Source organism: Okeania sp. SIO2B3 (genome assembly GCF_010672525.1).
GTDB lineage: Bacteria > Cyanobacteriota > Cyanobacteriia > Cyanobacteriales > Microcoleaceae > Okeania.
On record NZ_JAAHGH010000026.1, the window covers coordinates 1 to 81,995 of the forward strand.

Consider the following 81,995-nt stretch of genomic DNA (forward strand, 5'->3'; position numbering starts at 1 on the left):
GGAAGGCACATGGGAACAATAGTATACCAGACCAGCCTACAAATACGAAGCGATCGCGTTTCAGCCAGTCATCCAGGACATCAAATGGTCCTCTTTGACTCTGCGGGCGTCCGACTGCTACAGTCATTACGGAATTCTCCAAATAATTATGATAACTACAGGTAATGTTTTTATCTCAACCTTCTCTTAATAATTATTGTTCTGCCGTAGCAGAATATGAGAGGTTTTGTAAACATTGTTTAAATTTATTTACCTTAGTTATCATTATAGTAGGTAATTTTCTTTTGGAGCAACAAAAAAAAATAGTTTTTAGGGACGATTTTTTTTATATTTTAGATTTATACTGGGAAGTTAAGTATTTTCAATTGCTATGAGGCCAGCTCAGATGACTTTGCTTGAATCTTATAGGGAATCGAGAGCTTTGCCAAAAGTATTCAAAGTATAGATTGGCAGTTAGATAAGTATTTTAAGATGAATAATAGATTAGTAGCTCTTTTGTACAAATTCACGAAGATATTTGACAGTGTTAGAGTATATATGACTATATTTATCTCAACGTTGCTTGAAGACCCGCGCTCTCCCGTAATGCTTGCGCATAACGCACGTTAACGGCTGTCGCCGACATGGAAAGCGGAGCATTCCGTCAGGAAAAGGCGGAGCAAGTGCGGCAGCTATTAGGGGAGCGGAGGGATGGGAATGCGAGCGCATTCCGGAGGAAAAACCAATCAATTTTGCGGCGCATGCCAATAGTGTGTTAGTCTTCAATAAGGCTGCTGGACTAGCAGTGTCAGTCTGTGGAGCGACCGTAAGACCAGAAAGAGGTTTGGCCTCGGAGGCAGGTGCTACGAAGCAGAAAGTCCTGAGTCGCGAGGTTTAGGAATCCCGCGTTGTCGCGCCATGCGCAACGTCGGGAGGATGTCAAGTATAACGTTTATTATACTTATCTAACTAAGAAATGTTCACTATTGACATTATTGTGAAGTATACCTCTGCACCATTTTCAGTACAACGTAAGTTAGCTGAGGATGCTGAAACTGTTTATCAACAAGTCCTTGAGTCTATTCGTTCTGGTAATCCTCAAGTTATAGAACTTACTTGCGAGAAAATGCCTGAGAAAAAGATTGCTATACTAGCCAGTGAAATTTCTGGTGTCCAGATTTCCCAAAAATCTGGTGCTGCAGCTACTGGAAGACCACCTGGTTTTGTTGCCCTGACACAATGAACCCTACGGATAATAGTATTCAAATTACTCATCCAGCGATTGTAGTACAAAACCTTTGTTTTGATTGGCCTAATGGTGGCCAGGTTTTACGTTCTTGTTCTCTAAAAGTACCTAAGGGAGAGTTCTGGATGCTCTTGGGTACTAATGGTAGTGGTAAATCAACTTTGTTAAGGGTATTGGCAGGACTTTTGTCTCCTCAGTCTGGAAAAATTCATTTTGAAGGGCGAATGGGTTTTGTTTTCCAAAATCCTGACCATCAATTGGTGATGCCTACTGTGGGAGCAGATGTAGCTTTTGGACTGGTTGAAGAGAGACTTTCTCAACTTCAAATTCGTCATCGGGTAGAAGATGCTTTAACAGCAGTAAATCTTTTAGAGCTACAAAGGCGTCCTATATATGCTTTAAGTGGTGGTCAAAAACAAAGGATAGCGATCGCTGGAGCTATTGCCCGTAATTGTGACATATTGCTATTGGACGAGCCAACTGCTTTACTTGACCCAGATAGTCAATTAGATTTGGTCACTCAAGTTCAAAGCTTGGTGAAAAAGCGAGGTATTACTGCTCTGTGGGTTACTCATCGTTTAAATGAGTTGGATTATTGCGATGGAGCATTTGTATTAGATAGAGGTCAAGCAGTAATACGCAAACCCGAAACTGTTGAAGAAAAGTTTGATTAAATATTGAGCTTAAGCTAGCACTTCCTAATCTACATTCTCAAATATACAAAATAGGAGTAGAAGGAATGGCAAACACGGGTGAGAGTATGAAGAAAATTAAACTACGCAGATAGTGATTCGATGTTCCCTGAAAGATTACAGCCAAATTTCCGATCCTTAAACTCTCAAGCTTTGAAAGTTTAGGGATTATTTTTTTTGACCACGATAGAATCTGAATAAATGTTATATTACGTTAGATTAGTATTTGTTAACATTCTGTGGAGAATTATCCCTTTGAATCATGTCACGCTCTTTAAGACGAAAGGTTATGTTCGTAGATGGCTATAATGTCATTGGTATCTGGCCTCGCCTCCAAGAAAGTTTTAGGATTAATGGCTTGGAAACAGCGAGACGAGATTTGATAGAAGCGATGGTAAATTATAGTGCTAGTCAAGACTTGAGTAGTCGCATAGTATTTGATTCTCAATACCAGTATACTCCTACAGTTAAAGAGGTTATTACTGACCATTTATCTGTTTATTATACAGAATTCGGCCAGACCGCAGATACATATATAGAGAAAGCTTGTGCTAATCTTCGTCAAGAGATGCGCTTGTCTAAGAGTAGGTTAATTGTTGCGACTTCAGATCGTGTTCAACAACTTACTGTGGCCGGTTATGGTGCAGAATGGATATCTTCTCAACAGCTTGCACATGATATTGAAAGTGTAGCAAGTAGCGTTCGGCGTAGATGTCAACGAAGCAAAAGAACATCAAGTCGTTTTTTGGCTAATTACCTAGACCTAGAGTCTCAAAAGCGCCTAGCTGAACTAAGAATGGGCAAATAATTTTTGCCTATCATAATAATACCTGAAAGTCAAATTAGTTTTATAAAACTACATTATGATAAGTATTAATAAAAAAAATATAAAAAAGGGTTGCAAAATATGTTGAGTTAGGGTTAAGATTAGTAATCGTAGCTCAGAGATAAAGTTTACATTCCTCGGTAGCTCAGCGGTAGAGCGGTCGGCTGTTAACCGATTGGTCGCAGGTTCGAATCCCGCCCGGGGAGTTTAAAAATTTTTAGCTTCTTGACTGAGAGATAGTTAAGAGATAGTTAGTAATTCTATCATAAATGTTGAAAGATTTTGAGCCGTTATAATAGCTCTTATTTAACGGTTAGATGAATTGAAACTAGCAGGGCTTACGCACGCATACGAAATTATACACCATCTGTAGGGGGGAACGGCCGTTCCCCCCTAATAACTAGGGCTTGCTGATTAAATATCAAAGCATTAATATATAAAGCTTTTAGCCTTCTTAGGGTCTAATTGCAGTACGCCTGTTTCAGTTGAAAACGCTCATGCATGCTAGTATTTTGGGCTGGCTATGGCAGAATAATCTTGGGACAAAACGCCCGCTCCTATCTCCTCGCTCATTCCTCGTTCCTCCTGTATCCTGTCTCCTATCTCCTGTCTCCTGTCTCCTACCCCCTACCCCAGCAAAAAGACTTTTGAGCGCAAACCCTAACTATATGTGGTGGTTGTGCGTAAGTCCTGAACTTTTAAGCCCAAATATAGCCCAAACTCTTTTTATAAGAGGTAAACAGGTCGATATTTTTAGTTAACCAATCAAAAAAACGAAAAGACATGGCTGTACGAAACCCTTCTAAAGCTTCAGTAAATGTCTTCAAAGGTTTACTTTACTTCCCCATTGTCTTTGTCACCCTCCAGTTAACTTATGCCGAATGATGAAAGTATAGGCACAAAATACTAATATAGGGTCTGCTGAAAAAATTGGTTAGTGGGGGTAGGACACACCGGACGCACCAGACGCGGGGCCGCGGGGATGGGATGAACAGGCAACGGTTTCGGCCATTTTATGTGAAGAAATTTTCTTGAATTTCAGCAGAAAATTTCAGTAAATTGATGCTAATAAGAGCAATAAACTAGGAGATAAACTGAATATAAAGAGCTCCATTACCGTAAGCTATTCTGACTTTTAGCTTTATGAGCGTAAACCCTAATATGAAATGGCGCTCCCGGCTCCATTTATCTCTTACTTGATATTCTTTTAGCCCTAACCATCATGATTGCTTCTCGGTAAAAAACCTCTATCCAATTTCTGTTTGAGTAAGTATTTACTATCCACTCAGATGTCACTTTTGACTGGTCAAAATTGGTAATAAAATAATCAATTTTTGTTGCCTCTTCTAGAGAATTAGCATCTCCTACGATAGCAAAAGTTCTTTCTGCTGTGAGGCGTGAAATTGATGCTCGTTTAGGTGGTCTCCAAAACTATTTTTGGTTTTTCTATACTTAAGATAACTAATTCAAATTTCTCTACTGGTAAGCTTTTTACTAATTCATCTATTCTAATTTCCGTTTCTTGTTGGAATTTTTGTTTAACTACTACTTTTCGGTTTTTGGCAATTCCTCGAAATGATGTAACCGATTATAAACTACTCCCATAGAGTTATTGGCCATTTGAGATATGTTTTTCCTTTCACTCTCCCCTAGTAGTCCACCCAAATAATGGCGGAATCCTGTTTTTTGAGGTGTGTTTTTCCAACAATCATCAAATTGTTGACACCACTTTTCAAAGCCAGGGGGTATTCCAGAAGGGGTTGTTTCTTTCATAGAATTCGCGATCGCTTCGACGTAAAATCATACGCCTCGCCCTTGTAGGGCGACTTTTTATTTGATTTGCAAGTGAATTGAATATATGCTACACTGTTGTTAGTAGCCTAGGGGCACGCCTCCCCCAAAGAAGCTGCGTTTTTTCCTATCGGAATGCTCCGCAAATATGTCGCGAAGCGAAACGAAAACTATAAACGGACGTGGAGACAAGCATAACTCACCGCCATCCCCTTCCGGGAGGGCAGCAAGAGGGGTGGTTGCAGCAACCTAAGAAGCGTCAACTCGCCGAATATCTACGACTCAGCAGGAATCTCTGTGCCTGACCACTGGAGAGCATATCAAAAGTTTATTCAGTGTAATCATAAAGTTGAGAAGTTAACTATAGTTGACCTAAGTCGATCCATAACAATAGTTAGTGATGAATCTAAACAAAATATCAATCACTAACTATTCCTACCTAGAGACTGTTTGTAAACAAAAGATTAAGTAGGGTGTGTGACGACACGCTGACCATTTCTGGAATAATAGTCAGTTTTACACCTCACGCACTGCGTGTTGTGGGATTATGCGTTAGTGTCACGTAACGCACCCTATGTGATTTAATATTCATTTTACAAACACTCTCTTACTTGATGAAACTAATTTTGAGTACTTTTCAGCTATTACCTACTCATGAACTTTCAAATCTTTGCACAAAAGACGTTCACACCTAATTTCACCATTTTCTAGGCTTTGATGAATTTCTAATTCTGCTTCTGGAATTGCTTCAAATAAGAAACGTTCTCCAGGGAAAACAGTGTGTTCCCAATATTCATTGTTAGGATTACTAATTCTAGCAATCTGTATTTTGTGAGTAGTATTCACATAGAAACAGAGAATTTTTTGAGCTTGTTTTTTTGGTAGTCTATCTAGTGCTATAGTCACAATTTTTTATTCCCTCTAAGTTTTTGCTGCTAATTTGCAACCCTACTGAAACTTGATATCTTTGAGTGCCAATAAAATTATTATAAACTAATAGGGATCGCTTAAGCGTACTTTTAATTGCTTTTGTTGAAGAAAATTAATTAGGCTTAAGTCGTCCACTATAAACCCAGTATTTTTCCAGTATAAATACTCATATTTTAGTACTCCATACTGATAGAATTACTCAGTTTACTAAATAACGTCGATAAAATTGTATTGGAGAACAAAAAACCTTCAGGATCAGTTAATCTCAAATATCCTTCTACTGGAAATTTTTGGTTATTTGAGAATAAGGTCACTATACCTTTTGGATTAATCAATTCTACCCACCCTAACTTTTGATAGGGTTGCAAGCAGATTAATATTTGCTCTACAGTTCGTTGACCAAAATGCTTAGATAATGCTAATAGATTCACCCCTTCTGCCAAGCGGAATCTTAACATTAGTGTTTCTAACAAACACTCCTGATTAGCTTCTAAGCAGTTATTAGATGTATCAATACCCTGATGTTTAAAACTACGATCTTGAAGCGATAGCTTGTATTGTCTATCGACAGATTGCACCCATTGATAATATTCTTTGCGTGTAGGTGGTCGGGTAAATCTTTCCCCTGCTACATAACTTGCTGCACCCATACCAAAGCCATAATAAGGACGATTTTCCCAGTAGACTCGATTATGACCACACTGATAATCTGGCTTGGCGTAATTTGATATCTCATAATGTTCATATCCTGAAATTGATATCAACTGCTGTGCCATTCGATACATTTGTGCAGCTGTTTCATCTGTAGGTAAAGGATGATTACCGGGTTGATAATAACGTCCAAAAGCTGTAACAGGTTCTAGCACTAGGTCATAACTAGAGATATGAGTTGGAGAAATAGCAATTCCAGCTTCTAAAGAAGTTTGCCATTGTTCTAGAGTTTGATGTGGTAGTCCCGAAATTAAATCTATGCTGAAATTAACAATTCCTGCTTGATGTAATATGTCTACTGCTTTGTAAATATCCGAGACATTGTGCGTTCTCCCACAAACCTTTAATAACTCATCTTGAAATGCTTGTATCCCCAAACTAACTCGATTTATCCCTAGAGATTTATATCCTCGTACCTGTTCTAAGTCAAAAGTTCCTGGGTCCATTTCTATAGAAATTTCAGCATTGGCCACAATTCTAAATTTTTGTTCTAGGGCATCTAGAATTTGGTTCAATTGACTCACTGACAAAAGGGAGGGTGTACCACCGCCAAAGAAAATAGTTTCTAGGGGTTGATAGAAGGATTTTGTAATGTTTATTTCCTCACAAATTACCTCCACATATTCTTGAATAGGAGAATAATTATCTCCTCTTTTACTATCTCCCACTACAGAAATCGGAAAATCACAGTAATAGCACCGCCGTCGGCAGAAAGGTATATGGACATAAGCCGAACTAGGAATACAGTAATTTCCGATTGGCCTTTTCATTAAAAAATATATCCTTATATAAAACTATCTTAAATAATTATGAATTTAATTAATAGTAGTAGTACAGTAAATTATCAAAAACTCATGCCGAGCGATAGAAATATTATTTAAGTCAAAAGTAAAAAAAATAACTTTAATATATAACCGTATAACTGCTTTAAAAACGTAATATATAAGATGTTGTCATTAAAGCCGAGGTAAAAGTAATCACATCGTCTTGGCTATAAGATAGATTTTATATTTTTGGAGGAACTGTGAAGATCAAAGTTCATTATGAATAGCTTCAAAATTTTTATGAGTTGAGGAAGCTGAGAACAAGAAAAATCTCAAGAATGGAACATTTACTGGAGGATATAATAGAAGCAACATTGAGCAGCCCAAAAATTATGGTTATTACTCACTATTGCTGAGTACCTAATGGGAAAATCTCTATATCTATAAAACAAACTAAAAAAATGCTTGACGCAATCATTATCATTTCATTTGTACTCGCTGGAACAGGGATAGGTTTCTATAGCATAGAATTACTACCCCCCAATGTATTATTAGAAGTTACTAATATTGAAGGTTTACGTTCAGTGTTAGCTGCTTTTACTTCCTTGATTGGCTTTGTATTGGGATTGGTATTTCAAACTACATATCGACGAGTGGAAGCAAAAGTTGCCCAAATGCCAGTTGACTTATTATTAACTCGAGCAATAGGATTAGTAATTGGATTATTAGTGGCAAACTTAATGCTAGCGCCACTCTTTTTACTTCCTATTCCGGAGGAATTTAGCTTTATTAAGCCTCTTGTGGCAGTTTTAGGCAGTGTCATGTTAGGCTTTACAGGAGTTAACGTTGCTGATACTCATGGTCGTGGTTTTTTACGGCTGATCAATCCTAACAGTCTAGATCCAGTATTAATAGCAGAAGGTACTCTTCAGCCTGCTACTACTAAAATTTTGGATACTAGCTGTATTATTGATGGCAGAATAGAAAATTTACTGGAAACAGGTTTTCTTGAGGGGCAAATTCTGGTACCACAGTTTGTTTTACAGGAACTACAGCTTATAGCTGATGCTTCTAACGATCAAAAAAGAGTTAGAGGTAGAAGAGGGTTAGATATCTTAAATAGGCTCAAAGAAGTTTACCCTTCTCAGATTCAAATTCATTTTGCAGACTATGAAGATATTTCTACAGTAGATGCTAAATTGGTTCATTTTGCTCTGGAAATTAATGGTACTCTGTTAACTAATGACTACAATTTGTCTAAAGTTGCTAGTTTACAAAAAGTTATGGTACTAAATATTAATGACTTGACTCAAGCAGTACGACCCAGTTATCTACCTGGGGATACTATTGAAATCAAAATTCGTAAAGCAGGGAAGGAACCATCTCAGGGTATTGGATATCTGGATGATGGCACAATGGTAGTTGTGGAATCAGGTAGTGAATATGTTGGAGATGAAGTTAGAGTTATTGTTACCAGTTCCCTGCAAACTTCTGCAGGTAGAATGATTTTTGCCCGGACTCAAGAGTCTGCTTTAGCTTGATTTTGGCGGTCGCTTTCATCACCTGAAAAATCTCTCATAAAATATGCTCAAAAAACTTCCCCAATTTTCTGTATTTCCCGATCATTGGGGTTAATTAATTCAAAATTTTCATAAAAAAACGGACGAAAGAACTCAAAAGGTAAGCATTCCGTAGGAAATGCTTACCTCAAAATAAAAAATAATAAATTTATTAATTAGGGAGAAAAATTTACATTATGAATCTACAAACTAATCATCTATAGAAATTCAACAAAATATTAGCAGCTTCATCTAAATCTTTCCCAAAAGAAATTATCCCATCTTCGTGACCTGCCATTACTAATATTTTTTCTACTCCTAATTTCTCTTCATCAAACAAACGAAATATTTCTTTTGCCATTTGTGGAGTACCATAAGGTACTTCTTGATTAGAAGTAGGAACTTTATACATAAGTTCTTGCCAAAGCTGAGAGTTATGAATATGAATAATACCCATAATTTCTGGTTGATAATAATAGATAGCAGCATGAGTTAATGATTCAGAAGAAGCTTTGACAGGTCCGCAACAAGTTAGGCTATTTTCCTCGATATTAAAATCAGTAACTACCGTGTAATATTCTGTTCCTAAAGTTTCTAAATGGGCGGTTTGAGTGCCAGTAATAATAAATTGATTTGAGTTATTTATTCTCTGACTGACATTACCAAAACCAATGCCATTTTCATAAGCACCAATTAATCCTAACGAGTACATGAAATCCCGCTTTTTCATTAAATCAGTAATTCTATAGCTTGCCACAGGTTCATCTTTAACCCAATGACATTGATATTTTATTACTCCCTCATCCATAACCATAAATTTAATAGTGAAAAATAACAGTTAATATCATTAATGTAGCTTGGGTTGAGGAACAAAACCTAACAGATAAGACATCAGCAGAACTTACATTATTTCTGCATAGTTTTTCCTGACTATATATAATATCAAATCCGCTCGGGTTCGGTATAAAAAAATGGGCATTGGTGAAAAGAGGTATGATATCTTGTCCGGATAAGAGCGCAAACAAAAAACTTTCTCCCTCTACTACTCTTTCTTCTTGTTTCTTTCCTCCTGACTCTATCTCCCCACATTCCCCTCCACGGTCGGGGGAGGGGCGAGGGGTGGGTCTCCACCATAAGAATCTAATTACACCAATGTTACCGGATGTGATATAATTTCTTTGCATAAGTCAGGCATCGGTGTTTGTTGGGTTGCGCTCCTGCTTAACCCAACCTACTGTATCATAACTAATTAATTGGGCTTAATTTTCGGCAGGAACGAAATTTAATGCTTGACCATTCAACTGAGGAAACTCAATAAACACATCTATCAGGTCACCTGTTGCGCCATCAAAACGAACCACACTACCAGTACCAGTGCTACTAGCATAGAGATTACCATCGGGCCCAAAACCTAAACCTCTTGGCGCATCCAATATTGGTGTTCCTTCTGCATCTAAACCAGCATCAAGTACATCTAACAATGCTCCTGTATCAACATCATACACGCGAACAGTAGCTACCGAGTCATCCTGACCAAATGGAAATTCACTGCTGACATAGATATTGCCATCCAGACCATTAATCACATCTAGGGGACTTAATTCAGGGTCATTGACAAAATTAGGATTCAATACTTCACCCGTGAGACCATCATATTGAATGACTGTACCACCGCCACCACCTGTTGCTGGATCTGCACCATTTCCTAAGTAAAAATTGCCATCGGAACCAAATACAAAACCTCTGGGAAAATCTACTAATTCTGAGGGAATAAACTCATCAATAAAATCTCCAGTTTCACCGTTGAAACGTACAATTGAGCCTAGCGATCGCGCCCCTACATAATAATTATTATCTGGTCCAAAAACGGCACCACCACCATTTAATTCGGGAAATTCAGTAAATGTTTCTATGAAGTTTCCTGTAGTGGCATCGAAGCGTAAAACATTGTCATTTCCACCATTAATTAAAACAGTATTAGAACCATCAATTTCTTGTACAATATCCCTGGGGTCGGTTAATTCTCCACCATTAGGAAATTCACCAATTAATCGACCAGTTAAACCATCAAAACGAATGGCTGCATCGTTACCATTATTAGCTGCGCTGGTGACAACTACATCAAATATTGTGCCGATAAAATTTTGGGAAAATAATCTATTTTCAGCAATACCAAAATTAACGAAATGTTCGATGGAAGTTAATAAGTTTTGTTGAACTGCATCAGCAACATCTGGATTTGTTTGGAGATAAATATCGGTATTAAATTGAGAATTAGGGTCACGATTTTCAAATTGACCGACTTGAATAAAATGTTGAATGGGAGTAATTGAGTTTTGTTGAACTAAGGCAGCAACATCTGGATTATTGGTTAAATAAAAGTTAGTATTAAAAAAAATACTGGGGTCTCGCCCTTCAAATTGACCGAAGCGAATAAAGTGGTCGAAGCCGCTTTGTACGATACCATTATTTACTGCTTCTGCAACGTCGGGGTTAACATCTAGATAAAGGTTTTCATCAAATAAGTCAATAATTTCTAGCATAAGTCATTTATTTATTTGGGATATCTTAGCTATTAATGCACAAGTCTTTTTATTTGGCAAGTTTTGGTATTTTATTGCTTTTGATTTAGCAATAATTGAATAATTTTTGTGGAGATTTTCCTCTATTTATGAGTTGTTTATAAAAAATAAGAAAATCTTATTTTGTTTCATTTTTACCGAATAATTAATAATTAAATAATTAAATAATTCGCGCCTTGAAGCCTCCCCTTGAAAGGGGAAAAAAATAAATTTTTTCCTTTTATTCAATCCTCTCCCTAAAAGGGAGAGGTAATTATCAATTATCAATTATCAATTATCCATTATTGAAACCTTTATAGACATTTACAAATTAACAACTTTGAAGTAAGCATTCAGCTAAAGGAAAAGTTATGACATATTAAAAGCATAAAACTCAGACAAAGCAATATTTTTTGGGTGCATCTCAATTTTGAATAAAGCCAAAAATTTATCGCTTTTAGGCAACAGGCAACAGGGAATATATAGGAAAAAAGTATTTTTTTTTGCACATAAAAGATACACCCTATTAATCCCTATTTATTGAGTACAATAACAAAATCCACCAATTCCAGAAAATAATTCTATGGCTTTGAGTTTGTTAATATTATTCAATTTATTATCTCCTTTTAAATAGCTATCAGCATTTTCCGTACCGGAATGCTCCGCAAACAGCACTTAGCTTTCAGCACGCTAAAAGCTTGGGTTTAAATGAATATAGACTTTAGAGCTGACTTTTGTAGCAAGATTTTTCGCTTCTCAATTAATAAAGCTTTTATCACTAACTAGGGTTTGCTGAAAAAGTCTTTTGGTAAGGGTAGAAGCCAGAATTCAGAATCCAGAATTCAGGAGGAATGGAGCTTATAGAAGAGGTAGTCAGAAGAATCTTCCCTTGATTTTCTTCCCCTCGAAATGCCCAAAATGCGCTCCTTTTTGAGCTATTGGAGCTGAAAACTAGGTACTTTTTCAGACCTAAAAAAGCTAAAACCAATATTAGTCAATGCTTTGAGATTTAATCAGCAAGCCCTAACTAAAAGCAATAGCTGATAGCTGATGGCTGAATGCTTACAGTATGACAGCTTGTCTTTTGACATTTTAACTACCCTTACCCATCATAAAAAAATTAAAAATCATAAAATCAAGGAAAAACAAGGATGAAAAAACTACTAAAACTCACATCAATCATATTAATTGTAACTGCGGGATTAGGAATTGCTAAAACAGTTCATTCTTCTAGTAACAATCTAATTGCTGATGAGTCTCACGGAGGTATGAACCATAGCCATAAAAAAATAGAAATTCCAACAGATAAACCAGTTCCTAAAGTTGATTTAGTTGCTTATAAAGATACTATGAAAGGATGGAATTTAGAGTTGAAGCTAACTAATTTTAAGTTTGCCCCGGAAACAGTAAATCAAAGTAGTAACCCTAATGAAGGTCATGCTCATTTATATATCAATGACAAAAAAATTACTAGAATTTATAGCAATTGGTATTATCTAGGAAATTTATATCCAGGCAGCAATAAAATAACTGTTACTCTCAATACCAATAAACACGAAGATTTAATCAGTAACAGTAAGATGATTATGGATACAGAAATTATTGAGGTGACAGCACAAAAATAGGGTGCATCTCAATGCGTGAATAAAGCCAAAAATTTATTGCTTTTAGGCAACAGGCAACAGGGAATAGGCAACAGTTCATTAATTGATAATTGATAATTGATAATTGATAATTACCTCGGGTTTTAACCGTTACGGAATTGAATATAAGGAAATATTATTTCTTCACAGGAGTCGATTGGATATGGCGAGGAAACCCGCTCTTGACAGAGCCGCTCCGCTTTATATGTTGCGGAGCAAAACGCCATCCCTCGACCGCTTTTTTTCCCTTAAAAGGGGAGGCTTCAAGGCGCGAACTATTTAATTATTAATTATTAATTATTCGGTAACAGGGAATAGGGAATATTAGGAAAAAAGTATTTTTGCAAATATGAGATGTACCCCAAAAATAGGATTAATTACAGCAGTTATCTAGTTGATGAAGTACAAGGTTTTATTGCTTTAGGGAACAGGGAACAGGGATAAATTTATCAGAGAAAAGATTTTTATTATGGCTAATTAATGAGACTTGATATAACTTATAAATAGGGCTTCCTGAATAAATCTAAAAGCTTTTACAGATAGAGCTTTTAGAATTTTTAGGTATGGAAAAAATACCTGGTTTTCAGCTCTTAATGCTCAAAAAGTTACCTACCATTTTAGGCACATCGTTGGGCAAAAAAATTACTTTCCTGTTCCTTTACTCCCCTTTTCCCCTCCTGGGAGGGGTTAGGGGTGGGTCCCCTACTCCTTAAAAAAGACTTTTTCAGCAAACCCTAAATAATCATTCCTTCTTCCTTCTTCTTTTCTTCCTTCTTCCTTCTTCTTTTCTTCCTTCTTCTTTTCTTCCTTCTTCCTTCTTACTTCTTCAACTATTTCTCTTTTTTAAAAATCAGAATATATAATCCTCGCCCACTAGAAGGATTAAAAACCACATCAGTTTGAGTTAATTCCCATCCATCTTTACCCGCATCATTTAAAGCTTCTATATAGCGGTCTCTTTCTTCATTACTTTGAGGAAAACCAAATTGATATTCAACCTTATATTCATATTTTCTACCTCTACCTTGACTTAACTTTTCTGACTCGAACGACTCAATCTTTTGTTCTATTTTAGGTGTAGTTTCAGGAATAGAAGTTGCGAAAGTCCTATTAGGTGAAAAAATTAACGCCACCGCTAGAAAAATAATCGCAATATTCAAAACAATTAAGTTAATAACTATAAGTTTATTTAGATTCCAGTCTCTCATATCATGTCCGCTTGAATATTTACACTTTAGTGAAAGGAAGGCAGAAAGCAGAAGGGTTTCTTACAATTATGATTTAATTCTATATTCACTTTTGTAGGTTGGGTTAAGGAACAAAATTCAACACATACGACATTAGCAGAACTTACATTATTTCTGCTTAAACAAAGAAATATAATCAACTATGATCCGGTCATTTCAGTTATCAGTTATCAGTACCTCTAGTTAAAGTCAAGTGAAAAATAACAGTTAATGTAGGTTTGGTTTAGGTATTTGTTGGGTTGCGCTTCCGCTTAACCCAACCTACTTTATCTTTCTCCTTTTCCTCCTCTTGCTTCTTTCTTTCCTCCTGACTTCTGACTCCTGACTCCTGACTCCTCTCTTATCCCATAATATTACTAAAAAACTCTATTGTTTCTTTCAAAGCAGTAATAAAAGCATCAATATCATCACGAGTATTATAAAAAGATAAACTTGCTCTAGCTGTGGATGAAATATTCAAATATTGATGTAAAGGTTGGGCACAATGATGACCGGAACGAATTGCTACACCTGCTTCATCTAACATTGTTGATAGATCATTGGGATGAAGATTTTCTACTGTAAAAGATGCTAATGCTGCCCTACTTTCACCATTAGCATTTGGTTGAGGTCCATAAATAGTAACTTTAGGAATTTGGTTCAATCTTTCAAATAAATAAGTAGTTAATTCTGCTTCATAATTATGGATTTTTTCCATACCTATATTTGTCAGATAATCTACTGCTGCACCAAGAGCGATCGCTTCTCCAATAGCTGGCGTTCCTGCTTCAAATTTATGGGGTAATTCGGCATAGGTGGAATGGTCAAAAAATACTTCGGAAATCATTTCGCCTCCTCCTAAGAATGGAGGCATTTCTTCTAATAATTCTAATTTTCCATAGAGAAAACCTATACCAGTAGGGGCGCACATTTTATGACCGGAAGCTACTAACCAATCACAATCTATTTCTCGTACATCTACTCTTATATGAGGAACACTTTGGCAAGCATCTATTAATACTTTAGCTCCATATTGATGAGCGATGGTGCAAATTTCTTGCACTGGGTTTTGACAACCTAAAACATTAGAAATATGGGCAACTGCTACTAATTTTGTTTTGTATGAAAATAGAGTTTTATATTGTTCAAAATTAAATTCTCCGCTCTTGGTTAGCTCTACAAATTTTAAAACTGCTCCAGTTTTTTGAGCAATCATTTGCCAGGGAACAAAATTACTATGATGTTCCATAACTGAGATAATAATTTCATCTCCTGCTTTGAGATTATTTAAACCCCAAGAATAGGCTACTAAATTAATTGCTTCACTAGCATTTCGAGTATAAACAATTTCATTCCGAGATGCTGCATTTACAAAAGCAGCTACTTTATCTCTTGTTCCTTCATAAGCATCTGTTGCTTTTGTGCTTAAAGTGTGAATACCACGATGCACATTAGAATTATATTTGAGGTAATATTCTTGCCAAGCATTAATAACTGCTAGTGGTTTTTGGGAAGTAGCAGCATTATCCAAATAAACCAGTGGTTTACCATTTATTTCCTGATTTAAAATCGGAAATTCTTCCCGTACTTTTTCACCTAATGTTTTTTCTTGAATAATAGTCATTTTTTTTTCAAGTAAGATTTTCTTTTAACTAATTTTAAGTCCGTTGACTTGAAGTAGGAGGAATTGAAAAATCAAAGGTCTACTTTTGCTGATATTTCTCATCTACTAGATGTTGACTCAAAATATTCCTGGCAATTTTCAAATATGGCAAAAGACAAAAAGGGAAAATTCTCCAATGCTTTAGATATTTTGCCCCGTTGAAAAATCAAAGGTCTACTTTATCTTGATGTTTCTCATCTACTAGATGTTGACTCAAAATATTCCTGGCAATTTTCAAATATGGCAAAAGACAAAAAGGGAAAATTCTCCAATGCTTTAGATATTTTGCCCCGTTGAAAAATCAAAGGTCTACTTTTCTTGATGTTTCTCATCGATTAGATTTTGACTCAAAATATTCCTGGCAATTTTCAAAGATTATCTTTTTCCGTGACATAAGTCTAAATCAACTTTTATAACAGCCGAAGCAAAAGTTAGGACAGATCAAAAGCTTAAAACTCAGACAACGTAATACTTTTCCTTCTTCCTTCTTCCTTCTTACTTCCTCCTTCCTTCTTCCTTCTTCCTTCTTCCTTCTTTTAAACTTTACAAGCAACACATTGTTTTAAAATATTTTGCAAAGAAGGTAGGGGTAACTTGTTAAGAATTTCTGCTGCAAAAGCATCAATTAATAAGTTACGACTTACTTCTTCATTCAAACCTCGACTTTGCAAATAAAACACTTCATTATCATCCAACTGACTAACAGTTGCACCATGAGAACATTGGACATTATCAGCAATAATTTCTAATTGTGGTTTTGTATCAACTCTCCCACCAGAAGAAAGTAACAAATTACGATTTAACTGAGCTGCATTAGTCAACTGTGCATCTTGAGAAACATAGACTTTGCCATTAAATATAGAATGTGCTTTGTCATCAACAATAGACTTATAAACTTGGTCAGTCACACCATTGGGATGATTCAAAATAATGGCACTGTGAGTATCTGCTTCTTGCTCATTCCCAATAAATGCCAAACCATAAAGATTAGTTTCTGTACCCTCTCCCATTTGAGAAACTTCCAAGTTATGACGAGATAACCTTGCTCCTAAATGGATAGCATTGCAAGTATAACGACTATTCTTAGCTTGAGCGATCGCTGTTTTGCCTATATGAAATGCTGCACCTGCATCTCGTTGTACTCGGGTATGATTAATTTCGGCATTTTCCTCTACCCATATTTCTGTAACTGTATTTGTCAGATAAGGACGAGAACTGGGTGCTTCCGGACAAATAACTTCTGCTGTAACGCAATGCTCAATTATTTTCGCACTACTGTTACGCTCCGCTACTACCAAACAACGACGCTGAGTCAAAATCGGAATTTCGGTCTGAGTCGCAATAAATAATAGATGTATTGGTTTTTCTACAACTTGATTTTTTGGCAACCATACCACTGCTGCATCAGTTAAACCAGCAGTATTTAAGGACGTAAATACTTCCTTGCTCCCCTGTTGTTGCCCCAAATAATCTCCGATGCGGTCTTGATATTCGGGAGGTAACTGCCCCAAGTTTCCCACAAACACTCGATCTGTCAAACCTTCAACTGATGATAACTTTGGTGCAAATACCCCATTCACAAATACCAACCGACTACCTATTGCTTCCGGCAAAATAAACGGAGCAATATTCAAAGCATCCAAATTTACTGGTGCAGGTGCTTGAAAATCTAACTTCATCATTGCAGATAAGTCAACAAACCGCCATTCTTCATCTTGTTTTGTCGGAAAGGCCAACTCACGCACCCAGGTTCCTGCGCGATCGCGTACTTGCTGTAACCAACTTGCCATATTTCCATCTAGAGGAAATTCTGGCGGTACGGTTGGAGACACTCCTTTACAGCATTCTTTCAGTAATTTATCTAAATAAGATATCTTTGGTTTTACGGACACTTGCATACTTTTTACCGAATAATTAAGGTTTAAAAAAGCCTCTCCTTTAAAGGAGAAAAAGCGGTCTAGGGATAGCGATATTTTCTCGCCATATCCATTAGAGCAAGAGAAGACAAAATTTTTCTTAAGCCTCTAAACGGAGAGGTAATTGTTAATTATTAAATTAATTATTTAAGCTCCCACTTTTGCTTCTTCAACCACATCATCGTAACCTTTTTCTTCTAATTCTAATGCTAGTTCTTTTGTACCAGTTTTAATAATTCTACCGCCTTCGGTCACATGAACAAAGTCTGGCACAATATAGTTTAATAAACGTTGGTAGTGAGTAATTACTAACAGAGAATTTGATTCATTTGCTAATTGATTTACTCCATTTGCTACTATCCTCAAAGCATCAATATCTAACCCTGAGTCAGTCTCATCTAAAATTGCTAATTTTGGTTCTAACAATGCCATTTGTAAGATTTCATTGCGCTTTTTTTCTCCGCCAGAAAAACCTTCATTTACACTCCGGTCTAAAAACTCTGGTTTCATCTTGACAATATCTAATTTATCCTGCACTAAATCGTCAAAATCAAAAGCGTCTAATTCTTCTAATCCCTGATGTTTACGTTTAGTATTATAAGCAACTCGCAAAAAGTCTAAATTACTAACTCCAGGAATTTCTAGGGGATATTGAAAAGCCAAGAAAATACCATTTAATGAACGTTCTTCAGGCTCCATTTCTAATAATTTTTTGCCTAAAAAAGTAATTTCTCCCCCTGTAACTTCGTAGGCAGGATGACCTGCTAATACTTTAGAAAAGGTACTTTTGCCAGAACCATTCGGACCCATAATGGCATGAATTTCTCCAGCTTTGATTTCTAAATTTAAGCCTTTGAGAATCTCTTTTCCTTCTACATTAGCCGTTAAATTTTTAACAGATAAAATAACTTCGCTATTTTCTTTAATCATATTTACCTCTTTTGTAATGAATAATTAATAATGAATAATTAATAATGAATAATTAATAATTAGAGTATTAGAGAGTTAGATAGAAAACTAAAAATTCAAACAACTCTTTCATTATCAACTATCAATTGTGTATTGGTTGTTTTATTTGGTCGATTTGACAATAGCCGTCATCCGTAAATAATGAATAATTAATAATGAATAATTAATAATTATTTGATTTGGCAGATTTGACAATAGCCGTCATCCGTAAATAATGAATCATTAATAATGAACAATTAATAATTATTTGATTTGGCAGATTTGACAATAGCCGTCAGAAGTTTCAAGAGTTCTATATCTTGATTAATTGAGTTAAATCCTCCGTAAATAATGAATAATTAATAATGAATAATTAATAATTATTATTTGATTTAGTTGATTTGACAATAGCCGTTAGGAGTTTTAAGAGTTCTATACAGTCTTGATTAATTGAGTTAAATCCTGTGACATCAATGTAATTTGCTTGATGTAATAGCTCTAACCAATACAGAGTTTCATTGACCGAAAAATTCTGGTCTCAAGCCTCCTTTTTTAAAGGGATAAAAAAAGAGAATATTTCAGATTTCAAGCCTCCTTATTGCAGAGGTACTGATGACTGATAACTGATAACTGATAATACTCCTGTTTGTCTTGATTCTGGTGTTTTGACAATTTAACAATTCGTAGTGTAAATGCAAATTATTTTTCTTTAACTACATTATTTTTCATAATTATCAATTATCCATTATCAATTATCCATTAATTCTGGTGTTTTGACAATTTAACAATTCGTAGTGCAAATGCAAATTATTTTTCTTTAACTACATTATTTTTCATAATTACCAATTACTAATTATCCATTAATAATTATTAGAGCTGATTTACGAAGTAAATATTAAGAGGATAAATGCTTTACAGTGTAAGAGTTCGACACTATCCCCCCAGGAAATAGTTTTCCGCAAACCTATAGTATAAATAAGTTTCAACCCAGTTTACAAATCAGCTCTTAATTATTAATTATTAATTATTCATTATTAATTATCCCACTGTTCCTTCTAATTTCAAACTCAATAATTTATCAGCTTCCACAGCAAATTCCATAGGCAACTCATTAAAAACATCCTTACAAAAACCACTAATAATCATAGACACCGCATCTTCAGCAGAAATACCCCGTTGAGTAAAATAGAAAAGCTGGTCTTCTCCAATTTTAGAAGTAGAAGCTTCATGCTCAACCTTAGCAGTATTATTATCTACTTGAATATAAGGAAAAGTATTTGCTTGAGCGCGATCGCCAATTAACATTGAGTCACATTGAGAATAATTCCGTGACCCCTTAGCACCAGACCCCATTTTCACCAAACCACGGTAACTATTAGCAGAGTTTCCAGCAGAAATACCCTTAGAAATAATAGTACTGCGAGTATTTTTGCCAATATGCACCATTTTCGTACCAGTATCTGCTTGCTGCTTATTATTAGTCAGAGCAACAGAATAAAATTCTCCCACAGAGTTGTCTCCCACCAACACACAACTAGGATATTTCCAAGTAATAGCAGAACCAGTTTCTACCTGCGTCCAAGAAATTTTAGAATTTACTCCCTTGCACAAACCGCGCTTAGTCACAAAATTATAAATACCACCCTTACCATTTTCATCACCAGCAAACCAGTTTTGCACCGTCGAATATTTAATCTCAGCATTATCCAGAGTAACAAGCTCAACTACAGCAGCATGAAGTTGGTTAGTATCAAACATTGGAGCAGTACAACCTTCCAAATATGTTACCGAACTACCCTCCTCCGCTACAATTAAAGTCCGCTCAAACTGACCAGCGTCTCCATTGTTAATTCTGAAGTAAGTAGAAAGATCCATCGGACATTTTACACCTTTAGGAATAAAAACAAAAGACCCATCACTAAATACAGCAGAATTAAGAGCAGTAAAGAAATTATCCCCTACAGGTACAACACTACCAAGATATTTTTCCACCAACTCTGGATATTCCTGCACTGCTTCAGAAATAGAACAAAAAATAACACCATCTTCAGCAAGTTTCTCCTTAAAAGTAGTCGCAACAGAAACACTATCAAATACAGCATCAACCGCAACATTACTCAAACGCTTCTGCTCCGAAAGTGGGATGCCAAGTTTATCAAAAGTCTCCAACAAAGTAGGATCTACTTCATCCAGACTTTTCTTCTTATCTTGAACTTTTGGTGCAGAATAATAAATAATATTCTGATAATCTATTTGTGGATAGTCAACCTGCGCCCAAACTGGTTCCTTCATTTCCAGCCACTTTCGATATGCTTTCAGACGGAAGTTGAGCATAAACTCTGGCTCATTTTTTTTAGCAGATATCAGACGAACTACATCTTCGCTCAGTCCACGAGGAATAGTTTCTGATTCGATATCAGTAACGAAGCCATATTTATAAGGTTGATTAACTAAGGTTGTTACTTTAGCAGTCATTGTATTTATTTCCTAGTTATATTTACTTCTTTAATAATTTAGATGGCCTTTAGCCCCCACTTAAACAACTTATTTGTTGCTTAAGTCTATTTTAGGTTACATTAACAACAATGATATTGTCAAAGTCCAATTTAAATATTTTTTTTTGACAAAATGGAAATTACCCAACAAAATTCGACCAAACAAGAAATCCTACAACATTTAATGAAGCGAACTCAAGCCACCGCCTTAGAGTTAGCAGAATCTTTAGAAATTAGCCCCCAAGCTATACGTCGCCATTTAAAAGACTTAGAAACAGAAGGACTGATTATATATAAGTCAGTACAAACCGGGATGGGAAGGCCACAACATATTTATCAATTAACAACTCAAGGACGCGATCGCTTTCCCCACAATTATGATGGGTTTGCCGTTTCCTTCCTCGACACCTTAGCCGAAACTATTGGCCAGGAGCAACTCAGTCAAGTATTCCACAAACAATGGCAGCGTAAAGCAATGCACTATCGCCAACTATTAGGGACAGGAAAAGTGCAGGAACGCGTAGCCCATTTAGTAGAACTCCGCAAAGCTGAGGGTTTCATGGCAGAATGGTATCCTGTAGAATCTCAGGAAGTAGATAATCAACCACTCAAAATTCAGAACTCAGAAGTCAAAAGTGATTCAGTTTCCTCAGCAGAAATAGGAGAACCACAGTTGCCCGTTGAAAGCTACATATTTATGGAGCATAACTGTGCTATCTCCAGTGTGGCCGAATCTTTCCCCAGTGTTTGTGGCCATGAATTAGAGATGTTTGGTGCTGTACTGCCTGATTGTACTGTGGAGAGAACTCATTGGATTGTTAATGGAGAACATCGTTGTGGTTATTTAATAACTAGGAAAGTTAATAGTTATATCAGGCAACAGGCAACAGGCAACAGGCAACAGGCAACAGGCAACAGGGAATAGGGAGAAAAACATTTCTCTGTCTGAGGTTAATCATCAGTGTCTGTCCTAAACAACTTGTTCTTGTTTCTTACTATAAATAATGAGTGTCTAATTCTGAGATAGAATCCGGTTATATAAATATGATATGTGTTGACAATTCTATAATTACTTCAATCTCCCCCACTCCCCTACTCCCCTACTTCCCTACTTCCCTACTCCCTGACCTATCCGTGTATCCGTGCCATAATCAGTGTGAGCCACTCCCCTTTTATCCTTAATCAAAAAATATAAAATCAAAAATTAATATGCAACAATCCATGGAATTTTTAACAGCGGAGGAATCTGCTCAAGTTGATGCAGCGCTCCTAACTTCCAAAGACAAGTTTTCAACGCGACTGGCCATTTATTCATTGAGGTGTCTGAAGCAAATAGCAGAGGAAACAGGTTTAACTCCAGATGAAATACCTTCAGAGCAGATAACTACTTGGATTCAAAAGGATGAGAATATTAAGCACAATTTAGATGTGGATGCTAACTTTGAGAGCTTTTTTACTAGGTTAGTCATCTCCTCGTTACGTCCTTTAAAGGAGGTTGCTCAAGAATCTGGCGTACCCCTTCAAAATTTGACAGTCCAACAGGTTGTTAAGTGGTATGAGAAAGAGGATATTCATTAATGAATAATGGATAATGGATAATTACCTTAATTTATCTGAATTTCTGCCCTGCTTCCCTACCCCCCTACTCCCCCACTCCCCTGCTCCCCTTGGCCGAAAATTCAGAGATTTAAAAAAATTTGCTTAGGGGGTTGACATTTCTGAAAAAGATATTTATAGTAATAAATGTAAGGAAAAGAAAGCGCCTAATACCTTAAGCGGTTAAAGGCAAAAATAATTAAACGATGTAATTATCAGCTTTTCCTGGTGTCTATGACGTAGTGGACCCACTCCGATCCATCCCGAACTCGGAAGTTAAACGCTACGGTGGCGAAGATACTTGGTGGGTAGCCGCCCGGTAAAATAGCGCGATGCCAGGTTAAATATAAACAAAGGTTCTCTCAGCGATACGAGGGAACCTTTGTTTTTTTGGTGAGTTTATTTAGGGCTTGCTGATTAAATCTAAAAGCATTGACAGATAAAGGTTGTAGCATTTTTAGGTCTAAAAAAGTGTGAGCTTTTCGGTGGAAAAAGTTCAAAAAGCTAGTATTTTGGGACGATTATGGCAGAAAAATCAAGGGACAAAACGCCCGCCCCTACCTCCTCTATAATTCCCATTTCTCCTGACTCCTGACTCCTGACTCCCCTCCTGGGAGGGGCCCGCGGGTGGGTTGACTCCTACCCTCACCCATAAGACTAGTGAAGCGCAAACCCTATTTAATTTATAGCGATTTATAGCGGGGTAGTCCTGCATGGTAATGCTGAACATATATATTTTTTAATTTCTCCCACACTTTAATCTCCCCATCTCCCGCACTCCCCACACTCTCTCTACCATTGTTAGATTATGTCAATATTCGCCCAAATTTTTGGAGACAAAAGATTATATTTAACTACATTAAGACTATATTTGTGTTGAATGTTTATGATACTATCCTGAAGACTAATCTTATTCCTGATTACTAATAACTATGAGCGATTTATCTGGAAAAAAAGTAGAATTTCCTGAATTTTATCGACAGACATATGGTTTATCCTATGCAGAAGAAATAGCTACTCTTAAATATGGCTATGCGATGTTGACTATTGCTGGAGCAGATGGAGAAGTAAGCGTTGCAGAAATGAATTGGTTGATAAATCATCAACGTTCTATAAATGTGCCAGAAGAAATTATTGAGGCATACAAAGTATTTGACTATAAAAATGCTAACTTGGAAGAGTATGTTCCTGATATTAATAAATGTGATGTGCCTTTTAGTGTTCCTAGGACATTAATTTTTGATGCCATTCAAATGTGTAGAGCAGATTCAGAATTCGCCACTCAAGAACAAATGGCAGTCAAAAAAGCAGCTAAACTTTTAGGAGTTCCTGATGATATTGTATTAGCTCTAAACCGTCTGGTGGATCAAGAAGAAAGCCTAAATGCTATGCGGAGAGCATTGCTGGAGACAGAGAAATTATAATTAGGGTTTGCGCTTCACTAGTCTTTTTGCTCTTTGTAGGAGACAGGGGACAACCCACCCGCGAGGCCCGACAGTGGAGGGGAAGACAGCTATACTGGAGAAATGGGAATGTAGAGGAGGTAGCGGCTAAGTTTTGTCCCAAAATTGTTATGCCCAACTCTTGCACAAAATGCTAGTTTTTTGAGCAATCTTTACCGAAAACAGGCGCACCCCTTTCAACCTAAAACAGCTAAAACCTTTATCTATCAATGCTTTGATATTTAATCAGCAATCCCTAATTATAGTCGGAATTAAAACTAATTATATTCTACTGAGAGCTTGGATTTACATAAAATTCTTGATATTTCAGGTAAACCAACTCTCTTTAGACAAAACTATTAAACTTGTCATATCACCAAAAGTAATATTAGACAATTTATTAAAAGATTGGTTGCTAGAAGATATTGGCAGGGGCGATCGCACAACTTCTGGCCTATTTGTAGGAGATGAAGTAATTCTAGAAATAGGCCATTGGTTAGTAAAGGAAATAGGAGTCATCACAGGTTTAGCCATCGCAGCTAGGGTATTTTAACTTCTGGTGCTAGAGGTATTGGGAAAATGATAGGTTTTAAGTTTTATACCAATTTGAAAAAAGAATACTACAAATACATCTCGAAAATATATGCTTAAAAATAACCGATTCAATTCATTTGAGTCAATCCTCTTCTTTTCAAGGAGGGGTAATAATTAATAATTAATAATTAATAATTAATAATTAATAATTAATAATTAATTGTTGAAAATACCGATGCCACCAGACTTGATATTAGTATATTAGTCTTTTTTTATTCTTCCTTCTTCCTTCTTTCCTCTTCCTTCTTCTACTTTGAAATAAAATGTACCCAAAAACTCCCATCTGGCATACAAACATTCCGAATTAATCGGTAAGAATAATGTAAATAAGCACCACTTAAGTCAGTACGATATCCAGTAGAAAACCATTCCCCATAAGGGTCATGGATAAATAATCCTTCATTATCAAAACCAACACCAACAATTAGATGACCAAAAGAAGTAAAATAACTCTGTATAGCCACAGGAAATCCTGCTATTAGCCAATCTTTAACCTCTTCAATAGTGGCATTAGTTTTAAAATTATCTCTACACCCATAATCTCTAACAATTCTAGCTAAATCAGTTGGACTATGACGACTGTAACCTTGATTTAAAGCATATTCATAAAGTTCCTCTTCAAATTGACCATAATTAGACTTTCGATTAGCCTGCAAAAACTCTAAACAGGAAGCGATAGAAGTAATATTACATAAACCTGTAGGATTATACCAATCATCTAGTTGAGATTTGTAGGGAACCTTAATTCTAACAGTATCTGGTTTAAGCTTGGGATGCACAAGTTGATTATTTTCAAAAATTTCAATGTATTTTTCATGAATATACCAAACACCAGAACTATTATGCTTATTATTTCTAAATGCAATTCTGAAGTGATTTCTAACTGGAACATAAGCCAAAAGTTGAAATTCTTGATTAGCCGCAATATAGTGTTTTTCTGACTCAGTTAATTGAGAAGATTGAAGGGGTCTAGACTTAAGAATAGTATCTTTTTTAGTTTTGAGGATAATTGGGACAGCCGGAATATTTGCTTCCTTGGCCTCGAATAACTTTTTCGTAGTTTTCTCACCTAAATATCCAGCCTCACCGCTTTTTTGATCCACTTGAAACCGATGAAGTGCTGCTGTAGTTAAGGGGCCAAATATACCATCTACTGGAGGGTTAAGCATATTTAGGTCCACAAGTATGGCCTGAATCTCGCGAGTCAGGTTTTCATCATCAGCGAGGGTTTTAACATCGTACTTGAGGTCTGTTCTCAGAAAGTCTTGGAGTTCCATGCTAGATTAATGATAACTAGGAAATAGCTAATCAGCAGCATAGTACACTCTGACTCTAGACTCAACTCGGATATGGGACACTTTTGAGAAGGAGTTGGGCAGTCGGGAGACAGAATTGAGGCGTTGCTGAATACTTGGATGATTTTGGCTGACACGGGGACACGGGGACACGGGGACACGGGGACACGGGGACACGGGGATTATGGTTTCTGCTCTCTGACAAAATCATCCCGCAATTATGCAATGCCGAATTAATTATTGGGAGGAGCTAAAGGGAAGTCGCTACCTCTTAGATAAACTAGACCTTCACGCACGGGAGCAAGATGCTCCCACTGGCCAAAAACTGAATCTTGACAGACTACTACTTTTGATTGCTCGGTGCGTTAAGGCGAACATTTTCAATTTAACAAAATTGTATCGGAATAGTTATTACCATTTGTTTAGTCTTCACTTTCCTCCTGACTCCTGACTCCTCCGTAGTTATTTATCACTGTTCAACCGGACATGATATAAGGGACTAGCAAAAAAATAGCTTACCAGATCGTCTTTTGTGCAACAAAGCCATTATTAATTATTAATTGTTGAAACCTACTTAGGGCGAAACGCTATTACTCCATAAGCATCAACAGACAAATATTTTGATGCCGCCTGTTGAATATCTGACGAGTCAAGTGCCTGAATATGTTGAGGATAACTGAGTGCGGGTGCTAAGTCTCCCACTATTGAGTGATAGTAACCATATAAATTAGCTCGATCGCTTGGTGTCTCATTGGCAAAAACAAACCTATTGGCAACTAATGTCCGAATACGTTGAATTTCTGTTTCTGTCACTGACTCTTGTTGGATAGTATGTATGTGGTGAGCGATCGCTGCTTCTACTTCAGCTAAATTTTCTTCTGGAAGAAGAGCAGATATATAGAAAATTCCTTGATGACGATGACTCATATTACTCACACCAATAGAATAAACCAAACCTCGCTCTTCCCGTAAGTCACGCACCAGGCGAGATGTTTTCCCCCGACTCAAAATAGTTGCCAATACATCTAAGGTATAAGTTTCATGTAATTGAGTTAACCCAGGTACTCGCCAAAGCATCATTAACCTTGCTTGTTGAAGAGCTTCGTCAACTACTTCATGGCGAACTATTTTTGTAAAAGGTGCTTCTGGGGTGAAATTATTTGTGGGTGGTAGTGGAGGTATTTCTGGAATATTTTGGCTGTTTTCTGCTTCGGTAAATGAGTTGGCAACGATATCAATTAATTCTTCTACTGGTAAATTTCCGACTACAGTAGCAGTCATGGAAGTAGGTTGGTACCAGGTATGGTGAAAGTCGCGCATTTGTTGGGGTTGCAGTTGAGAAACAACTTCAGCAGGACCTAATACGGGACGACGATAGGGTAATTTTTCAAAGGCGGTTTCAATCGCTTTTCGGTAACAACGACGGTTAGGGTTATCATTTGAGCGCCGAATTTCTTCCAGTACAACAGACCGCTCTCTTTCAAAAGGGTCATCTGCAATGCTGGCATTGAGGAGTACTTCCCACTGCAAAGGTGCTAATTTGGCAAAGTCTTTAGGAGCAGTGGTAATGTAAAAATGGGTGTAGTCTTGGCTAGTGGCGGCGTTCATTACCGCACCTTGTTGTTCTACTAAGCGTTCAAATTCACCACTAGGGAGTTTGGGAGTGCCTTTGAAAATTATATGTTCGAGAAAATGGGCCATACCATTGATTGGTTCAGATTCAATAGCAGAGCCAACGTTTAGCCAAATATTGAGATTAACTGCTTCAACTGGTAGGTGTTCGGCAATTATAGTAAGTCCATTTGGTAATTGATGGATAGTAGGGGCGTTTAGAGATTCGAGGGTTGGTTGGACTAGGGTTGAGGTCATTCTTGATTTTTTCTGTGGTTTACTTTTCTCAATATATATATTAGACATCTCCAGAAAATAGGGAACAGGGAATAGGGAATAGGGAACAGGGAGAAATAATTCAGGACTTACGTATGAACGCTATTGGTAGGGTGTGTTAGCGGTAGCGTAACGCACAAAGCCCTATATGTATTGTCAGTGCCTAATTCCTATAGCAGAGGGAAGAAGGAAGAAGTAAGAGGGAAGAAGGAAGAGGGAGGAAGTAATATCATGTTCGGTTGAATACTTATAAATAACTGTTGTGAGGAAGACCGAGTCAGGAGTCAGGAGACAAGAAAGGAGGAATGCTTATGAAATATTGCACAATAGTATTGATAATTTCAGTATTTCTTTGGTACTGTCGGTACTGTCAGTCCTTAAATTTTACAGGACTTACGCAAATACACTACATATAGTAGATAAAAACTATAGCACTATGGTATATATAGTGTTTTATCATTAAAATGCGTAAGTCCTGTTTTATTTATAACTGACCCGTCCGAACATGATATAAGAGGGAAGGGAAGAGGGAAGAGAGAAGAAGGAAGAGGGAAGAGGGAAAAATATTGCTTTGTCTGAGTTTTCAGCTTTTGCTCTGTCGGTCTCTTTTCCTTCGACTGCTTTGAAGAAGGCAGCTATTAAGTACAAAAATTGGGATAATTTATTTTCTGCTATTCCCTTAAACCTGCAAAAGAAAAGATAAATATAGTAGGGAATAGGACACTGCTATATTACAACCAAATATTAGGAAATATTGATTTTCCTATCTCTCTGAACGACTTATTAATTGTCCTGGCAAATTGAATATGCTCTTCATCTTTTTCCACGGGAATAATATTAGCTTTCTGTCCTAATTTAAACTTATCTATTACTAAGTTAGCTGCTTCTAATCCTGTTACATAAGCTTTTTCCTGAGACCATGAACCGTGACAATTAACAATCCAATCTCCACTCATAAATACATTGTCAAAACTTGTTTTGGTAGGCAGTAAATATTGATAACTACCAGGAAAAAAGTGTGTGACTGCTTCTCTAACTCTAACCACACTTTGGTCAATAATTTCTGCTTCTATAAATTCTGGAATACAAGTTGCTAAATATGTCTGTACCATTTTAATAATTTCCCCATCGCTCAAAGGTAAAAACTGATTAGCATGATAAAAATCTACTTCTACAACTGTTCCTGGTTCATGGCGGAATTCGTCATGTAAAGTATTCAAGTCAAAAAACGTCCAGCCTGTAGTTGTATCAAATCCAAAACAAGCGTTAGAAGCACGAGGAATTGAAATTTTTCGGTCGAACCATAATCTGGTTCCTAATACATCAACTCCATTTAAATTATTAATATTCCTAAATTCTTGACGACTTTGCAGAGCTTCACTTCCTGCCATAATCTTTTTCATTCCACTAATACCAACAGCAAAAATAACTGCATCTGCTTCAAATATTTGGTCTTCACAAACAACCTTTGTTGCTTTGCCATTATCATCAACAATTAAGTCAGTAACTCGCTGTTTTGTCAGAACTTTGCCTCCCAGATTTTCGATATTTTCTACCCAAGGTTTAAATATCATTTCTCCTACAGTTCCCCGACACCAAACTACATCAAAATCTGGTTGATGAGCTAGGATAAAATAATATAACATTCCCAATGCAGCAGCCGCCGAACATTGTTCTCCCGGAGCAAATAAACCAACTAATAACATGGCGTTAAAAGCATCATCATATAATCTTTTAGTTACGCCATATTGTTTGAATAATTCTCTCGCTGTTACTGAATCATATCTTCGCCAAGCTTCATCCGAATTGTCAAAATCGATCACAGAATAAAGCAGTGGGAGAGCAGAAAGGCGATCGCTCAAGGGCAACCGTTTAAATTGAGTATAAATAAAAGTACCAAGAGGTGTTGGTAAAGGTGGTAAATCTTGAAAAATAGGTGATTCTACCTCTAACCCAGCAGGAGAATATTGAGCTGAACGAGTCCAAGGAGTAAATGGATCGAGGTTTAATTTCTTGACAAGAGAAAATATGTTATGGTATGGATACCAAAAACCATGTATGCCCACTTCTACGGAACGGCCTCCGGGAGTTTTCCAGCCAGCGACTAAACCACCGGGATAAGGGCCAGCTTCTAGAAGTGTAACGTCATAACCATTTTTGGCTAGGTGGTGAGTGGCTCCTAAACCAGCCCAACCAGCACCAACTACTACTATCTTTGGAGTTTGAGTTCCTATTGTCATACTACTTTTTTTTAAGTCAAAAATTCAGTAATTTTTGTGGATTTTCTCAAGCCAATTTTCAGGCGAGTTTCCCAATTTGCTTCTAATTTGCTTAATTTTCTAGTAGTTGTCAAGGCTGTGCATAGATAATATTTTGAAAGAGAAAGGATATGAGAAGAGATTTCAATAATTGATAATTGATAATGAATAATTGATAACTACCTCTCTCTAAAAGGAAGAGGATTGATGCGGTAGGGAAAACTTTTTCTTGTTTTTCATTTAAAGTAGAGGCTTTCAAGCTTAATTATAACGAAATATTGCCTTATGTTTGCTGGAAACGAGGTAAGTACTATTCCAAAGTTGACAAGAATTATACCTCTCAAGAATGTCCGTTATGTGGGCATATTCATAAGAAGAAATTGTCTGTTTGCGTAGCATTCCGTAGGAATAGAAAACATAATTGCAGCAACTGTGGTTATCAACTGAATCAGAATGTAGCTGCTGCACCCACCCCCATCCCCTCCCGGGAGGGGAGCAAGAGGGGTGGGTGAGGATTAATAGCCGTGTGCCCCACGGCCCGAGAAAAGCGCACTTCCTGCGCTGAGGGAACTTCAGCGTAAAGACCGAGCAAGAAAGCTTGTGAATATGGTAGTAGCGGGGGTAAAATTCAGTTTATTTGATTTGTTATCTAGCCCGAGAATCTGTGATACAAGAATCTCCCGTTATAATCTCCGATTTAAGGGTGAGAGTGTCAATTTGAGAGATGTAGTTAAAATTAAAAGATAAAGTCTATTTTTTACTCGTTAATTAAAAAAAAAGAATAGACAATATCACAAAACCTGTATAAAGTCAAGAAAATAAACATTAGTGTCATACTCAACCCAGAACAGCCGAGAGCTGGATCTGAAGACCTTATTTCCATTTGAACTAGACAACTTCCAGAAAGAGGCGATCGTCGCCGTAAACGCTGGAAAATCCGTAGTTGTTTGTACCCCTACCGGCTCAGGCAAAACCCTAATTGGAGAATACGCCATCTACCGTGCCCTAAGTCGCGGGCGACGAGTATTCTACACCACACCCCTCAAAGCTCTGTCAAACCAAAAATTGCGGGACTTCCGGGAAAAATTTGGAGCAGACAAAGTAGGGTTAGTCACCGGAGATACCTCTGTCAATAGGGAAGCATCAGTTCTAGTAATGACTACAGAAGTCTTCCGCAATATGCTCTATGGCACCCCCATAGGAGAAATAGGGACATCTCTAGAAAAAGTAGAAGCCGTAGTCCTTGACGAATGCCACTACATGAACGATCGCCAAAGAGGCACAGTATGGGAAGAATTAATAATTTATTGTCCACCAGAAATTCAACTATTAGCTCTCTCCGCTACAGTAGCCAACAGCGACCAGCTTACAGATTGGATTAATAAAGTACATGGGCCAACTGAACTGATTTACTCTGATTTTCGGCCAGTACCTCTCCAATTTAATTTTTCTAACAGTAAAGGTCTATTTCCTCTACTGAGCAATAACCAAAAAAGAGTAAATCCCTTGCTCAAGCCTAAAAATCGACATATAGGTAGAGATAGAAGAGAAAAACAATTAGAACCAATATTGCCGGCAGTATTATCTCAACTCAAAGAGCGGGATATGTTACCAGCTATCTACTTCATATTTAGTCGTCGAGGTTGCGATCGCGCAGTGGCAGAAATAGCACAAGTCAGCAATCTTACTTTGCTGGACGAAACAGAAACTATTCAACTGCAAAATTTAATTCAAAAATTCCTCAATAGTAACCCAGACCTAACTCACTCTAAAAGACTCGAACCCCTAAGCAGAGGTATAGCATCCCACCATGCGGGAATGTTACCAGTGTGGAAAGGTTTAGTGGAGGAATTATTTCAGCTAGGTTTAATCAAAGTAGTATTTGCCACTGAAACCTTAGCTGCTGGAATTAATATGCCAGCTCGTACTACTGTAATATCTAGCCTCTCTAAACGTACGGATGAAGGTCACAGACTGCTAAAACCATCAGAATTTTTGCAAATGGCAGGTAGAGCTGGACGACGGGGGATGGATGTTCAAGGTTACGTTTTAACTGTCCAGACTAGGTTTGAGGGTGCGAAGGAGGCATCTTACTTAGCAACTTCAGAAGCTGACCCTCTGGTTAGTCAGTTTACTCCTAGTTATGGTATGGTGCTGAATTTGCTGCAAACTCATACTTTGGAGGAGGCAAAGGAGTTAGTCGAACGTAGTTTTGGTCAATATTTATCTACTCTTTCTTTGGAAGCAGAACGTATAGAGATTGAGCAAAAAGAGGCAGAGTTAACTTCTTTGCAAAATAAATTAGGGATTTATGAACAGAATGATTTGGTAAATTTAGAGCAGTTGCTGAGAGATTATGAGAAGATACGGGAAAGAGTAAAAGAAGAAAAACGACTGCTGAAAATTTTGCAAAGGCAAGCCGATGAAAATCGCATTAAGGAGATGTCTTTGTCTTTGTCTTTTGCTCTATCAGGAACTATTATGAGTTTAAAAGGAAAGCACGTTCCTACTGCTAAGAGGTCTGATGCTAAACCTATTGCTGCTGCTTTAGTTGCTAAAATTCCTGGTTCTGGTCAGTCTTCTTACTATGTATGTTTGGGTAAGGATAATCGATGGTATGTTGTGGCAGCTATGGATGTTGTCGGTTTACACCCAGATGTACCCCGCTTAGTGGCGGTAGAACAGATGGAGTTGCCTGCTGAGATAGATTTTAGGTTGGGGCAATGCCGTAAAGGAGATGAAATTTATCTGAGTTTATCTGAACAAATTCCAGAAGTACCTCCACCAATAGATGCTCCAGAAGTTTTGGTGCAGATGCAGAAAGTGGCAACGGTGGAAGTAAATATTCAGGAACATCCGCTGAAGGAATGGGGAAGTCCTCGTATTTTGTTAAAGGGTTGGCGACGAATGGGTATATTGCAGATGGAAATAGGCGATCGCCAAACTGAGTTGGAGGATAAGTTGGCTCGTCATTGGCAGGAGTTTCTTAATCTGATTGAAATTTTGCAATATTTTGGTTGTCTGCATGAAGTTGTGCCTACGGAAATTGGTCAAGCTTGTGCCGCGATCCGAGGTGATAATGAATTGTGGCTTGGTTTGGCTTTGATGTCTGGTGTTCTTGATGAACTTGACCCTCATCATTTGGCTGCTGCTTGTGCTGCTCTGGTGATGGAAATTACTAGACCTGATAGTTGGTCACGTTATGATTTGTCTATGGAGGTAGAGGATGCTTTGGGTGGTTTGCGTAGTTTACGACATCAGTTATTTCAGGTGCAGCGTCGGTATCGGGTAAGTTTACCTGTTTGGCTGGAGAGGGATTTGATTAGTTTGGTTGAACAGTGGGCACTGGAGGTGGAATGGCAGGTGTTGGTGGACAATACGAGTCTGGATGAGGGTGATGTTGTCCGGATTTTACGTCGGACTCTGGATTTTCTTTCTCAGATTCCTCATGTGCCTCATTTGTCTGATGTTTTGCGACGGAATGCTTATCGGGCTATGCAGTTGATCGACCGTTTTCCTGTTAATGAGGAGGTTAAGTAGGGTTTGATGTTTCTAGTGCCACTACGCGGAAGTCAAAAGTCGTAGGGGCGAATGCCATTCGCCCTCAAAAGTATTGATTTATAAGGCTTTTAGGATTTTGGAACCAGTTATTTCCGCCATCCTGTACTAGGAGTTTAAATAACCTAGATTTTAAGAAGGAAGAGGCAAGAGAGAAGAATTTTGTGTTGTCTGAGTTTTCAGCTTTTGATATGTCTGCGCCTTTTCCTTCGACTGCTATTACTATTATTGTACAATAGTTGAATAAAAAGTCATGCGTAGGGGCGAGTAACGCCCAATGATTACATACTACCATGATTTTTTTGAGGATGCAAGGGGAAAATCATTGCCGATTTTTTTTTGAGCTTCACAGAATGCAGATTCTATATTTTGATTAGCGATCGCGACGGGGGAACGGAGTTTTATCTCTTTATTTGTCGATGGTAGAAAATTTTCTACCTTGTAGTAGGCCGACACGTCTCAAATGTTGGAATGGTAGAGGTCCGTTTTCCTTCAATTTAGTATTAATATTCAAGTTGTATCTGAGTTGAATAAAAAGTCATGTGTAGGGGCGAACAACTCCCAATGACTAAATCATATCATAATTTTTTTGGGGATGCAAGAGGAAATACCTTGCCGTTTTTTTGGAGCTTCACAGGATGCAGATTAATCATCCGTATATCTGTGGCAAAATCCTTGTCTGGCTAATGGGGTGAAAATTTTGCCTGTTGTTACTTCTTTTGGGAGTGCTTCACAAAGTGAGATTTTTTTTCTGGTGTTTTGATGGTGCAAGTATCTCTTCTATATATATATTCAGTGGCGATATGCTATTTGTACGTTGAATAAAAAGTCATGCGTAGGGGCGAACAACCCCCAATGATTAAATCCTATCATAATTTTTTTGGGGATGCAAGAGGAAATTCCTTGCCGATTTTTTTTGAGCTTCACAAAATGATGATTTTCTTTGTTTGTGAATTATTGAATATAGCGATCGCTTCTACATGAGTAGATATATTGATGTGTTGGTGGGGTGAAAATTTTTCGGTGTCGCCACTTCTTTTCTTCGTAGTGCTTCACAGGATGATAAGTTTTCTGATGTTTTGATTCTGATGTTTTGATAGTGTGAGTATCTCTATATATATTCAGTGGTGATATACTGTTTTTGAGTTGAATAAAAAGTCATGTTTAGGGGCGAACAACCCCCAATGATTAAATCCTATCATAATTTTTTTGGGGATGCAAGAGGAAATTCCTTGCCGATTTTTTGAGCTTCACAAAATGATAATTTTTCTTTGTTTGTGAATATAGCGATCGCTTCTGCATGATTAAAAAATATATTGATATTGATGGGGTGAAAATTTTTCGGTGGTCTAATGGTCGTGCATTGTGATTATTTTTGTGACAAAAACAGTGGGAGCATCTTGCTCCCGTACCAGATATTTCTTGCTCCCGTGCCAGATATTCCTTTTTCCTGTCGCTACTTCTTTTCTTGGTAGTGCTTCACAAGATAATATTTTTCTGATGTGAGTATCTCTTCTATATATATTCAGTGGCGATATGCTGTTTTTGCGTTGAATAAAAAGTCATGTGTAGGTGCGAGTAACCCCCAATAATTACATACTACTATGATTTTTTTAGGAATGCAAGGGGAAATTCCTTCCCGCCCGACTTAATTTTTAGAGCTTCACAGAATGCAGATTAATCATCCGTGTATCAGACAAGGATTTTGCCACGGATATACGGATGGATGCAGGAAAGAGGGAAAAGAATAAAGGGGAAGAATCCTAGTAACGAGGAGCAGAAACGACCGGAACAGACGAGACAATCCGAAAACCCCTAATGTAGTTGAGGTTGTCGGCAACGTTGCTGCCACGCACGGCACTCCGGCAAAGCCTAGAATAGAGGTACCAGCAACCACCACGGAGCATTCTTCTATTACTATCTCCCCCAGTTTCCCAAGCACTACCATCTGTAGGTGCACCTTCATAGTTGTCATGCCAAACATCCTGACACCATTCCCAGACATTGCCGTGCATATCGTACAAACCAAAAGCATTGGGTGGAAAAATTCCCACATCTGTTGTTCCTTGACCATATTGTTTAGGTTCACCAGCATAAGTAAAGTGGGAATGCAAGTTAACATTAGAGTTGTTGCGATTCAAGTTAACTAACTCAGACGTTATAGTTTCCCCAAAATAAAATGGTGTGCTTGTTCCTGCTCTACAAGCATATTCCCACTGACTCTCACTGGGTAAACTATATTTTTTGCCTGTTATTTCTGAGAGCTTCTGGCAAAACTCTGTCGCGTCGTTCCAACTTACTCTTTCTACAGGACGACTCGCACCTTTAAACCCAGAAGGATTATTTCCCATAATTGCTCCCCACTGTGCTTGAGTGACTGGATACTTTCCCATGAAAAATTCTGGCACATCTACATAATGTTGCGGACTTTCCCAATCAATTCTTTCTGCTTCCGTCTCTGGAGACCCCATGAGAAATCTACCTGCGGGAATTTTTACCATTTCCAGGATGACTCCATTGCCCAGGTTTTCTGTCATTACTTCTGCTTTACCTGGACTGTGACTAATTATTTCTCCTCTGACATTAACTGTCACAGTCTTAAATTTTTGAATGGAAATATTTGTATTATAGGTAGATGCTAATACTGTTTTTGCTTGTGTTGTTACTGGTATAGGTGTGGGTGTTGATATAAGTAGGGGTTGTTTTTGAGGAGAAGGAACTGCCAATACTGTTTTTACTTGTGTTGGTGTTGTTATCGGTGCTGGAATTGGTTGTAGTGAATTGGTAAAAACTAATGCTTCTAATACTTCTGTAGCATTTTCATAACGCTGTGGAAAATATTCATGTACCATCCTATCTAATATATTTGCCAGACGGTTACTTACTTTTGCTTCATTTCGCCAGATAACATTTCCTGTATTTGGGTCTGTTGGTAAATTTCCTGGGTTTTTACCAGTCAGTGCTTTTATTCCTACCATTCCTACTGCATATATATCGCTACTCAGTTTTGGTTTACCGATCGCCTGTTCGCTTGGCATATATCCTGGTGTTCCGAATGCCACAGTTAAGGTGGTTTTTCCTGGTTTGTTTGCTGTGGTTAATGCAGTTATTTCTTTGACTGCTCCAAAGTCGATTAATACTATTTTTTTGTCTGACTTACGACGCATCAAGTTTTCTGGTTTTATGTCTCGGTGAATTATATTATTTTGATGGGCTACTGCTAATGCTGATAATATTCCTTTTAGTAGGGTAATAGTATAAGACTCGCTTAATTTTTTCCCTGGTGTTAGTTCTTTGCTTATATCTTGCCCTTCGATATATTCTTGTACTAGATAAAATTCTGTTCTTTCTTGGAAATGAGCAAATAATTTTGGTATTTGGTCTGAGTCTTTTCCTAGTTTATATAAGGTTTCTGCTTCTCTCTCAAATAATCTTTGGGCAATTGTCAAAACTCCTGGATCTGAACTTTTAGGTGATAGATGTTTGACTACGCATTTTGGTTTGCCTGGTAAGTCTAAGTCTTGAGCTAAATAGGTATCTCCGAATCCTCCGCTTCCTAGAGTGTCGATAATTTTGTAGTGGTTTCTCAGGATTTTTCCAGACTGCATTTTCAGTTATCAGTTATCAGTTATCAGCTTTTTTAGTTATTAGTTACCAGTTATTAGACTTCTTCTTATTCAGTTATCAGTTATTCTTCAACAATTAGCATTAAAGAATTAAACTCATTCATTACTAATTACTTTAGTGGGCAAGTATGGTTTTTTGGCCTAATCTATTTGAGTATATATGAGCGCACCTTTCCCATTATATTTATAATATCATGTCAAGTTTTTTTGTCAACCCCCTTTTTTCAGTTATCAGTTATCAGTATCCAGTTAGTAGTAGGAGTTGAGAAATAGAATAAATATTTCATGGGTTGAAACCCTACTACAAACAAAGGAGATTTCAGTAACGCCCAAAAATTCAATGAATTATCGTACACAAATCATCAATTATTTCCCCCTACTCTGTAGGGACGTTGTATGCAACTACTACTCCCTCTTTTGTGGAGATATCTAACTAATCAGAATAATTAAAATAATTTTTTTGATGAGCGATCGCCTGTCGTTAAGATTTTGTACTAGAAATTGTTTTTCCCAATCTGATTTTCTATTAGTTCCTACTCTACTTTCATATTCTCTAGAATCATTAATTCTGTTACCTGTTATTAGAAGTTATGAGAATGTTTAGCAGAGAAATATGACTTTTCTGGACTAATTTTTTTGAGTATATATGAGCGCACCTTTCCCATTGTATTTATAGTATCATGTCAAGTTTTTTTGTCAACCCTGTTTTTCAGTTATCAGTTGTTGTACCAAGGGTTAAAAAAGAATGTTTAGAATAATCAGGATAATTAGAATACTTTCTTTGGTGAGCGATCGCCTGTCATTTATATCTTTGTACTAGAAATTGTTTTTCCCAACAGAATCAGGAATTATGCACGGAAACTAAATCCAGTGAGGGTAAATGATCATTCTTCCCCTACATATGGCATTTTCAATATTAATTTGCGTAAGTCCTGAGAATTTTGTATTCGTTCCTACTCTACTTTCCTATTATCTAGAATCATCAATTCTGTTATCGGTTATTAGACTGCTTAGTAGAAGAATATAGCTTTTTTGGCCTAATTTTTTTGAGTATATATGAGCGCACCTTTTCCATTATATTTATAATATCATGTCAAGTTTTTTTGTCAACCCCGTTTTTCAGTTATCAGTTGTTTTATCAAGGGTCATTTCAGTTATCAGTTAGTCAAGCTTTTATCTAAAATTAAAAGCAATAGCTGATTGCTGATAACGCAGTTCCTCCTACAGGAGGCTAGCTGACGGCTGTTAGCTCCGCATTCCGGAGGAAATGCTTACATTAGCAATAATCTTTAATTTTTATTTTACAAATTAGCTAAAACTTATATTCGTTAAGCTTTTCAGATTTTTCTTATTTTTTTTTGTACCTATAGATACTAAAAATAGTCATAGTAATTATCTATTAATTATCAGCAGTAGTTTTAATTCTATAGGAGTTTACTTTATCTGATACTGTATATTTAAACGCTTGGAAAGTTTTAAGTTTTTTCTGAGTTCAGCCTTTCTTTAATTGCAAGATATTTTCTGTATCATTCAAATCAAACTACTAAATTACCGAATAATGAAGAATTAATAATGAAGAATTAATAATGAAGAGTTGATAGTTAATAATTATTCATTCAACAATTCAGGTTTAAAGCCTCCCCCTTTGAAGGGGATAAAATCAAAAAAATGCTTTTAGTCAATCCTCTTATTTTAAGAATAGGTAATTTTAATTATTAATTGTTAATTGCTGAATGACACAAAGTTTTCATTTATTGCAATATTTTAGTAAGTTATATCAAAATACTTAAGGAAAATCATGGAAAATTAAATATAATTTTATCCTGAAAGTTAGTTGTATTTATTGATAAAGAATAAATAGACACTACTTAATTTTCACCTGTAGATTGATTAAATAAATTATGAGACAATTTTGAAAATCTAGTAAGTACTTATATTATTTATTTTATGTGTATAAAAATATTTTTATTTGACATAAAAGATTGAATATGTTAGAAAAAATAGTAATTGCCACCATATTTTGAGGAAATGAGAACAGATAAAACTGGCCTCAAGTCTGCTAAATAAATTAATTTTTAAGATGAAATCAAAATGCCTAATATTTCTAAATAAAAAATTTATGAAGTTAACTAAAGTAGAGAATTGCAATTAATTTATGGATAAATATGAGTTTCTCAATCATTTCATGCTAATAAAACTTATCAGAAAGAAACAACTTGTGAAATAAAATAACTATTAGAGGTTGTCTGAGAAGTCCAATATGCTAGATCCAAGCCCCCTAAATCCCCCAAAATTGGGGGACTTTTAGAAGCAAATTGACTCTTGTTCCCCCCAAAGTTGGCTTGCTCGGGGGGCAAAATTCAGTATCAAAAAACTTTTCAGATATCCTCTTAATTAAAGCAATTATTAATGAATTTTATTTGAATACTTATTTAATTAAATCAAGAAGAGTAATGAGTAAAAAAAAGCCTATATATAAACAACTTTTACTACAGCTAACAAGTGGCTTACTAAGTTTAATTGTACTGTTACCAACCCCAAGTAGAGCTAATACTTTATTAGGAATAATTCGAGATGATGGCAATACAGATGAATGGAATAACATCATTACACGAATACGCAATCTAGGTATTAGTTATGAACCTATTGATTTAAGACAAATTAATACAGTAGCTGACCTATCTGGGGTGAAAGTTATCTTTTTACCAAACATTGAAACCTTAACTGAAACTCAAGTAGACATTATAGAAGAGTGGGTAAAACAGGGAGGGAAATTAATAGCTAGTGGCCAGGTAGGGAGAAAATCTAAACCAGGGGTAAGGCAAGAATTGCGATCGCTTCTTGGGTCTTATTGGGCTTTTCCATTGAGTCAACCTGCAATACCGGAGGCAAGATATCGTTGTTTAGATATTGCTTGCAAAAAGTCTACAAGTTGGGCACCCATGGGAAATGACCAAGATACTGTTGAGGGTGGAGTATTAATTCCGGCAGGGTTAAGCAGCACAACTGCAGCTACTTGGAAAGGAAGTTCGGGTTCTTCAGCGGTAGTTATTACTCCTCAAGCAACTTACTTTGGTTGGAACTGGGGTAGTAGTACCTCTGCAACGTTAGATAGTGCTTGGTTGCAAGCTGTGTTAAATCGCTATCAGAGTCAGCCACAATTTACAGCCAGAAATAATAATCCATTACCCACAGCGAATAGTAGTCCGACTGCTCCCATTACTCCTAGCACTAACCCAGTTAAAATTAGACCCCGTATTTCCTCTGCACCACCAAGGACTGAAAAGACAAATCCAGTTAGAGTTCAACCTAGAACTGCAGCAGTAAATACAAATCAACCTTCTACTACAACTCAAAATTCGACTGAAAATACCAATCAAGTTAGAGTTCAACCTAGAACTGCACCAGTAAATTCAAATATAAATCAACCTTCGACGACAACTCAAAATTCGACTGAAAATAGGGATCAAGTTAAAGTTCAACCTCAAACTGCACCAGTAAATTCAAATATAAATCAACCTCCGACGACAACTCAAAATTCGACTACCGCTCAAGATAATATTTGGCTAAGAAGTCAGCAACAACAGACAACCACCGAACAAAAACCGCCACAACCAGATCAAGCATCAGGAAAATTAGGTAGTCAAAATAATAATTTAACCTCACAGACAAGTACAGTTCCTAAGAGTAATAATGTTTGGAACAGATTTCGAGAACAGATAGACCGACAAAACCAGCAAGCTGAAAATATCAGTACCAAGGAAAGCGTCGTTAATTCACTGGAAAACTCTAGTTCAGAAACGGCAAATAATAGAGACAATATTTGGAACAGAGCTAGACAACAAACTAAACAACAAAATCAACCAACTGAAAATATCAGTACCAAGGAAACCAATAACCCTACTTCAGAAACCTCGAATAATAGAGGCAATATTTGGAATAGATCCAGACAACAAACAACTACATCATCCTCTCGCCGTAACCCCCTAGCTGCCATACTCCGACCTTTACCCCCACCAGAGGTACAAGTACCAAACTCCCAAACAGACCCTTCATCAACATCAGCACCTGCGGGTTTAGAAGTCAGACAAGGAAACTATCCAATTAGTAGAGCAGAAGCTAATGCAATGTTGCAAGAGTTAAATAATCTCTTGGGTAGATTTGAAAGTGCTTTAGTTGCAGCAAAATCAGCAAATGTAGAAGTGAATTTGTCAGCAGATAAAGGTAGTTTGGTAGCTACCAATAGCGATCGTAGTACATTTATTGCTCAAAGAAATCGAGAAATAAGTGATGCTCAACAAATAGTCGAACGAGCACGCTTGACAATTCAAAGATTCCCCCAACAGGTAGCATCCAAACAATATGCTACTGCCAGAAGTCAATGGCTGCAAACAAGGCAAATGTTGTGGCAGAATTATCCCACTGATGGAGAAAGAGCAGGAGCTGAGATTAGAGCTGTGTGGTTAGACAGGGGTACAATTGTGAGGGCGCGGTCAGAACGTGGTCTGGCAATGGTATTTGACCGACTTGCTGCTGCTGGTATTAATACTGTTTTCTTTGAAACTCTGAATGCTGGTTACACAATTTATCCTAGTAATGTTGCTCCCAGACAGAACCCTTTGACAACTTCCTGGGACCCACTTGAGTCTGCTGTTAAATTAGCTCGCGAGCGGAATATGGAGATACACGCTTGGATCTGGACGTTTGCGACGGGGAACAAGGCCCATAATCGTGCTCTCGGTCAGCCAGATAGTTATTTGGGTCCGGTGATTTCAGCTCACCCCAATTGGGTGATGACTGATAATAAGGGTCGTAAAAGACACCCTTCTGATGGCAAAGTATATATGGATCCTGCTAATCCTTATGTTCGACAATATCTGCTGAAGATAATAGATGAAATTGCTAGTCGCTATCAGGTTGATGGGATTCAACTTGACTATATTCGCTATCCTTTTCAAAATCCTGGTCGGAATTTTTCTTATGGTTACAGCACGACAGCTCGTCAACAGTTTCAGCGGTTACATGGTGTAGACCCGATGAAGATTTCTTCACGCGGTCGCCAAAATAGGTGGAAGTGGACTGAGTTTAAGATTAATCAAGTTAATAGTTTTGTGGCGGATACTTCTAAATTTCTCAAACAGAAATATCCAAGGATGATTTTGTCGGCGGCGGTGTTTCCTTTTCCACGCCATGAGCGTTTTGATAAAATTCAGCAAGATTGGGAGAGTTGGGTTCTCAGGGGTGATATTGATTTGTTGACTCCGATGACTTATGCTTTGGATACGAATCGTTTTCAGCAAATTACGCAACCGCTGACCAGTACGCGAGTATTAGGTAGTACTTTGATAACGCCTGCAGTTAAGCTTTTGAATCTTCCTGAAATTGTTGCGGTTGACCAAATTCAGGCGGCGAGGGATTTGCCTACAGGGGGTTACATTATTTTTGCTGCTGAAAGAATTACTGGGGGGTTACATGGATTTTTGACTCGTACTCAGGGAGGACCGGAAACTGGGAAGAATAATAGAGCTTCGTTAAGTACTTTTGCGAACCCTTCTCATGTTGTGGAGGGTATTATTCCTTATCGACAACCGTTTGTAGCAGCAGCAGATCGTTTTCAAGCTTTGAAAAAGGAATGGAGTTTTTTGTTGGCAAATGAGAAACTTTCTATAAGGCAGTCTGAACTTGAGAGTTGGGGGGTTAAAGCTGAGGAGTTGGCAGCAGATTTGAATCAATTGGCTGAAAATCCCGATAATAGTAATTTGAATCAAGCTAGAAATAGTTTGAGAAGATTTCAGTTACAGTTTAGGGGTTCTATGGGTGTTCATGCTAGGGAAAATGCTTATCAAGTTCAGACTTGGCAAAATCGTTTAGCTGCTTTGGAAATGTTGTTAAATTATGGCGAGCGAGTGCGGTTAAAAAGTGGGAGATTTTAAGTTGGGTAGTTGTGTTGATAGGTAAGCATTTTCTGCGGAATGCTGCGCAAACAGCCGTCAGCTATTAGCTATTATCAGGACTTACGCAAAGACACTGTGTATAGAGTCCAGTAACTATTGGACAATAGTTATGAGTACTATATATAGCGTATCTGCGTAAGTCCTATATTATATCATGTCTGGATAATTAGTGATGAAAAAACTTATCCTCTTGCTTACAGCGCTTTTGCTCATTGATAAACTACATCTTCACAAATCAAACCTTGCAGGGACGTTCCATGGAACCTCCCTACTGTGCTCTACCGTACAGGAAAACTGCTGTAAACAGTAAATTTTCTATTTTCTCTACTCCCCTACTCCCCTACTCCCCTACTATCTTAATAATAAGTATTCAACCGGACATGATATTAGCTATTAATGTTGGGAAAGGTAAAAGCAACCTTTGAAATTGAGTTTGAGTAAAAAGTTACTGTCAAAGTCTCCGGACCCAACATCAACATCAACTATTTTTGGCACAAAATTTTGAAAACTTAGTATTAATTTTTCTTGATCAATTTCACACCAATATCTTGAAGAACTAAGGAAGTTATCCAAATCAATCTCGAAGACTGAAACATCTAAAATGGTGCGTTACGACGGATTGTTAAATGCCTTTCACGCTCAAGATTTCACCCGTCTAACGCACCCTACAAATTTTGCTATATGTGGTGGTTATGCGTAAGTCCTGAATTATTCAACTACTCATTCAAACTACCATCAGGCATAATTGCCCCTTGCAAATTTGCCCCTTGCAGATTTGCTTTTTCAATATTTGCTCCTTGTAAATTGGCATTCTTCAGGTTAGCTCCCTTGAGGTTAGCTCCTTGAAGGTCAACACCCATTAACTTAGCACCAGTCAAATTTGCTCCTGCTAAGTCTACTCTCCTGAGGTCAGCATCTTTTAAAATTGCCCCCCTGAGATCGACACCTCGGAGACTAGCACGACTGATCATTGCCCCACCTAAATTCGCTCCTCTTAAATTCGCTCCTTTGAAATTCGCTCTAGTGAGTTTAGCATCTTTGAGATTAGCCACTTGCAAATTAGCAGCTTGCAAATTAGAACTCATCAAATTTGCACCAGATAAATTAGCTTGTCGTAAGTTAGCATTTTCTAATACTGCCCTCATTAAAGTTGCTCCACCAAGGAAAGCTCTTTCCAACTTGGTATTTTGCAAATTAGAACTCACCAAATTTGCTCCCTCTAAACGAGCGTGAGACAAATTAGCTTGCTGTAGTTTAGCTTTAATTAGGTTTGCTCCTTGAAGTTGCGCACCTTTGAGGTTGGCATTTTGCAATCTGGCTTCCCTAAGTTCGATACCTCTCAAATTAGCTTTGAATAAATCTGCTTCTCGCAAATAAGCATCTTCAATTTTGATAGCTGCCAAGTTTGCACCACGAAGGTTACAACCTTGACATTCTCCAGTTGTTCGTAATTGCTCTACTGCACTCTTGCCCGAAATTTTTTGGATAGCAATTTCCTGTGGAGGTCTTTCCGTTATTGGGGAATTCGTTTGTTGTCGTTGCTGTCGAAAAACTGTTAAACTTGTAGCTAGTATAGCAAGAGCCGCAATACTAGCCATTCCGACTATTGCAGATGTTTTTACAGGTTTCATTGCCATCGCTAAATTCCGAAAATTAGTAGCATCGCCAAACATAGGAATTGGTTTCAGCGCGGCTATTGCTGCTGCTGCATTTTCAAAGCGGTCTTTGCTATTGGGAGATACCATTTTCTCTAGCCACATTGTGAATAATGTACTCAGTTGTGGCATTAATTTTTTGACGTTGAAATTATAGTTGCGGTCTATTAATTTTTTGATATCTGTACTGCGGGTACCGGTTAATAAGCAGATCAAGGTTGCGCCTAAACTATATAAGTCAGAATTTATAGTGACAGTACCATTTAATTCTTGTTCTGGTGACATAAACCCTGGAGTACCACTTATACCATCACTTAAAATATCTTCTATTCCTATACGCGCAGAACCAAAATTAATTAAATGTGCAATAGGGAATCTTTCTCCGTGGGAGTGGGTATCAACTAATATATTTTCTGGTTTGATATTGCCGTGAATAATTGGTGGAGTTTGCTTTTGTAAATGAACTAAAATTTCTAAAGTTGAAACAGCAATTTGCTTGATTTGTTCGGGAGTAAAACTTCTTCTTTCTGCTAAAGAATTGCCTGTTTGATATTTTGTAATTAAGCAAAATCCTTCGGTGGTTTCTAAAGAGTCTACATAATTGGGAATACGAGGATGTTGTAGTTGTTTGAGAATTTCTACTTCTCGTTCATAAGCTTCAAACCCTGCCCAATTTGCATCACTATCTGCAAAACGAAATTCTTTAATGACAACCTCTTGGTCTTGTTTGAGAGCTAGTCCTTGGTATGTCACTTCTCCTTCGTTTTGGTGACGTTCTATTTCTCGAATAATTTGATAGCCTTGGCTAGAAAGATCTTGTTTCATGTTAATAGTACCACCGTTTTTTTCTACCTGTAAATGGGGCGCTAATGCAATAAATCTATTCAAATATTATATCATATTTTTGATTGAGTAGCAATTACAGATGGTCACTATTCCTCATTAGCAGAGGGCAGGAGGCAGAAGGCAGAAGGTCTAATAGCTGATGAATAGACATCTCCTCCATGCATAGGGAGTAGGGAGTAGAGAGAAAGAATTGATGATTTATTTACGATACATTGATTTAATTTTTTATTATTGGAGATGTCTAATAGTCTTCGACACGCCACTTTGTGTCCGATCGCCCCAAACAATTTTCAGCACCCCCGTTGACGGTGGGGTATTAAACCCGCATTCATAAAAGATAATTTTTTTTTGATGAAATAAAAATTAAGTACATCAGAAATTATTTAGTTACTTAGTTAGTTCGCCAACTTTTATTATACTTGTACTTAATTATCCTGAAAATAAGTGAAATAATGGAGATATATTAATTGCCGTTTATAGCTAAAATATTTACAATAAATTTTTGCCTAAAGATGGTATTTTTTGATACTTTTTATACAATAGTAAGTATCGATATATTGGAGAGACTATTTTTTATTACCTATTATTAAGATGAGTTGTAAACAGTACTAATAAATTTCAAAACGACTCTTTTATGGTAAAATAATGTAAAACTATTTTCAGAAAAAGAGGTTTCTATGACAGAACAAAATGCTCGTGATTTATTTAAAGCTGCCTACGAACATCGCTACACTTGGGACTCTAATTTTCCTGGTTATAGTGCCGATATTGAACTAAAACAAGGGTCAGAACTGTACAATGGCCAAATTTCGATAAAAGCAGACTTCAGTGTAGAAGTCGCAGGTATCTCAGATGAAGAAGTACAACAAAGCGTTTATACTCAACTGCGGGACGTAGTTACTCACCGCAAACGTTCATCCTTTGAAGCATCCCACGGTAAAAATAGTTTTAGCTTAGGCGATCAGGATGAAACTGGTGCAGTTGAAATTCTCGTCGAAGGTGATGCGATGGGGTCAAACTACAAGGTTAGAGACCGGGAAATTTGTCTAGTTAGTCGGGTAATGGGCCGAATGGCTTTCGTAATTAATACTCACAAAAGCTTGGATACAGGAGAAGGTTTTGCTGCCATTCAGTACAACGCCATTTTCCGCAACCCTCAAACCAATGAAGTCATAAGAGAACTAGAATTTGAGGACAGTTATGAAAAAATTGGCAGTTATTACATAATGACTCGTCAGGTAGTCAATTCTACAGAAAAAGGTCAAGTAACAACAACCGAATTTAACTACTCTAATATCAAATTGCTAGAACCAGCAGTTGTCTAGAGACAATCTGAACTTTTGGTTTATTTCTATGTTAATTCCGCTAGGATTAATTTAGGAGAATCATAGTTCTCATATTTTTATAAATTCAACAAAACAAGGAGAAAAAATGCCTCAAACAAAAGCACTGACCAAAGAAAATGTGGAAATTGTATTAGATGAATTACGCCCCTATCTCGCGGCAGATGGTGGTAACGTAAAATTAGTAGACATTGATGGTCCGATAGTAAATCTTCAACTACAAGGAGCTTGTAGTTCTTGTCCTAGTTCTACTATGACTCTCAAAATGGGTATTGAGCGTAAACTTAGGGAAGAAATTCCTGAAATTTCTGAAGTCAATTCTGTGATGTAAACATATTTTCCCCACTCACATTATTTTTGGGTGTTGCTGATTCTGGGTATGATGCAAGCTCCCCTAGCCCCCCAATTTTGGGGGGGAATAAAACTCTAAAAGTCCCCCAAAATTGGGGGATGTGTGGGGGCGAAGGCGAGAACCAAACAATCGCGCATTCATACTTCAATTCAGCAACGCCTCTTTTAGATGTGGGTGGAAAATTTCTTAATCAGAAAACGCACAGTTATATCATTTCTGGTTGAATAGTTATAAATAAACGACGAAGGAGTCAGGAGTCAGAAGTCAGGAGGGAAGAAAGAAGAAGAAAGAGAAACTTTTTTTGATCACTAATTATCCGGACATGATATTACAGTAAGGAACAAGTTGCTTAGGACATAGATTGATGATTAAACTCAGGCAGAAAAATGTTTTTCCCCCATCCCTGTAAGTCTTAATTAAGTTATTAGAAGACAAGGAATAGTAATGCCCTCCGGTCAGCAACTGACACACTTGGTAGCGTACCAAAACAGAGAACGGTAAACTTTAAACAGAAAAATATCTGAGTAGTAAATATACAAATAATTTTGCCTGTCTACTAAAAAAATAATCTGCTAACTATTACTCTAAATTTACTTAAAAAAATATACAGTTGATTATCTAAAAATCCACTTAATTAAGGTTTGCTGAATAAAGTCTTTTTGCTGGGGTAGGAAACAGGAGACAACCCACCCCTCGCCCCTCCCCCTCCCAGGAGGGGAAAACAGGAGAAATGGGAATTTCGAGGAGATAGGAGTAAGAATTGTCCCAAGATTGTTCTGCCCAACTATGCGCCTAAAATACGCTCCATGCATGAGCGTTTTAGACGTGATACAAGGCACTTTTTAAAAGCCCCAAAAAGGCACTTGTCTTTACATGTCAATGCTTTTAGATTTAATCAACAGAGCAATAATTACTCCTAAGCAACTATATTTTAATCTATTTATTTGATAGATAAAAAGCTTAAAACTAAGACAAGGCTAGATTTTTCTTTTTTCCTTCTTTCTTCTTCCTTCTGCTATACAAATAAATATTGATAGTTAGATTGTAACTCAGGTAATCACAGATAAATAGTCAGTATCAGTAGATAAATAAAGTTCTACAAAGCTGTCGTTCCTAGAATTAAGTATTAATTGTTAGGTAAGTTTTTCTCATCTACAAACCTGCAATAACTGTTTGAGCCACTGCCAATTACTTATTACCCATTACTGATGGTTGGTGGGGGTAGGACACGGAGACACGGAGATGGGGGAACAGGGAATGGTTTCGTCATTTTATGTGAAGAAATTTTCTTGAATTTCAACAGAAAATTTCAGTAAATTGATGCCAATAAGAGCCAATAACTGTAGGATATAAATTGAATATAAAAAGCTCAATTACCGTAAGCTACCTGACTTTTAGCTTTATTCAGCAAGCCGTAATTATTAATTATTAATTATTAATTTTTTAACGACCTTTATCAATGAAAATTCTAGTTGTAGAAGACGATCGATTTATCGCCGAAACTTTAGCTGATGCCTTAACTGAACAACTTTTTGTAGTTGATATAACCACAGATGGTCAAGCAGGTTGGGAGCAAGCTCAAGCTTGTGATTATGATTTAATTTTATTAGATGTAATGCTGCCTAAATTAGATGGTATTACTTTATGTCAGAAGTTACGTTATATAAATAAAAATATTCCTATTTTACTTTTAACTGCTTGTAATAACAATCAAGATAAGGTAAAAGGTTTAAATGCTGGAGCTGATGATTATGTAGTTAAACCTTTTAATTTAGAAGAGCTTTTAGCAAGAATTAGAGCATTATTGCGGCGGGGAAACGAGTCTGCTTCTCTCATCAAAAAATGGGGTAATTTATGTTTAAATCCTCAAAATTGTGAAGTGACTTACAATAACAAACAGTTAAATCTTACTCCTAAAGAATATGAAATTTTAAATCTGTTTATGCACAATCATCAAAGAATATTTAATTGTAGTGCAATTTTAGATAAAGTTTGGAGTTGGGAAGAAACTCCTACAGAAGATACAGTTAGAGCGCATATTAAAGGTTTAAGAAATAAATTAAAAGCAGTAGGTGCGCCTAGTGATTTAATCGAAACTGTTTATGGTTTAGGTTATCGGTTAAAACAAGTTGGAGAAGGAAGAAAGAAGGAAGAAGGAAGAAGGAAGAAGGAAGAAGGAGGAAGGAAGAAGGAAGAAGGAAGAAGGAAGAAGTGGATGGGAACTCAAACTCCAACCCCAACCAATTGTAAACACTGTTTATGCGACAAGGTATTAAATTCAAAAGAAAAAGATAAAAAGAATTTACCAGTCAAGAATAATCAAATAAAAGATAAGAAAAAGCCTCAAAAATATCAGGAACATCAACAAAAACTGCAAGATTATATCAGTAAAATTTGGGATAGATTTAAAGGAGGTATTAATGAGCGGATTGATGTACTAGAACAAGTAGTAGTAGCTGGAAAAAATGAAATATTAGGGATTGAGTTACAAAAAAAAGCACAACAAGAAGCTCATAAATTAGCAGGTTCTCTAGGTACATTTGGTTTAGTAGATGGCTCGGATTTAGCTAGAGAAATAGAAAGTTTATTGGCAACGGAAAAGCCTCTTAATCATAGCGAAATATTTCATCTATCTAAATTAGTGAACAGTCTATGCAACAAGATAGAACAGCAGAGTAAAATTGACAAAGAAAAAAGTGATCATCAACAGATAAAATATTTCGATCCTCAATATTCTATTCCGATTTCTCCAGAATGTAAATTATTATTAATACTAGACAAAGATAGTTTATTTGCAAAACAATTAGCTGAGGATGCTGTAGCAAAAAAAATACAATTTAAGCTGGCTCCAAGTGTTGATTTAACAACAGATATAGATACTTATATTAATCAGAATTTCAACTATAGTTTACAAGATTTATCATTTTTTCCTAATGTAGTTTTACTTGACCTTGAAGTTGCTGTTAATTCAGAGAAAATATTAGGCAAAATTTCTAGTCAGATGCCTTCTTTACCTGTAGTAGTACTTAATACTAAAGGTGAATTGAGCGATCGTGTAAAAATTGCTAAACTAGGAGCATCAGCATATCTAAAAAAGCCATTACCCGCAGCTCAAGTTATAGACATAGTATTAGATATCTGGCGAAAAAATCAGACTTTAGCAACTGTGATGATTGTAGATGACGACCTGCAAATTTTAGAGACCATCGAACAGATACTAACGCAGTGGGGAATTAAAGTTGTAACCCTGAGTGATGAGCGATATTTCTGGACAACTTTAGAAAATACAGTGCCAGATTTATTAATTTTAGACATAGAAATGCCATATTTTAATGGAATTAATTTGTGTCAAGTTATTCGTAACGATCCACATTGGAATTGGCTTCCTATTATATTTCTGACAGCTCATTACAACCCTATTATTTGTCATCAAGTTTTTGCTGCTGGTGCGGATGATTATATCTATAAACCATTTAAATATTCTGATTTAATTACTCGTGTTATTAATCGGATTAAACGTAGTATAGCCATAAAATTTTAGTTGTGAGATATTGGAGAATTTTAGGGAACAGGGAACAGGGAACAGGGAAGAAGAAAAAACGAATATATATTAATAAGATAACTGCTATATTCTATACTTTAAAGGAATAACTCAATTCTTACATCTGATTCCTGATTACTATATAAATAAGTGTTTAATTATTCAAACAATTAACTGTGAAAAATTTTAAAATAGGATGAAAAAAAATGACAAGTATAACTGAAAACCAAACCAATTTAATAGAATCTTTAAAAAATACTAATGCTCAATTAAAAGCAGAAATTAGGGAGCGTCAAAGAGCAGAAAAAGCACTACAAGAGCTAGTAGAAAAATATCAAAAAACATCTTTACAGCTCCGGACTTTAATTAATGCTATGCCAGATATTGTCTGCTTTAAAGATGGTACAGGTAAATGGCTAGAAGCTAATCAATCAATGCTGGAATTATTTGAAATAGAAAAAGTAGATTATCGTGGTAAATCAGATATTGAATTAGGAGAAATTAGTAGTTTTTATCGAGAGGCTTTTTTATCTTGTCATCATAGCGATCGAGAAGCATGGAAGAAGAGAACTTTGTCTAGGAGTGAAGAAATAATTCCCAAACGAGATGGCAGTGTCAAAACTTATGACGTAATTAAAGTACCGTTATTTTATGAAGATGGAAAACGGAATGGAATTGTTGTTTTAGGGCGTGATATTACAGAGAAAAAACAAACAGAAAAAGTAATGATTAGATTAGCTTCTATAGTAGAATCCTCTAATGATGCAGTTATTGGTAACACTTTAGAAGGAATTATTTATAGTTGGAATTCAGGAGCAGAAGCAATTTATGGTTACTCTATTTCTGAGGTAAAAGGTCGTTTTATTTCTATGTTAGCAGTGCCAGAAAGACCAAATGAAATTTCCCAAATTTTAGCAAACATTAAGGCAGGAGTTAGTATAAATAATTATGAAACTGTACATATCAGAAAAGATGGTAAACATATAGATGTAGCTTTAACAATATCTCCCATCAAAGATACTGAAGGTAATATTATAGGAGTCTCAACTATTGCTCGGGATATAAGCGATCGTAAGCAGATAGAAAAATCTTTTGAACAGCTTCGTTACCAACATAAATTAATATTAGATTCAGCTGGAGAAGGGATTTGTGGAATAGATATATTGGGAAAAATTTCTTTTGCTAATCCAGCCGCAGCAAGAATGACTGGTTATACAATTAAAGAGCTGGTAAATAGTGACTGGAGTTTGATAATTTATGGGGTGGAAGAAGGAAGAAGGAAGAGGGAAGAAGGAAGAAGGAAGAGGGAAGAAGGAAGAAGTAAGAAGGAAGAAGGAAGAAGTAAGAAGGAAGAAGAAAGAAGGAAAAAGTTGATGGGGACTCAAACTCCAACCAATTGTAAACATTGTGTAGACGGCGGGGTATTAAAACCCAAAGAAAAAGATAAAGTTAACAACAAAAATGATAAATCTTCAGCACAGAAAAATAACTCAGATAATCAAGTTACAACAACTTTAAAAAAAGGTATAGTTTGCCAAGTTACTGATGAATTTTTTCAGCGACGAGACGGTTCACATTTTCCCGTAGAATATGTAAGCACACCTATTTTAGAACAGGAAAAAATTATTGGTGCAGTTGTAACATTTAAAGATATAACAGAACGTCAAGCAGTCGAACAGATGAAAAACGAATTTATTTCTGTTGTGAGTCACGAGTTACGCACTCCTCTTGCTTCTATTCACGGTGCTTTAGCTTTATTGAAAAGTGGATTACTTAATCAAGCGCCAGAAAGAGGTAACAGGATGCTAAATATTGCCATTGCTAACACAGACCGTTTAGTACGGTTAATCAACGATATTCTAGATTTAGAACGTCTTCACTCCCAGCAAGTAACAATGCTGAAACAAACTTGTAACATTGCTGAATTAATGCTCCAGACAGTAAATGAAATGCAACCTATTGCAGAGAAAGCAGGAGTTAATTTGTCAGTAAAACCAGTGGAAGCTAAGTTGTGGGGATGTCCCGACAAATTAATTCAAACCTTCACTAACTTGCTCAGTAATGCCATCAAATATTCCCCGAAAGGAACAACTGTCTGGTTAACTGCCAACAAACAATTTATCAATATAAATCATACTTTTAGCTCCGATAACTTCCCTTCAACAGTTAAAACCAAATGCACTAAAGCAACTGTCTGTAATATTCATCATAGCTATCAAGTTTTGATTGCAGTTAAAGACCGAGGGCGAGGTATTCCTGCTGATAAGATAGAAAGTATTTTTGGTCGCTTTCAACAAGTTGATGCTTCTGACTCTCGCCAGAAAGGAGGAACAGGTTTAGGTTTAGCCATTTGTCGCAATATTGTCCAACAACATCAAGGTAAAATTTGGGCAGAAAGCACTTTAGGAGAAGGTAGCACTTTTTTTGTAGCCTTACCAATTTTGGATGAGGAGTAGGAAGTGGGGGAGGACTTACTCAAATTTACTTTTAAACCACCATCTGTAGGGGCGAATGGCATTCGCCCTTGCTATATATGGCATTCGCCCTCGCCATAAGTAGATTCTCTGCATAAGTCCTGATATTGAAGTAATTATAGAATTATCAACATATACTATATAACCGGATTCTATATAACTAGACATAGACGTGATAATAAAAAATAAAATCAATTATCACACAGAAATTATCAATTCTTTCCCCCTACTGCCTACTCCCTACTCCCTCTTTTATGGAGATGTCTACTGATATAGAAGTCAGGAATCAGATGTGAGAATTGAAGTGTTCCTTTAAAGCATAGAATATAGCAGTTATCTTATTCTTATGTATTTGTTTCTTCCCTATTCCCTAGAACAAAAGTCTCCAATATCTAACAACTAAAATCATATTCCTATAACTAATAACTGATAACTGAAATGCTTAATCCTAATGGTGCAAAAATCATTCTCGGTACACCATCCTCTAATTCCCTAGTCGTACCACTCACACCCAGTGCAACCACAATGTTCGGACCCCGTGGAGCTTGCTTAATCTCAGAAACTGGACCTCTGTGGGTTGCTGATACCGGACATCATAGATTATTGGGATGGCGAAAATGTCCTGAAGTTGATACGCAACCTGCTGACTGGGTTATCGGACAATCTGACTTTTCTCAAGAAGGGCAAAATGCCAATGGTACAACCACCGCAGCAACAGTAAGCGTCCCCACTGGTATCTGTGCTTGTGGAGAAGGGTTAGCAGTAGCTGATGCTTGGAATCATCGGGTATTAATTTGGAAACAGTTACCCGAAGATAATAATGTTCCTGCCGATATCGTTTTAGGTCAGGCAGATTTTTCTCAAAATGAGTCTAACCGGGGTCAATCAGAAACTGCTGCGGACCGAATGCACTGGCCTTATGGTGTCGCCTACCATCAAGGAAAACTCTGGGTAGCAGATACGGGGAACCGTCGGGTTTTGATGTGGCAGCAGTTGCCAGAGGTTAACGGACAACCTGCCGATCTAGTTTTGGGGCAGGCAAATATGAGTTGTCGGGATGAAAATGGAGGGAGTGAAGCAACGGCGGCGAGTATGCGTTGGCCTCATGCAATTACTTTTTGGGGCAATAATGTTCCGCAACAGTATGGCGATCGCTTGGTTGTGACTGATGCTGGAAATAATCGGGTAATGATTTGGGATGCCATCCCTACTGAGAATAATCAGCCTTGTTCTGTAGTTCTTGGTCAGTCTCAATTTAATACAGTACAGCTAAATCAAGGGATTTATTTTCCTTCTGGTGCTAGTTTGAGTATGCCTTATGGCGTGACTGCGGTTGCTAATTGGTTGATTGTTGCTGATACCGCTAATTCTCGGTTATTGGGTTGGCAGGATACTGTGGATATTGGCACTCCGGCAGTTGCATTAATTGGTCAGTCAGATTTTCAGAGTAAGGGTGAAAATGCTTTGAGTTTGCATCCCACTCGCCAAAGTTTGTGTTGGCCTTATGGGATTTCGGTTTGTGGCAATACTGTTGTTATTGCTGACTCTGGTAATAATCGAGTATTATTGTGGTGCAATAATTGATTTGATTTTTTGACGTTGCTTATTTGAGGTATGAAATTCAACATAGCAACCGCTAGGTTAGTTAGGACAATTAGTGCGAGCATCTTGCTCGCGTCATAAATCATCAGAATTACCCGATGTCCTAACTAGGGCTTGCTGATTAAATCTTAAAGCATTGACTGATATTGGTTTTAGCCTTTTTAGGTCAGAAATACCTTGGTTTTCAGCTCTTCATGGTCAAAAAGGCGCACAGTTGGGCCAAAAAAATTATTCCCCTACTCCCCTACTCCCCTACTCCCCTACTCCCCCGCTCCCCTACTCCTTAAAAAAGACTTTTTCAGCAAACCCTAACTATAGTTGCCACTGCTATAACTGTTCAACCGGACATGATATTACTTGAGATAACAAAGTTTAAATTTATTTTATGAAATATTGAGATTAACAACCGGAGGGATTTATTTATTCAATAAGTAGGTTAATGTTAAATTAGCAAACAATTGTGGATAGAAAAAATGATTGAGAAAGAAAAAAATCTCCCACGAAACACTTTGAATAACGTAACTGAAAAACAACAAATTAATAATAACTTAAAACCTTTGGTAGCTGTGTCTGATGATGAGAGACTAAGAAAAGCAGACCCTTTTGAAATTATGAGAGGGTGGAACTATGGTATCCCTGGATGGTATGTAGAACGATATTGAATAGCGATCGCGCGAAAGCAAAGTTGAACTTTCTATTTTATTTCCCTATTTTTCCTTCTGCCTTCTTTTACCGAAAAATTGTGGGTATGCGCCTCCCCTTTTAAGGGATACAAAAAAGAAGATATTTCTACCATATTTGAAGCCTCTTGCTTTCCTGCGGAATGCTGCGCAAACAGCTAGAGGTACTGATAACTGATAACTGATAACTGATAACTGATATTACCATGGCGAACCAATCATCGTAAATGCTGCCCAATAATAAGGATGAGACAAATCTCTTCTACCTCCTCTAGCTAACTCCCGTGGTAGAGGAAGATGTTGATTACCATTTCGGAGTATATGACCATCTTGTAAATGCACCTCTCCCCGTAACATTGCTAACTGCGCTTGTCGCAATGCTGCTGCTTTAATTGGTCTGTTAGATAAATTCTGATAAAACTCAGTCATTAAAGCTAATGTACCAGTATCACTAACATACCAAAGACTTGCCAAAGCAGACTTGACCCCCGCTTGTACTGCTAACCCAGCAAAACCTAACTCAGCTTCTTCATCTCCGACTGCAGTAGTACAAGCACTCAAAACTAATAACTCTACCTGTGCATTATACAAACGTAACTGACGTAATTGATTTAAGCGTAACTTAGTATCCCAGAGTTGAATATAAGAATTGTCAGCACCCCCTGGATGAAATTCTCCATGAGTAGCTAAATGAATAATTTTGAATTTTTCTTTGCTACTTTGTTGCTTTAAATTTTCGAGAGTAAATCCTTGATTCAAAAAAGATTGACCAGGCCAAAGATTATTCACGATAGTTTTAAGTTCTACAGGAACTGCAGGTAGAGGAGTTTGCTCGGTATTACCAGGAAATTCAGATGCTCCCATTGCCAAAACTTGAGAACCATTTAATCCAACATATGTTGTATCAGTTAAAGTAAAACTAGGAATTAATCCCAAACTATATTGTTCGACCAGGAATTGTTGACCGTCGTGTAGAGCGGCGATGGGAATAGTTCGCAAGCCACTATCCATAGAAAAAACGATCGTATTAATATTATGATTTGCCAATTCTTCAGCAATTGGTGCAATTAACCATTGATATAATTTTTGAGCATTTGGTAAATAATGATGAGAATTTAATTGACTGGGAGTCCTAATCTGATTTGTGAATTTTTTGGCAACTTCAATTACTTCATCTCTTGTGTTCCCACTACTTCTGACAATAGGTTTACCATTTGGCAAAAACAATTGCAGTTCTAAATTATTGGGTTGTGCAGATACATATATAATTGCTGGTCTAATACCAATTTTTTCAACGCTGCTGAGAGTATTTCGGATATTTGCTGCTGTGACAGTTTTTTTAGTAATATTTTTTCCGAAATAACCTGCGAATTCTCTGCCTCTGTTTAACTCTATTTGGGATAGGGTATCAGTTAAACTAATTTGATTGTAATTATCGTTACGAGAAATTTCGGAAGTAGTGGTTGTTATACTTTCTTCTACGACTATAGTTGGTGTTGGTTTCTGAGAGGACTTACCTTGAGCGGGATTTTCTATAGCAACAGTTGGTTCTAACACTGATGGAATTGAACTGGAGTTAGTATCTTCTACAAGAATATTTGTCTCTACATTTTCGGCAATCATAAGTTGAGAGTTATTCGGTTGTTCAAATTCTAATGTAGTTTGATTTTGATTTTCCACGACTAATGGGATAATTTGTTCCCCTGAACTACTCATTGAGGATGCAATGTTTTCTGCTATCGGGGTTGTTGGTTGCTCTATACTGCTCACTGAGGATGTAATGTTTTCTGCAATAGGGGTTGTTGGTTGCTCTATACTGCTCACTGAGGATGCAGTGTTTTCTGCAATAGGGGTTATTGGTTCCTCTATACTGCTAACTGAGGGTGCAATGTTTTCTGCAATAGGGGTTGTTGGTTCGGAATTATCTAAAACTGGTGAGTTTGATTCGTCGTTGGGGTTTGGAGATACTATCTGTATATCTTGATTTGTGTTTGAGGGTTCTTCGTTATCTACTTCAGGGGGAATTTGAGTTTGCGGTTCCTCTATATTTTTTGGCTCCTCGACTAATTCTGGTTGAGTTTCGGTAACGGTAGTAGTTTGATTTTCCTCGGAATTACTAGATTCTGTTGATTCTGGTTGAGTGACATTTTGAGTGGTTGATTCTTCCGGTTGAGGTTGGTTTTCCTGAGTTTCTGATGCGGTTGTGCTTTCAGTAGACTCAGATGTTGTCTCGGTAGACTCAGATGTTGTTTCATTAGACTCAGATGTTGTCTCGGTAGACTCAGATGTTGTTTCATCAGACTCAGAATTTTGTGGTTGAGAGCTTTCTACTTCTTTTAGTTCAAAACTACTAGGTAAAGAGCGATCGGGTAAAACTGTTGATTTTCCATCTGTAATTGCCCCTACAGAACCATTAATTGTAGCATCTCCAACGATAAAAGGTGTATTTCCGGTGCTAATAGCAATATTCCCTCCCACTATCTCTCCTGCGGTAGAAATACTAGCAATATTCTGATTTTGGTCTAAAAAAGTACCTCTTATCCTGAGAGTATCACCTGTAGTAATTTCTACATTGCCTCCACTATTTCCGCCTTCTGCTTGTATAGATATGACTTCAATACCATTTTCTGCATTCAGTTTAACTTCTCCTGCATTTCCTGGTGTAGCACTAGAATTTATTCTACCTATAGTTATACGATCGCCTGCTTGTAGATTAATATTTCCCCCTGCTGTGGTTCCTGTGGTGGTTATTTTTCCTGTTTCGATAGAACCACTACTGGTAATCTCAATATTGCTAATACTATTATCTGATGTATTTGCAGTCACATCTCCAGTCTGAATATTACCTTGAATACTGGTAATACTAACACCTGTGGATGTGGAAATATTGCCAGTGGAAATATCACTATTAGCATTTATAGTAATTTGAGCATTATCTACCCCAGTTATTGTACCTGTACCTGTAATTGTTTCTGCTTGAATAGTTGTGGGGTCATTGAATACAACTCCATTGGTATTGCTGCTTTCTGTAGAAGCAATAGTAATATTGCCGGAGTTTTCAGAATTGCCAATGGTAACAGACTCAAAACCATTTGCCAAAGTTGCTAAATCTCCTGTTGTCAGGTGTAGAGGTAAATTACCGTCTGTCCCTTCTATATTTTCAAATCCTCCCAGAGTAATATTTTGATTTTCTGATGCTGGTTGTAAGATGAGTCTCCCATTGCTACTGACACTGTTTTCTCCACCTAAAAGGTTTATTTCATCTCCAGTAATAGTAATGTTGCCAGTTTCTCGACTACCGCTTGATGTTGATATTCCTCGCAAGTTGAGAGTATTTCCAGCTCTAATATCAATATTCCCGCCACTTTGCCTACCTTCAGCATCAATGCTTTCTGTATCAATATCAGTAACAGCATTTATAGTAATATTCCCACCCCTAGAGTCTCCACTCGCATCAATTTCTCCAGTCGTAATATCTCCCTGTGCTGTAATATCAATATTCCCACCACTTTGCGTACCTTCAGCATGAATGCTTTGTGTATCAATATTAGTAGCAGCATTCATAGTGATATTCCCACCTCTAAAGTCTCCACTCGCATCAATTTCTCCAGTCGTAATATCTCCCTGTGCTTGAACATTAATCTCCCCACCATTACTTTCTGCTGTCGTATTTGAATTAGCAGTAGATAAGTTATTAGTCATCACAAAACCTTGACTACTGGTAATATTAAGTTCTCCTCCTGCTGTATTAATATCTCCAGTATTTATCGTCGTGCCAGAAATATTAACTGTCGCTCCTTGAGTATTGATAGTATTTTCTGAGTCTATTGTCAAAGACCCTAAACCATTTTCGTCACTATCTGCGACAAATGAGATTTCACCTTTTGTCTGAGCAAAGTTTAATTGAGTTTCAGATAAATTATTGATAGTAATATTATCGGATGCTTGAAAAGTAATATTTGTACTATCTGATATGCTTTCTATTGATGATTTTGATATTTGAGATTCTATTGCCGTTTCACCTCTTAAAGGATTATCTGCGACATCAATATTTGCATCTACAATATTAATATTTTCAGCCTTAAATGATAAACTACCCAACACATCTGGAGAACCTAAATTAACAGTACCATCAAAAATTAAATTTCCTTGACTAGAAACTTCTACTAAATTTTTACTAGAGTTTTGTTCTGCTGATGTAGCCTGTTCTTCTCTACGACCAAGAGCTTCTATTTTTCCAAAAAAGCTAGTTTCTTCATCACTCCAAATAACTACATTACCACCTTCACCTCTAAAAGAAGTAGCATATATTTCTGTCTTTTCATCTACATAAGTACGAATAGCATTAGGAACTGTTCCTAAACCTTCAGAATCTCCACCAATTCTAATATTGCCACTACCATAGAGACCAGAAGCATTAAGCTTGGCATTAAATAATCCTACTTTTTCTCCAAAAATATTAATTTTACTTGTATTTGAAAATTCAGAATTTTCTGCCAAAGAAATATCAAGAGAACCAGATATAATCGTTGTTCCTAAATCTGTAGGAATTACTTGATTTGAACCTGTTAAAACTACTTCATTATTATCATTAACTCTAACTCCAGTAGCAATTTCCATCACTTCACTATTACCTGTTAAAAGTTCTGGTATAGATAAGGGATTTAAACTGTGTAATTCTTCTGACAAATCATTAGAAATTCCTCCATCCTCTGTCGCTATTTCTAAATTTAATAAACGTCCTTCTTGACTAATACGGACTAAATTTTCTCCAGGAACTGTAGAGATCGTAATTTCACCACCTGGTGCAGAAATTTTACCTGTATTAATAATTGTTCCCCCCAATAAAGTGACACTTTCTCCTGCTTCAACAGTAAGCTCACCTCTATTTAAAATTACTCCAGGACTCGTCATCGGGAAAGAAAAAGCACTGGGATTTCCTGTTAAAATATCGTAGTTATTTTCACCTATGCTATTGAACCAACCAGAGTCAAAACCAATACCTGAACCAGTAGTTACAACAAAAGATGCAGGTATATCCAATCTAGCATTTGCACCAAAAATTATACCCGCAGAGTTCATCATCAGTAAGTTAGAATTGCCCCCTGTTACCTGAATTAGACCATTAATTACAGAAGCATCTCCACCAGTGACACGAGTTAGAATATTTTTGATATTTGGGTTAGAAATAAAGTTAACAATTTGGTTTTCTCCCACATTAAATTTCTCGAAGCTATGGAAAAGATTAGTATTATCTTTTGATTGCTTCCCACCTGTAATATCAAAGCGAGTTTGGGAAGAATCTGGGGATGGTATTACCGGAGTTACTACTGTATTGGTTGAATTTGCTTCGGGAACTATTGGTTGAGCTGATGCCATTTGAGCGGAAAAAATTTTCCATGGAATTATTCTTAATCTACCGCTGTTATGGAATGGTAGGAGGACAGGAGTATCAAAGACCCAAAGTCCAGTCAGGGGAAAGGCTATGAGAATCTGGTAAATTTTATAGATGGGTGCATAGTTCATTGGTTTATGACTCTTTATCCTACTTATCATACAACTACTCTTTCGTCAAAATTTTTTGCTCCCCCAATGAGTTACATCTAAACATCAAATCAAATAAATATTATAGAGAAAATTTCTGTTTGAGCTATTTCCATTTCTACTGTAATCTAAAATTTCAGTAACTTGCTTGTAACTTGCACTGAAAATTTGGCCCTGTCTATACTATAGCAATGTGCCCTAGCATATTTACAAGTTGCAGGAGGTGTCCAATAGCTAAAAGTTTTATGTTATCAGCTTTTTATTCCCCTATTGCCTCACAGGAGTGCGCATTCCCTTGGGTCTAGTCTCCTCCGGAAGAGCTAAAGCTAACGCCGACGTGGGGTCGCACCGCTGTTACCTATTGCCTGTTGCCTGCGCGCAGCGCTATACTTTTAACTTTTGACTTTTAACTTTTTTATGATGCGTCTTATTGGTTTAACTGGGGGTATTGGTACAGGAAAGACTACTGTATCAAATTATTTGAACAAAACTTACCATCTCCCAATTTGGGACGCAGATATTTATGCCCGTAAAGCTGTACAACCAGATTCATTGATTTTAGATAGTATAGTAGAACACTATGGCACAAATATATTGTTACCTAATGGTAATCTTGATAGGCAAAAATTAGGAGAGATTGTTTTTAACAATCAAGAAGAGTTATTCTGGTTAGAGAAACAAATTCATCCTTATGTACGCGATCGCTTCGAGGAGAATATTCAGCAGTTTGTCGTCAAAAATAATGAACCTGGGTATAATACCTCCGGTCGATACCCCACAGCAGTATTAGTAATACCATTGCTGTTTGAAGCCAAAATGACTGATTTAGTAACAGAAATTTGGGTTACATACACTTCACCTCAACAACAAATAGAGAGATTGATGAAACGTGATAGCTTAAGTCAAGAACAAGCTTACACTCGAATTAATCATCAAATGCCTCTAGAAAATAAATGTCAACAAGCAGATGTAGTTTTGGATAACTCCTCAACCTTAGAAATCTTGTTGAAGCAAGTAGACTCAGCGATCGCTCATTCCTCATCACCTAAATAGGGTTTGCTGAAAAAGTCTTATGGGTGAGGGTAGGAGACAACCCACCCCTAGCCCCTCCCCCGACCGTGGAGGGGAAGACAGGAGACAGGAGAAATGTGAATGTAGAGGAGATAGGAGTAACAATTGTAAGAATGATTTTTCTGCCCAACTATGCGCCTAAAATACGCTCCTAGCATGAGCATGAAGAGCCGAAAACCAGGCACTTTTGAAAGGCCTCAAAAAGGCTAAAGTATTTATATATCAATGCTTTTAGATTTAATCAGCAAGCCCTAAATAATTGATCATCTGGCTGCAATTTTCCTGGAATAGGTAAAGACACTGAATTATATCCTGAAAAGACTATATAAGTTTTGTATTTAATAGTAGAAACTCCTTGCATGAACAATGGACAACTCCTATGAGTCTCTACCTATTTATTTACATTTCCATCGTAATTTCGACGATCTTATTCCGTAATATCTGCAGTTTACAACTAAATTACTCAACCTCAAATACCCAACAATCTTTTGCTCAAGTTAGGGTGTACTGTGATGAACGAGGTAGTGGACGTGGCGAAGCATAGTGTATTGGTCGCAATAGATAAAACTTTGTGTACTTTACATATCCACAGTACCAGATATATGAGTTTTCCAGCATCCTGACTTCTGCTGTATCAACTACTTTCTTATTTTCTAGTTATACCAAATCCGGTAATTGCTAGTATACTGATTACGGTTTTCAACAATTAACAATATTTTGAAAAGTGTGTAATGCGTATTGATGGCGGGTCTGTAGAGGCGGAGTAAACATTCCCGTGACGACGCCAGTTCGCTTGCGGTCAGATCCCGCGTCGGCGTCAGACGCAAGCGGTGCGACCCCGCGACGACGACAGCTCGCTTGCGGAACGCGCACCAAGAGAAAAAGAGAATTTATGGCCTAAAAACTGGTATTGAAGCTATTCCCATACGACTCCTGAGGACTGAGGACTGACTTCTAAAGAAGTATGACTGAGAGAATTACCAAAAACTTGACTCAAAGCATCAGCTTTTAAATGATAATTCCAACGACACATTTGTGTCATTACTTTCATCAAGCTATAGCCAATCTCTATACCATATTTGAGATGAGAAAACTTGATAATATCTTGACCAGAAGTTCGCTCTTTTTGATGATGATTTAATAGTCTAATTAGGCGATAAATACTGCCAATAACTCGCCGAAAAACTGAATCGCCAAAACCCCATCTAGTGATTCCCCAAAACTTACCCAAATGATTAACTTCATCTTGTAAAGGTTGAGCGATCGCCATTTGTAATGCTCCTGTAGAATGAGACATTAACCATATATAAATAGATACGGCACTCCATTCAGAACTTATTCTACTTACTCCATGATTATAGATTTCTGCCCGTACATTTCCAGTAGGTTGATAACCATGAACGGTATTAGGTTTTTGCTGTAATTTTTTCCCTGTAAGTTGTTGATAAATCTTGCTAAAAGCAGGGGCGTGTTGTCGTTCTTCTTTTTCCCAAATACCAACTTCAATTATTTTCCCATTTTCATCAGTTACACCTCCCATAAATCTAGCTAATTGAGGATGAGCTGTTTGTAAATAACCCCAACTTTCTTGGGAATAAGAACGAATGGGTGCTTCAATTTCTACGGCGGAGGCAATTACTTGTAAAAATAATTTTGGTTCTATACCAATAATTTGACTATGATTTATAGCTTGCCAATTAATTTTTTGCCATGGTCTTTGTTGAGGAGTTTCAAATTGTTGGGGTAAGTCTAATAGTCTTTCTGTGAGAATGTCTTGAGAAAGATAGCGTTCGAGTAAATAATTAATTCTGGCTCTAGTTTGTAGATAGTTAGGAGTGGAATGGCAATAACCAGCTAGGTCAAATTGGGCGTGATTAGCGGAATTAATTGTTGTTACTAAGTTCATGGTTTTTCAGTTAAGTTATTTTTGGTTTAATGATTTAGGCAGATTCGAGAAAGTGTTACCCGATTTCTGGCAGCTTGTTAATAGAAACTGACCAGATGATAAGGTGTCACTCTTGTGTTCTTGCCTTTCTTAATATCAATCCTAAGCTAACTATTAAGGTAGAACTTAGTATGGAGGTGACAGTTATTTAGTTGTCATAGAAGAGGATAGACAGTTGTAGTGATTTTTCTAAACTGGCACAGTTGAAATAGTTTCAATATTTAGGGTTTGCGTATGGAAAGTCTTTCTGGTGGGGTAGGAGACAGGAGACAGGAGACAGGAGAAATGGGGAATGTAGAGGAGGCAGTAGGAAGAATTATCCCTTGATTTTTCTGCCATAGTCAGTCCAAAATCCTAACTTTTTGAGCTGCCTACAACGAAAACCTTGTACTTTTTCAAGACCTAAAAAGCCTAAAACCAATATCAGTCAATGCTTTGATATTTAATCAGCAAGCCCTATTTAAGCAGGGTAAGCATTTCCTGCGGAATGCTGCGCAAACAGCTATTAGCTGTCAGCTATCAGCAACAAGAGTGTCTCCTTAAGGACAGATTGCTATATTATACTATTTCATTAAAAGAATTGGTGTTACCACTGGTATGAGCGATCGCTCCCAACCTTCAACCCTCAACTTCTGTTCAAACCAAAACTAAGACATTGAAACTATATTTAATATCTGCTGATAAAGCTCCAGTAAAGGAATTTGACTAACCCCAGAAAACTGTGGGTCTCCCGTTTCAATTACTATCCATTCACCGTTTTATAACTGCCCAACATCTACGGATATATAAGGAACATTCAGAGATTTTGCAGCAGCGAGCGCTAATTCTAAAACTTGTTTTTATTCACTAGGAGAAAGTTTTTTTAATGGGTCTTCACCTTGCCAATAATAACCCCAACCTAAGACTTTTTCACAGTAAATAAATACCCGATATTCTCGTCCCAAGGGAAAACCATTTTCGGCATAACGACTATGGCGTAATTTAACTAATTTCCGGACAACTACTCGACCTCTTGCCCCACTTTTTTGAGTAAGTAATTCTTGAGTGAGTGTTTCTAATTCTGCTAAATTTTCTGCTATACAAGCTTTCCATCCTTTAGTTTTTTTTGACTGTACAACTCCTTTAACAAAAACTGGGAATTCTAGTCGTTTGGTTATGGTTTGGCATTCTGAATTATGGGTAATGATAATGCTTTCTGGAGTTAAGTTTAATAACTTAGGATAAGCACGGTCAAATTCTTGAACAGTTAGATGTTGTTTAGGAGTATTGAGCAGTTTAATACCCTTATGAATAGCAGCATAATAAATAGCTTAATAACGTTCTGGTGTAGGAATATATCCAATGCACAAACCTAATGTTTCTTGTGGTTGTATCGGAATATGAGCAAGTGCATTTTCGGCTGTTTCACAAATGCTAAAATCTGACGGGATATAATAAACCTGAAATCCCATTAATTTTGCTGTTTCTGTAGCAATTTTAATATCATTAGCACTGGCAGAATAATAATTTTCTGTTGAGTCTTCTGTAAGTAAAATCATAATAATTAGCTAAATTAAATAACCCCGTTTCAAACCAAAATTAATACCGCCCTCCCAATCAGAGGTTAAATAATCTCGAATATTAACAAATAAATGTTCTACTACATCTGCATATATAGGGTTTTTCACATAACCTTCTTGAAATCAAAATTATCTATCTGTATTCTTTTGTTTTCTTAATACATATATTTGGTCTATTTTGAATTTTCGTAAATTTACTGCATCTGTTAATTTTAGCCATTCTGCAACTAAAATATAAATGGCATTAGGATTTCTGTATTTAAGTTGTTCTGCTGCCGTTGCTGCATCTTGAAGCATAGTTTGATCCAAATAAGTTTTGCATTCTATAACTACAGCAGGTACATCCCAAATATGACTTTCTAATTCTTGAGAACCTTGACAATTCATTTGGGCATTAATTCTCACTCCTATGGCAAAATCATTATCTTTTAGTTCAATTAAAGCATGAGGATAATTGAGCATATCTTGATAATTTTCAGACCGAAAAAATATATCTTTGAAAGTACGAGACTTACCAATTAAAGCTTGTGATGAAAACTCACTAACTAAATCTTTGAAGAGATAATACATAAATTCTTCTAACACAGATGAATGGAGATTTGAACGAGAATCAAATTTTTCAGCATAGTGTTGTTGTTCTAGAAAATCTTTGTATTGATTCAAAAATTCTACTCGCTTTATCAATAATTCGCTATCTTGGTTTGTTTTTTCAATTAATGGACAAATTAGCCCTTCATTAGCCAATTTCCACTCATTATATTTTTCTCTTATTTCTCTCAAATATCTCCGAGAATCTTCGTCTCTATATTTCGTTTTATGATTTTCTTTCTGCTCTAAATTTTTACCATGAACATACATTTTATTTAGCTCTATTTTAATAAGCGTTCAGCTATTAGTATTCAGCTTTCAGCTTTTGATCATAATAACTTACTAAGGTTAGGTAATAACCTTTTTCTTTCCTGGGTCATGCTACACAAACATATTTCACTTCTTGGAGACTAATTACTTCTTCCAAAATAATGAATTAATAAATTATAGCGGATATCTAATAGCTGAGAGCTGAATGCAAGCCCATTCCGCAGGAAATGCTTACCTATTTTACAACTGTTTTAATATATTATCAGCAATAGCTTTAGCTAACAAAGGAGGAACGGCGTTTCCAATTTGATTGTATTGGCATAAATGTTTTTCTGCTAAACGACCTTCTCTAGATAGTAGCTTATGACTAACAACTGTTGGTTTACCCATGAATTTAAAACTATCTGGAAATGATTGTATTCTTGCACCTTCTCTAGCTGTGAAATTTCTATGTTGATAAGGGTGAACAAAATTAGCATAAAACGACGCTGGAATTGTATGGCATGGTTTATCTGGATGGAGTCTTCTATTATTTTGGTCGTAGATTTTTTGAGATATTTTTGTAGAGTTTCTTTGTCGTGGTTGTAAATGTTTTGGTACATCTTTTCCAGAACTTCCCCAAGTCATTGTGGCAAATCTTTCTACCATTCTTTGAGTGTGATTCATGGCTTTATGATTGAATAGAATATTATTTCCATTTCTCAACAATTTTTGATATTCATTCAATGGCTTTTTGACATAATTTGACTCTTCTTTTCCTTCACCAGCTTCTAAGGTCGGTAAGTCAGAAATAGCATCCCATAATGTCGGACAGAACTTTAAATTTTCTCCAAATAAAGACATTTGCCGATTGGTTAATACTCCATGAGTTGGCAAGGGAAAAGGATTTTCTAGTTCCTGTTTTGAAGCAACAATAAATAAACGTTTTCTGATTTGAGGTACGCCGTATGCTGTAGCTTCCAATATCTTTATGTAGAAGTGATACCCAATCTTATTAAACTCCTCTTCAATAATATCAATAACTTTGGTTTGAGAATGAGTCCGAAATTTAATCAGATTAGGTACATTTTCCATAATTAATATTTCTGGCTCAAAAACTACAGCTATTCTAATTAATTCTCTAAAAAGATTATTTCTAGGGTCTTTAGGGTCTCCAGAATTTTTATTACAAATAGAATATCCTTGGCAAGGCGGACCACCTATCACAATTTGTGGTTTATTATTACCCCAAATTGCTGCTATATCCTTATTAGTAATATTCGTAATATCTTGATTGATAACAACTGCATCTGGATGATTATAAGCAAAAGTTTCTGATGCCCATTTATCTATTTCTATAGCACCAATAATTTGACAACCTGCCCACTTAAAACCAAGACTAAATCCACCTGCACCGGAAAAAATATCTAATATTAATGGTTTCATAAATAATACTTTTAGCAAAAATAGTCAAACAACTATGTCATTTTTAGTAATTTCTCTGTCAATATATTTTCCCTCCAAAGTTTCTTGAATAACATCTTTAAGAACTCTATCGGGAGGTCGTTTTTCAAATTGTTGATGACTATAAATCCAGAAAGGATTAATCACTCTTTTCTTCTCGTAAACTAAATACATTAATCTGATTTTTCCTGATGCACCTTTAGCAATAGTTAAAGCTAACTTATAAAACTGACACTCATTAGGTAATTTTTGACCATTTGGTAAAGCCTCAGGTCTTGCTTGAGGTAGATAAGGGTTAATAATTAGTTCTTCTAGGCATTTAGTAATAACCTGAATAAATTCCTCTTTTTGAGATTTAGATTTATAGGTTTTGACTAACTTTTTGAAAGTCTGTTTAAAGTTAGTAGTCTTCTCAATCGAGAAGAGAGTTGAGCCAGTCATTTACTTCTCCTTGCTGAATATATTCTGGTTTTTCCTTAGACTCTATTGCTGCTTTTAAAAAATCAGAAAAGATAGAAGCGTATTGAGGATGTTCTTTCTCAATTTCTAAAAGTTTTTCTTCTCCTAATAAACGCATATCTTCTAATGATATGGGTTCATTTGAACTTGCATTACTAGGTAAATCTTTTCTGGCTTTTTGCCACGGAAATTCTAGGTGGGTTAAATCACTCAAATAGTAAGCATCATATTCACCAAAATATTGCCAGACTTCCTCTAAAATCTGCTGGATTTCTGAAGTTAAGTTTGCTATATTTTCCTGAATTGGAATAGGTAATTTTTCGGCTTTAAATGGCTTATAAAATTGATAAACTGGGGGGCAAACTGGACCATGTGGCCAAGCTTGTATTTGATCGGTGAATAAAGGTTCATCATTAAGCGCTAAATATAAGCATTGACTATAGTAGAGAAGTTTTTGTACTTTCATATTGGTTATTTCAGCTTCTCTACCATCTTCATAAGCCCGCATAATGAAATATTTGGCTATTTCTAAGGGGTCAATCATAATACTTTTATCTGTTTATTTTTAGTTGAATATAGCTATAGATATTTATCATTTTAGCACTAGGTAATAATTTACATAAGTAAGCTACGTTCCCTACAAAAAGTTAGATTATAGTTAAATAAAATATTAAACAGAGATTTGAGAATCTAGCTGTAGTTCACATTGTTGAAAAATATAGTTAACCACGGCAAATAATTGGTCTAAGTCTTGAAAAGTATAAAAAGTCATATTTTTAGTAAAAATATTTGCTTGTAGTTTACCAAATTGCCAAATTTTGCCATTTGAAACAATCCCAAAAACTATCATCTCTGGGTTTTCATTTAATTTTTGGGCAGCTACCATTTCTGCCAAACATTGTCCCCATCCTTCCTCAAATTTATCTTGTTTTGCTTCTACTAAAAGTAAATAAGGTTTGTCAAAGACAACTTTTCCTAGTGGAGAACGTTTAGCTAGAATATATTCTGGAAAACCCGCAAGATTATCGTTATAAATCAGCGACTGATGACTCCACAAAATCAATTTACTACAATAAGATTTCCAGACTTCTTTTAAAACTGGATAAATTAAGTTTTCACAGATAGCAAATTCTGAATTATCAACTATTCCTTCCCGCATAACTATTTCTATATCATTTCTGAAATATTCAGGAATGCTAAATTCTGTCTCCAAAATAAAATCAGATTCAATGTAGGTAATTTGAAATTCTTGGATAACTGCACTAATACTTTTATAGTTACTAAAAGACATATAGTTTTTCCATATGATTTACAAGCAGGTAGGCAAATGTTGCTTCAGTTAGAAATATTTTCCATAACTGAATATTTGCCCATCCTACTAATACTGATTTTAGCGATCGCCTACCTAAACTTTAAATTTCTCAGTTATCCGTTTCATCGCCTCATTAACATTTTCCCGACTGTTAAAAGCGGAAATTCGGAAATAACCTTCACCTGCTGCACCAAAACCTGAACCGGGTGTACCGACAACATTACAGTTGTGCAACAGTTTATCGAAAAAATCCCAACTAGATAAACCTGTAGGAGTCTGTACCCAAACATAAGGCGCATTCACACCACCATAAACAGTTAACCCTGCCGCTTGTAACTGGGAACAAATAATTTTGGCATTCTCTAAATAAAATTCGATCAACCCCTTCACCTGTGCTTTCCCTTCATCGGAGTAAACTGCTTCTGCACCACGCTGCACAATATAAGAAACTCCATTAAATTTTGTGCAATGACGGCGGTTCCACAATTTCCATAATTCTACATCGCTACCATCAGCAGCTTTGCCTTTGAGAGTTTTGGGTATGACAGTCAGCGCACAACGAGTACCTGTAAAACCAGCATTCTTAGAAAAAGAACGAAATTCGATCGCGCATTCTCTTGCTCCTTCTATTTCATAAATGGAGTGGGGAAGACTTGCATCAGTAATAAATGCTTCGTAAGCAGCATCGAATAAAATAATCGCATCATTTGCTTTTGCATAATTTACCCAAGTCTGGAGATATTCTTTTGTGGCAATTGCACCAGTGGGGTTATTCGGGAAGCACAGATAAATCAAATCTACCTTTTGAGTGGGAAGTTCGGCAGTAAAATTATTTTCTGCGGTAATGGGTAAATAAACTAAACCCTCATATTCCCCTTTCTCATTCACATCTCCAGTATTACCTGCCATTACATTAGTATCTACATACACTGGATAAACTGGGTCAGTCACCGCAATAGTATTATCGTGACCAAAAATGTCGAGAATATTACCAGTGTCGCATTTCGATCCATCAGAAATGAAAATTTCCGAGGCATCAATATCACATCCCCTAGCTTGGAAATCTTGAGTCGCAATTTTTTCGCGCAACCAACCATAACCTTGTTCTGGGCCATAACCTTTAAAGGTAGAGCGATCGCCCATTTCTTCTACTGCTTTAATAATGGCCTGACGGCAAGCTTCTGGCAGGGGTTCGGTGACGTCCCCAATACCTAGTTTAATAATTTTGGCCTCTGGGTGAGCTTCAGCGAAGGTATTTACTCGACGGGCTATTTCTGGAAATAGATAACCTGCTTTAAGTTTGAGGTAATTATTGTTAATTGTTGCCATATGTGTATAAATTGCCAAAAATAATTCAACACAGACAGTATGTCAGATTATCCCGATTTTTGTTAACTAGGCAACATTACTTTTTTATTCCGGCAAAATAGAACGATTTAAACTTGTAATTTTTTCTGGTAACTTCTGTGAATTAATCACTGCTAAAATGTTCGGAACCTGTTATGTAGAAACTCTGAGTTTACTCTAGATTAATATCAACAAATATTCAAGTTTTTCTGGGAGATAAGTTACTGCTAATTAGGGTTTGCTGAAAAAGTATTTTAGTAGGAGACAACCCAGCCCTAACTCCTCCCAACCCACCCCTAACCCCTCCTTGGAGGGGAGGGCGATACAGGAGACAGGATAAATGGGAATTATAGAGGAGGTAGTCGGAAAAATTTTCCCTCAATTTTTCTGCCATAATCATTCCAAAATACTAGCTTTTTGCAGCTCTTGCCACCGCAAAACTTGTACTTTTTTCAACCCAAAAATGCTAAAACTAATATCAGTAAATACTTTGATAATTAATCAGCAAGCCCTTATTAAATTACCAATGAATAATTGATAATTCATAATTAATCTATTTGGTTTAAAGCCTCTCCTTTTAAGGAGAAAGAAGAAATCAGATTTCCTTATATTCAATCCGTAACAGTTTTAACCAGAGGTCATTTCAGTTATCAGTTATCAGTTATCAGTACCTCTGCAATAAGGAGGTTTTCAATACGGAATTCTCTTTTTTTTATCCCCTTAAAAGGGGAGGCTTTAGACCAGGTTTTTTCGGTAATTATCCATTATTTATTATTAATTATCAATTAATGAAGTATATCCCATCTGAAGCACCAGAATCAAGTAATTTTCAATTACCTCAATAGACAGTATGTTATACAAATTTACTTAAAAAATTCCACAAATAGTTGGTAACTGATGAAGTCAGATAATCAGCTTAAATTAATGTAAAGTAGGGGCTTTAATATTATGTTCGGTTGAATACTTACACTTTGGTGGAAGGAAGGCAGAAGACAGAAAGCAGAAGGAAAAGAGCAAAATTTGAAGTGAAGAGGTTTTTTATCACTAATCATCCGAACATGATATAAGTACTTAAAATATCACTTTTGACTTCTGACTTTTGACTTTTTACTTTAGTGAAGCTTCTTTTTCCCGCAAAACCGAACCATTTATACCTGTAATTTTTTCTGGTAATTCCTGTGGGTCAACCACTGCTAAAGTGTTCATGTCATAGGTAGTATAAAAACTCTTGTTTTCCTTTAAATTAATATCAACAACTATCAAAGTATTTCGGGGAGATAAATTACTACCAATTAAAGTACGCGGACCGCTACCTAAAGCACCAGAATAAAGCAATTTCAAATTACCTTTATAACCGGGAAAATAAGCATGATGATGACCGCTAATATATAGGTGAACATTATACTTTTCTAGCATAGTTCGTAATTCATCGGCTTTAGCTAAAACATCACCCATTTTATTTTTAGTAGGAGCAACAGCATAAAAAGGTAAATGCCCCATCACAATTCGCATTTTTGCTGTTTGTGCTTGACTACTTGCCAGACTTTTTTCTGCCCATTCTAATTGTTGTTTAGGAATCTGAAATGTAGAAGCATCCCAAATTAAATAAAAAATTTCTTTGTGGAGAAAACTATAGTAAAAAGGAAAGCCTTTTGCATCGAAAAATTTTAGGTTTAAATCTTTTTGATGTTGACTCCAATAATCTTGTGCTAGTCTGCGTTCTTTGGCAAATATAAATTTTCCGGACTTAATATAACCTGAAGCATCGTGATTACCAATAGTAATAGCAAAAGGCTGTTTTGCTTGACGTAATGGTGTGGCAATATAACGGTCAAAACCATCCCACATGGCTTGAATATTTTCTTCAGTAAGTGATAGTTTTTGTCCGGCGATAATATCACCTGCGCAAAGCACTAAATCTGGTTGCCATTCAGATATTAAAGGAATAGTTTTTTCTACTTGTGGTTGGTAATTTGTGGAACCATAACTACTGTTTAAATCGCTAATAACTACGAGTCGAATATCTCCTCGTTTTGGGGCAAACATTCCTGGAGGAGCGGGTGTTGATGGGGTCGATATTTCTGAGGGAGAAATAGTCTGATTTGCGGGAATTTGAGAATTAAAATTTTCTACGTTTGTAGTCTTGCTCTGCCGTAAATTTTTGCAAGAATTAAAAGCTAATCCTAATACACTGCCGAGAGAAATTAGGAAATAACGACGGTTGAATTTCATTTTTTTCTCCACAATTATAATTAATTAGGTTAATTATATTTCAAATTTAGGTAAAGGTTTGATTAGTTTGGTGTTAAATAGAGAATTTTATTAATCTATTGTTAAACTCCCTTTAAACAATTAATTTCTATTTTGTTAGCTGCTATACATTGATTAAAACAAATAAAAATATTGATAAACTGTCTAACAAATTTTGCTATTCTTTTGATTATTATTGGTATTTGTCAAATACCTAAATTAAGTTCAAACTAGATTGTCATTTTGTCAGCATTTAGCTATTAGCAGTCAGCTATCAGCAATTAAATTAGTAATGAATAATTAATTCTAAGGTTTGGGAAGGGGACTTTGACAGTAACTGTTTATTTTTTCTCAATTTCAAAAGTTGCTTTTACCTTCCCCAAAATTAATTGCTGTTAATGTAGTTTATCCGCAGGAGGCTAGTGCAGGATGGCGGAAATAACTAACCAGTAAAAAAAGGTTCAAAAGCTTGTACAATAACCCTTCTTCCCTTCTGCCTTCTGCCTCCTGCCTTCTGCCTTTTTGCACTAGCTAATAGCTGAAGTCTGTTTCGTAGCATTCCGCAGTAAATACTTACCTTTTTTCTGTTCCTTAAAACATCTACTAAAAATGACTAAAATTCACAATCGATTTAGTTTATATCTGAGTTTAACTCTATTAATCGGACTATTTTCAGAACCAATGCTTGGTCAAACTACTTCTAATTTAAAATCTCTTAAATCTTGCAATAATGACAATATTCAATTATCAGAAATATCGGCCGATAATGCAGTAAATAAATTACTAACTGTTTCTAACTGGATGATAAATCCAGAAATGGTATTAGCCAACTTAATTAGAATAGTTGGAGAACAAACAATTGTTGCTGCTAATACCATCCCTAATCCTTGGCCGACAATTCACGAACGAGCCAGATTAGGGAAAGTTCCGATAATTATGTATCACGATATTTTGCCCAAGAAAAAAGTTTCTTTTGATGTCACAGTAAAACAATTTGAAAAGCATCTCGAATTAATCAAAAAAAATGGACTAACCCCAATTAGCTTAGACCAATTAATTCAGCATTTACGCACAGGAGAACCCTTGCCAGAAAAACCAATAGTTCTGACATTTGATGACGGATATATCGGTCATTATGAAATAGTTTATCCCCTACTCAAAAAATATAATTATCCAGCAGTTTTCTCAGTATATACAGACAAAATAGAAGGCAAAATAATTGGTCGTTCCACTCTCACTTGGTCACAATTGCAAGAAATGGCAACCAATCCATTAGTAACAATTGCTTCCCATAGTGTTACTCATCCCAAAGATTTAACAAAATTATCTGACCGAGAACTACAAGCAGAAATTTTCAAATCAAAGCAGATTTTAGAGAAAAAATTAGGGATAAAAATTCACTATTTTACTTATCCAGAAGGTAAATATGATGAGCGTGTTAGTGCTTGGGTAAAAGTAGCCGGATATGAAGCAGCACTAACAATGAAAAATAATAGAAATATCTTTAGTAATGAATCAAAAAGTTTATTGGCAATAGACCGCTTCGGTCAATCAGGATTAAAAAAAGCAATTGCAGAAACTTTTGGCGGATTACAATTACCTCCCTGGAAATTTGGGTTTGATTTTACTGGTCAAATTATCAAAAATAAAATAACTCTTCAAGGAATTCCATTAATTTTAATTTCTGGAGGAAAACCAATAACTATTCATGCAGATAGTCGGTATCAAGTCAAAGATATTGTGGAAAAACATCAGGCGATCGCTGGAGTGGATGGAGTATTTTTTTCTCTGGAAAAACTAGATTCTAACGAAATAATAGGTCCGGTTTTTAGTCAGAATACAAAAAAATTTGTACCTGGAGATAGCTATGACAACGATAAATTAAAGAATCGTCCGTTAGTATTAATTAGTGAGGATAAAGTAGATTTTATTCCTTTTAATCCCAAACATCACAATACAATAAAAGGCATAAAAGCAGAGATGCCAAATGTTACAGATGCTTTTGTAGGAGCTGCATTTTTAGTGATAAATTATCAACCTCAACCACCAGAAAGTTTTGGTAAATTATTCAAGTTCAACGAACCTCGTCACCGAGCATTTTGGGGAATTCATCGTAGTGGTCAACCTATTATTGGCGTATCCTATAAAAGAGTTGGTTCAGTAAAACTTGGCCAACTTTTAGCACAAGCAGGATTTCGGGATGCAGTTATGTTAGATTCTGGAGCTAGCACATCTCTAGTTTATGAAGGTAAATCTTTAGTTAGATATACTCCACGTCCTGTTCCTCATGTAGTTGCTTTAGTGACACCAAAGTTAGCTTCAAAATCAACTTGTTTTGTAACTCAGCATTGATCAATAAAAGTCAATATAAAATTTAAGTTTTTTCGGACTTTTAAGTCTTCTATTCTAGATAACTAAAGCCTTCTTCCTTCTTCCTTACCTTTACAATACTGATGCTACCGGACTTGATATAAAATCTAAAATTAAGCCCTTTTTTGATCCTCCTATGCTGATGTCCTCCGACTAGAAATTATTAGAAAATAAACTATAGAGTTTTTATCTGGGATGTGGAAAAAAAGTGCTATTAAAAAGAGAATAGGGAATAGTAAAGGAGGGAAAACAGCATTAAGTAGTAGCAAATACAAGGATATAAGGTACTCAATCCACGATTTTTTTTAGAAAAAACCTCAATCTAGATTTAAATCTCAAATAAAAACACTATATATTAAAGCTAATTTTATAATTTTCTAAATCTAATAAAAATCATTGATATAAAATAGACAAAAAGGGCTGTATCTTTATTCCACAATCAAAAATATCACTCTTCTTGATTCTTTGTTAAATTTTCCTCAAAAGTATTTTCATCACTCAAATGAAAATGTTATATTAGTTAAAATTAAAGTAAGCATTTCCTGCGGAATGCGCTCGCATTCAGCTATTAGCGGTCAGCTATTCGGTGCGGAATGCACTCGCATTCAGCAATAAAAATGAATGAAGTAAAAATTCATTTAACTTATACTACATTTTTCACCCATAAATTGAAGCACAAGAAAGACTTATTTGAGTATTTAAGCCATACAATTCAAGTTAATGAACCTGATAGTTGTTCCTGAATGCTTACAAGTTAAATATTTTTATATTAAAGTTATGTTATACATGAAGATAGCAATTTCCATACTGATGAGGTGCAAAAATTTAGGTTTTAGAGATAACCAATTCTGGGAACAAAAAATCAGAAAAACTAAAAGTACCCCACTAAACTGAAAACTGCTACGTTTCAAACATTTCAGCGTACATATCGCAATTGAAAAATAGTTGTAGCTTCCTTAATAAAGTAGATAAAATTCAGTTAAATAGCTATTAATTATTATTTGATAGAGTTAAAATAACAACTCTATACCTCCTCTATATATAATACAAATTTAATAAAAATCAACTTGGCCAATAGCTACACAAAATATTTAATAATTGATAATTACCGAATTATTAATAATTAATAATTAAATAATTCTGGTTTAAAGCCTCCCCCTTTTAAGGGGAAAAAAGCGGTCGTTTTGCTACGCAACATGTAAAGCGTAGCTTCCCGAAGGGTGGGATGGCGAGGTTTCCTCGCCATATCCAATCGACCAAGAAAAGAAATAATATCTCCTGATATTCAATTCCGTAACGGTTAAAACCCGAGGTAATTATCAATTATCAATTATCCATTAATGAACTCTCCCTTTTAGAAAGAAGATTGATACAATCGAAGAAATTGTTAAATTTTTTCTTCTTCAAAAGAAGAGACCTTAAAGATTAATTAATTAATTATCAATTATCAATTATCCATTGGTAAGCATATTTACTCTACCGCGACTCAATCATGTATCAACAACAAAATTCTATACTTAGAGAAAGTATCTTAATTATTAACGATAATCCTAAAAGTTTAAAGCTGTTGACTGAGTTGTTATCTTTACAAGGGTATAAAGTGCAAATTGCCACCAGTGGAAAAGAAGCTCTCGAAAATATTCATTTTGAGCTTCCAGATTTGATTTTATTAGAAGTTAAAATGCCAGAAATGGATGGCTATCAAATTTGTGAATGTCTGAAGATAGATAAACAAACCACTAATATCCCCGTAGTTTTTATCTCTGCTTTAGATGGAGCAATGGATAAAGTTAAAGCCTTTACTGTGGGTGGAGTAGATTATATTACAAAACCATTTGAATTAATTGAAATTTTAGCCAGAATTGAAAATCAATTACGACTGCGGTCTCTACAGCAGCAATTACAACAACAAAACGCTTTATTACAACTATTATTAAAAGTGACTCATGCTATTAGTGAAGCATCTGATATTGAATCAGCATTAGAAGTAACTTTAGCAGAAGTTTGTCAAACAATGAATTGGGATTTTGGAGAAGCATGGATTCCTGACCCAGAAGCTACAATGCTCAAATTTAGTAGAGGATGGTATTCTAGTAATAGTAATAATGGTACTTTACCAGCAACTCTACAATTTCGACAACAGCATCAAATTATTACTTTCAGTTCTCAACAAAGCTTACTACAAAGGGTATGGTATTCTCAGCAAGCAGAATGGGTAAAAGATATTTCTCAGGAAAAAGAATCGGTTTTGATTGGTTTTCAAATTGCCGAAAAAATAGGTATTAAATCTGCTTTAGGAATACCGATTATTCTCGATAAACAGGTTTTAGCTATCTTAGTATTTTTCCAGAAATTTTCTCAAAAATTAGATCAAAATTCTATACAGTTAGTTAATGCTGTGGCAACTCAGTTAGGTGGATTAATTCAACGGAAAAAGTCTGAGATAGCTCTTAAAAAAGCAAACCAAGATTTAAAACGAATTGCCAGTTTTGATAGTTTAACTTCTCTAGCTAATCGTCGTACATTTGATGAATATTTTCATCAAAAATGGGAGCAACTTAGACAAGAAAAAAAATATTTATCTCTCATCCTTTGTGATGTGGATTATTTCAAATATTATAATGATTTTTATGGGCATCCAGAGGGAGACCAATGCCTCAAAAAAGTTGCTCAAGCTATTAGCAAGGTAGCTAAATTTTCTACAGATTTAGTCTGCCGTTATGGTGGTGAAGAATTTGGAGTTATATTACCGAATACAAATATTGAGGAAGCTTTAGGAAGAGCAGAATTAATTAGGAGAGAAATTAAAAGGCTTGAAATACCTCACACTTGTTCAAAAGTAAGTCCTTATGTAACTGTAAGTTTAGGAGTAAGTAGCGTAATTCCTACGTTAAATTTATCAACTCGTACATTATTAATAGATGCCGATCAGGCACTTTATCAAGCAAAAGAACAGGGACGAGATTGTGTTATTGCTCATAGAATTAATTATGTTTGTTAGGAAAGAAAAAATCATACTAAATCCGGTGATCGAAAGAACTGTTATTATGAAGTTAAGGCATTTATGCTGAGGACAGCTATGCTTAATGGTTAGAGAGTAAGAGCGAAAAACGGATTTTTGATAACTGGATTTGGTATCATATAAAGACTCAGATATAATCTTTTTTTCCCCTACTGACTACTAAATTGAAGTGAGGTTATTCAACCGAATTTGAGATTATATGAAATACTAAACATAATGGCAAAGTTATTTCACAAAAGCTGAAAATTGAGCTAGAGAGTCAAAGAACAATTTTATCTGAAATACAAGTAATTATCTTTTCCCTTATGGGTTTAATATAGCACCGTCACAGTGTTTACAAGTTTGTTGGGATTTGTAGACGCGAAGTTGCAATCTTTCAGTATCTCCATCCACTTTTTCCTTCTCTCCTATGGTATAACTAAAGCCTTCTTTAGAACTAATTTATCCAAAATTAATACGAGATACTTCAATACACTCTTGAATTTAACGATTAGATTTAGTATATATTTCCACTATAACTCCTACAAATGAGCCAAATATTCCTCCAATAATTGCGCCCCAAAAAGGGATAAGTAGTGGACTGAAACAGGCATACAATCCATCTAAACCATCCGCACAATTTAAAGGTTGAATTTTTTGATGAGCTACAACTAGAAAAATGAACGTACTCAAAAGTGAAGTAAAAGTTGCTGCATTGAATATTCTCATCGTGCATCTAAATTTAGTGATTAAGTTGGTAATTGCACCAACAATTCCCCCAATAGTACCTCCAATAACAATACCTAAACAAGCTCCAAATAGTGCTATAAACCATACAAAAATAACAGGAATTATACTACTCATCAAACCCTCCTTCTTTTGTTAATAAATATTAGTAGTACTGTACAAGTAGTAATATTCTAATACTCAATTAAAATGAAGCTGCATAAAATTAAGATTCTAATTTGAATTGACCGTATATCGACAGAGATAAATGAATTAATTTCATCATTATCTATATTTTAATATTAGGTTTAATATCCTCACTATATTAAAAAAAATTAGTGGTAGACCTTTGTAGCGGATCTGAGTCCTCCATAATAATACCTGAATTTCGCAGTTCCTCTGTAGGAGGCTAACTTATTCAAGTGTAGCCTTACATAAAATTAGCATTAGAAAAAGTCAAATCATTTGTCAATACTATTTTTTTGAAACTTAAAAATTAGAAATATTTTTTGTTCCCTTTTTTTTGCATTACCAACTTTGTTTATACTGACTCACTATTGCACCCCTGTTTCCTAACTCCACAGTAAATTACTACATATACAAGACCATCTATAATATCCTAGTTTTTATCTTTTCTGTGGCGGGTTTAATTCCCCACGGTCTACACGGTGCTGAAAATTGTTTGGTGTTTGTAGATACGGAGTAGTCATTCGTTGACTATCTATAAGCAATTTTCCCTTCTGCCTTTCCTGCGGAATGCTGCGCAAACAGTATAGCTGCCTTCTGCCTTCTTCAATGCTGTTTTTAAGTCCTCCAAAAAAGCTTTAATTTGCTAAAAATACTTACAATTAATGCCACTATTAATGTATAAATAAGTCCCGTTAATAATCCTAACCTTGTTGTTTGAGTCATTTGTGCAATTTTTTCATACCATCCAGTTAATTTCAAGATAGGTAAGAGTAAGTTACCAAAAGCAACATAAGCTATCATTGGATTTTGACCATTATATATCAATAATTTGAGAATATTTTTCTGCTGAAAATAATCTCTAACAACAGTGAATAGAATTAACAAAAAAATAGACATTCCTGTCGTAATGAAAAAGTAGCTTAGGGTAGCACTATCTTTTTTAATTCCACCTTGAAAAGGTTCAAAAGCTAATCCTAATGCTAGCCAATAAATCCCCCAACTATAAAGTTTATTGAGTAAATTTTCTATCTGATTATTTGGTTGCTGGAATAATAACCAACCAAAAGCAAATAAAACTCCGCTTATTAAAGTCGTTTCTAAAACTAGCCTAGATTGTAACCCAATCAATAATACCAAGTCAATAGTCAGCATTAATACTGCAATAATAAAAAAACGACTAGCTGGCCATTTTTCTAATATCGAATCGCGATCGCTACTTTCATTATTTCTCATCCATTTTAAAATTAAATCTCCGCCAATAGTACCTGGAATAACAATAAATAAGTACTTTAAATAATCAAATCTAAAAATCCAAGGCAAAGGAGAGTTAAACCAAAAATCTTTCACCCATCCATCATCAGCAGTAGAAAATCTTAACCCTAATAATATTCCCAATAATCCTAAACGTAACCACCAATTAGATTTAGTAAATAACCAAATGATTGAACCAAAAACAGCCATATTAGTTAAAACGATGAGGATAATATCACTGCGCTCTAATGAAAAGTTACTACCATCTGGATATGTTAATCTACTCAGAACTAAAACACATAAAAACCAACCAACTACAGTAATTAATTGATTGATAAATTTGGGGATAAATTTTGGCAAACGACTGTACATTAAAAATAGGATTAAAAATCCCAATAAAGCCAGTTTCCACTTTCCGGGAATTTCCTCTGCATTATTAATAATGTGTGGTCGAAAATGTTGAATAACTATAGCAAAAGTGCCCAACAAAAATCCTCTTTTCAGGATGAATAAAAATATTTGACTGTATCGCCATCCTTTATTTATTAATCGAGATAAAGCTAGGGGTATAGATGCTCCCATTGCAAATAAGAAAATTGGAAAAACAATATCTACCCAAGTTAATCCGGGAAGATTAGGATTAAATACATAATTTGGTGGTGGAGTTTGAGCATGATACATCCAAGCAGGTAATGTTCTATCACGAGGAATTATCCCAGATAATACCATCATTAAAATAGCAAATCCTCGCAGAGAATCTAGAGCTTCAGCACGTTTTTTAGAGGTTGGTTGTTTTACCATAGTTATATAGTCATCCTAATTTCATTTGTGATATTTTAGTGTTGCTTAGGAGTAAAAATTGCTGGAGTCATTTCAGTTATCAGTTATCAGTTATCAGTTATCAGTTATCAGTACCTCTGCCTAAAGTCAGAGGCTTGAAATATTGAAGTTTATTTTTTTTCATCCCCTTGAAAGGGGAGGCTTGAGACCTGATTTTTTGGTCATTTCAGTTATCAA

General features: G+C 36.2%; 53 protein-coding genes, 1 tRNA gene, 1 rRNA gene and 2 pseudogenes. 26 read left to right on the forward strand and 31 right to left on the reverse strand.

Going from position 1 to position 81,995, the window contains the following annotated elements; all coding sequences use genetic code 11:
* Positions 1–127: pseudogene (locus F6K15_RS18660) on the reverse strand (photosystem II D2 protein (photosystem q(a) protein)); the annotation flags it as partial.
* An 828-nt stretch (positions 128–955) separates the two neighbouring features.
* Between F6K15_RS18660 and F6K15_RS18665 the strand changes: the two are divergent.
* The 4 genes from F6K15_RS18665 to F6K15_RS18680 all read left to right on the forward strand — a co-directional run bounded on the left by F6K15_RS18665 (position 956) and on the right by F6K15_RS18680 (position 2,949).
* Positions 956–1,222, forward strand: a complete 267-nt coding sequence (locus tag F6K15_RS18665; protein ID WP_293063121.1) for a hypothetical protein — start codon at positions 956–958, stop codon at positions 1,220–1,222.
* Positions 1,219–1,899, forward strand: a complete 681-nt coding sequence (locus F6K15_RS18670; protein WP_293063123.1) for an energy-coupling factor ABC transporter ATP-binding protein — start codon at positions 1,219–1,221, stop codon at positions 1,897–1,899. The genes F6K15_RS18665 and F6K15_RS18670 overlap by 4 nt, the downstream gene beginning before the upstream one ends.
* A gap of 280 nt (positions 1,900–2,179) precedes the next feature.
* Positions 2,180–2,725, forward strand: a complete 546-nt coding sequence (locus tag F6K15_RS18675; RefSeq protein ID WP_293063125.1) for an NYN domain-containing protein — start codon at positions 2,180–2,182, stop codon at positions 2,723–2,725.
* Between the two features lie 152 nt (positions 2,726–2,877).
* Positions 2,878–2,949 (forward strand) — tRNA-Asn (locus tag F6K15_RS18680).
* 1,339 nt (positions 2,950–4,288) lie between these two features.
* Here the strand turns inward: F6K15_RS18680 and F6K15_RS18690 are convergent.
* The 3 genes from F6K15_RS18690 to hemW form a co-directional block, all read right to left on the reverse strand.
* The gene (locus F6K15_RS18690) at positions 4,289–4,516 is read right to left on the reverse strand and encodes a hypothetical protein (RefSeq protein ID WP_293063127.1); all 228 of its coding nucleotides are present in this window, start codon (positions 4,514–4,516) and stop codon (positions 4,289–4,291) included.
* Between the two features lie 666 nt (positions 4,517–5,182).
* Positions 5,183–5,440: a DUF1830 domain-containing protein gene (locus tag F6K15_RS18695; RefSeq protein WP_293063128.1), complete on the reverse strand. Its 258-nt coding sequence runs from the start codon at positions 5,438–5,440 to the stop codon at positions 5,183–5,185.
* 197 nt (positions 5,441–5,637) lie between these two features.
* On the reverse strand, positions 5,638–6,945 hold the full coding sequence (gene hemW / locus F6K15_RS18700; RefSeq protein WP_293063130.1) for a radical SAM family heme chaperone HemW: 1,308 nt from the start codon (positions 6,943–6,945) through the stop codon (positions 5,638–5,640).
* A gap of 455 nt (positions 6,946–7,400) precedes the next feature.
* Here hemW and F6K15_RS18705 point away from each other — a divergent pair, with 455 nt between their 5' ends.
* On the forward strand, positions 7,401–8,480 hold the full coding sequence (locus F6K15_RS18705; protein ID WP_293063132.1) for a PIN/TRAM domain-containing protein: 1,080 nt from the start codon (positions 7,401–7,403) through the stop codon (positions 8,478–8,480).
* Positions 8,481–8,712: 232 nt separating this feature from the next.
* On the opposite strand, the gene F6K15_RS18710 is transcribed toward F6K15_RS18705, so the two are convergent.
* Together F6K15_RS18710 and F6K15_RS18715 are read right to left on the reverse strand one after the other, a co-directional pair.
* A complete protein-coding gene (locus tag F6K15_RS18710; RefSeq protein WP_293063134.1) occupies positions 8,713–9,312 on the reverse strand; it encodes a class II aldolase/adducin family protein in 600 nt (199 codons plus the stop codon).
* 445 nt (positions 9,313–9,757) lie between these two features.
* Positions 9,758–11,041: a hypothetical protein gene (locus F6K15_RS18715; protein WP_293063136.1), complete on the reverse strand. Its 1,284-nt coding sequence runs from the start codon at positions 11,039–11,041 to the stop codon at positions 9,758–9,760.
* 1,169 nt (positions 11,042–12,210) lie between these two features.
* On the opposite strand from F6K15_RS18715, the gene F6K15_RS18720 reads away from it, so the two are divergent.
* Entirely contained in the window at positions 12,211–12,684 is a 474-nt protein-coding gene (locus F6K15_RS18720) for a hypothetical protein (RefSeq protein ID WP_293063138.1), read from the forward strand.
* A gap of 848 nt (positions 12,685–13,532) precedes the next feature.
* Here F6K15_RS18720 and F6K15_RS18725 read toward each other — a convergent pair.
* Positions 13,533–13,910 (reverse strand): DUF4177 domain-containing protein, encoded by a 378-nt coding sequence (locus tag F6K15_RS18725; RefSeq protein WP_293063140.1) that lies wholly within the window; start codon positions 13,908–13,910, stop codon positions 13,533–13,535.
* A 379-nt stretch (positions 13,911–14,289) separates the two neighbouring features.
* Positions 14,290–15,552: a SufS family cysteine desulfurase gene (locus tag F6K15_RS18730; protein ID WP_293063142.1), complete on the reverse strand. Its 1,263-nt coding sequence runs from the start codon at positions 15,550–15,552 to the stop codon at positions 14,290–14,292.
* Between the two features lie 63 nt (positions 15,553–15,615).
* Between F6K15_RS18730 and F6K15_RS18735 the strand changes: the two genes are divergently transcribed.
* Complete coding sequence (locus F6K15_RS18735; protein ID WP_293063144.1) at positions 15,616–15,753, forward strand: hypothetical protein; 138 nt, start codon at positions 15,616–15,618, stop codon at positions 15,751–15,753.
* 241 nt (positions 15,754–15,994) lie between these two features.
* Here F6K15_RS18735 and F6K15_RS18740 read toward each other — a convergent pair whose 3' ends face one another.
* From F6K15_RS18740 to sufB, 5 genes and pseudogenes are all read right to left on the reverse strand, one after another.
* Entirely contained in the window at positions 15,995–16,147 is a 153-nt protein-coding gene (locus F6K15_RS18740; RefSeq protein ID WP_293063146.1) for a hypothetical protein, read from the reverse strand.
* On the reverse strand, positions 16,128–17,489 hold the full coding sequence (gene sufD, locus F6K15_RS18745) for a Fe-S cluster assembly protein SufD (RefSeq protein ID WP_293063148.1): 1,362 nt from the start codon (positions 17,487–17,489) through the stop codon (positions 16,128–16,130). Before sufD ends, F6K15_RS18740 begins: the two co-directional genes overlap by 20 nt.
* 165 nt (positions 17,490–17,654) lie before the next feature.
* The gene (gene sufC / locus F6K15_RS18750; RefSeq protein WP_293063149.1) at positions 17,655–18,437 is read right to left on the reverse strand and encodes a Fe-S cluster assembly ATPase SufC; all 783 of its coding nucleotides are present in this window, start codon (positions 18,435–18,437) and stop codon (positions 17,655–17,657) included.
* Positions 18,438–18,828: 391 nt separating this feature from the next.
* Positions 18,829–18,969: pseudogene (locus F6K15_RS18755) on the reverse strand (four helix bundle protein); the annotation flags it as partial.
* 524 nt (positions 18,970–19,493) lie between these two features.
* On the reverse strand, positions 19,494–20,930 hold the full coding sequence (sufB, locus tag F6K15_RS18760) for a Fe-S cluster assembly protein SufB (RefSeq protein WP_293063151.1): 1,437 nt from the start codon (positions 20,928–20,930) through the stop codon (positions 19,494–19,496).
* 153 nt (positions 20,931–21,083) lie between these two features.
* On the opposite strand from sufB, the gene sufR reads away from it, so the two are divergent.
* The 5 genes from sufR to F6K15_RS18785 all read left to right on the forward strand — a co-directional run bounded on the left by sufR (position 21,084) and on the right by F6K15_RS18785 (position 24,541).
* Positions 21,084–21,875, forward strand: a complete 792-nt coding sequence (gene sufR / locus F6K15_RS18765; RefSeq protein WP_293063153.1) for an iron-sulfur cluster biosynthesis transcriptional regulator SufR — start codon at positions 21,084–21,086, stop codon at positions 21,873–21,875.
* 284 nt (positions 21,876–22,159) lie between these two features.
* The gene (locus F6K15_RS18770; protein WP_293063155.1) at positions 22,160–22,528 is read left to right on the forward strand and encodes a hypothetical protein; all 369 of its coding nucleotides are present in this window, start codon (positions 22,160–22,162) and stop codon (positions 22,526–22,528) included.
* Between the two features lie 242 nt (positions 22,529–22,770).
* Positions 22,771–22,887: ribosomal RNA gene (gene rrf / locus F6K15_RS18775) — 5S ribosomal RNA — on the forward strand.
* Between the two features lie 591 nt (positions 22,888–23,478).
* The gene (locus tag F6K15_RS18780) at positions 23,479–23,970 is read left to right on the forward strand and encodes a hypothetical protein (protein ID WP_293063157.1); all 492 of its coding nucleotides are present in this window, start codon (positions 23,479–23,481) and stop codon (positions 23,968–23,970) included.
* 337 nt (positions 23,971–24,307) lie between these two features.
* A complete protein-coding gene (locus F6K15_RS18785) occupies positions 24,308–24,541 on the forward strand; it encodes a hypothetical protein (RefSeq protein WP_293063159.1) in 234 nt (77 codons plus the stop codon).
* 289 nt (positions 24,542–24,830) lie between these two features.
* Here the strand turns inward: F6K15_RS18785 and F6K15_RS18790 are convergent, their stop codons facing one another.
* The 3 genes from F6K15_RS18790 to F6K15_RS18800 all read right to left on the reverse strand — a co-directional run bounded on the left by F6K15_RS18790 (position 24,831) and on the right by F6K15_RS18800 (position 30,004).
* Positions 24,831–25,859: a C39 family peptidase gene (locus F6K15_RS18790; RefSeq protein WP_293063161.1), complete on the reverse strand. Its 1,029-nt coding sequence runs from the start codon at positions 25,857–25,859 to the stop codon at positions 24,831–24,833.
* A 588-nt stretch (positions 25,860–26,447) separates the two neighbouring features.
* The gene (locus tag F6K15_RS18795; protein WP_293063162.1) at positions 26,448–27,746 is read right to left on the reverse strand and encodes a pitrilysin family protein; all 1,299 of its coding nucleotides are present in this window, start codon (positions 27,744–27,746) and stop codon (positions 26,448–26,450) included.
* Positions 27,747–28,495: 749 nt separating this feature from the next.
* On the reverse strand, positions 28,496–30,004 hold the full coding sequence (locus tag F6K15_RS18800; protein WP_293063164.1) for an FAD-dependent oxidoreductase: 1,509 nt from the start codon (positions 30,002–30,004) through the stop codon (positions 28,496–28,498).
* A 296-nt stretch (positions 30,005–30,300) separates the two neighbouring features.
* Here F6K15_RS18800 and F6K15_RS18805 point away from each other — a divergent pair, with 296 nt between their 5' ends.
* Both F6K15_RS18805 and F6K15_RS18810 read left to right on the forward strand, forming a co-directional pair.
* Positions 30,301–30,534: a zinc ribbon domain-containing protein gene (locus tag F6K15_RS18805; protein WP_293063165.1), complete on the forward strand. Its 234-nt coding sequence runs from the start codon at positions 30,301–30,303 to the stop codon at positions 30,532–30,534.
* Positions 30,535–30,850: 316 nt separating this feature from the next.
* Entirely contained in the window at positions 30,851–33,562 is a 2,712-nt protein-coding gene (locus F6K15_RS18810; RefSeq protein ID WP_293063167.1) for an RNA helicase, read from the forward strand.
* Between the two features lie 306 nt (positions 33,563–33,868).
* Here F6K15_RS18810 and F6K15_RS18815 read toward each other — a convergent pair whose 3' ends face one another.
* Complete coding sequence (locus tag F6K15_RS18815; protein WP_293063169.1) at positions 33,869–34,036, reverse strand: hypothetical protein; 168 nt, start codon at positions 34,034–34,036, stop codon at positions 33,869–33,871.
* Between the two features lie 399 nt (positions 34,037–34,435).
* On the opposite strand from F6K15_RS18815, the gene F6K15_RS18820 reads away from it, so the two are divergent.
* A complete protein-coding gene (locus F6K15_RS18820; RefSeq protein ID WP_293063171.1) occupies positions 34,436–34,564 on the forward strand; it encodes a hypothetical protein in 129 nt (42 codons plus the stop codon).
* 779 nt (positions 34,565–35,343) lie between these two features.
* Here F6K15_RS18820 and F6K15_RS18825 read toward each other — a convergent pair.
* A complete protein-coding gene (locus F6K15_RS18825) occupies positions 35,344–37,188 on the reverse strand; it encodes a bifunctional serine/threonine-protein kinase/formylglycine-generating enzyme family protein (protein WP_293063173.1) in 1,845 nt (614 codons plus the stop codon).
* A 2,471-nt stretch (positions 37,189–39,659) separates the two neighbouring features.
* Here F6K15_RS18825 and F6K15_RS18830 point away from each other — a divergent pair.
* Positions 39,660–43,139, forward strand: a complete 3,480-nt coding sequence (locus F6K15_RS18830; RefSeq protein WP_293063175.1) for a family 10 glycosylhydrolase — start codon at positions 39,660–39,662, stop codon at positions 43,137–43,139.
* Between the two features lie 737 nt (positions 43,140–43,876).
* Here F6K15_RS18830 and F6K15_RS18835 read toward each other — a convergent pair.
* Positions 43,877–45,703, reverse strand: a complete 1,827-nt coding sequence (locus F6K15_RS18835) for a pentapeptide repeat-containing protein (protein ID WP_293063177.1) — start codon at positions 45,701–45,703, stop codon at positions 43,877–43,879.
* A gap of 635 nt (positions 45,704–46,338) precedes the next feature.
* Between F6K15_RS18835 and F6K15_RS18840 the strand changes: the two genes are divergently transcribed.
* The 6 genes from F6K15_RS18840 to F6K15_RS18865 all read left to right on the forward strand — a co-directional run bounded on the left by F6K15_RS18840 (position 46,339) and on the right by F6K15_RS18865 (position 55,635).
* Positions 46,339–46,986: a DUF3386 domain-containing protein gene (locus tag F6K15_RS18840; protein WP_293063179.1), complete on the forward strand. Its 648-nt coding sequence runs from the start codon at positions 46,339–46,341 to the stop codon at positions 46,984–46,986.
* 106 nt (positions 46,987–47,092) lie between these two features.
* On the forward strand, positions 47,093–47,335 hold the full coding sequence (locus tag F6K15_RS18845; RefSeq protein ID WP_293063181.1) for a NifU family protein: 243 nt from the start codon (positions 47,093–47,095) through the stop codon (positions 47,333–47,335).
* 1,480 nt (positions 47,336–48,815) lie between these two features.
* The gene (locus F6K15_RS18850; protein ID WP_293063182.1) at positions 48,816–50,897 is read left to right on the forward strand and encodes a response regulator; all 2,082 of its coding nucleotides are present in this window, start codon (positions 48,816–48,818) and stop codon (positions 50,895–50,897) included.
* Positions 50,898–51,103: 206 nt separating this feature from the next.
* Positions 51,104–53,353 carry a PAS domain S-box protein gene (locus F6K15_RS18855; RefSeq protein ID WP_293063184.1) on the forward strand — a complete coding sequence of 750 codons (2,250 nt, stop codon included), beginning with the start codon at positions 51,104–51,106 and terminating at the stop codon, positions 53,351–53,353.
* Positions 53,354–53,809: 456 nt separating this feature from the next.
* Positions 53,810–54,955: a hypothetical protein gene (locus F6K15_RS18860; protein WP_293063186.1), complete on the forward strand. Its 1,146-nt coding sequence runs from the start codon at positions 53,810–53,812 to the stop codon at positions 54,953–54,955.
* 491 nt (positions 54,956–55,446) lie between these two features.
* Positions 55,447–55,635: a hypothetical protein gene (locus F6K15_RS18865; protein WP_293063188.1), complete on the forward strand. Its 189-nt coding sequence runs from the start codon at positions 55,447–55,449 to the stop codon at positions 55,633–55,635.
* 219 nt (positions 55,636–55,854) lie between these two features.
* On the opposite strand, the gene F6K15_RS18870 is transcribed toward F6K15_RS18865, so the two are convergent.
* Entirely contained in the window at positions 55,855–61,032 is a 5,178-nt protein-coding gene (locus F6K15_RS18870; protein WP_293063190.1) for a CHAT domain-containing protein, read from the reverse strand.
* 585 nt (positions 61,033–61,617) lie between these two features.
* On the opposite strand from F6K15_RS18870, the gene coaE reads away from it, so the two are divergent.
* Positions 61,618–62,250, forward strand: a complete 633-nt coding sequence (coaE, locus tag F6K15_RS18875) for a dephospho-CoA kinase (protein ID WP_363268268.1) — start codon at positions 61,618–61,620, stop codon at positions 62,248–62,250.
* Between the two features lie 934 nt (positions 62,251–63,184).
* On the opposite strand, the gene F6K15_RS18880 is transcribed toward coaE, so the two are convergent.
* Positions 63,185–64,174, reverse strand: coding sequence for a hypothetical protein (locus tag F6K15_RS18880; RefSeq protein WP_293063192.1), 990 nt, complete (start codon positions 64,172–64,174; stop codon positions 63,185–63,187).
* Between the two features lie 1,083 nt (positions 64,175–65,257).
* Here F6K15_RS18880 and F6K15_RS18885 point away from each other — a divergent pair.
* Complete coding sequence (locus F6K15_RS18885) at positions 65,258–65,437, forward strand: hypothetical protein (RefSeq protein WP_293063194.1); 180 nt, start codon at positions 65,258–65,260, stop codon at positions 65,435–65,437.
* An 86-nt stretch (positions 65,438–65,523) separates the two neighbouring features.
* Here F6K15_RS18885 and F6K15_RS18890 read toward each other — a convergent pair whose 3' ends face one another.
* The 8 genes from F6K15_RS18890 to F6K15_RS18925 all read right to left on the reverse strand — a co-directional run bounded on the left by F6K15_RS18890 (position 65,524) and on the right by F6K15_RS18925 (position 73,423).
* A complete protein-coding gene (locus F6K15_RS18890) occupies positions 65,524–65,751 on the reverse strand; it encodes a hypothetical protein (RefSeq protein ID WP_293063196.1) in 228 nt (75 codons plus the stop codon).
* Positions 65,752–65,901: 150 nt separating this feature from the next.
* The gene (locus tag F6K15_RS18895) at positions 65,902–66,630 is read right to left on the reverse strand and encodes a Bpu10I family restriction endonuclease (protein ID WP_363268264.1); all 729 of its coding nucleotides are present in this window, start codon (positions 66,628–66,630) and stop codon (positions 65,902–65,904) included.
* Between the two features lie 240 nt (positions 66,631–66,870).
* Complete coding sequence (locus F6K15_RS18900) at positions 66,871–68,055, reverse strand: DNA cytosine methyltransferase (RefSeq protein ID WP_293063198.1); 1,185 nt, start codon at positions 68,053–68,055, stop codon at positions 66,871–66,873.
* A gap of 24 nt (positions 68,056–68,079) precedes the next feature.
* A complete protein-coding gene (locus tag F6K15_RS18905) occupies positions 68,080–68,514 on the reverse strand; it encodes a hypothetical protein (protein WP_293063200.1) in 435 nt (144 codons plus the stop codon).
* Complete coding sequence (locus F6K15_RS18910) at positions 68,486–69,076, reverse strand: Panacea domain-containing protein (RefSeq protein WP_293063202.1); 591 nt, start codon at positions 69,074–69,076, stop codon at positions 68,486–68,488. The genes F6K15_RS18905 and F6K15_RS18910 overlap by 29 nt, the downstream gene beginning before the upstream one ends.
* Before the next feature lie 126 nt (positions 69,077–69,202).
* Positions 69,203–69,823 carry a hypothetical protein gene (locus F6K15_RS18915; protein ID WP_293063204.1) on the reverse strand — a complete coding sequence of 207 codons (621 nt, stop codon included), beginning with the start codon at positions 69,821–69,823 and terminating at the stop codon, positions 69,203–69,205.
* A 114-nt stretch (positions 69,824–69,937) separates the two neighbouring features.
* Positions 69,938–71,173: an LL-diaminopimelate aminotransferase gene (locus F6K15_RS18920; RefSeq protein WP_293063205.1), complete on the reverse strand. Its 1,236-nt coding sequence runs from the start codon at positions 71,171–71,173 to the stop codon at positions 69,938–69,940.
* A 1,125-nt stretch (positions 71,174–72,298) separates the two neighbouring features.
* On the reverse strand, positions 72,299–73,423 hold the full coding sequence (locus F6K15_RS18925) for a metallophosphoesterase (protein ID WP_293063206.1): 1,125 nt from the start codon (positions 73,421–73,423) through the stop codon (positions 72,299–72,301).
* Between the two features lie 627 nt (positions 73,424–74,050).
* Between F6K15_RS18925 and F6K15_RS18930 the strand changes: the two genes are divergently transcribed.
* Positions 74,051–75,793, forward strand: a complete 1,743-nt coding sequence (locus F6K15_RS18930; RefSeq protein ID WP_293063208.1) for a polysaccharide deacetylase family protein — start codon at positions 74,051–74,053, stop codon at positions 75,791–75,793.
* Positions 75,794–77,303: 1,510 nt separating this feature from the next.
* A complete protein-coding gene (locus tag F6K15_RS18935; RefSeq protein ID WP_293063210.1) occupies positions 77,304–78,812 on the forward strand; it encodes a diguanylate cyclase domain-containing protein in 1,509 nt (502 codons plus the stop codon).
* A 504-nt stretch (positions 78,813–79,316) separates the two neighbouring features.
* Here F6K15_RS18935 and F6K15_RS18940 read toward each other — a convergent pair.
* Positions 79,317–79,676, reverse strand: coding sequence for a hypothetical protein (locus F6K15_RS18940; RefSeq protein WP_293063212.1), 360 nt, complete (start codon positions 79,674–79,676; stop codon positions 79,317–79,319).
* Positions 79,677–80,342: 666 nt separating this feature from the next.
* Positions 80,343–81,779, reverse strand: coding sequence for a DUF5009 domain-containing protein (locus F6K15_RS18945; RefSeq protein WP_293063214.1), 1,437 nt, complete (start codon positions 81,777–81,779; stop codon positions 80,343–80,345).
* Positions 81,780–81,995: the final 216 nt, after the last annotated feature.

Bases quoted from the DNA above. Each gene is read 5' to 3' on its own strand.
- F6K15_RS18665 (WP_293063121.1), top strand. From the start codon at position 956: ATGTTCACTATTGACATTATTGTGAAGTATACCTCTGCACCATTTTCA.
- F6K15_RS18670 (WP_293063123.1), top strand. From the start codon at position 1,219: ATGAACCCTACGGATAATAGTATTCAAATTACTCATCCAGCGATTGTA.
- F6K15_RS18675 (WP_293063125.1), top strand. From the start codon at position 2,180: ATGTCACGCTCTTTAAGACGAAAGGTTATGTTCGTAGATGGCTATAAT.
- F6K15_RS18690 (WP_293063127.1), bottom strand. From the start codon at position 4,516: ATGAAAGAAACAACCCCTTCTGGAATACCCCCTGGCTTTGAAAAGTGG.
- hemW (WP_293063130.1), bottom strand. From the start codon at position 6,945: ATGAAAAGGCCAATCGGAAATTACTGTATTCCTAGTTCGGCTTATGTC.
- F6K15_RS18705 (WP_293063132.1), top strand. From the start codon at position 7,401: ATGCTTGACGCAATCATTATCATTTCATTTGTACTCGCTGGAACAGGG.
- F6K15_RS18710 (WP_293063134.1), bottom strand. From the start codon at position 9,312: ATGGTTATGGATGAGGGAGTAATAAAATATCAATGTCATTGGGTTAAA.
- F6K15_RS18715 (WP_293063136.1), bottom strand. From the start codon at position 11,041: ATGCTAGAAATTATTGACTTATTTGATGAAAACCTTTATCTAGATGTT.
- F6K15_RS18720 (WP_293063138.1), top strand. From the start codon at position 12,211: ATGAAAAAACTACTAAAACTCACATCAATCATATTAATTGTAACTGCG.
- F6K15_RS18725 (WP_293063140.1), bottom strand. From the start codon at position 13,910: ATGAGAGACTGGAATCTAAATAAACTTATAGTTATTAACTTAATTGTT.
- F6K15_RS18730 (WP_293063142.1), bottom strand. From the start codon at position 15,552: ATGACTATTATTCAAGAAAAAACATTAGGTGAAAAAGTACGGGAAGAA.
- sufD (WP_293063148.1), bottom strand. From the start codon at position 17,489: ATGCAAGTGTCCGTAAAACCAAAGATATCTTATTTAGATAAATTACTG.
- sufC (WP_293063149.1), bottom strand. From the start codon at position 18,437: ATGATTAAAGAAAATAGCGAAGTTATTTTATCTGTTAAAAATTTAACG.
- sufB (WP_293063151.1), bottom strand. From the start codon at position 20,930: ATGACTGCTAAAGTAACAACCTTAGTTAATCAACCTTATAAATATGGC.
- sufR (WP_293063153.1), top strand. From the start codon at position 21,084: ATGGAAATTACCCAACAAAATTCGACCAAACAAGAAATCCTACAACAT.
- F6K15_RS18770 (WP_293063155.1), top strand. From the start codon at position 22,160: ATGCAACAATCCATGGAATTTTTAACAGCGGAGGAATCTGCTCAAGTT.
- F6K15_RS18780 (WP_293063157.1), top strand. From the start codon at position 23,479: ATGAGCGATTTATCTGGAAAAAAAGTAGAATTTCCTGAATTTTATCGA.
- F6K15_RS18790 (WP_293063161.1), bottom strand. From the start codon at position 25,859: ATGGAACTCCAAGACTTTCTGAGAACAGACCTCAAGTACGATGTTAAA.
- F6K15_RS18795 (WP_293063162.1), bottom strand. From the start codon at position 27,746: ATGACCTCAACCCTAGTCCAACCAACCCTCGAATCTCTAAACGCCCCT.
- F6K15_RS18800 (WP_293063164.1), bottom strand. From the start codon at position 30,004: ATGACAATAGGAACTCAAACTCCAAAGATAGTAGTAGTTGGTGCTGGT.
- F6K15_RS18820 (WP_293063171.1), top strand. From the start codon at position 34,436: ATGATTAAATCCTATCATAATTTTTTTGGGGATGCAAGAGGAAATTCC.
- F6K15_RS18825 (WP_293063173.1), bottom strand. From the start codon at position 37,188: ATGCAGTCTGGAAAAATCCTGAGAAACCACTACAAAATTATCGACACT.
- F6K15_RS18830 (WP_293063175.1), top strand. From the start codon at position 39,660: ATGAGTAAAAAAAAGCCTATATATAAACAACTTTTACTACAGCTAACA.
- F6K15_RS18840 (WP_293063179.1), top strand. From the start codon at position 46,339: ATGACAGAACAAAATGCTCGTGATTTATTTAAAGCTGCCTACGAACAT.
- F6K15_RS18845 (WP_293063181.1), top strand. From the start codon at position 47,093: ATGCCTCAAACAAAAGCACTGACCAAAGAAAATGTGGAAATTGTATTA.
- F6K15_RS18850 (WP_293063182.1), top strand. From the start codon at position 48,816: ATGAAAATTCTAGTTGTAGAAGACGATCGATTTATCGCCGAAACTTTA.
- F6K15_RS18855 (WP_293063184.1), top strand. From the start codon at position 51,104: ATGACAAGTATAACTGAAAACCAAACCAATTTAATAGAATCTTTAAAA.
- F6K15_RS18860 (WP_293063186.1), top strand. From the start codon at position 53,810: ATGCTTAATCCTAATGGTGCAAAAATCATTCTCGGTACACCATCCTCT.
- F6K15_RS18865 (WP_293063188.1), top strand. From the start codon at position 55,447: ATGATTGAGAAAGAAAAAAATCTCCCACGAAACACTTTGAATAACGTA.
- F6K15_RS18870 (WP_293063190.1), bottom strand. From the start codon at position 61,032: ATGGCATCAGCTCAACCAATAGTTCCCGAAGCAAATTCAACCAATACA.
- coaE (WP_363268268.1), top strand. From the start codon at position 61,618: ATGCGTCTTATTGGTTTAACTGGGGGTATTGGTACAGGAAAGACTACT.
- F6K15_RS18880 (WP_293063192.1), bottom strand. From the start codon at position 64,174: ATGAACTTAGTAACAACAATTAATTCCGCTAATCACGCCCAATTTGAC.
- F6K15_RS18890 (WP_293063196.1), bottom strand. From the start codon at position 65,751: ATGATTTTACTTACAGAAGACTCAACAGAAAATTATTATTCTGCCAGT.
- F6K15_RS18895 (WP_363268264.1), bottom strand. From the start codon at position 66,630: ATGTATGTTCATGGTAAAAATTTAGAGCAGAAAGAAAATCATAAAACG.
- F6K15_RS18900 (WP_293063198.1), bottom strand. From the start codon at position 68,055: ATGAAACCATTAATATTAGATATTTTTTCCGGTGCAGGTGGATTTAGT.
- F6K15_RS18905 (WP_293063200.1), bottom strand. From the start codon at position 68,514: ATGACTGGCTCAACTCTCTTCTCGATTGAGAAGACTACTAACTTTAAA.
- F6K15_RS18910 (WP_293063202.1), bottom strand. From the start codon at position 69,076: ATGATTGACCCCTTAGAAATAGCCAAATATTTCATTATGCGGGCTTAT.
- F6K15_RS18915 (WP_293063204.1), bottom strand. From the start codon at position 69,823: ATGTCTTTTAGTAACTATAAAAGTATTAGTGCAGTTATCCAAGAATTT.
- F6K15_RS18920 (WP_293063205.1), bottom strand. From the start codon at position 71,173: ATGGCAACAATTAACAATAATTACCTCAAACTTAAAGCAGGTTATCTA.
- F6K15_RS18925 (WP_293063206.1), bottom strand. From the start codon at position 73,423: ATGAAATTCAACCGTCGTTATTTCCTAATTTCTCTCGGCAGTGTATTA.
- F6K15_RS18930 (WP_293063208.1), top strand. From the start codon at position 74,051: ATGACTAAAATTCACAATCGATTTAGTTTATATCTGAGTTTAACTCTA.
- F6K15_RS18935 (WP_293063210.1), top strand. From the start codon at position 77,304: ATGTATCAACAACAAAATTCTATACTTAGAGAAAGTATCTTAATTATT.
- F6K15_RS18940 (WP_293063212.1), bottom strand. From the start codon at position 79,676: ATGAGTAGTATAATTCCTGTTATTTTTGTATGGTTTATAGCACTATTT.
- F6K15_RS18945 (WP_293063214.1), bottom strand. From the start codon at position 81,779: ATGGTAAAACAACCAACCTCTAAAAAACGTGCTGAAGCTCTAGATTCT.